This window comes from Moellerella wisconsensis ATCC 35017 (assembly GCF_001294465.1).
Lineage (GTDB): Bacteria > Pseudomonadota > Gammaproteobacteria > Enterobacterales > Enterobacteriaceae > Moellerella > Moellerella wisconsensis.
This window is the reverse complement of record NZ_LGAA01000006.1, coordinates 57,672-173,014: the sequence shown is the minus strand read 5'-3', so window position 1 is coordinate 173,014 and position 115,343 is coordinate 57,672. Positions and strand designations below refer to the sequence as shown.

Below are 115,343 nucleotides of genomic sequence, written 5' to 3'. Positions count from 1 at the left end.
CAAACTAATCCTGTTCAGATAAAAAATGATCTATCTCGTTGCGCCAAGGTACAGATGGTTGAGCCCCTCGGCGCGTAACAGCTATAGCCGCCGCCGCATGGGCAAAACGAATCGCTTGCTCATCAGATTTACCTTCTAATATGGCCGTCACATAAGCGCCATTAAAAGTATCTCCCGCAGCAATCGTATCGACAGCATTGACCTTAAACCCGGCAATAATTTTACCTTCATGCCCTTGCTGACTAAACCAAACCCCTCGAGCACCTAAGGTAATAATTACTTTTTCAATTCCTTTTTGATGCAGAGCCGCTGCCGCTTTAGCTGCCCCTTGTTGATCATTAACCGCGATTCCGGTCAATAATTCAGCTTCTGTTTCATTTGGCGTGATGACATCAATTAAAGCAAGTAATCTATCTGGTAAGGCGCGAGCCGGGGCTGGGTTTAAAATAATTTGAGTTTGATGTTGTTTGGCGATTTCAGCAGCCCGCTGAACTGTCTCTAACGGGGATTCTAATTGCATTAATAACGCCGAACTTTGTTGTATATGATGCTGATATTTCATCAATCTATCTGGAGTTAAATGTGCATTCGCTCCGGCATTAATGCCTATTACATTTTCCCCCTGCTGATTGACGAAAATTAAAGCGATTCCGGTAGTTTCACTGTTGATACTATCAATACAATCAACACAAATATTATCTGTTTTTAACTGGTTAATGATATTTTCGCCGGTACTATCTTGCCCAACACAAGCAATAAATAAGGTGTCTGCGCCACTGCGCCCAGCAGCAACCGCCTGGTTTGCTCCCTTACCGCCGAAAGCGAGCTGATAATGGTGCCCTGTGACCGTTTCTCCCGGTTGAGGGAACTGATCAATATTTAAAATATGATCAGCATTAATGCTACCTAACACCACCAGCTTAGCTGTTCTCATAACATTTATTCCTTGTGTACGACCGCCATCAAATAATGGCGGTCTAGTTTAAGCGAGCTTATTTAACGATCAGTTCTAATTCTACAGGCACCGTTGCTGCCACTTTTTCGCCCTTCAGTACTTTGTCTGCAATCTGAACACCTACAATACCAATTTGGTCTGGACGTTGCGCGATAGTTGCCCCCATTTTGCCACTTTTGACCACTTTAATGCCGTCAGTTGTTCCGTCAAAACCAACCACTAAAACTGGGTTATTGCCTGATGTTTGGATAGCACGCATCGCGCCCAGAGCCATTTCATCATTCTGAGCAAATACCGCTTGTACATCAGGATGTGCGGTCAGCAAGTTTTGCATAACATTTAAGCCTTTAGTTCTATCAAAATCAGCGGGTTGGCTAGCCAGAATATTAAATTTATGCGCTTTTGCTCCAGTATTAAAACCTTCACCACGTTCACGGGCGGCAGAGGTTCCTGAAATTCCTTCTAATTGAATAACCTTAGCATTTTCACCTACTTGGCTAGCAATAAAATCAGCCGCCATTTCTCCTCCCATACGGTTATCAGAGGCCACATGGCTCACCACCGTACCTTTATTCGCAGCTCTATCTAAAGTGATCACAGGAATATTGGCTTTATTGGCCATTAAAATAGAATTTCCTACCGCGTCAGAATCAGTCGGATTAATCAATATTAATTTGGTACCACGCACAGTTAAATCCTGCACGTTAGCCAGCTCTTTAGCTGGATTATCTTGCGAATCAAGGACAATCAGCTCATATCCCAATTTATCGGCTTCTTTTTGAGCACTATCTTTCATGGTGACAAAAAATGGATTATTTAAGGTTGAAATAACCAACGCGATATTATCTTTCGCCAGCGCATTCGCGCTGATTGTCGCGCTTAATACAACGGCTGAGAATAAAGTAGCAAATTTATTAAGTTTCATTAGGGTATTCCTGTAGAGGTAAAGGTTATTTTTTATTATCAACAAGTACAGCCAGCAAAATAACAACAGCTTTTACGATCATTTGATAGTTGGAAGAGATGCCTAATAGGTTGAGCCCATTATTTAAAAATCCGAGGATCAGCGCACCAATCAATGTTCCGACAATTCGCCCTTTACCTCCGGCTAAACTCGTCCCACCGAGAACTACGGCTGCAATAGCATCTAACTCGTAGCCATTACCTGCCATAGGTTGTGCAGAGGATAAACGAGCCACTTCTATAATACTGGCCAGCGCCGCTAATAAACCGCACAGGGCATAAACAATAATTTTAATTCGATCGACATTAATACCGGATAATCGAGTCGCAGATTCATTGCCCCCCAATGCGTAAATATAACGACCTAAACGAGTATGGTGCAGCAAATACCATGCGGCAATAAACACCAGCAGCATGATCCATATCGGGGTCGGAATACCCAAAGGACGCCCAATTCCAAACCAACCAAATAAATCGGCATTATCACTAAAGCCGGTATTTATTGGGCTACCATCCGTATAGACACGCGTTACCCCACGCAATAACAGCATCATCACTAACGTGGCGATAAATGCCTGCACTTTACCTTTAGCAACGATAATCCCTGTACAGGCACCAATTCCCGCCCCTAATGCCAAGGCACCAGCAACCGCCACCAGCGCATTAACATCAGCATCGACCATTGAAGCGGCCACAGCACCGGTTAGAGCCAGCAAAGAACCAACAGATAAATCAATCCCTGAAGTTAAAATAACTAACGTCATACCCACCGCCATAATAGCGTTGACTGACGTTTGCTGGAGAATATTAAACAGGTTATTCACAGTAAAAAAGTTAGGGCTCAGAGAAGAAACCACAGCAATTAATACGCATAAAGCGATTAATGATTTTTGTTCCATCAGCCATTCTTTTGTAAACCAACGTTTAGAGGCTGTCCCGCTATTTGAACTCATAATGATAACTCCTGAACTGAGTCGTATTTTTTACCCACCGCGGCAGCCATTAACGCTTCCTGAGTGGCCTGTTTTGCATCAAACTCACCACTGATATGGCCTTCATGCATAACCAAAATTCGATCACTCATTCCCATAACCTCTGGCATTTCAGAAGACACGAGAATAATACTCAGCCCTTCTTGTTTGAATTGATTAATCAGCTGATAAATTTCTTTTTTCGCACCAACATCTACACCACGAGTAGGCTCATCTAAAATCAGCACCTTAGGACGTGTCATTAATCCTCGAGCAATCGCCACCTTTTGTTGGTTCCCACCGGAAAGATTACCGATTGTCTGATCCATCGATGGCGTTTTAATATTAAATAAACGGATAAAATCACCCACGGTTTGCTGCTCTTCCTTGTGGTTTAATGTTCCCCCAGAGCGACTAAAATAACGTAATGCTGTCAATGACATATTCTCTTTAACCGACATTCCTAGCACTAAGCCATCACGTTTTCGATCTTCAGAAATATATACGATGCCATTATTAAGCCCATCTTGAGGAGTCCCTAAACTTAAACTTTTACCATTCAGCTTGATTTCCCCGGTCGTTTTCTTGGCTGCGCCATAAATAATTTTCATTAATTCACTGCGCCCAGCGCCCATCAATCCTGAAATTCCTAGGATTTCACCGCTTTTAAGCTCAAAACTGGCATGAGTTACACCAGGACCAGAGATATCAGTAACTTGTAATCGCAGCTTACCAACAGGTACGTTAATCCGTGGATATTGATCTTCTAATTTACGTCCAACCATCATCTCTATCAGCGTCTCTTCTTGCAGTTCGCTAACTGGTTTCTCGGCAATAAATTGCCCATCACGGAACACCGTCACATCATCACAAATCTCAAAAATCTCTTTTAATCGATGAGAAATATAAACAATTCCGCATCCTTGAGATTTCAGCTCGTTAATCACGTTAAATAATGAGGCTGTTTCTGTATCGGTTAATGCGTCGGTAGGTTCATCCATAATAATAACTTTGGATTCAAAACTAAGAACCTTAGCAATTTCAACCATCTGTTGTTCACCAATAGAGAGATCGCTAATTAAACTGTGGCTGTCATAACGCAGGTTAAGTCGCTGAAGTAGGCTGTCAGCTTGGCTAAACATCTTTTTCCAATCAATCAGTCCAAAACTGCGCACGAACTCACGACCGAGAAAAATATTTTCTGCAATAGTAAGCTCGGGAATTAAATTTAATTCTTGATGAATAATACCGATACCCGCTTCTTGTGAACTTTTCGGTCCTTGAAAAGCCACTTCGTGGCCTAAATAAGTGATAGTTCCCGCATCTTTAGGATAAATACCAGTAAGCACTTTCATCATTGTTGATTTACCGGCACCATTTTCACCCACCAGCGCCATAACTCGGCCGGGATAAACATTTAATGTAGCGCCGGATAACGCTTTAACGCCGGGAAAAGACTTATCAATGCCTGTAAGCGCTAATAAAGGCTGCATATTCACCTCAGAAGGTTACGCCGGAGCAGAGAATAATATTGGCGTACGGAGTACATTCGCCGGTTCTTACAATCGCTTTACTCTCTTTGGTCATCTGTTTTAAGGCTTGATGACTGCAATAAATAATTTCAATTTTATTATTTTGCTGAATTTCTAACGCCTTTAATCTCGCTAAGATTGCATGCTCAACATCAGGATTTAATTGCGTTATCTCTTCTGCCAGTATTGCTTTTTCAACATACAGTTCATCAGTTATCGCAGAAAATACAGGCATAAATCCTGGAAGTCCGTGAGTAATGGCGACATCAATACGTTGTGACCCATGAGGAATAGGCAATCCCGCATCGGCGATAGTAATGTGATCTGTGTGACCCATATGCGCAATTACGGCGGATATCTCCGCATTTAATAAAATACCCTTTTTCATTTCCTATCCTCAGTGAGCGAAACGTTTCGCTTTCTTTGATAGTAGGATAAAACGTAAACAACTCAACTAACTTATTTCATATTTGTGATCACTATCGAAACGTTTCGTTCGCGTAAATAGAGAGAGAAAAACTAACTTATTGAATAAGTTAAAGCTGAATCGTTTTTGTTATTTTACTGAGTGACATCAAAGAAAATAACGAAATAGATTGCACATAAGGATATTCATCGCTAAAAATAAAAATAATTGAAATGACAATAACGTTAGTAGCTTTTATAGCAGAACACCTTACAACGCATGATTAACCGGTATTCTATTGTTGTCTGAGATAACAGGGAGGAATACTATTAATAACCATTTAATTTTATTGATATATTTTCAGAGCAGTAAATTGATAAGGAACGGAGATGCAGTTAGCAGAACGTATTGCCCAACTGAGTAACTATTTAGAAAGTGGCTTATATGAACGCCAGCAAGCGATCCGCTTATGTTTACTTGCCGCCCTTAGCGGAGAAAGTGTTTTTTTACTCGGCCCTCCAGGGATAGCTAAAAGTTTAATTGCTCGTAGGATGAAATTAGCGTTCAGTAATGCGAAAGCGTTCGAATATTTAATGACTCGTTTCTCTACGCCCGAAGAAATATTTGGCCCCTTGTCTATTCAGGCATTAAAAGATGAAGGCCGTTATGAAAGACTGGTTGAAGGCTATTTACCCGATGCTGAAGTGGTATTTTTAGATGAAATCTGGAAAGCAGGTCCCGCAATTCTTAATACCTTGCTAACCGCGATTAACGAAAGAAAATTTAGAAATGGTCATACCGAAGCCAGTATTCCAATGCGTTTATTGGTTACTGCATCCAATGAATTACCGGATGCAGATAATAGCCTCGAAGCGTTATATGACCGTATGCTCATTCGTATTTGGCTGGATAAAGTTCAAGAAAAACAAAATTTCCGGGCACTGCTTACTAATAAGCCATTAAAAGAAGATAAGTTAGTTCCTGAGCATTTGAAAATAACAGATGAAGAATATCATGCGTGGCAATTAGCCATACCGCAAATTACGCTGCCCGATCATTGTTTTGAAATTATTTATCAATTACGCCAACAAATTAGCGCCGGTGAAAAAACAGTCTATGTGTCAGATAGACGATGGAAAAAGGCTATTTATCTTTTACAAGCCAGTGCATTCTTTAATGGCCGAACGGCTGTCTCACCGTTAGATATTATTTTATTGAAAGATTGCTTATGGCATGACCATCAATCAATGAAGTTATTCCCGACACTTATTTTAACCTTATTACAGGAAGAAGGTTGGCATCAGCGTAAAATTACCCGCAGTATTGAGCAACTTTATCATCAGTGGGTCGCCTCAACGCAGGATAAGCAACAGCAACAAGCATTTAGAGTCATAAAAAATAACAGTATGTTCGGTCGAAAAGCCATTTATTCGCTGCCCGATCATATTAATGAAGAACGATTGACTCTCTTTCTGCATACTCCACTGCATCTACATGAAATAAAAGTTACTTTTATTACCTGTGATAAAAAATCTCTAGAAAACTTTTTAAATAAAGGAAATACACTCTCAGCACATTTAAATGGAATTGGCTTTACACAAGAGATAGCAGCTGAGATTAATAGTCAAAATCAACTGCAATTATTAGATATCAGTCGCCAAATATCGACACTGTATATTCAAGATAAAACTATAGAGACTAAAACCGATGATAATAAAGAATGGCTATCAAAACTAAATGATATTCAGCATGAAATTCAATCACAGCGGTATCAATTTGAGCAGCAACAACCTTGCTTATTTATCGAAGATAGTTGGCTGGCAGAAGTAGAAAGTAGTTTCATCAAAGTAACGGATAAATTAATCCAGTTACGCTCACAGATTATAGGCTGATTATGTTAAGCCTCGCGACATTAGATCTATTACTTTCCGTTAATGAAAGTCAATTAATTGAAGAGATCGTTATTACACTGCTCGCAACCCCCCAGCTAGCTGCATTTTTTGAAAAACATCCGCGGATCAAAACAGCGCTATTAAAAGATCTGTCTAGCTGGAAAAAGGATTTAAAGCAAAAATTACAAGAGACATTGGTTCCTCCACTGTTAGCCGAGGAATTTAATCTTTATCAGAGTATTATTGGTCAATCAACAGCAGAGTTTCAGCAACGATTACCCACAATTATCGAAAAATTACAGCAACTTGATTCTCCTTTTTATACAGAAGCTAAAAAGTTACTTGCTAGCCCATCCGCTAATCCTGCGGCGCGTCAAGCACTAATTATTCAGAAATGGCGAGTAAGTTTAATCTTACAAGTTACGACGTTGCATACCGAGTTGCTGGAGCAAGAACAACAGCAATTATTGGCGGAGTTACAATATCGCTTGGCATTAAGTGGCAATTTAGAAGAAGTTTTCGCTGAAAACGAGCAATCAGCCGGTCGGCTATGGGATTTAAGCAAAGGGATTAATATATCTTCTACTTATAATGACCAATTATTAATGCGTTATAGTGAATTTTTACAGCAGCAACCTGAACTTGAAAAATTAGCGCAGCTATTAGGTCGAAGTCAATCAGCTAAAATATTACCTGAAGAAAGCCCGATATTTGAAGAAGTAACCGTATTCGAAAATGTCCCAGAGACACAACCAGAGCAAGTCAGTGGTATTGGTCAAAGTGATGACATATTACGTCTATTGCCAGCTGAACTGGCGATGCTGGGTATCGATGAATTAGAATTTGAATTTTATCGCAAGCTGGTGGAAAAACGTCTATTGACCTATCGTCTACAAGGGGAAAGTTGGCAGCAACGCCAAGTTTTACGCCCGATCGTTCATCATAATAATGAACAACAACCACGAGGCCCTTTTATCGTTTGTATTGATACCTCTGGGTCGATGGGGGGATTTAATGAACGCTGTGCCAAAGCTTTTTGCCTCGCATTAATGAAAATCGCCTTAGCTGATAATCGAGCTTGCCATATCATGCTATTTTCAACCGAAATTATACATTACGATTTACTCGCTGCTGATGGGCTTGAACAATGTATTCGGTTTCTTAATCAAACATTTAAAGGAGGGACAGATCTGGCCGCTTGCCTTAAATCTACGATTGATAAAATGGATGGACAATTATGGCAGGATGCTGATGCTGTAGTTATCTCTGATTTTGTAGCTCAACGATTACCGGAAGAATTAATTAAACAAGTCAAAGAGAGACAACAACATAAAAAACACCGCTTCCATGCGGTATCGGTATCAAATTATGGGAAACCCGGCATCATGAAGATATTCGATCATATCTGGCGTTTCGATACCGGGCTAAAAAGCAGACTGCTACGCCGATTCCGTCATTAATTACAGCATATCACTGACAGATTCACGGATTTCTGGTGACCATACGCTGCATTGAACCTGACCAATGTGAGGGCGTTGCAGTAATAGCATCACTAAACGTGATTGACCAATTCCCCCACCGATTGATTGTGGCATTTCCCCGTTAAGCAGTGATTGATGCCATTCCAATTCAAGGCGTTTTTCTTCACCACTCAATGCTAACTGACGTTTCAGCGTTTCTGGGTTAACACGAATACCCATTGATGAAATTTCAAATGCGTCTTCTAATACTGGGTTCCAAACAATGATATCGCCGTTTAAACCAACAAAACCATCATCGTTTTGAGTCGTCCAGTCATCGTAGTCTGGCGCACGCACATCATGATACTGACCATCAGACAGCTGTGCACCAATACCAATAAGGAATACTGCACCTAACTCTTTAGCTATTGCACGCTCGCGGCCTTTAGCATCTAAATCAGGGAAACGTTGTAAGAGTTCTTCACTATGAACAAAGTGAATTTGATCTGGCAGGAACGGTGCCAGACCAAACTCTTTGCTGACAGCTTGTTCTGTTTCTTTTATTGCCTGATAGATTTTACCGACTGTCTGTTTCAGATAAGGAAGAGAACGCTCCTCATCTGCCATCACTTTTTCCCAATCCCACTGATCAACATAGACAGAATGAATTGGGGTTAAGCGATCCTCGTCAGGACGCAGCGCTTTCATATGAGTGTATAAACCCTGACCCGGTTGGAAATCATAACGACCTAACGTTTTACGTTTCCATTTAGCCAGCGAATGCACAACTTCAAACGTTGCTTCCGGAATTGATTTTACTTTTACCTGAACCGCTTTTTCGTGGCCAGAAAGGTTATCCTGAGTACCATCGCCTAAGCGGCTTAAAATTGGACCTTGAACTTCAATTAAGCCCAATTCTTTTTCTAATAAACTTGAAAAATACGATTTTACAAAGCTAATTTGTTGTTGATGTTCGATGAATGATTTTTCCATGATTGACCCCATAATTTGTTTTATTCTCGTTCTCGATGTATTGATTAAGCAACAAAACAGGGTATAAATTCAATATCTAATATCAAAAAAACTAAAAGCCTTTTATATTATTCAAAAAAAGGCAGCAAAAATTAAATATTCAATAAAAATGGAGAGATTTTATGGCCGAAATTTATCAAATCGATAATCTCGATAAAGGAATACTTCATGAATTAATGGCAAATGCTCGTATTCCCTATGCTGAATTAGCCAAAAAATTTGCAGTAAGCCCAGGAACAATTCACGTACGCGTCGAAAAAATGAAACAAGCAGGCATTATTACAGGTACGCGAATTGATATTAGCGCTAAGCATCTGGGTTTCGATGTGTGCTGCTTCATCGGCATTATTTTGAAAAGCGCGAAAGATTATCATACCGCGGTCAATAAATTAGATGCGCTAGAAGAGGTGGTTGAGGTTTACTACACCACTGGGCAATACAGTATTTTTATTAAGGTGATGTGTCGATCAATTGATGCCCTGCAAGATGTACTTATCAACAAAATACAAACCATCGATGAGATCCAATCAACAGAAACGCTGATCTCCTTACAGAACCCTATCATGCGGACGATTACCCCGTAGAAAAAAAAATGTTATAACCACATTATCCACAGGTAGATCCCAGCTCATTCACAGCGTACAATAGCGCTCTTTCAAAAGTCTGGGACATGCCAAAATATGACAAAAGTGACTTTAATAAGTGGCAGCACGATGGGCAGTGCTGAATATGTTGCAGAACATATAGAAGAAGAACTAATTGCACGCGGCTTTGAAACCGAGGTTTTGCATGGTCCTGAACTAGAAGAGCTACCGTTAGAAGGGATCTGGATTATCGTCTGTTCAACCCACGGTGCTGGTGAGCTACCTGATAACATTCAACCGCTTGCTAAACAGATTAACGATCAACAGATCAATCTAGAAAAGGTTAGTTTTGGTGCTGTGGGTATTGGCAGCTCAGAATACGATACTTTTTGTGGTGCGATCCGTACTCTGGATACACTTTTACAGCAAAAAGGTGCGAAAAGAATTGGGGATCGTTTAGAAATTGACGTCCAAAAACACGAAATCCCGGAAGATCCTGCGGGCGAATGGGTTAAAATTTGGGCAAACGATCTATAAATCGGTTAAATAAGCAGCAGTCAGCTGTGGATAAATAACGTATGAACACGGTAACAACCGGTAGTTATCCAAGGTATAACTTTAGGGTCATTCAGTGCCTGTGGATAACTAGCCGTTTTGATCCCAGCTTATACGCAATAGGATCACCGGTCATACACAGTATATGATCCTTTACACTGATATGATCTTTCTATCGATTTTTCACTTATCCACAGATGATCGCGATCCTAATAATAGATCTAATAAAGAGATCTTTAAATAAAAAGATCTTATAAATACTAAGGACAGATCAAACCGACTTGGTGTATCAGCAAAACTTGAGTACTATTCTCCTCCCGAAATGCACAACGTTGCATTCTAACGTTTAAGGTTCACACATGTTTTATCCAGAACAATTTGACGTCATCGTAATCGGTGGCGGTCATGCCGGCACTGAAGCAGCGATGGCAGCTGCACGTATGGGGCGTCAAACCCTATTGCTGACTCACAACATTGATACTTTGGGTCAGATGTCTTGTAACCCAGCCATTGGTGGGATCGGAAAGGGACATCTGGTTAAGGAAATTGATGCCTTGGGCGGCTTAATGGCAATAGCTACCGACCAAGCAGGTATTCAATTTCGGACATTAAACGCCAGCAAAGGCCCCGCAGTAAGAGCGACCCGAGCACAAGCTGATAGAGTTTTATATCGTCAAGCAGTGAGAACAGCTTTAGAAAATCAACCAAATTTAATGATTTTTCAGCAGCCCGTTGAAGATCTAATTGTGGAAAACGATCGCGTAACAGGTGCTGTTACACGTATGGGATTGAAATTTAAAGCTAAAGCCGTTGTATTAACCGTCGGTACTTTTCTTGATGGTAAAATCCATATTGGATTAGAAAATTACAGCGGTGGTAGAGCTGGTGATCCCCCATCTATCTCACTTTCACAACGTTTGCGTGCATTACCATTACGAGTTAATCGCTTAAAAACAGGTACACCACCGCGTATTGATGCAAGAACTATTGATTTTAGCCAATTAGGCATACAACTAGGCGATAATCCTACGCCAGTATTTTCATTTTTAGGCAATAAAGATCAACATCCAGAACAGCTTCCTTGCTATATCACCTATACCAATGAAAAAACACATGAAGTGATCCGCAATAATTTGGATCGTAGCCCAATGTATGCGGGGATCATCGAAGGGATCGGCCCACGTTATTGCCCATCGATCGAAGATAAAGTCATGCGTTTTGCTGATAGAGACTCTCATCAGATCTTCCTTGAGCCTGAAGGATTAACTAGCAACGAAATTTATCCAAATGGGATTTCTACTAGCTTGCCATTTGATGTACAAATGCAGATTGTACATTCGATGAAAGGTATGGAAAATGCGCGGATCATTCGTCCTGGATATGCCATTGAATACGATTTCTTTGATCCAAGAGACTTAAAACAAACGCTAGAAAGTAAATTTATTCACGGATTATTCTTTGCTGGTCAAATTAACGGAACAACAGGATACGAAGAAGCGGCATCTCAGGGGCTATTAGCCGGACTTAATGCAGCGCAGTCAGCCTTTGACCAAGAAGGTTGGTTCCCTCGCCGTGATCAAGCATATATGGGCGTATTAGTTGATGATCTCTGCACTTTAGGAACCAAAGAACCGTACCGCATGTTTACCTCTCGTGCTGAATACCGCTTAATGCTCCGTGAAGACAATGCCGATTTACGTTTAACCGAAAAAGGTCGTGAATTAGGTTTGGTAGATGATGTTCGTTGGGAACACTTCAGCCGTAAATTAGAACTGATAGAAAAAGAGCGTCAGCGCCTGCGTGATATTTGGGTTAATCCTAAATCTGGTAGTCATGATGAAGTAAACGAAATTTTAGCTGTACCGTTATCGAAAGAAGCTAACGGCGAAGATCTGCTACGCCGCCCTGAAATGAATTATACCTTGCTGACATCGATTGATCGTTTTTCACCAGCATTGAAAGATCCACAAGCCGCAGAGCAAGTTGAAATCCAAGTAAAATACGAAGGTTACATTGCGCGTCAGCTCGAAGAAATTGAGCGTCAGTCACGTAATGAAAATACTTTATTACCCGTTGATTTAGACTATAAACAGGTTAAAGGATTATCTAATGAAGTAATCGCTAAGCTAAATGATCATAAACCGACATCCATTGGTCAAGCGTCGCGTATTTCAGGTATTACTCCAGCGGCTATCTCAATTCTGCTGGTCTGGTTGAAGAAGCAGGGCATTCTGCGTAGGAGCGCGTAAGATGGGCTTACTCCCTCAATTAAATAAGCTCTTAATTCAGGCTGGAATAGAGCTTACAGAGCCACAAAAACAGCAGCTGATCAGTTATGTTGAAATGCTACATAAATGGAATAAGGCATATAATTTGACCTCAGTTAGAGCGCCTGAGCAAATGATAATTCGTCATATTTTGGACAGCATTGTGGTGAACGAACATCTTGATGGTGAACGTTTTATTGATGTTGGTACCGGGCCTGGATTACCAGGAGTTCCTTTGGCTATCATTCGCCCCGAGTCACACTTTGTGTTACTCGACAGCCTAGGAAAACGGGTGCGTTTTCTTCGTCAAGTACAGCATGAGCTGGGGCTGAACAATATCGAGCCTATACAGTCACGCGTAGAAGAATATCAACCTGAAATTAAATTTGATGGCGTGATTAGCCGTGCTTTTGCCTCGTTAACGGACATGCTGCATTGGTGTGCTCATTTGCCTCAGACTAATGGTCGCTTCTATGCATTGAAAGGTGCCATACCTGAAGATGAAATCGCCTTATTACCTGATAATTATCCGGTTAATCGTGTAATGGAACTCAAAGTCCCTGAACTTGATGAACAACGGCATCTGGTGATTATTGATATTAAATAAAGTTGTTTACTATCAATAAAATTTATCTTTTTGAGCTATGGCAGTAATATTTACAATGTTACTGCCATTTTCGTAAATTACAGTATTAAACAAAGCGTTTTTCACCTGACAATTACATTGAATTAACCTTAAGTGTAATCATTGGTAATTAAAGATTATGGGGATAAATCCGATTAAAACTAATTAATTAAAACGATTCAGTTATTTTGGATAATTATTAGTTAATCGTATAAATTTTGTTTAAGTTCTATTTTTTATTTAGATTAAGTTAATTAGGTGATTTATAAGTAGTTATTTAATTTATTTTGCATGTTCTAAATTGTGGTTTTTTCTATATAAATTTAGTTATGTGATTTTTATCACAGTTTGAAATTTAAGATAAAGCAAGAGATTTAACAAATATTTCACCTTATCTGTGACTATTTCTGCGCTGACTCTAAAAAATTAAATAATTATTCACCTTTTCGCTACTTATTGATTGAATTCATTTCGGCTGCCCGTATAATTTGCTCGTTTTTGTCTCTTGACACACTAAAGCAAAGGCAGTTTTATACAACACTTAGCGTTTCTGAAGCTGGGAATCCCTCGGAGAAAGCAAAAGTTATGCCTGTAATTCTTTACAACCGCAAATTAGACTGCAAGCATTTAAGCTTTCAGCTAATAACTTTTGTTATCCTCAGTGGGGCTTTCTGTGCAAATAGTATAGAATGGGGTGCCTCAGCTTTTGCAGGCGGTTTAGCATGCTGGCTACCAAATATCGTTTTTATGCTGTTAACTCGTTTACAGAAAGCAAAAGAAGAGGATGAACCTGTCCGCATCGCCTGGTATTTCGCTTTAGGAGCAGGGCTAAAAGTTGTCACAACAATTGCAGTTCTGGTTATTGCGTTGGGCGTGTTTAAAGCGGCATTTACACCACTGGGTTTGACCTATTTAGCGGTGCTGATTGTTCAGATTGTTGCACCGGCCGTTATTAAACGGTAAGTATTTTTAAACTACAAAAGGGTAAGAGGCATCATGTCTGCATCAGGAGAAGTGTTGACTACCAAGGATTACATAGGCAACCACCTGAATAACCTTCAGTTGGACCTACGTACCTTTAAGTTGGTCGATCCCCAAGCTGGTAGTGATCCGACGTTCTGGACGTTGAATATTGACTCGCTTTTTTTCTCAGTAGTTCTTGGGATGTTATTCCTTTGGCTATTTAGAAGGATTGCTGTCAAGGCGACCAGTGGCGTACCCGGTAAGTTACAGACCGCAATAGAAATGATCATTGGTTTTGTTGATAACACCGTTCGTGATATGTATCACGGCAAGAGCAAAGTTATTGCCCCTCTGGCTCTGACTGTGTTTATTTGGGTGTTTTTGATGAACTGTCTGGATTTACTCCCTATCGATTTCATCCCGTACATTGGAGAGCATTATTTTGGCTTGCCAGCCCTGCGTGTTGTTCCAACAGCAGACGTTAGCATTACAATGTCGATGGCGATTGGTGTGTTTATTCTGATTATCTTCTATAGCATCAAGATGAAAGGAATTGGCGGATTTACGAAAGAATTGACTCTTCAACCTTTCAATCATCCGGTATTTATTCCTATTAACTTGATTTTAGAAGGCGTTAGCTTGCTGTCAAAACCTGTTTCACTCGGTCTCCGACTGTTTGGTAACATGTATGCAGGTGAACTGATCTTTATTCTTATTGCTGCATTACTACCGTGGTGGTCACAGTGGATTTTAAGCCTGCCTTGGGCTATTTTCCACATACTGATTATTACATTACAAGCCTTTATTTTTATGGTTCTGACCGTTGTATATCTTTCGATGGCATCTGAAGAACATTAATTTAAAATTTAACTTTCTATCAATAATTGTATTAACTGAAACAAACTGGAGACTGTCATGGAAAACCTGAGTATGGACCTGCTGTACATGGCTGCCGCTGTAATGATGGGATTAGCGGCGATTGGTGCTGCAATCGGAATCGGCATCCTCGGAGGTAAATTCTTAGAAGGCGCGGCTCGTCAGCCTGATTTAATTCCTCTGTTACGTACACAGTTCTTTATCGTTATGGGTCTTGTCGACGCCATTCCGATGATTGCTGTAGGTCTGGGCTTGTATGTCATGTTCGCTGTTGCCTAAGAAACGTTACAGAACACTCTGAGAACATTAACTTATTAATTAATAAGAGGTATTGTCTGTGAATCTTAATGCAACAATCCTCGGCCAGGCTATCGCGTTTGTCCTGTTTGTTTTGTTCTGTATGAAGTATGTATGGCCACCAATTATGGCGGCCATAGAAAAACGTCAGAAAGAAATTGCTGATGGTTTATCTTCTGCAGAGCGTGCTAAAAAGAACCTGGAACTGGCGCAAAGCGATGCGACCGACCAACTGAAACAAGCAAAAGCTGAAGCGCAAATCATCATCGAACAAGCGAATAAACAACGCAACCAGATGATTGAAGACGCGAAAGCCGAAGCTGAAGCAGAACGTAATAAAATCGTCGCACAAGCACAGGCTGAAATTAATGCCGAACGCAAACGTGCACGAGAAGAGTTACGTAAACAGGTTGCTATGCTTGCTATTGCGGGTGCCGAGAAGATCATCGAACGTTCCGTGGATGAAGCTGCTAACAGCGACATCGTTGATAAACTAGTCGCTGAACTGTAAGGAGGGAGGGGCATGTCTGAAATCGTTACTGTAGCTCGCCCCTACGCCAAAGCAGCTTTTGACTTTGCTGTAGAAAACCAGTCTGTTGAAAAATGGCAGAATATGCTGGCCTTCACCTCTGAGGTGACGCGCAATGAACAGGTTGGTGAGCTGCTTTCTGGTTCTATTGCACCGGAATCATTAGCTAAAACTTTTATTGCCGTTTGTGGTGATGAAATTGACGAGCATGTTCAAAATTTGATTCGTATTATGGCCGATAATGGGCGTTTAACGACGCTACCAGAAGTGCTATTGCAATTTACGCAACTACGCGCAGCTCTGGAGTCAACGGTTGATGTTGATGTTATTTCTGCTACCGAACTAAATGAACAGCAGTTGGCTAACATATCTGCAGCGATGGAAAAACGTCTGTCACGCAAAGTTAAGCTGAATTGCAAAATTGATAAGTCCATAATCGCTGGAGTGATCATTCGTGCGGGAGATCTCGTTATTGACGGGAGTATCCGCGGTCGCTTAGAGCGTTTATCCGACGTCTTGCAGTCTTAAGGGGACTGGATCATATGCAACTGAATTCCACCGAAATCAGCGAACTGATCAAACAGCGTATTGCTCAGTTCGATGTTGTGAGTGAAGCTCACAACGAAGGTACGATTGTATCCGTCAGTGACGGTATTATTCGTATTCATGGTTTAGCTGAAGTCATGCAGGGTGAGATGATCGCACTGCCTGGCAATCGCTATGCAATTGCACTGAACTTGGAGCGCGACTCCGTTGGTGCCGTTGTTATGGGACCATATGCCGACTTAGCTGAAGGCATGAAAGTTAAATGTACTGGTCGTATTCTTGAAGTTCCAGTAGGTCGTGGTTTGCTTGGCCGTGTAGTTAATACACTGGGTGAGCCAATTGATGGTAAAGGCCCTGTTGAGCACGATGGTTTCTCTCCTGTAGAAATGATTGCCCCAGGTGTTATCGACCGTCAATCCGTTGACCAACCTGTTCAAACGGGTTACAAATCTGTCGATGCGATGATTCCAATTGGCCGTGGTCAGCGTGAGCTGGTTATCGGTGACCGTCAGACAGGTAAAACTGCACTGGCTATCGATGCAATCATCAATCAACGTGATTCTGGTATTAAATGTGTTTATGTTGCTATCGGTCAAAAAGCATCAACTATTGCTAACGTAGTTCGTAAACTCGAAGAATACGGCGCACTGGAAAACACCATCGTTGTTGTTGCAACTGCTTCTGAATCAGCAGCATTACAATACCTTGCACCATATTCTGGTTGCGCGATGGGCGAATATTTCCGTGACCGCGGTGAAGACGCACTGATTGTTTATGATGATTTATCAAAACAAGCAGTTGCTTATCGCCAGATTTCACTGTTGCTACGTCGTCCACCTGGACGTGAAGCTTATCCTGGTGATGTTTTCTATCTCCACTCCCGTTTACTGGAGCGTGCTGCTCGTGTAAATGCTGAGTACGTTGAAAACTTCACTAAGGGCGAAGTGAAAGGTAAAACCGGTTCTTTAACCGCGCTACCTATCATTGAAACCCAAGCGGGTGACGTTTCTGCATTCGTACCTACAAACGTAATTTCAATCACTGATGGTCAGATTTTCTTAGAATCTAACCTGTTTAACTCTGGTATTCGTCCAGCGGTTAACCCAGGGATTTCTGTTTCGCGTGTTGGTGGTGCTGCTCAGACTAAGATTATCAAAAAACTGTCTGGTGGTATCCGTACCGCATTGGCTCAGTATCGTGAATTGGCAGCCTTCTCCCAATTCGCTTCAGACCTGGATGAAGCAACTCGTAAGCAGTTGAATCATGGTCAGAAAGTAACTGAATTACTGAAACAGAAACAGTATGCTCCGATGTCAGTTGCACAACAGGCGTTGTCTCTGTATGCAGCCGAACGTGGCTATCTGGAAGACATTGAGATAGCTAAAATTGGTGCCTTCGAAGAAGCACTGGTTGCTTACGCGTCGCGTGAACATGCTGACCTTATGAATGAAATTGGCCCGGCGGGTAACTATAACGATGATATCGAAGGCAAGTTGAAAAACATGCTCGAGTCATTTAAAGCAACCCAGTCCTGGTAATACTATTCGGCCCGATGGTAATTATGGGCCGTCTGGTTAATGAGGAGAAGCAGAAATGGCCGGCGCAAAAGAGATACGTTCCAAGATCGGCAGCGTGCAAAACACGCAGAAGATCACTAAAGCGATGGAGATGGTCGCTGCGTCCAAAATGCGTAAAACGCAGGAGCGCATGGCGGCCAGCCGTCCTTATGCAGAGACTATGCGCAGTGTGATTGGTCACCTTGCGTTAGGTAATCTGGAATATAAACATCCATACCTTGAAGAGCGTGAAGTTAAACGTGTCGGGTACCTGGTTGTTTCTACCGACCGTGGTTTGTGTGGCGGTTTGAACATTAACTTGTTCAAAAAACTGCTTACAGAAATGAAAGAATGGTCTGAAAAAGGCGTTCAGGTTGATCTGACGTTAATCGGTTCAAAAGCAGTATCTTTCTTTGGTGCTGTGGGAGGCAATGTTGTCTCTCAAGTGACAGGCATGGGGGATACTCCATCACTGTCTGAATTGATTGGTCCAGTCAATACTATGCTGCAAGCATACGATGAAGGTCGTTTAGATAAACTGTATGTAGTGGCGAATAAATTCGTCAATACTATGTCTCAGGTTCCGACAATTTTTCAGGTGTTGCCATTACCTCCGGGTGATGATGAAAGCTTGAAGAAAAAGTCCTGGGATTATATCTATGAACCCGATCCTAAGGCGTTGCTGGATACCCTGCTCCGTCGTTATATCGAGTCGCAGGTTTATCAGGGCGTCGTTGAAAACCTGGCTAGTGAGCAGGCCGCTCGAATGGTAGCAATGAAAGCAGCTACCGATAATGGTGGAAACCTGATCAAAGAGTTGCAGTTGGTTTACAACAAAGCTCGTCAGGCCAGCATTACTCAAGAGCTTACCGAAATCGTTTCGGGCGCAGCTGCGGTTTAACAGCTAGGTTTACGAATTACGTAGAGGATTCAAGATGGCTACTGGAAAGATTATCCAGGTAATCGGCGCCGTTGTGGACGTCGAATTTCCTCAGGATGCCGTACCAAAAGTGTACGATGCTCTTGAGGTTCTTAACGGTAAAGAAAAATTGGTGCTGGAAGTTCAGCAACAATTAGGCGGTGGTGTTGTTCGTTGTATCGCAATGGGTACATCAGATGGTTTAAGCCGCGGTTTAGAAGTTAAAAATACAGATCATCCGATCGAAGTTCCTGTCGGTGTTAAAACGCTTGGCCGTATCATGAACGTGCTGGGTGACCCAATCGACATGAAAGGTGATATCGGCGAAGAAGAACGCTGGTCAATTCACCGCGCAGCACCAAGCTATGAAGATCTGGCTAACTCAACAGAACTTCTAGAAACAGGTATCAAAGTTATGGACCTGATTTGCCCATTCGCTAAAGGGGGTAAAGTGGGTCTGTTCGGTGGTGCGGGTGTCGGTAAAACAGTTAACATGATGGAGCTTATTCGTAATATCGCGATTGAGCACTCAGGTTATTCTGTATTCGCGGGTGTTGGTGAACGTACTCGTGAAGGTAACGATTTCTACCATGAAATGACAGACTCAAACGTTCTGGATAAAGTTTCATTGGTTTATGGCCAGATGAATGAGCCACCAGGAAACCGTCTGCGTGTTGCTCTGACTGGTCTGACTATGGCAGAGAAATTCCGTGACGAAGGTCGTGACGTACTGTTATTCGTAGATAATATTTATCGTTATACCTTAGCAGGGACAGAAGTATCTGCACTGCTGGGTCGTATGCCTTCAGCGGTGGGTTATCAGCCAACGCTGGCGGAAGAGATGGGTGTTCTGCAAGAACGTATCACCTCGACTAAGACCGGCTCTATCACTTCCGTACAGGCCGTTTACGTCCCTGCGGATGACTTGACTGACCCGTCACCAGCAACGACCTTTGCTCACTTAGATGCAACAGTGGTTTTGAGCCGTCAAATCGCATCTCTGGGTATTTACCCTGCGGTTGACCCACTGGATTCCACCAGTCGTCAGCTTGACCCACTCATCGTTGGTCAAGAGCACTATGATGTTGCTCGTAGCGTGCAGTCTATTCTGCAACGTTATCAAGAACTGAAAGACATCATTGCTATCCTGGGTATGGATGAATTATCTGAAGAAGATAAGCTAGTTGTTGCGCGTGCCCGTAAGATCCAGCGCTTCCTGTCTCAGCCGTTCTTCGTTGCAGAAGTATTCACCGGTTCACCAGGTAAGTTCGTCTCCCTGAAAGACACTATTCGTGGCTTTAAAGGTATTCTGAACGGTGACTATGACCACCTGCCAGAACAAGCGTTCTACATGGTTGGTACCATCGAAGAAGCCGTAGAAAAAGCTAAGAAGCTTTAATTCGGCTGAAGAGAGGTTGATATGGTAGCAGAAGCAAAACTCCATCTGACTGTGGTTAGTGCTGAAAAAAAGATGTTTGAAGGCGCTATTCAAAAAGTACAGGTGACCGGTAGTGAAGGTGAGTTAGGAATTTATCCTCAACACACCCCATTATTGACTGCCATAAAACCGGGCATGGTACGCATTACTAAAGAATCTGGCGATGAAGAGCTAATTTACCTCTCTGGCGGTATTTTAGAAGTTCAACCTGATGTAGTTATCGTACTGGCTGATACTGCTATCCGCGGTAAAGATTTAGATGAAGCGCGTGCGCTGGAATCTAAACGTAGAGCGGAAGAGCATATTAGTAAAGCTCACGGCGACGTGGACTATGCTCAGGCATCAGCAGAATTAGCGAAAGCTATTGCTAAACTTCGTGTTATTGAATTAACAAGAAAGCTGATGTAATAAAAGCAGCATGATGAAAGCCAGTTAGTCTAAAAACTAACTGGCTTTTTTATTTGTACGAAATATGTAGTAATTTATAGCAGAAATAGGTTTACTTTCATCTTCTCGTTGGAGTTTCAGGATTATTATGACTGTGCAAAGAAAAAGTGTTGTTATTCTTGCTGCGGGTAAAGGTACTCGGATGTATTCTAACTTACCGAAAGTACTGCATTTACTCGCGGGAAAACCAATGGTTCAGCATGTGGTTGATACAGCTAAATCACTCGGCGCCTCAAATATCCATTTAGTGTATGGCCATGGCGGTGATTTACTGAAAGAAAAACTCGGTGAACAAGATTTCAATTGGGTTTTACAGGCAGAACAGCTCGGTACGGGTCATGCAATGCAGCAGGCGGCTCCTCATTTTGATGATAATGAAGATATTATCATGTTATATGGTGATGTTCCGTTAATTGCAAAAAGTACTCTTGAACGATTGATTCAGGTTAAACCTGAAGGTGGTATTGGCTTATTAACTGTGATTTTAGATAATCCGACCGGTTATGGGCGTATCGTACGCGAAAATGGTCAAGTTGTTGGTATTATCGAACAGAAAGATGCCACCGAAGAGCAACGTAAAATTACCGAAATTAATACCGGTATTATGGTCGCTAGTGGTAAAGACTTTAAACGTTGGTTAGCGCAATTAAATAATGATAATGCGCAAGGTGAATATTATATTACCGACATTATCGCCTTAGCACACCAAGAAGGTAACAAAATTGAGACCGTTCAGCCGAGTCACCTCAGTGAGATGGAAGGCGTAAATAATCGGTTACAACTAGCCGCATTAGAGCGTATCTACCAGCAAGAACAAGCTGAAAAGTTATTGCTGGCAGGAGTTATGTTAATCGATCCTGCGCGTTTCGATCTGCGAGGAACGTTGGCTCATGGTCGCGATGTTATTATTGATACCAATGTGATTATTGAAGGCAATGTTACTTTAGGCAATAACGTTCATATCCAAACCGGCTGTGTTTTGAAAAACTGTACTATTGGCGATAATTCAGTGATCAGCCCATATACGGTAATTGAAAATTCCGAATTATCGACCGAATGTACGGTTGGACCGTTTGCTCGTTTGCGTCCGGGAGCTAAATTAGCTAAAAAAGCCCATGTCGGTAATTTTGTTGAATTGAAAAACGTTAAATTAGGCGAAGGTTCTAAAGCTGGCCATCTAACCTATCTTGGTGACGCGGATATCGGTAGCGATGTAAATATCGGTGCGGGAACCATCACTTGTAATTATGATGGCGCCAATAAATTTAAAACGATTATTGGTAATGATGTTTTTGTCGGCTCTGATACCCAACTAGTTGCCCCAGTCTCGATTGCTGATGGCGTGACTATCGGCGCCGGTACTACCGTGACTCGTGATGTAACCGAAGCTGGCTTAGTGGTTAGCCGCGTAAAACAAATGCATATTAAGCACTGGGATCGCCCAGTAAAAAATAAAAAATAGACCTTAAAATTTGAGGGGATACTGTCCCCTTATTGTTCCAATGTTGTGGTAGCAAAATAGATCAATAATAAACCCCACTCTCTACAAGACTCGGGGAACGGCAAATAGCCGAATAGCAATCAGGCAGCGACACGATATAAGAGCTAAGCTCTTAAATTAGGAATAAACAAGATGTGTGGAATTGTTGGTGCAGTAGCGCAGCGTGATATCGCTGAAATTCTGATCGAAGGGCTTCGTCGTTTAGAATACCGTGGTTATGATTCTGCCGGTTTGGCAGTGGTTGATAGTGAATGCCATCTCACGCGTCTGCGTGAAGTGGGTAAAGTCCAAATGTTGGCAGAAGAAGCTGAAAAACAAGCTGTTGTTGGCGGCACGGGGATAGCACATACTCGTTGGGCAACACATGGTGTTCCTAGCGAACGCAATGCGCATCCGCATACTTCGGGCTATATTGCGGTTGTTCACAACGGTATTATTGAAAACTATCAAGAACTAAAACAACAATTACAAGCACAAGGCTATGTTTTTAGCTCTGAAACAGATACTGAAGTAATTGCCCATTTAGTGCATCAAGAACAACAAAAAGGCGGTAGCTTATTAGAGGTTGTTCAACGCGTTATCCCTCAATTACGCGGTGCATATGGCACGGTAATTATGGATAGCCGAGCGCCTGAATTATTAGTTGCTGCTCGCTCTGGTAGCCCGTTAGTGATTGGTCTGGGTATGGGAGAAAACTTCCTGGCTTCAGATCAGTTAGCGCTATTGCCTGTTACTCGTCGTTTTATTTATCTTGAAGAAGGTGATATTGCTGAAGTAACTCGTCGCTCAGTACATATTTATGATAAATCTGGCAATCCAGTAGAGCGCGAACAAATTGAATCTAGTGTGCAGTATGATGCCGGTGATAAAGGCCTTTATCGTCATTATATGCAAAAAGAAATTTATGAGCAGCCATTGGCTATCAAAAATACGTTAGCAGGACGTTTTGGTCAGAATAATCAAATTGATTTAAGTGAACTAGGCCCAAAAGCGAATGATATTTTATCGCAAGTTGAGCATATTCAAATTGTGGCTTGCGGAACTTCATATAATGCCGGCATGGTGGCTCGTTATTGGTTTGAATCTTTAGCGGGTATTCCTTGTGATGTTGAAATTGCTTCAGAATATCGTTATCGCAAACCAGCGCCACGTAAAGGCAGCTTGATGATTACTTTATCTCAATCTGGCGAAACAGCTGATACCTTAGCTGCATTACGCTTATCTAAAGAGTTAGGTTATCTCTCTTCATTAGTGATTTGTAATGTTGCTGGCTCGTCATTAGTGCGTGAATCTGACTTTGCATTGATGACTAAAGCTGGGGTTGAAATTGGTGTCGCATCAACTAAAGCATTTACCACGCAATTGACGGTATTATTAATGCTGGTGGCATATATGGGGCGCTTAAAAGGCGCAGCTCCGGAGATAGAGCAAAATATTGCCAATGCATTACATGCCTTACCTGCACGTATTGAGAGTATGTTATCGCAAGATAAAGTGATTGAAGCGTTAGCGGAGGATTTTTCTGATAAGCATCATGCCTTATTCTTAGGCCGTGGCGATCAATACCCTATTGCCGTTGAAGGCGCATTAAAGCTGAAAGAAATTTCTTATATTCACGCTGAAGCTTATGCGGCTGGGGAGTTAAAACACGGACCATTAGCACTGATTGATGCTGATATGCCGGTTATTATTGTTGCGCCAAACAATGAATTATTGGAAAAACTCAAATCCAATATTGAAGAGGTACGCGCACGCGGCGGCTTATTGTATGTGTTTGCCGATCAAGATGCCGGCTTTGTTGATTGCGATAATATGAAAATCGTTCCATTACCGCATGTTGAAGAGCTAATCGCACCTATTTTCTATACCGTACCGTTACAGTTGTTGTCGTACCATGTGGCTTTGATTAAAGGCACTGATGTTGATCAACCGCGTAATTTAGCTAAATCTGTTACGGTGGAATAATTCACCGTTATAGAGGATCATTATTTGGTTTAGAAAGTATAGACCCAGCGCTGAAATTCAGTGGCTGGGTTTTTCATTTCTTATCCCTATCAATTTATTATCTCCATCAATCGAATTTTTATGTCAAAATTTAGAGGGTTATCGTCTAGCCCGGTCATATTATTTTTGCTGTTATTTCACTAATATGATTAATTAAACAGACTTTTTATACTCCTTTATGTTATTAAATAGTCTGTTAATAACTTACAATCGTATTATAAATGGTTTTATTTAGCTCATTTATAATCAGTTTGTAGCAACTCATCGTCATTAGGAAACAAGTCTATGGCCTTGGTATCAGCCAATCTTAGGCTGGTGGCTCATCATCTTAACGCTACGATAGGGGACTAAATGAAAAAATTAACACTGAAAGATATGACCGCGGCGCAGCAAATGCGAGTCAAAACACGCTTAGGTCAAGAACGTAAAAAACTTGGCCGAGAGTTAACCAATGCGGAGCTAAATAAAGCCAAAGATCAGATAATCAGCGAGATCTCTAAAGAAATCGAACAGGCCGCTAATAAAATAAAAGCACAGAAAAGAAAAGATAAATTATCACCAAGCGACGAGACTTTTAACTGGTCAGCAAAAAATCATAGCCGTGGATTTCGTTAATGTTCTAGATGGTGATCTCGCATAGCAGGGAGTAAAAATAGATAAGTAGTAAATATTTTTCTAACTTATTGCTGACGTAGAAAATTGCTGGGACGATTTGTCTCGGCTTCTTTTTGCTCGTTATCGAGAAGTTGAGTGAAAAATAGAATCATTTTTAAATAAATATTGTAGGCGTCCAAGTAAATAATGATTCTAGATATCTATACGTAGCTCAAGCTATATTCAAAATAATAGAATTAATTAAATTTATTATTTAATTAATTATTTATTAATTATTATTTATATTTAACTTCAATGTAGCTTAAACATTCTTATTATTAAATTATCCTATTTATTGTATGCGTTTTTATAAATAAGTTGTTTTTTTGGTTGTTTCATTTTATTTTTTATTTTTATTTATGATATAACAGATATCACCTTGGTTGTTTGGTTTAAATTAGATTTAAATATAAAAAAAGGGTTTTATCTTATCGGTTTCATTTTTCTTTTTGATAAAATAAATACTATTTATTTTTTGATATCGCTTTAAAATACGCATTCTTTAGTTATAAATAATCTTATAAATTCAAAGGTATTTTCGATGAAAAAAATAGCTATTATTACGGCTATAGTTATGCCAATTTTACTTAATGGTTGTGCTACTGAATCATCTCGTTCATTAGAAGTGGCTAAGGTGAATTCATATAAAACGCAATATCAGGGTGAGCGTAGTCCGATATCAGTTGGTAAATTTGATAATCGCTCAAGCTTTATGAATGGCGTCTTTTCTGATGGTGTTGATCGCTTAGGTAATCAATCTAAGACTATCCTCGTGACTCATTTACAGCAAACTGGACGTTTCAACGTATTAGATCGTACTAATATGAATGAGTTACAGCAAGAAGCTAAAATTAAAGGCCAAGCACAGCAATTAAAAGGTGCCTCTTATGTTGTGACTGGTGATGTGACTGAATTTGGCCGTAAAGAAGTCGGTGACCATCAATTATTTGGTATTTTAGGTCGAGGTAAAAAACAAATTGCTTACGCTAAAGTTAATTTAAATATTGTGAATGTAAATACGTCAGAAGTAGTTTATTCCTCACAAGGCGCTGGAGAATATGAGCTGTCTAATCGTGAGATTATCGGTTTTGGTGGAACCGCAAGTTATGACTCTACATTAAATGGAAAAGTATTAGATTTGGCTATTCGCGAAGCCGTTAATAATCTTGTTGATGGCATTGAATCAGGGGCTTGGAAACCCACTAAATAAAAATGGATATTTTAATGCATAAAACAATAAAGGTTAGTTTAATTCTTTTAGCTATCTTATTAAGCGGTTGTGCTCAATCACCTAAGCCGCTTTATCATTGGGATGGTTATCAGAATTCTATTTATCAATACTACCAGCAAACAGAATCTTCACCGCAAGAACAGATTATTGTATTACAGAAAAATATTGAGCAAGCAAAGGCTCAAAATGTGGCAGTTGCTCCCGGATTACATGCACATTTAGGTTTATTGTATGTCAATGTAGGTCAAATTGATTTGGCTTATTCCGAGTTTAATTTGGAGAAATCACTTTACCCAGAATCAACGAAATACATGGATTTTCTTTTAAGTAATAATAAAGGAATAAAAAAATGAAATCGTTTTTTGTCTTATGCGGTATGCTAACTGTATTACTGTTGACTGGGTGTACTCAACCAAAACAATATGATTATTCTGCATTTAAACAGAGTAAACCTAAAAGTATTTTGGTGCTATTGCCGCAGAATGAAACGCCAGAAGTGATGGCTAGCTACGGTTTTATGTCACAAGTGACATTGCCGTTAGCGGAATCTGGTTATTATGTTTTTCCTGTCGCCGTGGTAGAAGAAACATTTAAACAAAATGGCTTAACCTCTGCTCTAGATATTAACTCGGTTAGTTTAGAAAAGTTAAATCAAATATTTGGCGCTGATGCCGTACTTTATTTAAATGTAAAACAATACGGTACTTCGTATCAAATTATTATGAGCGATACGCGTGTAACGGTGGGTGCTAAGCTTGTTGATGCGCACAGTGGTGATATTTTATGGAGTGGCGGTGCTACAGCATCGAATACTGAAAATAATTCATCGTCCGGTGGGATTATTGGCATGTTAGTGTCAGCAGTAGTGACCCAAATTAGTGACAGCATTACGGATAAAAGCCATCAAATAGCTGGAATTACCAGTGGACGCTTATTATTTGCTGGTCACCCAAATGGCATTTTATACGGGCCGCGTTCACCTAAATTTGGTAAAGATGCACAGTAAAATGGTTTAATTAACTTTTAATTAGTGCGTTATTATTAGCGATTGAAAACTGAGCCAGAATATTAATGATGTGATCTTGATGTATCAATAATGTAATTCAATGGCTCAGTTTTTTTATGCGGCGTTAGTGTTTTTTCTACCGATTGCTTTTTTACGTAATATCCAGCCATATAAAACGCCGGCGATTGCGCCTGATAAGTGCGAACTAGTCGATATATATTGCTGCCCAGGCAGTAGGCCGCTCGCCATACCACCAAAATAAATTAAAACTATCACGGCAATAATAATATCGATTTTATTACGGCGCAGCACGCCTTGCGTCAGAAGTAGTGCCCATAGCCCGAAGATCCATCCACTTGCTCCGATATGAATAGCCGAGCTACCAAATAACCAAACCAGTAAGCCGCCCATAATAATGATAAACAGCGAGGCGTAAATAAATTGCCTAATCGATTGATACAGCAATAAACCGCTCATAATAAGTAACGGTGGTAAATTGCTGAAGAGATGCCCCCAACTGCCGTGAATAAATGGAGCACAAAAAATACCAATTAATCCATGACTTGAGCGCGGAACAAGCCCAAAATAGAGCAACCCTCCGGCAGTGAGACTATTTATCAGCTGTAATAAGATTAATAGTAGCGCTAAACCCAATAAAAATAACAGTCGCTGTTTTAGCCATATCTTTATTGAGTTTAGTTTCATTTATCTCACTCTAATTTATTTTTAATGATTGAACGCTTTCGACTAAATCCGCTAATTGCGCAACCATTCGGTTACCAACATCGCTATTATCGCCGCCTAAATTTTTATTGCGCATAAAGTCACGTTTAATTTGAGCCCAGCGTAAAGCGTCTTTTTCACTGAGTGTACCGCGGATTTCAGCTAATTTAAGCAGATTTTCTTCTGCTCCTGTCGTCAATAATTGGGCTTCCCCGAGATAATGATCATCTAATAAACGGTTAAGCTCGTTGTTATCCATCACTGAGGATATTTTTTCACTCAGTTTATTCATATTACGATAGCTGCCTTGTAATTTGAACGGTGGTTCTGTTCGGTATTTATCAGACTGTGCGGCGCTAGCAATATATTGTTGATTAACTTTTAATACGACATCACGTAGGCTGGCAATTCGTTGAATGACGGCTACAATTTCACTGATTTCAGCATCTGAATACGGATAACTTAGTGAGTTGGTAGAAACCGATTTACCCATGGCTTTATCAACAAAGAGATACAAATCATTCATATCGCGTAAAGCTAATGGTGCCAGAATCGCATTCGAGGTTAAACTGTTTTCAATATAGCTCAATGCAAAGGCTTCATCCATACCGCCAAGCACTTCGCCTAAATTGTAGATATCTGCGCGGTTGGCTAACATATCTGGAATTTTGAATAGCTCGCCAGATTCGGTATATGGGTTACCTGCCATTACCACACAGAATTTTTTGCCGCGCAGATCGTAGGTTTTGGTTTGACCTTTCCAAACCCCCTCAATACGTCGTGTACCATCACATAATGAAATAAATTTTTGCAGAAATTCTGGGTGAGTGTGTTGAATATCATCGATATATAACATCACATTATTACCCATTTCTAAGGCCAAATTGAGTTTTTCTAGTTCTTGTTTGGCCGTTGCATTTGGCGCTTGTTCTGGATCGAGCGAAAGAACATTATGCCCTAATGCGGGCGCATTTATTTTCATAAATATCAACCCTAGCCGATCGGCGACATATTCCATTAAAGTGGTTTTTCCGTAGCCAGGGGGCGAGATCATCAATAATAACCCCATCAAATCGGTACGCTTAGTTTCGCCGAGAGCACCAATCTGTTTGGCCATATTGTCGCCGATAATGGGCAGATAAACATCATTTATCAGCTTATTGCGTACAAAAGAACTTAATGGCTGAGCTTTAAACTCATGCAGTCTAATACGCTGCCGCTCTGTAGTGAGTACCTGTTGGCGTAGCTCTTGGTATTGGCGGAAGGCCGGTATAAATTGTTTGCGTTGTTCTCGCATACGGCTGAAATAATTATCCAGACTTAGATGCAGCGTAGTATTATCGATAAGCGGATGTTCCCCCAGCAGACCTGAAACTTTAAAATAGAGGTCTACTTCACTATAACGGGCGGTTGCTGTTTTTTCTAACATGAGTACCGCAATTGCGCCCGGAATATAAGGTGCCAGATGGGAATATTCAGCCCGAGAACATAATCCTTGTAACCAATTTTGAATTAATGCCCAGCGCTGTGCATGGCGTTGAGTTAAGTTTTGTTGTGAGCGATTGAAATCAATCCACATATGGGCTTTTTCAAGTTCTATTTGCAGCGATTCGACCAATTCGCGAGCATATTTGCTGTAACTGAATTCTATTGGCGTACGTGCTAATGCCAAACTTAAATACTCTGCGGCTTCCGTTTGTTGATGGTTTGCACTAGGAATAGGATGCTGCTCTAAGAACAAGCTAATATCTGCCTCAATTTCGGCCTGTAAATCATTTAAAGCTTCATCGTTATGGAATAATTGTCGAATATTGATTGAGGTTCTGGCTCGCTCTGGCCACAATGCTGGCTGTTCTTCATGCTGTTTTTGTTGCCAAAATAAGGTCGCAATGGCTCGTGCTGTCGGATTAAAGCGCAGTAAATCTGCATTTTGGGCCACAGGAATTAATTGTTTCAGAATCGCGATAGCATCGTGATCGTGAATGCCTTTTTCGTAACCTTCTTTATATCGAGGCGCAGCAAAATCGCGTACGGTTTTAGCCAATTTTTCTGGCTGGGTTAGTTCAGCCGTGAGTTGTTCAATGCTTAAACCATCTTGCCGTTTGCTAGCTGCATAAATAATTGAATAGGCAAGGTATTCAGCACGATATACTGTTGCTGATTCTGATTCTAACGACACGCTCCAATAAGGCTGCAATTTTTCCAGTTCGGGGCTAATAATCGGTTCTTGATAATCAGTGCCGGTTAAATAGAGCCATAACTGATTATCTTTAGGCAAAATAGTCAGGTCTGGCTGTTGGGTATTTACGCTAAATCTATGGCGAGGCCCAAGGCGAATAATATTACCATTATCTTCAAAAATATCAGTTTTATCTCGCAGACTACGAATGGCTTGATCACGTGCAGATTTAAGGCGCGCATCAATATCATCAGCTTTTACGTTATCTTTTAGCTCGCGTAATTTTTCGATGATCTCTCGAGTTTTTAAACTCAGAGGATCAGAGGCAAAGAAAGCATTAAGCTCATCTAATGACTGTAAGCGAGATGTCCGGCGCAAGAGGCTTTCAAGTAATCTGTCTGCGGCAGTTTGTAGATTTTGTGATTTTCTTTGGCGCTCATCTAATAGCGTTTGTTTGTGAGATTCAAAGGTTTCGAGTAGTTCTTCACGCTTTGCTAGAATATTGTCTAAAAACTCATCATGCGCACTAAATTGACTTTCCAGTTCTTCGAGCTGAATGAGTAAACGTGATAGCTGATCATCACAATATTCAGGGGTGGAAGCGAGCGCTAACGCATTAGTGATCCCTTGGCTAAATAGTCTAAATTGCGCAGCGAATTGAGCAACAGATTCAACCGCGCCTTGTTGTTTACGTTTTTGTTGTAGGCGTGCTCGCGTTTGGTTTAATTTAGCGTAAATTTCAGAAATAGCTTCGATAATTTGCGTTTGTTGTGTGGCATCTTCAAATTTAAGTGAGGCCATTAAATTAGACAGCATATCGAGATCCGCTGACATTTGTTCAATACCAGACATTGGTATTTCGAGCTGAGCACTATTTGTGGCTTTTTGTGTTTGTTCTTCAAGACGCTGTAATTGCTTGATCAGTGGTTGTAAAGCTTTTTCACTGGCTAAAAAATCGGCGGTAGCTTGAGAGATAAGCTGTTGAGTAACAGCGATTTCTTGCTCCATGCTTTCTAACTGAGAGAGATCCATATAGCGGAGCTCTCTCAAGGAGATTAAATGTCCCCGTTGTGTATTAAGTTGATTTAAGCTATCGACAAATTGCTGAATATCTGACCAACTGTCCGGGACCATTAAGGTGAGCAGCGATTTTTGGCGACTCGTGGCTTGATTAAGGGCTTTGATCGATTGACGACGAATACTTTCAACTTTTTCGTATTCATCCAGAACCCGTTCACTGGTTTGCGCGATATCTTTGAGTAATTCCCCAAGATTTAAGCTTTGGGCATCGTTAAGCCAATAGTAAATATCGATTAGACGTCGAGGCTGTTGGCTGAGTTGCTCATAACGCGCCGCTGAAATTTGTTGGCCTTCAATTTCTTTGGCGATATGCAGGACATCAGAAATACCGCGCACTAAATCTGCATTACCGATTCGGCCTAAAAAACTGTTTCGTGGCGGTTGTTGATCGGCGTATTCATCTGAATAGAATGGCGTTTGCCATACTTGCATTGGGTGTACACGGGTTGGTTCTTCACTTTGTCCTTCGAACAGCACCATTTTGCCATCTTCCAACATGGCATAGCCGTGACCGAGTAGTGGAATATTTAGCTTTCGCTCAATTAAATTATAATTGAAGAGTGCGATACGTCCTTGATTGGGTGAATAAAACACATATAAAACGTCTTCCCCATTGGGGGAACGGCGAGTACGCCGAAAGCGCATACCTTCCATCGGCTGCTCGAAGGTTTTGTATTCGCCACTTTGCAAATAATAACCGCCGGGAAAAATAATACCGTGATCTTCTGGTAGTTGAACGCAGGCCTGACCAATTGCGTCTATTCGCTGTACCGATTGGGTTATGATGTTATACACGAGGTAACGCCAGTTATCTTCGCGGTATGGTAGAATTTTCAGTAAAATCAGAGTGCCTGTTTGTGCATATTCTATTTGGGCATCATCAAGAGACTGATTTTTGTCGAGTACCGCTTCACGATAAATACCTAACCCATCTTCGGTATTATTTTCACATTTAATTGTGAGGTCACCGCCAATTGTTTCAACAAATACCGTATCGAGAATATTGATATGTGGATAGCGACCATTAACGGTATTTTCTCGCGTAGTTTTATACCATTCAAAATCATAGGCGGGGGGCAGGGCAATATCACGTTCACCACGATTATCTAAATAGCTAATCGTTTTTTTATCGCTAGAAATTGACCAACGAAAAACGCGTACATCGGTGAGACGTTCACCAATTTGAAAACTGGCTAATAATTTTCCATCACGTTCAACGAGTTGTAATAATTGAGTATTTTTATAATAGGTATATAGCTCGGTAAAATCCTGTACAAAGCTGGGAATATTTAAAAAGGTTTCTTCTAGCGGTACGGATTCAACATCAAATTCCCCTTGTTGTTCGACTAAGCGATACAGGGAAAATACATCTTCAACTTGAGTTTCTTTTTTTAGGCCGAGAAAAACATTATAGCCAAACAGTAACCATTCACCGACTCTGACAATATCTCTTGCTTGGCAATTATTCTCACTGCGAATACGAATACGGCCAATGATATCCATTTGACTGTGGCCAAATTCTTCCAGACGCAGATCATTCAGTTCGATTGCTCGCTGGCTTAGTTGTTGTCCTTGGTCAGTCAGGCGCTTACGCAGTATTTCATAGGCTCCGCCTTCTGCTACAGCGCTATCGAGCAATTCCTGTTGATGTTCTGTTTGCTGTTTGTCTGACATGATGCGATACATTTCCTTGGCTTAATGTATACCCGAATCTCTCCGGCAGGCTATTTCTGCTTCTGCCGGAGATAGTGAGAATGGCAAAAAAGAGCCACTAAATATCGTCGCTAGATTTCTCTGGCTTATTAGGTTGGACCGGCTTAGGTAGCGTATTTTTGGCGTTATTGGCCGCCATAAATTGGGTAACTAACTCTTGAACTTCAGGATTTTGCAGTAAAGCGGCAATATCGACAGATTGACTGTCTTTTTTATAATTGAGCAGTTTTTCAACGCTTTCTTTGGCATAACTGCTTTTATCCATAAATCCATCAACCGCTTTGCCCAAGCTGAGAGCTTTTGAGAAAGTATTAAAGAAGCTACCGTCGCCGCCGACGATATCGATGTTAGTTTTTGCCAGTGCAGCTGCGAGTACATCCGCTTGTTCTCGCGCGATTTCTTTATTGGCAGCAATTGAAGCCATTGACTGCTCAAATTCTTTTTCAAGGCGCATACGGAATTCTTCATGCGCGCGAGCAGTATCGCTAAGATGATCCATTGATTTGAATTTATCGGTTAACCCATCCGCTTCGGCTTTCAGACGTTGGCGAATAACTTCCGCTTGTGCTGCGCCTAATTGACCTTCACCGCGTGCTTGCGCGGCCAACTTTTCTTCCATGATTTTAGCATCTGCTAAACCTAATTTTTCTTTAGCATTGGCCTGTTGTTCTTCGCCTCGTGCTTGGGCTGACAGCTTTTCTTCCAGCACTTTGGCTTCAGCAAATCCTTGTTTTTGCTCTGCTGCTGCTTTGGCTTCTTGAACTTGGGCTTCAGTCATGCCTTTTTCTTTTAAACCGCGAGCTTCAGCCAGCAGTTTCTCGGCGGTAATATTGGCTTGTACTAGCCCTTCTTTTTCTTCTGCTTCGGCTGTCGCTTGGCGTACTCTTGCTTCGGCTAATCCTAAGGCCGCATGTTCTGCTTCAATCCCTTCAGCGAGACGTTTTTTGGATTCAGCCTGTTTGGCAGAGGCTTCTAATTCAGCTTGTGCCATGGTACTGATTTCTTCAGCTTTATGTTTAGCGCTGGCCTCATCAGCTTCGGCTTTTTTAACTTGGCGAACCATTGATTCTTCAGCTTCGGCTTGCGCATTGATTACCGTGACTTGGCGTAATCTATCGGCTTCCGACACTTCGCGTACTTCTTTAATCCGTTCTTCTTCTTGGGCGACTGTTTTTTCTACGACTACACGTTCGCGGATCACACTGGCAATGTTTTTACGTTCTTCTTCTAACGCTTTTTCTTTTTCTATCCGCTGCAATTCAACTTCGCGTTCACGGGCGACAATTTCGAGCTCACGAGCGCGGGTAACGCGTTCTTCTTCAATCGTGACGGCGCGAGTTCTATTTTGCTGGGCAACTTCTACTTCGCGCATTCTATTTTCTTCGCGGATTTCAATTTCTTGCTGAGTCTGAATGCGTGCTTGTTCTGATTTTAAGCGCTCTTCCTCTTGAACTCGCAGCGTTTCTGCTTGTTCACGGGAACGAATATTATCAATTTCTCGTTTTTGCCGAGCTTCTGCATCTGCTTGTTGGCGCTCTAATGCTAAGCTAGCTTCGCGGGTTTCAACGTTTTTCTTCTGAATAGCCAGTTCTTGGTCGCGTTCTTTCTGGTTGGTTTCAATATTATGAATCGCCGTAATTTCGGTGATTTTTCGAATACCCTCAGAGTCAAAAATATTGTTTGGATCGAGTGCAGATTTAGGCGTTTGTTCTAAATAGTCAATCGCCACATCCTCGAGCGCATAACCATTTAAATCTTTACCAATCACATCGACAATGCGGTCGCGGAAATTTTGTCGATCTTCAAATAACTTGGATAATTCGAATTGCTTACCGACAGTTTTCAGCGCTTCTGAAAATTTTGCGCTAAATAAGGTGCTAACAGCTTGATGGTCTGAGGCTCGTTCAACGCCGATAGCTTTTGCTACTTTTAAGACATCTTCGGTGGTTTCATTAACTCGTAGATAAAATGCCACAGTAATATCCGCTCGCAGATTATCATGACAAATTAATCCATCTTTACCACGGCGATCCACTTCTAAGGTTAGCAAAGAGATCCGCATGAATTCTTTTTTGTAAATTACTGGGTAAACGAGTGCGCCGGTGAAATGGACTTTAGGCTGCGATGACATATCGTTCACAATTAACGCAGTCCCTTGAGGGACTTTAATATAAAAAGCTTTGAATAAGGCAAAAAAGCCGATGATCACCAGTATAATCACCCCGATAATCGTAAAAAATGGCATTAAATTAGCCAGTTCCATAGTTGTTTCTCCATGAGGTCAGTAGCAATAGGCATTGTCTTTGGGGTAAAGCTAAATTAATAAACTGAATAGCTGCATATAAAACCATACTGCCAAGAGAGCAATTTACTGCAGTATGGCAAGGTAATTAGTGCGAAAATTCCGCTTCGGTGACGACCTGATAACTATGGGTTACTGGATCATAGCTAATAATAACTACTCGTGTGCCACGTTGAATATTGTCGGAGGATGATGCCCTTATTTGTAAGATTAATCCTGCACCACCGTCTTCCATTATGGCTTCTCCGCGGCTTTCATTAACTTGTCCTGAACGAACAATAGCTATTTTCCCTATTAAGTCATTAACACTTTTATGATGGGTATTTTTGATTAATTTATTCCGAATAGGTTTGAGACAAATAGCGGTTAACTGAAGAGAAATAAATGCAGTAATCAATAAAACGATGAAACCCACTAAATAACGTAAAAAGATAATATCAATATGACGAACAAACCAATGAACACTAAAATAACTGAGCAACCAGCCAAATAAGGTAAATAAGGTTAAAATAATAGTAATGGGGATCCCTGCTAATCCGAGTTTAGTCAACCAGCCTGCAAACCCAGTGGTATCAATTCCGTGGCTAGCATCGATAGAATAATCTGCTGCATCAAGGTGGAAAAGGTCAATATCGAGAAGGCCAACAGCGGCACATAGCCAATAAAAAATAACAATAATGAGTAGTCCGCTAAATATAATGCTAGGGAAGGTTAAACAATTTTGCAAAAATAAAGCCATGGACTCTCTCTCGAGTAGATGCATTAAATTTTCAAGGTGATTAGACTTTAAATTATATTACTATTTAGTGATAGTTTTTTATCGGACTAATCTCTAAATAGTAATATATTCTATTGTTTTTATTATAAATGGCATATCAAGATTTATTAAATCGAGTATTTAAGTCAATTATTTAAATTAAATACAATTAATGAGAGTTAAATAGTAAAAAGAATAAATATATAAATTAGTTAGGGGAAATATTTATTGGATTAAGAACGGAAAATTAATGGCGCCGGAAGAAAATAAAAATTTAATCGACGCAGAATGTTCAGTGACATTCTGCGTCGATTTGTGTTATCCGCCTAATTGAAGAAACGCAGCACCACGGGAGCCGCCAGAATCTCCATGTCGAGCTTTTTCAATAGCCGGTAATTCAGCGATGCTGTATAAATGCCGAGGCAATATTTCAGGTAATAAGCGATAAATTTCATCAAACTGAGATAATCCACCGCCAATCACTAATAAATCGGGATCAAAAATGGTCACGATATTACCTAGATACATGGCGAGCACATTCATATAACGTTCAACATGCAAAATGGCGTCTTGCTCACCTTGATGATAATGCTGGATGATATCAACCGCAGATATATTTTCTCCGGTATATGAAAAATAGAGGCGTTCAAAACCTGGGCCAGATAAATAGGTTTCAAAACAGCCTATTTTTCCACAACCACAGACAATTTGTGGTACTCGATCACCTAATATTTTATTCGCTTCTAAGGTGAGATTCATATGACCGATTTCACCGGCAATACCATTTTTACCGGATAATACTTTGCCATTAATGACAAAGCCGCCACCCACACCCGTACCAAGAATTAAACCTAATACGGTAGGGTATTGAATAAACTCTTTATCCCAAGCTTCGGATAACGCGAAGCAATTAGCATCATTTTCAACTTTTACTGGGCGACCCAGTTTTTCGGTTAAGTCTTTAATTAATGGTTTATATTGAGCGGCAGGAACATTAGTAGTAAATACAGTTCCTTGTTGGTGATTGACTATCCCAGGCACACCTACGCCAATTTTACCCTGACAATTAAATAGGGCATCGGCTTCATCAGTGAGTGTTTTAAAGATATTTAATAGTAATTGATAGTCTTCTTTTGGCGTAGGTAGACGTTTTTGCCAAATTTGATTCAGGTCGTTGTCAAAAACAGCAAGTTCTATTTTGGTGCCACCCATATCGAAACCATAATACATAACAATCTCTTTTTTAGTTACCTGGGATACATTGTCAGGTATCGTTGGGTTAGATTTATCCAAACAATACAGCACCTGACAGCCATTAATTTATTATGACATAATTCGCCGAACTTTTGAGCATCTATAGATATGTTTTTTAAGTCGGATTACTATTTATTTTAAATAATACATTTTTATTTGTAGTTACACTTATTAATATTTTCCCGCCTGTAAATATGTATTGGTTATTTAATCGATAAAAGTTACACAATTATTATATTAACGGCTATAACGTTTTATTTTAACGGTATTGGGTACCGTAAAAATTATGTAGGCTATTTTTATATTGTGATATTCCCAGTGTAGATATTTCTGATATGGATATTCCCAAGATCATTATGTTATGTTATAACATAATGACATCGGCAGCTTCATTTATGGGAAATAAAAACAGGTCAATTATGAAGGTATTAACATCATTAAAAAGCGCTAAAACCCGTCATCCAGATTGTCAGATTGTTCGTCGTCGAGGACGTGTTTATGTTATCTGCAAAACTAATCCGCGCTTTAAAGCGGTGCAAGGAGGAAAAAATAAATCTTAATTTTTGTTATTTATTATTCATCCTAAGCTCGTTACATGGTTAGCTCTGTTATTAAATTCTTATGTTATTAATCTGTTGAATTAAAACTATGTAATCAAGATTGCAGTAATATGTTACTGCAATCTCTATTTCCTCTGCATTATTAGCGTTATTACTAATCTTACCGCTGATAGTGATTAAATTTGCTTGCACTCTGATTAATATTTTGTCAGCTTAAATGAATTCTCTGTACTTTACGTTCCCGGGATATTGCTGCAATTAATGGTTTAGAGTGGGATAACTCGGCGACAACTCAAGGTATTTTGAGCATAAAGAGAAATTTTATTTTTTATCACGGAGTGTTATTTGGAACTTTGAACTAGATGGCCTCAGTATGGTAGAAAATGACAAATTCAGGGCACTCTTGTCATGGGATTTAGGGATAAAACATGATGAGTTTAATATCGATAAGCAATGTTCGGACAGGGTATAATATAATGAAAAATGTAGGTTTTATCGGCTGGCGTGGCATGGTTGGCTCCGTATTAATGCAGCGTATGGTCGAAGAAGGTGATTTTAACGCTATTCATCCGGTATTTTTTACTACCTCTCAGCAGGGCGAAGAAGCACCCACTTATGGCGGTCATCGTGGAACCTTGCAGGATGCTAATGATATTGATGCGTTGAAAGCACTCGATATTATTATCAGCTGCCAAGGTGGTGATTATACCAATTTGGTATACCCTAAATTGCGCCAAAGCGGGTGGAATGGATATTGGATTGATGCGGCTTCTGCGCTGCGTATGCAAGATGATGCCACCATCATTCTTGATCCTGTTAACCGTCAGCATATTGATGCGGGATTGAATCAAGGGATTAAAACATTTGTTGGCGGTAACTGTACCGTTAGCCTGATGCTGATGTCTTTAGGCGGTTTATTTGCTAATAACTTAGTTGAATGGGCATCGGTTGCTACCTATCAAGCTGCATCTGGCGCGGGTGCACGCAATATGCGTGAACTGTTAATTCAAATGGGCGCATTGCATGCTCAGGTAGCTAAAGAGTTGCAAAATCCAGCTTCAGCTATTTTAGAGATTGAAAAGAAAGTTACTGATTTTACTCGTAATGGTGCGATGCCTTGTGATGAGTTCGGTGTGCCTTTAGCGGGGAGTTTAATTCCTTGGATTGATAAACGCCTCGATAATGGACAAAGCCGCGAAGAGTGGAAAGGCCAGGCAGAAACCAATAAAATATTAAATACTGGCAGCAATATTGTCCCTATCGATGGTTTGTGTGTTCGTGTTGGTGCGTTACGCTGCCATAGCCAAGCATTTACGCTGAAATTGAAAAAAGATATTCCTCTACACGAAATTGAACAGCTTTTAGCCGCGCATAATGACTGGGTTAAAGTTGTTCCTAATGAGCGCGAAATAAGTATGCGTGAACTGACGCCAGCCGCCGTTACTGGAACGTTAGCTACACCGGTGGGACGTTTACGTAAACTCAATATGGGGCCAGACTATCTGTCAGCCTTTACGGTCGGTGATCAATTATTGTGGGGAGCCGCGGAGCCATTGCGCCGTATGCTTAATATCCTGCTATAATTTTTAGTCTTTACATTGTACATTGCATAAAATGGCTGCCATGATTGGGAGCCATTTTTTATCGGAATTAATTTACCCATTGATAGGGATAACAAGTGGGTCATAAAGAGTAAATAATTACTCGCTGATTTACCAAACGGGAGAATGAAGATGTCGCAAAAATTGACAACGTTGAATGATGTGGCCGCATTAGCTGGGGTCTCTTATCAAACCGTTTCTCGTGTGATCAATAATTCTGCCTCTGTGGCTGAAAAAACTCGCCAGAAAGTGTTCTCTGCCATGGAAACACTGAATTACATTCCCAATCGCGTCGCCCAACAGTTAGCCGGTAAACAAACCTATACTTTAGGGCTTGCGACAATAGATCTCGCGCTTCATGCTCCCTCTAAAATCGCCTCTGCGGTTAAGAAACATGCGGATAAGCTGGGATATAGCGTGGTTATCTCAATGACACAAACGCTTGATTTTTTAGACGTAAGAAAAGCAATTAACGAATTATTGTCACAGCGTGTCGATGGAATTGTAATTAATATTCCATTAACTCAATCTCAAGCGATGGAAATTGATTCGCTATGTGGTGAAACGCCGATTGCTTTTCTCGATATTGATCCTGAAACCCCACTGTTATCGATAATGACCAACTCTACTGAAGGGGCAGAAAAAGGGGCACGTTATTTGCTTGAGTTAGGGCATCAACGCATTGCTCTTATTCAAGGGCCAACATCCTCTATCTCCGCACAATTGCGGCTTAAAGGGTGGATAAAGGTCTTAAACAGGGAAAATATTCGGCCTTTTTGTCTACTTGAAGGCGATTGGAGTGCGGCATCGGGTTATCGTTTAGGCTGCGAAATTCTGGCTTATCAGAATAGACCGAGCGCAATTTTGGTCGCTAATGACGAGATGGCATTAGGGGTTTTGCGAGCTTTACACGAGGCGGGAATTGATATTCCCCATCAAATATCGGTAATTGGCTATGATGATACTGATGATAGTGCCTATTTTTATCCCCCTTTAACTACCATTAGGCAAGATTTCGAATTATTAGGTTGTAAAGCGACGGAAGTGATAATAGAACACTTATCACGGCGGCAGGATCCTACGGGGTCGCTTATCCGTAATACCCATCAAACAATTTTATCGACTGAGTTGATTATTCGGCAAACTACAGCTGAATATTTGCCCGCCCATCCTGCCAATAAAGCTCAGTTGGCGCAGCAATTACACCGAATTGCAGAGCAGTTGTCGGAATTATAAACAAACATTCTTGTGATAACAGGCCAATTATCGACACATTAATTACATTATTTATTGTATAAACTGTGAGCCACACCCTTATTTTCTGATCCTCTACTTTACAAAATCTCGCCATCTGTCAGTTTAATTAGTTATGTGAGCGTATAACATTAGCTATTAGCGGAGATGACGGTTATGTCACAACAACATCATAAAAATTTAGATTTAGTCCAAGTCCTTGCTCGTCGTGATTGGGAGAATCCGGCCATCATCGAATTTAATCGACTACCTGCACACACTGCTCTGCATTGTTGGTGTGATTTAGTGTCTGCGCGTGAGGATCAACCGAGCAATAAGGTCAAAAGCCTGAATGGTCAATGGAAATTCAGTTATTTCAGTCATCCTGAATCGGTGCCTAGTGAATGGGTTCATCATGATTTAGTACAGGCTGATGATATTTTTGTTCCATCTAATTGGCAATTAAGTGGCTATGATAATCCGATTTATACTAATGTGACTTATCCTATTCCGGTAAACCCTCCATATGTTCCCGCCGAAAATCCTACCGGTTGTTATTCGCTCACACTGACCCTGTCTGAGCATGAGTTACAACATGGATATCAGCATATTGTTTTTGATGGAGTGAATTCTGCGTTCTATCTTTGGTGTAATGGACTGTGGGTGGGATATTCGCAAGACAGTCGGTTACCTGCGGAATTCGATTTAACGGAATATCTACAAGTCGGCGAAAATCGCTTGGCGGTCATGGTATTGCGTTGGTGTGATGGAACGTATCTGGAAGATCAGGATATGTGGCGCATGAGCGGTATTTTCCGTGATGTGAGCTTACAGCACAAAACTGCACAGTATATTTCTGATTATCGGGTGCAAACTATATTAAATGAAGCACTTACTGCCGGTGAAGTAATTATTACTGCTGAGGTAAGTTGTGAAGCCGTATTATTGGATTCTTTACAAGTTCGGGCCGAGTTGTGGTGGCAAGATACGCGAGTGGCTTCACAGCAATCATTTTTAGGCAGTGAAATTATCGATGAAAGAGGTTGTTATAATGACAGCGTCAGCTTAACACTGCCGGTTAACTCACCGTTGCTTTGGAGTGCAGAAACTCCGCATCTTTATCGCTTAGTACTAACCCTATTAGATAAGCAGGGTCAGGCTATTGAGTTTGAAGGCTGTGATGTGGGTTTACGTCGAGTTGCGATTGAAAATGGGTTATTAACCGTTAATGGTCAGCCATTATTAATCCGTGGAACTAATCGACATGAACATCACCCTGAAAATGGACAAGTGATGGATGAAGCCACCATGTTGAAAGATATTCTGTTGATGAAACAGCATAATTTCAATGCGGTTCGATGCTCTCATTATCCGAATAATGCCTTGTGGTATAAACTTTGCGACCGCTATGGTTTGTACGTTGTCGATGAAGCCAATATTGAAACTCATGGTATGACGCCAATGAGCCGATTGTCTAATGATCCGATGTGGCTAAATGCCATGATGGCCAGAATGACACGCTTAGTGCTGAACCATCGTAATCACGCATCTATTATTATTTGGTCTCTGGGGAATGAATCCGGCTATGGTAATAACCACGATGCGATGTATCAATGGGTGAAGAAATGTGACCCAAGCCGCCCCGTACAGTATGAAGGGGGCGGTGCTAATACCGCGGCTACTGATATTATTTGTCCAATGTATTCTCGTGTTGATCAGGATCAGCCATTCCCTCAAGTGCCTAAATGGTCGATTAAAAAGTGGATCAGCCTACCGAATGAATCACGACCTTTAATTTTATGTGAATATGCCCATGCTATGGGGAATAGTTTAGGTGGGTTTGCTGAATACTGGGCGGCTTTTCGTCAGTATCCACGTTTACAAGGTGGCTTCGTTTGGGATTGGGTTGATCAAGCGTTAACCAAACAAGACAATGAACAGCGTTATTACGCTTACGGTGGTGATTTTAATGATACGCCGAATGATCGCCAATTTTGTCTTAATGGATTAGTTTTTCCGGATAGAACACCGCATCCGTCATTATTTGAGGCTAAACACGCCCAACAGTTTTTTACTTTTGAATTAGTCAATAAACATCCTCTGACCATCAAGGTAACGAGCGATTTCTTGTTCCGCCATACCGATAACGAATTACTTATTTGGCGTTTAGAATGGAATGGACAGACACTTTGTTCAGGAGAAAAAATTCTTAATATTGCCCCTCAAAGTCAACAAACGTTAATTATTGATGCTCAGCCAGAAATCACGGGGCACGGTGAACTGTGGCTAATCGTCGAAGTTATTCAACCACAAGCGACAGCTTGGTCCGAGCCAAAGTTAAAAACGGCGTGGCAGCAATGGCCATTACTTTCAAAAATAGATATTCAACCGAGGGATATAACTGCGCCAAAATTGCCAATTAAGGCTGAAATCGGTACGCAGGATGAGGAAGTGAATATCACTATAGGCGATTCTCGCTGGGTATTTAACTCAACGAGTGGAGAATTAACTCAATGGTGGCAGCAGGATCAGGCGGGATTATTATCGCCGTTAAGAGATAATTTTACCCGAGCTCCGTTGGATAACGATATTGGTGTCAGCGAAGTGGATAGAATTGATCCTAATGCGTGGGTAGAACGTTGGAAGCGAGCGGGGCATTATCAACTTTCTACTGTATTGGATTATTTTAGCGTTGAACATTTGAGTGATGGCGTTTTAGTTCGCACCATCCATCGTTATTTATCTCAATCTCCACTCCAGAAGTCAGAGCCTTGTTTGTTTATCAGCCGTAAAAATTACCGTTTAACTCACGATAATCAAATGTCCATCGACGTCAGTGTTGATATTGCGGAAGGTTATGCGGAGCCAGCAAGAATTGGTTTAAGTTGCTGCATTAATCGCGTGCCAGAATCAGTATCTTGGCTCGGCCGAGGCCCGTTTGAAAACTATCCCGATCGTAAAAGTGGTGCATTATTTAGCGCTTGGACATTGCCATTAGATGATCTGTATACCGGTTATATTTTTCCATCGGAAAACGGACTGCGTTGTGATACACGCCAATTACAGTTAGCAGAACATCAATTTAGCGGCCATTTCCATTTCGGTGTGAGCCAATATAGCCAGCAACAATTGATGGAAACATCGCATCGCCATTTATTGCATAAAGAGCCGGGATGTTGGGTCAATATAGATGGCTGGCACATGGGAATTGGTGGGGATGATTCCTGGAGTCCGAGCGTTCGTCCTGAATATTTGCTGGTGGATAATCACTATCAATATCAGATAACGTGGCAGCGCCAAGCATGTCAATAGGCTAACCAAAAGGATCCTAGCTATGTATTACATGAAAAATAAAAACTTTTGGTTATTTGGTAGCTTTTTCTTTTTCTACTTTTTCATTATGGGGGCTTATTTTCCATTTTTCCCCATTTGGTTGGCAGATGTTAACCATGTCACCAAGGGCGAAACCGGGATAATTTTTGCCAGCATCTCATTATTCTCTTTAGTGTTCCAGCCTGTATTTGGGGTGTTATCGGATAAATTAGGACTTAAAAAACATCTTCTGTGGGTGATTACAGGTATGTTGGTTTTGTTTGGTCCATTCTTTATTTTTGTGTTTGGGCCATTACTGCAAGTTAATATTTATTTAGCCTCGATAGTTGGAGGAATTTATCTCGGTTTTATTTATAACGGCGGTGCACCAGTCATTGAGGCGTATATAGAGAAAGTCAGCCGCAGAAGCCATTTTGAATTTGGTCGTGCACGTTTATTTGGCTGCATTGGTTGGGCTATTTGTGCCTCTATTGCTGGCATTATGATGACTATCAATGACCAATTTGTTTTTTGGATGGGATCAGTCTGCGCAATTTTACTGGCGATATTATTATTCTTTGCTAAACCTGAGGCTGATAGTAGCGCATTAGTAGCTAATGAGCTGGGCGCAAATAAGAAGCCTTTTACCTTAAAAACGATTTTCTTATTATTTAAAGATCGTAATCTGTGGTTTTTAAGTTTATTTGTAGTTGGGGTTTCTTGTACCTACGATGTATTTGATCAGCAATTTGCTAATTTCTTTGTCGGTTTTTTTGATTCGCCTCATCAAGGAATACGGGTCTTCGGTTATGTGACCACATTAGGCGAGCTATTAAACGCAACGATTATGTTTTTTGCACCGGTAATTATCAACCGTATTGGTGCGAAGAACGGGTTATTAATTGCCGGTATGATTATGGCCGTTCGTATTTTAGGCTCTTCATTTGCTACCTCGGCCGTTGAAGTGGTGATCTTGAAAACACTGCATATGTTTGAAGTGCCATTTTTAATTGTGGGTTGCTTTAAATATATAACTACCGTATTTGAAGTTAGGTTTTCTGCCACTATCTATTTAGTGTGCTTCTGCTTTTTTAAACAATTGGCGATTATGTTTATGTCTATTTTTACCGGCCAATTATATGAAAAAGTTGGTTTTCAAGGCACTTACCTGATCCTTGGCTGTATAGTGTTAGTTTTTACTGTGATCTCTTATTTTACGTTGGTTTCTCCAGCTAAAGCAGCAAAACTTCGTGGGCAAGCATTAGGTAAAACGACGTAAATTGCGGCTATCATCTCACCATATAATTGCTATAAAAAATAACCCCGCCAGTAAAACTGATGGGGTTATTATATTTACGGCGACTAGCAACAGATTAGATATCGATATTCGCCGCTTTCAGCGCATTCTCTTCGATAAATGCACGACGAGGTTCAACCGCGTCACCCATTAATGTCGTAAATAGCTGATCGGTAGCGATAGCATCTTTAACCGTGACTTGCATCATACGGCGAGTCTCTGGGTTCATTGTGGTTTCCCACAATTGATCAGGGTTCATTTCACCCAACCCTTTATAGCGCTGTACCGCTAAACCACGGCGTGATTCTTTGCTTAACCAGGCTAGAGCATCTTCAAAATTACTGACATTTTGACGGCGTTCACCGCGTTCAATATAAGCACCATCTTCAATTAGATCGGCGATTAAATCACCCAGATGCGTAATACGACGGTATTCACTGCCATGCACGAAGTTAAAGTCCAGATTATAGTCAGTATCAATACCATGAGTACGAATGCGGATCGTCGGTTCAAACATTTGACGTTCACGGTTTTCATTAATGGTATAGCTATAGGTACTGCTAAACTCTTCGTTATCGCTTAAACGTTTAACGAGAGATTGCGCCCATTGCTCGACTTTTTCTGGTGATTTCAGATCATCTTCGACCAGCGTAGTTTGATAAACTAGACTGTGTAGCAGTGCTTTAGGATAGATACGTTCTAAGCGATGAATAATTTTCTGTGCTGCGTTATATTCAACCACCAGTTTTTCTAATTCTTCACCTTTCATTGGTGGAGCATCAGCACTTAAATGCAGTGCTGCGCCATCTAAGGCGATAGAAATTAGATAAGCGTCCATGGCATCATCATCTTTAATATATTGCTCTTGCTTGCCTTTTTTCACTTTATAAAGAGGCGGTTGAGCGATATAGACATGACCACGTTCGACGATTTCTGGCATTTGACGATAGAAGAATGTCAGCAGCAAGGTACGAATATGCGAACCATCGACATCAGCATCCGTCATGATAATAATGCTGTGATAACGCAGTTTATCTGGATTATATTCATCGCGGCCAATACCACAACCTAATGCGGTAATTAGTGTTGCGACTTCTTGAGATGACAGCATTTTGTCGAAACGCGCTTTTTCGACATTCAGAATTTTACCTTTCAGCGGTAAAATAGCCTGATTTTTACGGTTACGGCCTTGTTTTGCCGAGCCGCCCGCAGAGTCCCCTTCCACTAAATACAGTTCAGAGAATGCTGGGTCACGTTCTTGGCAATCAGCTAATTTGCCTGGCAGACCCGCTAAATCTAAAGCTCCTTTGCGGCGGGTCATTTCACGCGCTTTACGTGCGGCTTCACGCGCACGAGCTGCGTCGATAATTTTACCGACGACAATTTTAGCATCTGATGGATTTTCCAACAGATACTCAACTAATCTCTCGTTCATTTGGGTTTCGACCGCGGTCTTAACTTCAGATGACACCAGTTTTTCTTTGGTTTGTGAGGAGAATTTAGGATCGGGTACTTTAACAGAAATAACTGCAATCAGACCTTCGCGGGCATCGTCACCGGTTGCACTGACTTTGGATTTTTTCTGATAACCCTCTTTTTCCATATAAGCATTCATGGTACGGGTCATTGAAGCACGGAAACCCGCTAAGTGGGTTCCGCCATCGCGTTGTGGAATATTATTGGTGAAACAATAGACGTTTTCTTGGAAACCGTCGTTCCACTGCATAGCGACTTCAACGCCAATGCCGTCTTTTTCTGTAGAAAAATAGAAAACATTTGGATGGATAGGCGTTTTATGGCGACTTAAATATTCGACGAAGGCCTTAATACCACCTTCATAATGGAAATGATCTTGGCGATTATCACGTTCATCGATTAATCGAATGGATACGCCTGAATTCAGGAATGACAGTTCACGCAGTCGTTTAGCGAGAATATCATATTGGTATTCGGTAATGCCTTTGAAGGTCTCATGGCTTGGCCAGAAGCGAACCATGGTTCCGGTCAAATCAGTTTCACCGACGACGGCTAATGGACTTTGTGGCTCACCATGACGATAAGTTTGTTCATGGACTTTACCATCACGACGGATAACCAGTTCCAGTTTTTCAGACAAGGCGTTAACAACAGATACCCCTACACCGTGCAAACCGCCGGAGACTTTATAGGAGTTATCATCGAATTTGCCTCCCGCATGCAGGACGGTCATGATAACTTGCGCCGCCGAAACTCCTTCTTCTTCATGTATTCCGGTAGGAATACCACGTCCATCATCCTGAACTGAGACTGAGTTATCTGCATGGATTGTGACGACGATATCATCACAATGACCTGCGAGGGCTTCGTCGATAGCGTTGTCAACAACCTCGAAGACCATGTGGTGTAAGCCTGTACCATCGTCTGTATCACCGATATACATGCCCGGGCGCTTACGCACCGCATCCAGCCCTTTTAATACCTTGATACTTGAGGAGTCATATGTATTCGACATCAACGTTTCCCGCTCATTTCTAATCCTGTGGTTGAACCTCTATTTTGCCATGTTCTACGCTAAACATCTTGCTGTTTCCATCAATCATGTCTTTAACTTGCTCAGGGGTTATCGCACTGACAAACACCTGAGCTTGCGTAGCTTTGAGGCGAGCTGCCAGTAACTGGCGGCGGCCTGCATCAAGTTCTGAGGCAAAATCATCCAGCAGATACAGACATCGTTGTCCGCTCTGTCGGGTGAAATATTCACCCTGCGCTAACCGTAATGCACACATCAGCAATTTTAACTGACCACGGGATAACATATCTTCGACAGGAGTTCCGTTTGCACGGATACGTAGATCTGCCTTATGGGGTCCTGTGGCTGTATAGGTTAGCGCTTTATCACGCTCAAACTGGCGCTCTAGCAACTCTGAATAATCGGTTTCTTTGTCCCATCCTCGCTGGAACGAGACAGAGAGTGAAAATTCAGGCAAAAATTGTTTACACGTATTTTCAATATCTTCCGCAATTCCTGCGGTATAGTCTGTGCGCCATTGACTAATTTGATGCGCTAAAGGGGCGATTTCTTTATCCCAATGCCGCATTTGCCTATAATGGCTAACTTGCCGCAATGCGGCATTACGTTGTCTAAGAAGTCGTTTTAAATCCGACCAGACAGAAAAAAACAGGGAGTTATTATGAAAACATCCCCAATCAATAAAGGCTCGGCGATATTTTGGACCGCCATTTAATAGTGTAAAGCCTTCGGGGGTAATAAGTTGCATCGGCAATAATTTTGCCAGTTCTGCTATCTTATGCCCGTCAGTACCGTCAATTCTGACTTTATTGTCACCATTGCGATCTTTACTCAAACCTAATGCCAGTTCACCGCGTTCGTCGGTCATATGGCTAAGGCGCCCATGCAGAATAAATTGCTGCTGCTCATGGCGAATCACTCGGCCTGCCTGAATACTACGAAACGCCCGCCCATGGCCTAAGGTATAAATAGCTTCCAAAATACTGGTTTTCCCACTGCCATTGGGCCCAATTAGAAAATTGAAACCACTGGCCAGTGAGAGATCCGCATTTTCTATATTACGAAAATCGCGGATAAGTAGACGCGAAAGGATCATAAATTGTCAGTATTACAGACGCATTGGCATAACGACATAAACAGCCGAACGACTGGCTGAATCTTCGATTTGCACACTGGATACGGCGTCTGTCAGGAATAACGTAACTTCCTCACATTTTAAGGTATTGAGAACATCCAAGATATAGCTGACATTGAAGCCAATCTCCATTTCTCCACCTTGATAGTGTACATCGACAATTTCTTCGGCTTCTTCTTGCTCCGGATTATTAGCCGTAATTTTTAGCTGATTTTCACTGAAATACAGTCTAACACCGCGGAATTTTTCATTAGATAAAATAGCGGCACGCGAAAAAGCTTGTTTCAGTATATCGCAGCGTGCTTCTAATGTTTTATCTGGATTTTTAGGTAGCACACGGCGGTAATCCGGAAAACGACCATCGACCAGTTTAGAGGTGAAAATAAAATCACCAACATGTGCCCGAATATTATTGCTGCCAATCTGCAATTGCAGTGGGGTATCACCGCCATCGAGCAAACGCATTAACTCAATCACGCCTTTACGCGGAACGATCACTGAATGCGCGGGCAGTTCTTGGCCGACTTCCATCGAACAGACGGCTAGACGATGCCCATCCGTTGATACTGTACGTAAGATTTGTCCTTCGGTTTCAAACAACATACCGTTGAGATAATAACGGACATCTTGATGCGCCATAGAAAATTGCGTGGCTTCAATCAGTCGTTTCAACGTAGATTGAGGCAGTGAGAATTCTACTTCACTTTGCCAGTCATCTAAATTGGGAAAATCAGCGGCGGGGAGCGTCGACAGTGAAAATCGGCTACGACCAGAACGCACAAGCAGACGATCTTCGTCAAGTTCTACGCTAATTTCAGCGCCATCTGGCAATCCGCGCCAAATATCAAAGAATTTACGAGCAGGTACGGTGGTTGCGCCCTGTTGGTGTTCTTGAGTTAAAGGTACTCGTGCCATCATCTCCATTTCGAGATCGGTTCCGGTTAATAACAGAGAACCTTGGTTTACCTGTAACAGCAGATTGCCCAAAATAGGCAACGTAGGACGTCCCCCTAAAGGGCCGCTGACTTGCTGTAACGGTTTTAATAACTGCTCACGTTCGATGATAAATTTCATAATACTTAAGATGATAATGTTCTGATTAAGTTAGAAAAATCTTCTTTGATGTCATGGCTTTCTTCGCGCAATTGTTCAATTTTACGACAGGCATGTAATACCGTGGTATGGTCACGGCCACCAAAGGCATCTCCGATCTCGGGTAAACTGTGGTTAGTCAGCTCTTTTGCTAGTGCCATTGCCATTTGTCTTGGTCGTGCGACAGAACGGGAACGACGTTTAGAAAGGAGATCCGCCACTTTGATTTTGTAGTATTCAGCGACAGTTTTCTGAATATTATCAATAGTAACTAATTTTTCTTGCAACGCTAAAAGGTCACGCAATGCCTCACGAACAAAATCAATTGTAATTGCTCGCCCGGTAAAATTTGCGTTAGCGATCACGCGGTTTAATGCACCTTCTAGCTCTCGTACATTGGAACGCAGACGTTTAGCAATAAAGAAGGCCACTTCGCCCGGTAGCTGAATTTTATTTTCATCAGCCTTTTTCATTAGGATAGCGACACGCGTTTCAAGCTCAGGTGGCTCAATCGCGACCGTTAGTCCCCAACCAAAACGAGATTTTAGTCTATCTTCTACGCCATTAATTTCTTTTGGGTAGCGATCTGAGGTTAAAATAATTTGTTGATTGCCTTCCAGAAGCGCATTAAAAGTATGGAAAAATTCTTCTTGTGAACGCTCTTTATTGGCAAAAAATTGGATATCATCAATCAGCAGTGCATCAACAGAACGATAGTAGCGTTTGAATTCTTCTATCGCATTATTTTGCAATGCCTTGACCATATCTTGAACAAATCGTTCAGAGTGCATATAAACAACGCGCGCATTCTCTTTATGTTGCATGATGCTATTACCGACAGCATGCAAAAGATGCGTTTTACCTAGCCCTGTACCACCGTATAAAAATAGTGGGTTATAGGCGCCACCAGGATTCTCTGCCACTTGTCTTGCCGCAGCACGGGCAAGTTGGTTGGATTTACCTTCAACAAAGTTATCAAATGTATGCTTAGGGTTCACATTCGAACGATAAGAGACATCGGGCTGCACTTTGGTTGAATTATCCCAGCTGGGTCTGACCGGCGGGGTAGGAGACGAGGTCGTATATGATGGTACACTGGTGCCACGAACGCTATTGCTCGTCGCGACTCTTTGCATCGGCTTATTGCCGACTTCAAAATGTAAGACCGGTGCATCTGAACCACAAAAATCATTCAACAATTCATTGATATTGTTAATGTATTTATCTCTTACCCAGTCAAGAACAAAACGGTTAGGCGCATATAACGCCAACGTGTTGTCGTTCAGTTCAGCCTGAAGGGGGCGTATCCACATACTAAATTCTGTGGCAGGTAATTCATCCTGCAATCGGGCAAGACATTGCTGCCAAAGCGAAAGTGACACGTCGGACTCCCCTAAAACAAGATAAATGAAAACAAAGATTATGGATTTAACTACAGATTTAACTACAGATTTAACTATAGAATAACTAATAGGCGCTTATCTTTTGCCATAGACCAGAAAGCAACCTTTGATGTTGTTCAGCGATAGACTTATTGATTTCTATATCTAGTGTATTTCTTTATCTATATATCTAGATCTAGTTATCACTAGGTTATCTACCACATTCTGATCTTCTGATCAGCAAGATGACCGTGGATCATAGCGTAAAATCACCCAGAGATCTTCATTCTTTTACACAGTTTTTCAGCTTTTTATCCACAGGTAAGGATAATGCGTTGTTCCTGTGGAGAAAGAGGATACGTAAACTACTCGCAAACTCTATTATCGGCATATAAGGCTTGTATAATTCTGGGGATAACTTTAGATCAAATCTATGAGCGTGTCTGTTAGATCAAAAAAATAAATCTGATCTGGCGATGATCCTTGCGCTTTAAGGTGGAGTCCGTATAATCTTGCACCCTGTATGTCATTACTTAGCTAATGGTTGCGAGTTTATTCGGGTTCCGTATTGTTGTTTTCTTTGGGATTCGGCAGCGAAATCTAATAGATAGCACGTTAGTGAGTTAGGGCACAGGTCTCGGCAGGTTGCAGGGCTATGTTAGAAGGGCAATTAAAATTGAGCCGCTAATAGCAATTAATTGCTGTTAGGTGGTGTTATTGTCAGCCAATCTATAATTAATTACAGTCTGACTGCGTCATTTTATTGACGTGGAGGCTAATTTTTTATTACAATCCTGCCTCTTTCTATATTGATATTGCGATTGAGGTGTCTGGTGAGCATTAATTTCACTGGTTACCCACGCGTTTACTGAATCAGTAATAAATTTAAAGTTAGGTAGAAACCGCTATGAAACGCACTTTTCAACCGTCCATACTGAAGCGTAACCGTTCACACGGTTTCCGTGCTCGTATGGCCAATAAAAATGGTCGTCAGGTTCTGGCTCGCCGTCGTGCTAAAGGCCGCTCTCGTCTGACCGCTTCATCTAAGTAATAAAGCTAGCCATTATCAACGTGGTTACGCTCGCTTTTCCTCGGGAGTTACGTTTGTTAACTCCCAGGCATTTCGATTATGTCTTTAAGCAGCCTCAAAGAGCGAGTTCACCGGAGATAACAATCCTCGGTCGCCTTAATGAGCTGGGGCATCCCCGCATCGGTCTTACTATCGCCAAAAAAAATGTTAAACGAGCTCATGAGCGAAATCGTATCAAACGATTAGCACGTGAATACTTTCGTTTGCATCAACATGAGTTACCTCCTATGGATTTTGTGCTCTTGGTGAGAAAGGGGATAACCAATTTAGACAATCGACAGATAACGGAAGCATTGGATAAGTTATGGCGTCGTCACCGTCGCTTGGCTCAAAACTCCTGATCTCATTGATCAGAGGCTACCAGTTGGTTATTAGTCCAATGCTGGGGCCTCGTTGTCGTTTTAATCCTACGTGCTCTTATTATGGAATTGAGGCATTGCGCAGGTTTGGAATGATAAAAGGGAGTTGGTTAACGGCGAAACGCATATTAAAATGCCACCCTTTACACGCTGGTGGAGACGACCCTGTTCCACCTAAAAAAAACGATGATAATAGAGAACATTAACGATGGATTCGCAACGCAATCTTCTACTCATCGCTTTGCTGTTCGTTTCGTTCCTAGTCTGGCAAGCGTGGGAAGGCGATAACGCCGACCTACAAAACAAGGCGGTACAGACTACACAACAAGCGGATATGCCAAGCAGTGATGCCCAACCGGTAACTCAGAGTGGGCAAGGTAAACTAATCACAGTTAAAACTGATGTACTGGATTTACGCATCAATACGCGTGGTGGTGATATCGATGAGGCTGACTTGTTAGCCTATCCCGCGACACTGGATTCAACAAATCCTTTCCGTTTACTGGAAACTACCCCCGGTTTTATTTATCAAGCGCAAAGTGGTCTGATTGGTCAGGATGGCCCAGATAACCCTGGCTATGATAATGGAATGCGTCCAGTCTACACGACGTCTTCAGACAGTTATGTGCTGGAAAAAGGCCAAGATGAATTACGCATCCCGATGACTTTCACCGGTAAAGATGGCGTTGTTTATCAGAAAACCTATGTTCTGAAACGCGGTAATTATGCGGTTGATGTTGAATACAGTATTCAGAATACTACTGAGCGTCCGTTGAACCTGGCTTTCTTTGGTCAGTTGAAACAAACCATCAACTTACCGAAAGAACGCGATACTGGCAGCAGCAACTTTGCGTTGCATACTTATCGTGGTGCAGCTTATTCATCAGATGAAACTAACTATAAAAAATATAGTTTTGGTGATATCGAAGATAAGAATCTGAATATTTCGACTAAAGGTGGCTGGGTCGCCATGTTGCAACAATATTTTGCAACAGCATGGGTGCCTGAAAGCAAGGAAACCAGCACTTTTTATACTATCGATTTAGATAAAAAATCCGCGATTATTGGTTATAAGAGTTCACCCATCTCAATCGCTGCGAATGGTACCGGTTCTTATGGCTCAACATTGTGGATAGGCCCTGAAATTCAGTCAGAAATGGCTGAGGTTGCGCCTCATTTAGACTTGAGTGTTGACTACGGTTGGTTATGGTTTATTTCTCAGCCGCTGTTTAAATTACTGAAATTTATCCATGGTTTCGTTGGAAACTGGGGTATTGCGATTATCATCATTACCTTTATTGTGCGCGGTATCATGTACCCACTGACTAAAGCACAATATACGTCAATGGCCAAAATGCGTTTATTACAGCCGAAATTAGCTGCGATGCGTGAGCGTATTGGTGATGATAAACAGCGTATGAGCCAAGAAATGATGGCGATGTACAAAGCTGAGAAAGTAAACCCACTTGGTGGTTGTTTACCTCTGCTTATTCAGATGCCGATCTTCTTAGCCCTGTATTATATGCTGATGGGCTCGGTTGAATTACGTCAGGCGCCATTCTTTGGTTGGATACAAGACTTATCAACACAGGATCCTTATTATATCCTGCCTGTTCTGATGGGTATCACTATGTTTGTTATCCAGAAAATGTCTCCGACAGCGGTAACTGATCCAATGCAGCAGAAGATCATGACCTATATGCCGGTTGTGTTTACTATCTTCTTCTTATGGTTCCCATCAGGTCTGGTTCTGTATTATATCGTGAGTAACTTGGTGACCATTCTTCAGCAGCAGATTATTTATCGTGGTCTGGAAAAACGTGGTCTTCATAGTCGCGGTAAAAAATAGTCACAGTGTAATTGAGTCCAAGACTTAGCGACACCAAGACATGAAGTGTTATATTTAAGGCGGTCATTAGACCGCCTTGATTATTTTTAAAGATAAATTTAGCCAAATATTATTTAGAGAGACACTATGCAAACCAACGATACAATCGTCGCACAGGCAACACCACCCGGCCGTGGCGGTGTTGGTATTCTTCGTGTATCTGGTCCTAAAGCGGCAGCCGTTGCTGAAATTGTTTTAGGCAAAATACCCAAACCTCGTTATGCAGATTATCTACCATTTAAAGATGAAAATGGTACTACGCTAGACCAAGGGATAGCTTTATATTTCCCCGGCCCTAATTCATTCACCGGCGAAGATGTTCTTGAACTGCAAGGGCATGGTGGACCAGTTATTTTAGATTTACTGCTGAAGCGTATTTTATCCATCAATGGATTACGTATCGCGAATCCGGGAGAATTCTCTGAGCGGGCATTTTTAAATGATAAACTCGATTTAGCACAAGCCGAGGCTATTGCTGATTTGATTGATGCTAGCTCAGAACAAGCGGCGCGATCAGCGATGAATTCACTGCAAGGTGTTTTCTCTGGACAGGTTCATCAGTTAGTCGAAGCGTTAACGCATTTACGTATTTACGTTGAAGCTGCGATTGATTTTCCAGATGAAGAAATTGATTTCTTATCCGACGGTATTATTGAAGCTAAATTAAATGAAGTGATTGCTGAACTGAATACTGTTCGTTCCCAAGCGCATCAAGGAAGCCTATTACGTGAAGGAATGAAAGTGGTGATTGCCGGACGCCCTAATGCCGGTAAATCCAGTCTGTTGAATGCGCTCGCGGGCAGAGACGCCGCTATCGTGACAGATATTGCTGGAACTACTCGAGATGTTTTACGAGAGCATATTCATATTGATGGTATGCCATTGCATATTATCGATACCGCCGGTTTACGCGAATCGACAGATAAAGTAGAGCGCATTGGAATTGAACGGGCATGGCAAGAAATAGAACAAGCTGATCGCGTATTATTTATGGTCGATGGTACAACGACTGATGCGATTGAACCCGAAAAAATCTGGCCTGAATTTATTGCCCGTTTGCCCGAGTCTGTACCGGTGACTGTTATTCGCAATAAAACTGATATTACGGGGGAGGTCAGTGGCTTTACTCAATTCGGTGATTATTCACTGATCCGTTTATCGGCACGTGAAGGCGAAGGGATTGAATTGCTGCGCGATCATCTAAAAGAAAGTATGGGCTTTGAAAGTAATACCGAGGGCGGTTTTTTAGCTCGCCGTCGTCATTTGCAAGCATTAAATGTCGCAGCTGAGCATTTACAGGGTGGATATCAACAATTAGTCGTTGCGCGCTCGGGTGAACTATTGGCAGAAGAATTGCGTTTAGCACAGCAGGCATTGAGCGAAATTACCGGCGAATTTAGTTCTGACGACTTATTAGGTCGAATATTCTCTAGTTTTTGTATCGGTAAGTAATCAATTTTTATATCTTTCTAGCAATGATAAACAGCATGATGACTCAATGGTTATCGTTGCGCTTGGCTCCCTCCATTTATGTTTAATGGTGGTGAGCCTCTTTTCTATTTTGATTAATGGCCGTGCTAATTTCAAACAATATTCATTCTGAGCAATTTCAAATAACCGTAATTCCAATATGTAATAGCCTCAATCTAAAGAAAATACCATATTAAAGCTTAGGATATCTTTAACCTCTGCAGGTTTATCACCAATCGAGCGATATTTATAGACGGCATCGATAGCGGCTTTATCGAGTAGTTCATAGCCTGATGATTTAGCCACGTTTATATTCGATAATGATCCATTATTAGCGACCGTCATCTCGATCATCACCTTACCTTGATAACGTAATCTTCTGGCTTTCCTTGGATATTGCTTATGTTTCTCAATTTCACTTTTTAATTTTGAAATATAGCTGTTGGCTGTTGAACCTTGATGCCCCTGAATATTCTCTTTACCCGGGATGGTATTTCCGCTAATAGTACTGATTTCATTGCTACCGGCCAGTTGTTGTTTACTATCCTTTTTTGGGGTCATTTTTTTGGGTTGTTTTATGGGTTTCTTTTTATCATCGAGTTTCTTTTTTATCACGGCTTTTTGGGGCGAGAAGTTATAGGTTCCATTTACTGGAGACAGTGGAATAGAGATGTCTATATCTGTGACCTCCTTTTCTATCGGCACTAACGATTGTGCGAGCAACAGGATAGAGGTGATAGGTGATTGTATGCCTTGTTGCATCGGGGAATCGATCCGCTTGGATGTTGGGGTAATGAAGAAAACACCAAAAATAGTGATATGCAGAGTGATAGCAAGTAGCCCCCAAAGCAGTAATTTTGGCGAAAAAAAGGATGAGCTAATATAATGATGCGTGCAAAATTGCAGCATAGCCTTTTTCAAGTCAGTATTCGTCAATATAGTATTTTTCAATGTAGTATCCTTCGATATAGAACCCTTCGGTATAGTACTCTTACGGGTTTAATCAGCATGGCCGAATAAATTATTGAAATCGACGTTCAAAAAATAGCTGAACATGATTCCGCCGATGGCTATACAGCCAATCAACATTACTTTTTATGTAATGATGTGAAAATGCTAATGTCGGTGTAAAACCCGCCAGTTGCCAGTGTTTAGTTTTAATCTTTACGTGGACTCCAACTCCGCGATCTCGTCGCTTAGCTTGTAAGATAGTATTGAAGTTTTGGAACTTTTGCTGATACCCACTGACAGAAATATTAGGTTCAACGTAAGGAATCGATTGCCAGTCAACGCCGGTAATAAATTGAATTTGATGATGATCCTTACTGGTATCTCGATGATAGTGATGCGAAAACTCAGTCAGTTGGAAAAAGTCACCAAAGAACAGCGGCCGAGTAATAATTAGCTGATGGTAAAAATGTGAGCCGTTAGCATATGGATTATTCGGGATGCTTAGCTGCTTTATTTCTTGTCCTGCAATGAGTAACCATTGGCTTGCTTGGCTCGGTTGCCATATTCCGCCCCAGCGGATCCCCACACCATAATTGTGTCCAGTAATACCACTATTTTCATAATATATTTTAGGCCCGATATGCAGTTGATAGCGTGGCTGCTGGTATTGGTAACGTGAATATATCTGGGTAGATAGCTCATTATATTGTGGCTCATTAACATATTGTTTATGGTTAATAGAAAGTTGATTGAGCCAGACATGTGCAGGATGAATATTTTTTTGATAGCTTAGTTCAGTTCGTAAGAAAACTCCTTGAGCTGAATCTTGTTCTGTTGCCGTCCATTTCTGTAAACATATCCCAGAGGTAAGATGTTGTTCTGTACATATTGAATCGCCATCAGCTGTTTGGTTGATATTATCTTGATATTGATAGCCGATAGCTATTTGAGCTGAAAACGGATTACGGGTATTAGTATGCTTATATTCCGGAGTGTTTAATAAATAGCGTAATCTTTCTTTAATTTTCTCCGGTATATTTTGATGGGATAATAATTCATTTATTAATTCTTTTGCTAAATTTTGATTTTTGTTTTTTAAATATATTGTAATAAGTTCTAACTTAGCACGAATAAAATCTGGTTGATAATGAATTGCTCGATTTAGTAAATTAATAGCTTCTAAATTATTTTTTCTCTCAAAGGCTAGCATACCCTGTAAAAAATAATAAAGGCTATTCTCTGTTCCAATATTTCTTTCAATTTCAGAAGAATAGTCATTAACAGCAGACCAGTTTTTTTGATTGACGGCTTGAAATACAGACACTTGAAAATCCTTTTCATTATGGCTGTTAATTACTTCATGGCTATAGGCCAAGTTTAATGAATTTAAGAATAATGTAAATAGTAACAACTTTAATCGATTAAATTTAGTCATATTTTTACTTTATGCGTTAGATAAAAGAAAACACCGAGAAAATCTCGGCGTTTAGTGAGTTAATCTATTATTTAGATATTGATAAATATACGCCAATATTTTACGTTTTTAATTATTATCACCTAGAATAATTAAATAGATGGTTATAATATAAATTTAATTAATTTAACGAGTAGATAAAAAATTATCTGGTTAGTGATAAAGCTTAATCTTGTTTTTTACCCGCGAAGCTAGTGTCATATTGGCTATTATCTTTAAAAGTGGCAATACCGGCTAAAGCATCAGCTTGATCATTAAAGAAATGACCTTCTGAATTACCAATATAGTTATTATTATTATGAGTCATTATTGTGTTGCCAGAAAATTGATTGCTACTATCAATAATAATGGCATCAATATTCAAGGATAATTCGTTATTAGCTAAATCACCATGTAAGGTATTTTTGGCAAAGTCTGCCGTTAGCTGACCTGTAACTGGTCCCGCTTGGTGACTGTTATAGCTTATCCCTTGAGTGGTATAGATAGCGATCCCTTCAGTTGGCATATTAGTCGTAGTATTTTTACCGGTATAATAAACATTGCGGTAGTCGGCGTCCTCAGATTGATATGTCCATTCACCGTAGTAAATTTCGTCATTATCTAGCTTAGAAAATCTATAGGCACCAATATTAGTATGAGTCCCGGGGCGGCGTACAAGAGAGCTGTCATAGATATCATGTTTATCGGTGGGCATGGTATAAAACAGTGAATTTAGCAGGCCTTTAAAGGCAACTCTCAGTCCATTACTTTTTACTGAGACGCCAATCGCAGGGGAACCTAAAGCTGCGGGATGAACCCATGAGGAACTTTCTGAGGGACCGATATTAATAAATACTAATTGGTCATCTAGATCGGCTGATTTATTAAATCCTAAATCTGCATAAGCTAAATTCGCACAACAAACAGTACTTAATATAACAATAGATTTTAATAATTTCACTTCAATATCCTTATTGAAATTTAATATTAATTAGAAACGCGCAAATGTGATTATATTAATTTTTAGTGGTTTTACACCCTATCATTCAATCTAATCACTCGATATAACAGGAGGTTGTTTGGGAATAAGATGAGCATATACTAGCTTTTTAATCGGGTAAACGATAATTTTTAATATTATTAATTTTCCAACAAATTTATCTGTTTTAATTTTAATAATTGTTTTTTTATTCAATGAGTTAATTTATTTACCTGTATTTTAATTTTATTCTAATGTGTTTTTTGGATTTTATTTTTAATTGATAATGTAATTGGTTTTATAAATGTTTTTTTCAAATTTTTAAATTTATCTTATTATTATGGTTATTGTTTGATATTAATAAATTAAAGTAATTCCTTACAAATATACTGGATTATAAAGGGGATCCTTTGGCTATATTAATAGGCAGCCAAAGGATCACTCAAATTAATCGTCCTAGAATTGGCTGCTTAGCGATAATTTAAACGTTCGCCCCGGTGCTGGCATCATCGAGCGAGTTAATGGATCAAGATAATATTCATCTAACATATTACTTCCTACTAATTCTACTGATGTATCTGCAGTTATCTGATAACTCATATAGGCATCGACAGTAAATATGGGATTCCAGCGTAGAGGATTATTACTAAAGCCAGCAAAGGCGCTGGGTAAGCGTTTTTGTAAATCGGCTTCATCTTTATTGATCACTTTGCTGTGATAGATAAATCGGTTACCGAGCGTTAATTTTTCATCGAATAAGCGCAGACCAATATTGGCATAAAGTGAATATTTTGGGGGCGTCGATGTGCGTAAAAAACCAGCAGGATAACCGCCATCAATACAGTTTGGGATAGGTAATTTATTAAACATATTAATTGCGATGTAGGAATCTTCATCACAGACTTTTGTTTTTAAATTATAACTGGCGCTAACATCGCTGAAAAATAATCCATTATCATAGCGTGCTTGTAATTCGATACCTGATATTAGTTGTTTATCCATTTGAATAGTTTGAGATAAATAATTTCTTTCGAACACATTTTCTATCTGCATATCATAATAAGTTAATTTAATATCAGCATGATGTTGAGTTTTTAATAGCTGCGATAAATTATAGACGCTGCCTATTTCTACTGTTTTTGAACGTTCGGGCTTAAATTGATTTTTAGGTTTATGGTAGCGCTGGCCAGCTATATTACCGGTATCCTCATACAGAGATGGCATACGAATAGTTTCTGCATAACGCAGATACATACGCCAGTCGTCGGTCAGATCTAAAGAGGCTGAAAGTACCGGTGCCCAATCCCATGCAGTGCGTTTGGGGAGGGGTTTTTTAGGGTTTATAATTCCGCGTTTATGGGTAAAGTCTAATAGAGGTTTGCCTTGATGGGCTGATGCAGCCACTTTATAAATATCGATATTCTGCTGGCTAATCGGATCATATTGCTGCTGATTAATATCAATTTCACCGGTATAAAAAGGATTGTCCTGTTTATTCAGTTGGCCGGTAAGTTCATCGACTAGCTGAATAAAATTGATATTGTGATAGTTCAGTCCTGTTGCTTTATCTTGCACGGATTTATTTATATAACTGTATTGTTTTTGCAGGTTATTGGTTTCTTGTGATATTTGTTGCTGCTGTTGTTTTATGGCTTTTATTGCATGTTGTTCTTCGGTGGTCGCGCTTCGCTTTTCAGCGCGTAATTTAGCTTGCTGCTGCCGTACTTGCCCAAATAATGATAAGTTTTGTTTTTGTAGTTGCTGATAGCGTTGGTAAATTTCACTTTCTTGTGGGGTGAATAATCGCTGATATTTACTGGATAAAGATATTCGCTCAGGGCTTGGAGTTACTTGCGTGTCTGCTGCTGCTCGGCGTTTATTGATGAAATCATCGATTGACCAATACGCATTATATTGAATACCGGCATTAAGAGTGAGGCGTTCTAGTGGTGTCCACGCATAATTAATCCCGAGATGATATTCTTGGCGTCGTCCTTCGCGTGGAGGCCAAAAGGTATTCACGGCATAGCCGCTATTATAGGGATTCACATTAGTCATTTTTTCATGTTGAAAACGCGCAGACAGGGTAAGTAAGTTGTGACGAGTTAGGCGAAAGTCATTTTTTAGGTCAATTCCCCAACGATTATTATGCGTATGATTACTTACGCTATCAATTAAACTGCCATCTTTATGTGGATTTTTGATACCTTGAATTTGATGCATAAAGTCAACTTCTGTCGGGTAACGAGGAAATCCACCTGCGGTATTAATTTTGCTATCCGTATTATCAAACCAGATGCTGCTGTGAAGATTTAAAGCCGAATATTTTTCTGAACGAATCTTATGATTAATACTGCCGGCTTGCTGTACGACTTGACCTTCAGGCCATTGTGGTAGCAAGCCATTTTCGGGCGCGAAATTTGCGAGTCGAGAAGGCATTATATCGCCAAAATAGAGCTGAGTTTTTCGTAGTGTGAAGTTTAATTGTTGCTGATCACTAATACGCCAATTATGTTTTATTAATAATGTATCGGCAGTATTGGAGGTATTTAAGACTTCATGACCGGGCTGATAAACATTGGCGGCAAAGGGTAAAAAAGGATCGGGATGATATTTAGCCGAATCTGGTCCTAATTTTCCACTATAACTGTCTCTATCTTGCTCAGTAAAAGGGGCGCTATATCCCTTTGCACCACGGTGACCACTAGCAAAGTTACCGTTAGTTCGATGGCTATAGGCGAGCATAAAATCAAATAATTCTTGACGAAAACCGACGGCAACACGATAGGAATAGCTATTGATCCCGTGTAAAACATGTTCATTTCTATTGTGGGTGCGGATATTGATATCTTTATCATTAAAAGTATAGCGATCGAATAAATCGTGAGTAGTATCTCGATAATCTTCGCCATAAATCAGCTTGGCTAATCTGGGTTTAATGGCATTATTGCCTACTTCAGTTTTTACATTAATACCAAAGTTATCATCAGGTTTAACCACATCATTGATATTAATAGTTTTTATAGCGATACCACCACCGATAGAGCTGCGCATATTTTGTGATAATGAGGGGCCTTTTTCTATATCTACACTGCGAATAATATTTGGGTCGAGGTAATTACGGTTATTCGCGCCATAATAGCCTCGATAAGCGGTAATGGCTTGCTCTGTTCCATCGATGGTGACGGGGATACGGCCTTGCCCTTGAACTCCTCGAATATTAGGATCAATCGCTCCCCCATTACGGGTCTCACCGCTGAAAACACCGACTGTTCCTTTAAAGATATCACCGGGGGAAGTTCCTTTAAATCGTTCAATCTGTGTTTTTCCAATGTAGCTATTAGATATATCTTTATCGTAAATCTGGTCAGCTGCAGAGTTTTCATCTGTGGTTATTTCTTTAATAGTAATATTGCCAATAGATGTTTTAGATTGTTGGACTATTGCCGTAGCATAGGCATAAAGCGCTGATGTGAGTAATAAGGAAATCGAAATTGCCAGATTAGAATAACGGGTACAAAGTTGAGACATGGTATCCTTACCTTTCTGTCTATACAGTGATGTGATGAAGTTAATTAATATTTATAATGATGATATATTCTGAGCTTAAAAATAATCCCGGTATTTTATGATGGTATTATTCTAAACAAAGAAAATAGACATATGATCTTATAAATATCACCTTATAAAGTACGGGTTTATTTGGTCTATATTGTTTTTTTATTAAAGTATTGGCCTATTTGATCAGTTAAATAAAAATAGGATGCAGGAATATCGATTGTAGATAATAGAGGGGTAAATATTTGGCTTAAGGAATTAATAGCATTCAAATTGTATCTTGAATTTAATTCAGGCATTTGAAAATCCTTTTCATCATGGCTGTGTGTTGGTTTATGCATAAGTTAAGGTATTAATTAAGTTGCGGAGTTTAATCAATTTTTTAGTACGGTGTAAAGAGTAAATATTCTTGAATTTGAAATTATTGCTGAGGAGATATTTATTGAACATAAAAATAAAATGAAAAAACACCGGAGGAATAACCGGTGTTGAGATAAATCATTTCTCAGAATATATTGGCTTATTGGTTTCAATATTTATTTGCAATTTAGTAAGTCAAATTATAATTATAGTACAACTACCATATAATTGTTTTTTTCACCATTAACTCAGTTAACTACTCGAATTATTCGAACCACTCAAACTACTCGAATAATTCGATACTGAATATATAAAGTTAGATTATTTAAAATGAGATTATTGTTTCTTCCCAGAGAAACTTGAATCATACTCTCGGGCACTATCAAAAGTCGCTATACCGGCAAGGGAGCTGCCTTGGCTATTAAAAAAGTGCCCTGTGGTTTCGCCATTATGAGTGATTGCATCGTGTTGCATAATTGCATCCCCTTTAAAATGACCTTGATCACTGGCTATCTCTGCCTTGATATTTAATGCTAATTCAGCATTGGTTAAGTCGCCGATTAAGGTATTGCTAGCAAAATCTGCGATTAGCTCACCGGTGATTAAGCCATTTTCACTGTAACCCGCACTAATCCCTTGGGTAGTATAGGTGGCACTGCCTTCTGTAGGGAGGTCAGTAGAGACCTGTTGCCCTGCATAGTATATATTACGGTAGTGTTCTTCACCTTCTTGATACGCCCAGTCACCAAAGTAAACGTCTTCGTCAGTTACTTGCCCAAAGCGGTAGATACCAATATTTTTATGGTGAGGAGGTACTAATGAAGAGTCATGAATACCATTATCATCTTTCGGGATAAGACTTAATCCTTGAAAAGCAATTCTTTTTCCGTCCGCTAAAAGTGAGATGCCTATGCCGGGAGAGCCAAGTGGAGCGAAGTGCTTAGGCGTATTTACTTCTGAAGGACCGACGCTAATAGTAACTGTTTGTAGGTCTACGTCGGGTGATTTATCAAAGCCTAATGCGGCGTGAGCTAAAGGGGCCGTAATGAGAGTGCTTAAGATGACGGCTATATTTACTTTATTTATTTTAATATCTCTATTCATTGTAATATCCTTATTCATTGTAATATCCTTATTCATTTTAATAGCCATTTAAATATTTTTTTTAATATTTTAATGGTTGGTTGTTGCGTTAATTAAACTATATAAACTATATAAAAATAAGTTATGATTTCTATATGTGTGATAACTTCTATGTTTTCTATCACATTATTTATTATATCATTTATATTTTACGTGTTATCTATGTCTCATTTTTCATTTATGATCTATAGAGTTATTAGGAGTGGTTTTATTTTTTATTCATATTTTTCCTTGTTCCAATAAATATTCTGTTTTGTAGGATTATATGTTTAATTAATCTATATTTTAGTACGTTTTAGTTATCTCGTTTTTATAATAAAAATAATGATTGGTGAAATTGTTGTCTTTATATTCAATATTAACTTTATTTTAATGTAAATATTAATACTGGTTTTGATTTTTTCCTTTATTTCACCGTTTCATCTGTAAGGGTAATTGATTATTTGGTTATTCTTGTGGGTTGATGTAAGAAAGCATATACCGATTTTTTAGCAAGGTAAATAGTTATTATTAACTACTTTGTCCTAGTTGATCGTTTAATTTGCTAAAAGTTCATTAGTGGATTGTAATACAAAGAGTTTAATATTTTATTTTTTATTTCATGCATATTTCATGTTAATTTAATATATAAGTTTTTGCTGTATATGTATTTTATATTTAAATTTATTCCCTTTGGTTTTCAATTAATTGAAGTTTTATTTTCGGGGATTAGGATAGCGATTTTAATTGAAATAATTAAATAGAGTATTATTTGTATTAAATAGGTATAAGGCTGTGCCGAAGCACAGCCAGAAAAACTAACAATACAAATGAATTACTAGTGGGGTAATTAAAATGTTTTTACTGACTATAATTAGAGATGAAATTAATTAAAACTGACTGGTAATAGATAATTTAAAGGTCCTCCCTGGGGCTGGCATCATCGAGCGAGTGAGTGGATCTAGATAATATTCATCTAGCATGTTGGTACCAACTAACTCAATAGAGGTATCTGGCGTAATTTGGTAGTTAATATATGAATCAATCGTAAAAATAGGGTTCCAGCGTACTGGATTATTATTGCTACCACTAAATAAGTTTGGAATTATTGTGCTCAAATAAGTTTCATCTTTGTTTACCACTTTACTGTGATAAATAAAACGGTTACCTAATTTTAATTTTTGGTCTAAAAGTCGGATCCCTAGATTAGCATGAATCGAATATTTAGGCGGGATTGACGTTCGTAATGATCCCCCAGGATAACCCCCATCAATACAATCTGGGATCTTGAGTTTATTGAATACATTCATGGTAATGTAAGAGTCTTCATCACAGACTTTCGTTTTTATATTATAACTTGCGCTAAGATTACCAAATACTCTTCCGCTATCATAGCGTGCTTGCAGTTCAATGCCGGAAATCAACTGCTTATCCATTTGAATAAACCAGCCATTGGTGGTGCGTTCAAACACGTTGTGTATCTGCATATCATAATAACTGAGCTTAATATCTGCGCGGTGTTCGGTATTCACTAAAGCAGAAAAATCATATACGCTACCAAACTCAATGGTTTGTGAGCGCTCGTTATCAAATTGATTATTAGCTCTAATAAATCGTAGGCCGCTAATATTGCCGGTATTTTCATACAGTGAAGGCAAGCGGACCGCCTCGGCATAACGCAGATACACTCGCCAATGATTGGTAAGCTCTAAAGAGGCTGAAAGTACCGGGGCCCAAGCTGATGCTTTGCGTTTTGGTTCTTTGGTCATCAACTTGGCATTTAGAGGATTGCCATCATCAAGACCCAAGCTATAATCCAAAATATTACCGGTTCGATTGCTTAGTGGATTAACAATATAGCGGTTGATTTTTTCGCCAGTGATAGGATGGATGACTTTTTCATTAATATCTTTTTTGCCGTTATAAAAAGGGTTTTCTTCTTTATGCAACAGTCCAGTGGTCGAATTTACGTTAAGTTTTAATTTAACGTCACGGTATAATAAGCCTGTGCCTTTATCTATGCGAATGCTACTGAAGTACTTATAGCCGTATTTACGATCCATATCATGATATTGCTGTTCGATTTGTTCGGAATATTTTTTTTCTTCGGGAGCCGTGGATTTTTTACCAAAGGATACTCCAAAATAAGCCTTACGTAATGTTTTATATTGGGTATAAATAATGCGCTCTTCTGGTGTTAATATTTCTTTATATTCTGCAGTTACCCCAATCCGTTCGTTTAAGCGTTTTGTCCCTTCTTTTCCTTCGTCAATGCGGTTGTTAATGAAATCATCTACTGACCAATAGGTATTATATTGTAAACCCGCGGTGAGATTGAGCCGGTCTATGGGAGTCCAAACGTAATTCATACCAAAATGATACTCTTGTCGGCGACCTTCACGCGGCGGCCAAAAAGTAAATACTCGATAGTTGCTATCACTGGGATGCGCACTAGTCATGCGCTCATTTTGAAAACGCGCAGAGAGGGTCAGTAAATTCTTGGCGGTGAGGCGGAAATCATTTTTTAGGTTGATCCCCCATCGATTATTATAGTTATGGCTACTAGATGTCTCAATCAGGCTACCATCCATGGAAAGATCTTTCGGAGTAAACTTATCATATAATGTATCATATTCAGTCGGATATCGTGGGAACCCTCCCCCGGTATTTAGTTTGCTATCCGTATGATTAAACCACAGATTGGCGCGAAAATTCAGATAGGGATAGTTATCTGATAATGCTTTATAGGTAATATTGGCGACGCGCTGCGCTACTTGGCCTTCTGGCCATTGCGGTAATTTATTTACGTTGGGGGCAATAAAATACAGCCGTGAGGGCATGATATCGCCAAAATAAAGTTGGGTATGGCGATAGCTAAAATGAAGGGCTTGTAGATCGCTAATACGCCAATTATGCTTGATTAATAGCGTGTCCATGGTATTTGATGTATTGAGCACTTCATGGCCGGGATAATAAACATTGGCGGCAAAAGGTAGAAAGGGATCTATTGGGGCTGCGATAAAAGACTCGACATGTCCACTTTGGCGTATTTTTTCGGTAAAAGGCATGCTGTAGCCATCCGCGCCCCGATGGCCACTGGCAAAATTGCCATTTTTACGGTGGCTATATGCCAGCATGAAATCAAAGCGATCTTGCCGAAAACCGAGAGCGACACGGTAGGCGAGATCATTGACACCATGCAGAACGTATTCATTTCTATTGTGAGTGCGGATATTAATGTCTTTATCATCAAACATATAGCGGTTAATCAATTTATGATCAAGATCGCGATAATCTTCGCCATAGATTAATTTGGCAAATCTTGGTTTGATGGAGTTATTGCCAATATCTGTTTTAACATTAATGCCAAAAATATCGCCTTTTCTTACAACATCGTTAATATTGATGGTTTTTATTGCAATGCCCCCTCCTATGGATGAACTAACATCTTGAGATAACGACGGGCCTTTTTCTATTGCTATACTGCGGATCATATTTGGATCGAGATAGTTTCGATTACTGCTACCATAATAACCTCGCCAAACGGTAATCGCTTGCTCTGTACCATCCACGGTAACAATCACACGTCCTTGCCCCTGAACACCACGAATATTGGGGTCAATCGCGCCGCCATTACGGGTTTCACCGCTAAAAACACCGACTACGCCTTTAAACATATCGCCGGGAGATACGCCTTTAAAACGTTCAAATTCTTCTTTCCCGATATAGGAATTGGCGATATTTTTATCGTAAACATTGTCATAGCCCGTGGCATCTTGATCAGATTGGTCGGAGACATCAATATCACCAATAAACGATTTTTGTAGCGATTTTTTCGCCGGGGGTATTTCTTGTTTATTATGTGATTTAGAACTCACGATCGAATTTTCGGCATGGGCATAGGGCGCGGTTGATAGTAACAGTGAGATTGATATTGCAAGCGTGGAATAGCGCATACAAGATTGTGACATGGTATCCTTACCTTTTAGTCAAAGCTATCTTATGGCTTATTGAATGTTTTATAATAAGGCTAAAAAACAGTAATGCCTTATCCCGTCGGTGGCCAGTGAGCCAGTAGCGACATTATTTATTTTCTAGTAATCTGTTATGATGAATAATATTATAGTTAATTAGTTGTTATTCTAAGTCTAATTTTAACTATCATCTACTCTGCACTTTTAAATTTTAATTCTGCCGCGATTAGTAACAAAACATTAATGTTGATGGAATATAATCATTACAATATTGATTCTCAAGACTATTTTTCTCTAATAAATAATTTGCTCTGATATTTAATATTTTATAAATTTGCTCATGAGTTAATATGTCAAAATAGTTCATTTTGGGTAGTTTGATAACTTGGCATTTTAAGGTGAATAGAACTATCCCATGACTTAAGTAAGGTGAATATAATGTACATCGGTCTAGTTGCTTTGAAAATCTAATAGTTTTTGAATTATATTTATGGCTATTTTTTTTACGATTATAATTAATGGTACTATCATATAATACAGGCATTTTAAAATCCTTCTCTGTATGGCTGTTAATTAAGTTTAAACGCTGAATGAAGTTTAATCTTTTTTTTAATAATGTAAATAGTCATAAAATTTATTGATTATATTTAATCATCATTTAAATATTATCATTAAAATCCACAAAAATGTTGAATTACTTTTCTTTTATTTTTATTGCTAACTATTATAATTCTATATTTTACAATATCTTGGCATAAAGATTATTAATTTAAATTTTATTTTTTTAATACCTTTATTGACTTGAGGTGAATAACTTTTATTTAGTAATTTTATTATAGAGACAAAAGTGATTTGTCTTATTTTTGTTTTATAAAATGAACCTTATTGATTGTATTATTTAAATTATCGACCTTTTTAGTTGATTTTATAATAATTAGTAAGTTAACATTTAGTTATGTTTTTATTATATTGATAATTATTTCGATTGTTTATTTTTAGTATGCTCAATTTATATATAAAAATACCGAGGGAATTCCCTCGGTATTTATTGGGTAAATTGATACCCTTATTTGATTAACGTAATTCTTCTTTTTTTATGGACAATATTATTGTTTTTTACCCGCGAAACTTGCGTCATATTCACGATTATCCGTGAAGGTGGCAATTCCGGCTAAAGAGCTGGCTTGGTCATTAAAGAATTTACCAGATGTATCGCCGGAGTATTGATTACTGTCGTGGCTAATTTTAGCGACTCCAGCAAAGGTGGCACTATTATTAGTAATAGCAGCATCAATATTTAGAGTGAGCGAACCGTTGGTTAAATCACCTTGTAAGGTGTTTTGTGCAAAATCTGCACTCAGTGAACCCATAATAGGACCATTTTCTGCATAACCTGCACTAATACCGGAGGTCGTATAAATAGCGCTGCCTTCGGACGGCATATCTGTGGTGATATCTTGCCCTGCATAATAAACATTACGATAGGCGGTATCGTCTTGTTGGTAAGTCCATTCACCAAAATAGACTTCTTCATCATTTATTTTAGCGAAACGATAATGACCAATATTACCATGAGGGCCTGGAACTAATGACGTATCGTACATATTATAAGTATCTTGTGGCATGGTGTAACGAGGTGAACTAATAAGTCCTTTGAATCCGATTCTCATTCCATCGCTTTTTGCCGAGACACCAATACCCGGCGAACCTACAGGTGCAGGATGGAAGGTGGAGACACTCTGCGATACGCCAACATTGATGTTTATTGATTGATCAGCGATATCAGCGGATTTATCAAAACCTACTTCGCCGTATGATGGCGCCATAAAACCTAGAGTGCTTAGAATAATGACTGAGTTTAATAATTTCATTTTAACATCCTTATTAAAATTAATTGTTAACTTAATAATTTGAAGGATGGAATTATACAGGCATCTAATATTTATATATCCATGAATAATGTTATTAGATATATTCCAGTGGTTGCTGTTTACCAGCAAGATTGAGCATATACCGGTTTTAAAATAACGCAAACGTTATTTTCATGTTTTTTGATTTTATTTAAATAGTTATTTTTATTATTTTTATTTTATTGTATTACATGTGTTTTTTTATTTTATTTTTATCGTTTATATTTATTTTATATTTATGTGTTATATTTAATTTGTCTAATCTTTATCTTTCTTAATCACTATTATTATAAGTTGTAGTATGAATTAATTTAAATAATATATGTCATTTATTTACCATTAAGATTATTTGTTTAAAAAATAAAAATACCGAGATTCTCCTCGGTATTGGCTACTTTATTATTCAATTTTAATAATAAAAGGTCATATTATTTTTTACCTGCGAAACTTGCATCATATTGACGATTATCGGTGAAGGTAGCAATTCCGGCTAAAGAGCTGGCTTGGTCATTAAAGAAATGCCCTGAGGTATCGCCGGAGTATTGATTACTGTCGTGGCTAATTTTAGCGGCTCCAGCAAAGGTGGCACTATTATTAGTGATAGCAGCATCAATATTCAAAGTGAGCGAACCATTAGTTAAATCACCTTGTAAGGTATTTTGTGCGAAATTTGCACTCAGTGAACCCATAATAGGACCATTTTCTGCATAACCTGCACTAATACCGGAGGTCGTATAAGTAGCGCTACCTTCGGACGGCATATCTGTGGTGATATCTTGCCCTGCATAATAAACATTACGGTAGGCGGTATCGTCTTGCTGGTAAGTCCATTCACCAAAATAAACTTCTTCGTTATCTGTTTTAGCGAAGCGATAATAACCAATATTATCCTTCATTCTTTCAATATTGCCATTCATGCTTAAGATTAATGATGTATCGTACATATTATGGTTATCTTGTGGCATGGTATAAAATATTGAATTGATAACCCCTGCAAAGCTAACTCTCTCACCATTTATTTGTGTAGATACGCCGATAGCTGGTGAGTTTATCGGGGCAGGATAGTAAATAGAAAGATTCTCTGATGCGCCAACATTGATGTTTATTGATTGATCAGCGATATCAGCGGATTTATTAAAACCTACATCGCCATATGATGACATAATAAAACCTAGATTGCTTAGAATAATAATTGAATTTAATAATTTCATTTTAATATCCGTATTAATATTAATTATTAACTTAATAAGTTAAAGTATATAGCTATACAGAAATCTAATATAGCTATAATCAGTATTATTAGATATATTCCAGTTTTAATAATAAAAGGTTATATTATTTTTTACCCGCGAAACTCACGTCATATTGACGATTATCGGTGAAGGTGACAATTCCGGCTAAAGAACTGGCTTGGTCATTAAAGAAATGCCCTGAGGTATCGCCGGAGTATTGATTACTGTCGTGGCTAATTTTAGCGGCTCCAGCAAAGGTGGCACTATTATTAGTGATAGCAGCATCAATATTCAAAGTGAGCGAACCATTAGTTAAATCACCTTGTAAGGTATTTTGTGCGAAATCTGCATTAAGTGCGCCCTTGATAGGGCCATTTTCCGCATAACCTACACTAATACCGGAGGTCGTATAAGTAGCGCTACCTTCGGACGGCATATCCGTGGTGATATCTTGGCCCGCATAATAAACATTACGGTAGGCGGTATCGTCTTGTTGGTAAGTCCATTCACCAAAATAGACTTCTTCGTTATCTGTTTTAGCGAAACGATAGATTCCAATATTTTTGAGACTGGGATCTGTAAGAGCTAATTCGGTATCATAATTATTATATTGATCTTTTGGTATTTCATAGTACGGCGAGCTAATTAGCCCTTTAAAGCTAACTTTAGTGCCATTCTCTAATATAGAGATGCCAATTCCTGGTGAATGTAATGGGGCAGGATGGGTATCTGAATTAATTTGCGAAGGACCGACAGCAATCTTTATTGATTGGTCCGTTATATCTGCCGATTGATTAAAGGCTAACTCAGCATAGGCAGTATTAAAAATACTAAATATACTTAAATTAAAAATTATTAATTGTTTCAATAATTTCATTTTAATATCCTTATTAAAATTTGTTGTTAATGTGGATTTATTAATAGATATGTTTATATGCTGATCAGCAATGTCCTAACATGACTGTGATTGGTTAATAACACAAGATATATATATGTCTTATTGTTTATTGTTTTTTATTACGGGAAACTAATTAATATGCTTTTTATTTTAGTTAAATAAAAAGCTGCCATCACTGGCAGCCTAATAGCAAAGGATATTTGGCTCTAAAACTTATATTAACTAGAAATTAATCAGTTAAGCGTTGGGCATGCGTTAAAATGGTTGCACGGCCTTGGCGGCAAAAAGCCACTAATGTTAAATTACTTTTTTCAGCGACTTCAATGGCTAAAGCTGTCGCGGCGGAGACCGCAAATAAAATCTCAACTCCACAACTCGCTGCTTTTTGTACCATTTCATAGCTTGCACGGCTTGAAACAAGCACTGCACCTTGCTGCCAATTTAATCGTGATTTCATACCTAACAGCTTATCCAGCGCGACGTGGCGTCCTACATCCTCACAGCCCGCGGTTAATTCTCCATCGGGGGTTATCCATGCAGCAGCATGAGTACAGCCGGTTAGAGCACCGATTTCTTGTACTTTACTAAGTTGAGAAAGTGCTTGGTCTAATTGGGATAATGAAAATTTTTGAGTAAATGGTAGCGGCTTAATTGGCTTAAATATTTCTGATAATTGTTCTGTGCCGCAGATACCACAACCTGTACGACCGGCCATATTCCGGCGATGTTGTTTTAATTCCATAAAACGACGACTAGATAATTCAATATTGACTTCGATACCGCTATTACAGCTTGGAGAGAGATCAATTCCGCGAATTTCTTGGCGAGATTGAATGATCCCTTCAGAAAGTGAGAAGCCTATCGCAAAATCTTCTAAATCTTTTGGGGTAGCCATCATGACCACATGGGATATACCGTTGTAGATAAGTGCAACGGGTATTTCTTCGGCAACCCAATCAGTTACATCAGAACCAATATGGCTTTTTTGTTGCACGTTTGTTTGATTTGCACCCACGATTTTCACATCAGTTAACATTTTTTTTCTTTTTGTATCATCCACAAGATGAATTCCTTTGCTTAATCATACATAATATTAATATGGGTAAAATGAATTTACACCATTTGTCAGGCAATGAACCTGATCACGCTAGGGAAGACGTTGAATAAGAATAGCATTCACCCAAGAAGTATTTTAGGTATTTCTGGTGAATATGAGCAATGTAAATAAGGAGATCCCCATGCAAGTCAGCAGAAGGCAGTTCTTTAAGATCTGTGCTGGCGGTATGGCGGGTACTACGGCAGCAGCATTGGGTTTTGCACCCTCTACTGCGTTAGCATCAACACGTCAGTATAAATTACTGCGTGCGCGTGAAACCCGGAATACCTGTACGTACTGCTCTGTCGGTTGTGGACTGTTAATGTACAGCCTAGGCGACGGTGCAAAAAATGCCAAAGAGAGCATTTTTCATATTGAAGGTGACCCGGATCATCCGGTAAACCGAGGCGCGCTTTGCCCGAAAGGGGCAGGTCTGATCGACTTTATTCATAGTGAAAGCCGACTTAAGTATCCCGAAGTTCGTGAACCAGGAACCAATGAGTGGAAACGCATTAGTTGGAATGAGGCGTTTGATCGTATCGCCAAACTAATGAAAGAAGACCGTGATGCCAATTTTATTAAACAAAATGATGAAGGCGTCACAGTTAACCGCTGGCTAACTACCGGTATGCTTTGTGCATCTGCCGGCAGTAATGAAAGTGGCTTTGTTTCCCAGAAATTTACCCGCGCTCTCGGCATGCTTGCCGTTGATAACCAAGCGCGTGTCTGACACGGACCAACGGTAGCAAGTCTTGCTCCAACATTTGGTCGCGGTGCGATGACCAACCACTGGGTTGACATTAAAAACGCAAACCTGATTGTCGTTATGGGCGGTAATGCGGCAGAAGCGCATCCAGTCGGTTTCCGCTGGGCGATGGAAGCTAAAATCCATAATAACGCTAAATTAATTGTAATCGATCCTCGTTTTACGCGAACGGCCTCAGTCGCGGATTTCTACACGCCGATACGTTCTGGTACCGACATTACTTTCTTATCAGGTGTTATTAAATATTTGATGGAAAACGAAAAGATTAACCGTGAGTATGTCGAAGCATATACTAACGCCAGTCTAATTGTTCGTGATGATTATTGGTTCGAGGATGGCTTATTCAGTGGTTATGATGCTGAGAAACGTCAGTATGATAAAACTACCTGGAATTACGAGCTTGATGAGAACGGCTTCGCAAAACGCGATACAACGCTGCAACATCCACGCTGTGTATGGAATCTATTAAAGCAGCATGTTAGTCGTTATACCCCAGAAGTCGTCAATAATATCTGTGGTACACCAACAAAAGATTTCTTACAAGTCTGTGAATATATTGCAGAAACAAGCGCTAAAGATAAAACAGCCTCATTCCTTTACGCATTAGGATGGACTCAGCACACTATCGGTGCTCAAAATATCCGTACCATGGCAATGATCCAATTATTGCTGGGTAATATGGGTATGTTGGGTGGTGGTGTTAACGCATTACGTGGTCACTCTAACATTCAGGGACTGACGGATTTAGGGCTATTATCACAAAGCCTGCCGGGCTATTTGACGTTACCTTCAGACCAACAGACGACGCTTGAAAGTTATTTGGCCGCTAATACGCCAAAACCAACCGTTAAAGGCCAAGTTAACTATTGGGGCAATTACCCGAAATTCTTCGTCAGTTTAATGAAAGCGTTTTATGGCGACAAAGCGCAAAAAGAAAACGATTGGGGCTTTGATTGGTTGCCTAAATGGGATCAGGGCTACGATGTATTGCGCTATTTCGAGATGATGAATAAAGGCGAAGTGAATGGCTATATTTGCCAAGGCTTTAACCCTCTAGCCTCATTCCCGAACAAAAACAAAGTGATTAAGTCATTATCTAAGTTGAAATTCTTAGTGACTGTCGACCCATTGAATACTGAAACCTCTAACTTCTGGCAAAATCACGGCGAAATGAATGACGTGAATCCAGAAGAGATCCAAACCACAGTATTCCGTCTGCCGTCTTGTTGTTTCGCAGAAGAAAATGGTTCGATTGTAAACTCGGCGCGTTGGTTACAATGGCACTGGAAAGGTGCGGATGCCCCGGGCGAAGCTATCAGTGATGCGGAGATTTTGTCAGGTATTTTCCATCGTATGCGTAAGCTATATCAAGCTGAAGGTGGAACCACGCCTGAGCCTGTGCTGAACATGACTTGGGATTATTTTGACCGCGATGCACCGACACCGGAAGAAGTGGCGCAAGAAAATAACGGCTATGCATTAGTAGATTTGAAAGATGCAAATGGCAATATTATCGCCAAAAAAGGTGAGTTATTAAGTACCTTTGCTCAATTACGCGATGATGGGACAACCTCAAGCGGGTGCTGGATTTTTGCTGGTAGCTGGACACCGCAAGGTAACCAGATGGCACGTCGCGATAATGCCGATCCTACTGGTTTAGGGAATACATTAGGCTGGGCGTGGGCATGGCCATTAAATCGTCGTGTTATCTATAACCGAGCGTCGGCAGACCCGATGGGTAAACCTTGGGATCCTCGTCGTCAGATTATTGAATGGAATGGTGAAAAGTGGACGGGAATGGATGTCCCTGATTACAGCAATGCGCCTCCGGGCAGTGATGTGGGTCCATTTATTATGCAGCCTGAAGGTATGGGCCGTCTGTTTGCTATCGATAAGATGGCAGAAGGACCGTTCCCTGAACACTATGAGCCGATTGAAACGCCAATAGGCACCAATCCACTGCATCCGAATGTGGTTTCTAACCCGGCTGCGCGTGTGTTTAAAGACGATTGGGCGCAAATGGGTAAAGCTGATAAATTCCCTTATGTCGGAACAACTTATCGTTTAACCGAACACTTCCATTACTGGACAAAACATGTGTTGTTGAATGCAATTATTCAACCTCAGCAGTTTATCGAGATTGGTGAGCGTTTGGCCAACGAGAAAGGGATTAAACAAGGCGATACGGTAAAAGTTAGCTCGAAACGCGGCTATATTAAAGCTAAAGCAGTAGTGACCAAGCGCATCAAAACGTTGACGGTTGATGGTCGCAATGTGGATACCATTGGTATTCCGATTCACTGGGGCTTTGAAGGTGTCGCGGTGAAAGGCTTCCTTGCGAATACTTTGACGCCATTTGTGGGTGATGCCAATACACAAACGCCTGAATTTAAAGCATTCCTTGTCAATGTGGAAAAGGTGTAAGGAGATAAATTATGTCAATGCAATCTCAAGACATTATTCGTCGCTCTGCCACCAATTCCCTGACTCCCGCGCCTCAGGTGCGGGATTTTAAGGAAGAAGTTGCAAAGCTAATCGATGTAACTACCTGTATCGGCTGTAAAGCCTGTCAGGTTGCTTGTTCAGAGTGGAATGATATCCGCGATAAAATAGGCACAAACGTTGGGGTGTATGATAACCCGACGGATCTTACTGCTAAGTCATGGACGGTGATGCGCTTCTCTGAAGTTGAAGAGAACGGACGCTTTGAGTGGCTTATTCGTAAAGATGGCTGTATGCACTGTGCCGATCCCGGCTGCTTGAAATCCTGTCCTGCTGAAGGCGCGATTGTACAGTACGCTAATGGTATTGTTGATTTTCAGTCAGAGCATTGTATCGGTTGTGGTTATTGTATTGCGGGTTGTCCTTTCGACGTACCGCGCATTAACCAAGAAGATAACCGTGCGTATAAATGTACGCTTTGTGTTGATCGTGTTGATGTCGGTCAAGAGCCAGCGTGTGTTAAAACCTGTCCAACAGGGGCGATTCACTTTGGTAGCAAAGAAGACATGAAAGGCATCGCTAATGAGCGTGTGAATGAACTGAAAACACGAGGTTATGACAACGCAGGTCTGTATGATCCTGAAGGCGTTGGCGGAACTCATGTTATGTATGTTCTGCATCATGCAAATAAGCCGCAGTTGTATCATGGCCTGCCTGAAAATCCGAGCATTAGCTCAACTGTGACTTTCTGGAAAGGCATCTGGAAACCATTGGCGGCAATTGGATTTGCAGCCACCTTTGCGGGTGCGCTCTTCCACTATGTGGGTATCGGTCCTAACCGTGTCTCTACGAAAGAGGAAGAAGAGGCGTTAGAAGATATGCGCCATTCTGCACCTTCAAAAACTGATAAATCAGTTCATGAGGAGGACCAGAAATGATCCCGCAGGATAATGAAAAAATTATTCGTCACAAACCGATTGAACGCATAAATCATTGGTTAGTTGTGATTTGCTTTTTGTTCACGGCTATCAGTGGGCTGGGTTTCTTTTTCCCATCTCTGAACTGGTTTATGAATATTTTGGGCACGCCTCAACTGTCGCGTATTCTGCACCCATTTGTCGGCACGGCGATGTTTTTGCTGTTTATTTTTATGTTCTTTCGTTATTTCAGCCATAACTTCATCAATAAAGATGATATTAATTGGGCAAAAAATATCGATAAAGTTCTGAAAAATGAAGAAGCTGGTGATGTTGGACAGTATAACTTAGGTCAGAAAGGCGTTTATTGGGTTGTCAGTATCTGTCTGCTACTGTTAGCTATCAGTGGTGTCATGATCTGGCGTCCTTATTTTGCTGAATACTTCCCGATCCCTATTATTCGTATCGCGCTATTAGTCCATTCACTTGCAGCGATTGGACTGATCATTACTATTATTGTGCATGCTTATGCGGCAATTTGGGTAAAAGGCTCGGTTCGTGCAATGGTTGAAGGATGGGTAACCCGAGGCTGGGCGAAAAAGCATCATCCACTTTGGTACCGTGAAATTCTCGAAAAAGAGAGAAAACAGCAAGAAGAAGAAAAGAAATAATATTTTCGCCTTCAACATATAATCAATAGCTAAAGGCAGGAATTTCCTGCCTTTTTATATTTTTAAATGATGATTGTTATTATCTCAACAAGATGATATCAATATTAACGTTCGGGTAGCCTCTATAGGGCTTTTGGTCTATCCTGAGCGTAAAAATAATAGTGTGATTGCTAATCATAAAACAAGAAGAGAGAACGCGATGAGTATTCGTATCGTTCCTAAAGAAGAATTAGGTCAAGACAAATTAATCGAAAAAGGGTTGGGTTATATTCCACCAGTATTATTTCCCAATTTAAAAAGTTTATATCAGCGCCGCGCTGAACGGTTAACGGAATTAGCTGAGCAGAATAATCCTTTCGCTAATTATCTTAATTTTGCGGCTGATATCGCGAAAGCCCAGCAAAATGCTCAGCACGATAATCCATTAGAAATCGATATGGATAATATTTTTGCGCAGGCAAAAGGTAGCAATAAACCGCCATTAGACCGTAAAACCTTTTCACGTACAGGGCATTGGCACAAATTACTGCGCTCAATTATTGCTGAGTTATTACCGGTTGTTCCTGAGCAAGTACGCGCTACATTAGAAAATCTGAATAAAGCTTCTGATAACGAACTCGAAGAGATGGCCACGGCGCTGCTTAACGATGATTTTATTAAAGTTTCTTCGGATAAATCTATCTTTATCTGGGCTGCGTTATCATTGTATTGGAGCCAAATGGCATCCTTAATCCCGGGTAAGGCTCGAGCAGAATACGGTGAACATCGTCAATTTTGTCCTGTATGCGGTAGCATGCCTGTTTCTAGCGTAGTACAGATTGGGACATCTCAAGGTTTACGTTATTTGCATTGTAATTTGTGCGAAACCGAATGGCATGTTGTACGCGTAAAATGCAGTAATTGCGAGCAAAGTCGAGATCTTAATTATTGGTCATTGGATAATGAAAATTCAGCGATTAAAGCCGAAAGTTGTGGTGATTGCGGTAGTTATTTGAAAATTCTTTACCAAGAAAAAGATGCCAAAGTCGATGCGGTTGCTGATGATTTAGCCTCAATTATCCTGGATGCGAAAATGGAAGAAGAAGGGTTCGCCCGCAGTAGTATTAATCCATTTTTGTTCCCTGGAGAAGAATAGCGATTAACTCAGAGGAAAACTAGGCTATGGAAAAAAGCATATCTGAAAGTACGCCTGACGTTATCTCAGCGTTATATCGCCAGCTTCCTTCTATTGACAGCCTGCTTTCGCAGGCTGATTTTCAATCTATTATTATCCAAGCCGGTCGGCAGTGGGTCACTGACACTTTGCGTGCAATGCAAGTTGCAGCACGTGAACATATTCAGCATACCGGCCAACTTCCTGCATGGCATTCGAGTTGGCTGACGCAGCTTAATTGTTATTATCAGCAACACATCGAGAGTGCTTTAAAGCCGGTGTTTAATTTGACTGGAACCGTGCTGCATACCAATCTTGGGCGTGCGGTGATGGCTGATGAGGCAGTTGATGCTGTGTCGGAGGTAATGCGTTCACCGGTGACTTTAGAGTATTCGTTATCTGGTGCGCAGCGTGGACATCGTGATAGGGCTCTGGCCGATTTATTGTGCCAGCTCACGGGGGCAGAAGACGCGTGTATCGTAAATAATAACGCGGCTGCGGTATTATTATTACTTGCTACGCTAGCTCACGGGCGGCAAGTAGTGGTTTCTCGCGGTGAACTGGTGGAAATCGGGGGGGCGTTTCGTATTCCTGATGTAATGCAACAAGCGGGCTGTCAACTGGTTGAAGTTGGTACGACTAATCGCACTCATTTGCGTGATTACCAGCAAGCTATCACCGAACAAACGGCATTGCTAATGAAGGTGCATACCAGTAATTACAGTATCCAAGGCTTTACCGCCGAAGTTGGTAGTGAAGAGCTTGCCGCATTAGGCCGCCAATATCAGTTACCGACCGCTATCGATTTAGGCAGTGGTTCAATGATAGATATGACTGCATATGGCTTGCCTGCTGAACCGATGCCAAAAACTTATTTAGCCCAAGGCATTGATTTAGTATCAATTTCTGGTGATAAACTGCTTGGTGGTCCTCAAGCGGGTATTATTCTGGGTAAAAAACAGTGGATTGATGCCATTCAACGTCATCCATTAAAGCGGGCATTGCGGGTCGATAAAATGACATTGGCGGCGTTAGAGGCGACGCTAAAATTATATCTTAACCCTCACAAACTTACGCAGCGGCTACCAACGTTAAAATGGCTGACACGCCAACAAGATGAAATTAAAGCCTGCGCTGAGCGCTTATTGCCCCCATTACTCGCGATTTATGGTGATCGGTTTGAGGTCGCTTCTGCATCTTGTTTATCTCAAATTGGCAGCGGTTCATTACCTATCGATCGATTACCGAGTTGGGCAATTACTTTTGCGCCTCTAGAGGGTCGTGGCAGTGCGTTAGAGAAATTAGCAGCGCAGTGGCGAGAGTTACCCAAGCCGATAATTGGACGGATAAATGACGGGCGTTTATGGCTCGATTTGCGCTGTCTCGATAATGAAAATGATTTTTTACAGGCTCTATTGCGATAGCATTGTTTAGACGCAATTAATTGAATAGAAATCCAGTATATAGAGTGTTCAGATAGGTCGTGTTAGATGATATTTGCAACAGCCGGTCATGTTGACCACGGAAAAACCTCATTAATCCAAGCGATAACCGGGGTGAATACCGCACATTTACCCGAAGAAAAAAAACGGGGTATGACCATCGATCTCGGCTATGCCTATTGGCCGCAAGCTGATGGATCATCGATTGGTTTCATTGATGTACCGGGACATGAAAAGTTTTTAGCCAATATGTTAGCGGGAATTGGCGGTATCTCACATGCCTTGCTGGTGGTTGCATGTGATGATGGCGTGATGGCTCAAACCTTAGAGCACCTATCAATTCTACGCTTAGCTGGCTGTCCAAATATTACGGTTATTTTAACGAAAGCAGATAAAGCCTCCGCTGAGCAAATAGAAATGGTTCGGCAGCAATGTTTAGCTCTGCTTTGGCAGCACGGTTGGGATAATTGCCCACTATTTGTAACCTCGATAGCAGATAAGCAGAGTATCAGTGAACTGCGTAGCCACCTCCAATTGTTACACCATCAGCATGATAATTCACTCAATACCGATAAGCGTTTTCGATTAGCGATTGACCGCGTCTTTAGCGTTAAAGGTGCTGGGCTAGTGGTTACTGGAACGGCCTTAGCAGGAAATGTGCAGGTTGGTGATAATCTGTGGCTTACTGGGGTAGATAAACTCGTTCGTGTGCGTGGATTACATGCTCAAAATCAAGTGGTCGAATCCGCGCAAGCGGGTGATCGAATTGCATTAAATATTGCTGGGGATATCGATAAAGATCAAGTTTCACGTGGTGAATGGCTATTAGCAGAGCAACCCCCGTTTATGGCGAGCCGAGTATTGGTTGAATTACAGGCCGATGAGGGATTAAAAAATTGGCAGCCATTGCATCTTTATCATGGTGCTAGCCATATAACTGGACGAATTGCTTTGCTTAATCATAGCGATGATATCCCATTTTTAGCTGAACTGGTTCTAGATACGCCATTGTGGCTGGCTAATAACGACCGATTAATTCTGCGTGATATCAGTGCTCGTCATACTTTGGGCAGTGGGCGGGTTATCCAGCTACAATCGCCTCGGCGTGGTAAACGACGCCCAGAATTTCTCAGTTGGCTAACTCAGCTGGCGACAGCGACAGATCCGTTATCCTTGCTGAAACTGCAATTTCCGCGCGGTGAATTAAATATTCAGGAGTATGGTTGGGCTTGCCAACTCACTGAAACAGCATTGACGACACTGTTATCTCAAGTTGATATTGTACAGACGGGAGACATTGTCTTATCCCGTACAAATGCGCAATTCGCTAAACAGCGTTTAATTAGTGTGTTAAGTGATTACCATCAAACGCATATGGATCAAATCGGTGTAGGACGTGCTCGCTTAAAACGAATGGCCTTACCGACATTTAATGATCAGCTAATTTTCATGTTAATTAATGAGTTACTTGATGAAGGTGAGATTATCCAAACTCGCGGCTGGTTGCATATGCCGGAGCATGGAATTGAGTTTGATGCCGAGCAACAGCGCTTATGGCAACAAATCATACCATTGTTCTCCACCCCGGAACCTTGGTGGGTGCGAGATTTGGCCAGTAAACTTAATATCGATGAAGCGACTATACGCAACGTATTAAAAAGAGCGGCGCAATTGGGGTTCGTCACCGCGATTGTCCGAGACCGCTATTATAGCTCAGAACATATTGCCCAATTTACCCGAATTATTATGAAGTATACCAAAGACAGTGGGGCGATTAATGCGGCTAATTTCCGTGATGAATTAGGTGTCGGGCGAAAATTAGCGATTCAGATCCTTGAGTTCTTTGATAAAACCGGTTTTACTCGGCGCAAAGGCGATCAACATTTTCTGCGAGATAAAGGGCTGTTTATTGAGTAAAAAATTAGGCCAGCGGATTATGTGGTAATAATTTAACTCTACTTTCCAGCATACTCTCAAGCAGATGATTAATGACCACCGTCCGCTGACTATTTTGTAAAATTAAGGATTAGCGATTATTTTTCTGTCGCTAACATAACGCTCGAAGCCTTAATCAAGGCAATAATATCTACACCTTTGGTCAATTGCATTTCTTGCAGGCTTTCATTAGTGATGATAGCCGTTAGCGCCATACCTTTATCCGTGACTAAATGGATAGTGCTATTTACCGCCCCTTCAATCACATGAGTCACTTTACCGTTAAATTGGTTACGCGCTGAGAAAATCAAACCACAGTCTGGTTTGGCTAGCACGACCCAAGGCGCTTTAATAATCGCAATAGCGGTTTTACCCACACTAAGACCCAGTGTTTTACAACTTTCTTGGGTAATAACGGTTGTGAGCTGCTCGCCTTCTCCCAGTGTGAGTACGATTTCATTATTCACTGAGCCGAGTTTAATGCCGCTAACTGAACCTGTTAATTGATTACGCGCTGAGATCTGCATAGGGAGTTCCTCTCTAAAATTATCCGTTAAACATCAACTCGCAGAATGAAATTTGCGCTGAGTTACTGGTTTAAACGAAAATAAATTAAAACTATTTTTTGAGTTATCCAAATGAATGAATCAAAAATAATAGTTAAGTAATAAGAAGTCGCGGCTATTTATGGTGGGCTAGAGACTTCGAGTTATTCAGGATAAGCGAGGATAAAGGTTTATGCTACTAAAGGAGGGGGGGGTTCTACAGTGCGTGGCACAGATCACGTAACAGAAGATAATAGTAAATTAATCAATTTGTTGATTACATCAAACCATAACTCTATTTCTTATAATACGACGGTTATAATTTGAATTATGATTAGATTTGTCGAATCGATTATATTCTGATTAATCCGAAATATCTGCTTAATTAAATGATAATTATCGCTTTAGTTTGTCACAATACGAAAAATTAGAGTTTTATTAGTTTTATCTTCTTACATATTAGACTGGAATTGGAAAAGTTAACTGCTAATATTATTAGCATTATCTGGTGACAGTTACTCACAGATATTTGAATATTTAGACTGAATTATTGCATAGATACGGCGTGTAAATCTTTAGTAGTCAATAACCACTTAATGGATATTGAACAATTTAATTACGGTGACAATACGATAAATCATACTGTCTGACAGCAGTTATACGATTTTATCAATATACAAATAAAGGCGATAAAATAGATCTCCGGCGCTCTGGCCATAGCGGGAAATAAATGGTGATCCGATAATGTGTGCGAAATTTTGTGCCAACTCGGGGGAGACAGGACACCATACCGGCTATGGCTCGAGCGATTACGGGAAATTTGATTAATTATTAATGGCAATGATTACACAGCTTCACTTTATCTTCATTATATCCCTTCATTTATTCTTATTTGCTTTATCTATTATCTATCGTTAAGTTAATAATTAGCTATAGATCTAACTGATAAAACATAAGCAATATCGAATATAACCGCCTGAAATTTTATTGACCTTTAAGGTCAGGGAGTAAAATCATGAAAGCGATTGTTTTTAGTCAACCCGGTCTACCTATTAGTGACAAGCAGGCACTTTACCAAACTGAAGTGCCAAAACCTGAATACGGTGAACGTGATTTATTAGTCAAAATTGAAGCTATTGCGGTTAATCCTGTCGATACCAAAGTCCGACATGGCGACAAACCTGCGACGCCAAGAATTTTAGGCTGGGATGCTTGTGGGCGAATTGAAGCTGTTGGGCGTGATGTTCAGTTATTTAAACCTGGCGATTATGTGTATTATGCCGGGTCTATCGCTCGTCAAGGGTGCTACGCCGAGTATGGTGTGGTCGATGAACGTATTGCAGGGCATAAACCGTCGAGCTTAGATGCTACTCATGCTGCCGCGTTGCCTTTAACATCAATTACTGCATGGGAATTATTATTCGATCGCTTAGGTGCGGTAGAAAACCAAGAGCAAGGTCGCTCATTATTAGTGATTGGTGCTGCTGGTGGTGTTGGCTCAATGTTAATTCAATTAGCCAGTCAATTAACTCAATTGCGGGTTATCGGTACAGCATCAAGGCCAGAAACTCAAGATTGGGTAAAGGCGTTGGGGGCTGATGATGTGATTGATCACTCTAAACCGTTAAAGCCACAATTAGCTACGCTGGGAATTGAAAATGTCGATTATGTGGCTTCGTTAACTCATACCGATGATTATTTTAATCAAATTATTGATATTTTAATACCTCAAGGTAAGTTGGCTTTAATCGATGATCCTAAAGTTTTAGATGTGATGCCAATGAAACGCAAGGCGCTTTCTTTACATTGGGAGTTGATGTTTACGCGCCCAGTATTTCAAACGGCAGACATGATTAGACAGCATGAAATTTTAGACCGAGTTGCGACACTTATCGATAATGGACAGCTAAGAACAACATTAAGTGAAAACTTTGGGCTAATTAATGCAGACAATCTTAGACGTGCACATGCCTTACTCGAGCAAGGCCAAGCGAAAGGAAAAATTGTATTAGCTGGATTTGAATAATTATATTATTTATTAACAAGGGAGCTTAATTGCTCTCTTTTTTATTATTTATCAATATCCGACCCAATAAATTTTTTTCCTCATCTCAAATCTAGCTTCATCATTATAGTTCTATAGGTCAATAAATATTGTTTATAGTGATTATTAGCATAATGATTTCACTTTTATTGATTATTTTGTAGAAAGTCTTACGCATATTTCCGATATAATCCTTCGATAAACTTTGTGCTATATAGCTTTTTTGCGCCGTGCAAAGTATTGCAGGTTATCGCCCTCAGGAATCGATAGAGCAGGGTGTTGGCGTTTATTGATAGGTACCGTTATTGTTATCACCAGTGATCCCTAAGACGGAATTTGAGAGGTTAGTTTTGAAAATTGCTATCGCCGGTACAGGTTATGTTGGCCTGTCTAATGCTATGTTACTGTCGCAGAATCATGAAGTTGTGGCACTCGATATTATCGCCGAAAAAGTGGCGATGCTGAATAATAAGCAGTCACCGATTGTTGATAATGAAATTGAACAGTTTTTACGTGAAAAAAAGCTGAATTTTCGGGCGACGGAAGATAAACAAGATGCATACTTAGGGGCGCAGTATGTGATTGTTGCTACGCCAACAGATTATGACCCTAAATCTAACTATTTTAAAACTACCTCAGTTGAAGCCGTTATTCATGATGTAAATGTGATTAATCCACAAGCGACAATTATTATTAAGTCGACGATTCCGGTTGGGTTTACCGAACGTCTTAAAGCTGAATTTGGTTATACCAATGTGATTTTTTCACCGGAGTTTTTACGCGAAGGTCGCGCTCTGTATGACAATTTATATCCTTCACGCATTGTTGTTGGCGAACGTTCTGAACGGGCTGAAATTTTTGCTAATTTATTGCTAGAAGGAGCAATAAAAAAAGATGTGCCGATATTGTTCACTGACGGTACTGAAGCTGAAGCAATAAAATTATTCGCCAATACTTATTTAGCTATGCGCGTAGCTTATTTTAATGAATTAGATACTTACGCAGAAAGTCGTGGATTGAATGCCCGTCAGATTATTGAGGGAGTCGCACTCGATCCCCGTATTGGCTCCCACTATAATAATCCATCGTTTGGTTATGGGGGCTACTGCTTACCGAAAGACACTAAGCAGTTACTGGCTAACTATGACAATGTGCCGAACAACTTGATTAATGCTATTGTCGAATCTAACCGTACTCGTAAAGATTTTATTTCTGAGTCTATTATTGCTAAATCGCCACGCAAAGTAGGCGTTTATCGCTTAGTGATGAAAGCCGGGTCAGATAATTTTAGAGCATCTGCGGTTCAAGGCATTATGAAACGTATTAAAGCTAAAGGTATCGACGTTGTGGTTTATGAACCCGTATTGAAAGAGCCCGAATTTTTCCGTTCGAAGGTGATTAACGATCTAGAGGCGTTTAAAGCGGAAAGTGATATTATTTTAGCGAATAGAATGGTTCCTGAACTCGAAGATGTGGCAGATAAAGTCTACACTCGTGACCTGTTCGGCAGTGATTAATGGTAAGCATATTATAGAACTAGTGTAATTAAAGAATATATTTAATGTAATAATCGCCTTGGATGTTGAAAAAAACGATTAAGGCGATTTTTTTAGACGAAATGTCTCGTTTAGCTAAGTTTAACTTAAGTTATATTGTTACAGTATCTAGCAAAACAATGGTGATGGCTGGATACAATAGTGAATATATTAAAAACCACAGGTAATGGTTTTACGATTTATCAGAAAGAAAGTGATATAGATTATTTAAAAATTGTTCACGATTATAAATGTGGACAAATCATTGGTCAGCCGTTGAATAGTGGCAATCCACAGCGTTCGGTGGCAAAAATAGTCGTTGATGGTATTACTTACGTTATAAAATGTGAAAAAGAAAGAGATACGAGGTTAGAGAAGCGTATCTCACGATTTTTTTCTGGGCCTTATTATTCTCAATTATTATATCGGGTTACCCGCGCTCAGCATTTAGGTTGTGATATTACTAATGATATTTATTTAGTGGCTGAGAAAGTCAAGTATCGTGAAGCACTAGAGACTTGGATTTTAGCCGAATATGTCGAAGGAACAACGTTATCTGAACTAAAGCATATTAATCAGTACTATGATGAAATTAAAGGCGTAATAAATAAACTACATAGTTATGATTTAGCCTCAAATGATATCCATGCCGCTAATTTTATTTTAACCGAAAATGGTATTAAAATTATTGATTTATCTGACTCGGGTAATCTAGCGCTGTGCCAAGCTAATGATGCCATTGCACTGCAACGTTTTTATGGTATCAATTTGGAATCAAACTCTTGGGCTTTCCAGCTAGTGAAATTAAGAAATGCAATGAGACAATTTTTACGCCGAACTAAAAGAAAAAAATAAGCTCATGATATGCAATATTCGAAGATATAATATCGTCTATAGATTATTAGATTGAAAAGCCAGTAAATATAGATATCTACTGGCTTGGTGATCTGCTCTAAAATACTGAGAAAGCTTATTCGATGTTCTGGATTTGCTCGCGCATTTGTTCAATTAATACTTTTAACTCCACTGCGGAGTTAGTAATTTCACTATTAATTGATTTTGAGGCTAAGGTATTTGATTCACGATTAAATTCTTGCATCATGAAATCTAATCGGCGACCTACTGCTTCTTTCTTTTTCAGAATATTGCGAGTCTCTTTTACATGCGCTTCTAAACGGTCTAATTCTTCGGCTACATCAATACGCTGAGCTAACATAATTAACTCTTGTTCTAAGCGATTATTATCAACCTGAATTTCTGCATCTTCAAATTTAGTCTGTAGACGCTCGCGCTGCCATTTTAAAATTTCTGGCATATGTTTACGAACTTTAGCCACTTCAGTCATTACGCCATCAAGACGTTGTTCTATCAGAGACTGTAATGCACTGCCTTCAGTTTCTCGGCTTTGAATAAAATCATCCAGCGCTAACTCGAGTTCAGCCATTAGCTGTGTACTAATCGCATCAAGATCTTGTTGACCGGCGGACATAACACCCGGCCAGCGTAAAATCTCTATTGGATTAATTTCACCTTCATGGCTGTAATTTTTGACCCAGTTTGCTGCACTAATCAACTGGCGAGCTAATGTTTCATTGAGTACTAGCTGGCCTTGATTGCCAGCATCTAGCTCGAAACGGAGCGAACATTCGACTTTTCCGCGTGTGAGCCTATTGCGTAAACGTTCACGGATCACTGGCTCAAGACTGCGGAATTGTTCGGGAAGTCGAATATAAGTTTCAAGATAACGTTGATTTACGGAACGCAGCTCCCAGGCCGCACTCCCCCATTCACCCTTGATATCACGGCGGGCAAAAGCGGTCATACTACGGATCATAATTCGTTCCTATTGGTTTTTAATGGTAAAAATGATTTCAAGATTATAGCGCTATGCGTTCTGTCAGGATAGGCATTCTCCTCGTAAGGACGTATAATGCTGGCTAAATTCAGATTCAAACCGGAGATAACACGATGCGTCCAGCAGGCAGAACGGCAGACCAAGTGCGCCCAATTAAAATTACTCGTCATTATACAAAACACGCAGAAGGTTCTGTTCTGGTCGAGTTTGGTGACACTAAAGTGTTATGTAACGCTACCGTTGAAGACGGTGTTCCACGCTTTCTTAAAGGCCAAGGACAAGGATGGGTGACGGCTGAATACGGAATGTTACCGCGTGCAACCAATACACGCAATTCGCGTGAAGCGGCGCGCGGTAAGCAAACTGGGCGCACTATGGAAATTCAACGATTAATCGCTCGTTCATTACGTGCTGCGGTTGATTTAAAAAAATTAGGTGAATATACAATTACTGTCGATTGTGATGTTATTCAAGCTGATGGCGGTACGCGTACCGCTTCCATCACTGGGGCTTGTGTTGCTTTAGTTGATGCGCTGAATCAATTAGTTAAAAATAAAAAGTTAGCCTCTAGTCCATTAAAAGCTATGGTTGCAGCTGTATCTGTAGGTATTGTGAATGGCGAAGCTTTATGTGATTTAGAATATATTGAAGATTCAGCTGCTGAAACTGATATGAATGTGGTTATGATGGATGACGGTCGTATGATTGAAGTACAAGGAACCGCAGAAGGTGAACCGTTTAGCCATGAAGAGCTATTAGCCTTGCTAAGTTTAGCTAAAGGCGGCTTAGAGACAATTTTTGATGTTCAGCGAGAAGCATTGAAATAATTCATTTTTAAAAGGCGACTTTAATAGTCGCCTTTTTTATGCCCATAAAATCCCCTAAAAATGATTAAACTGATGTAAAGGAGAGAAACGAATGAAAACCTATCAGCGTGAATTTATTGAACTTGCAATGCAGAAACAGGTACTTAAATTCGGAGAGTTTACGCTGAAGTCTGGTCGTAAAAGCCCTTACTTCTTTAATGCTGGACTGTTTAATACCGGTCGTGATTTAGCGCTTATTGGCCGATTTTATGCGGCGGCATTGCGTGAAAGCGCGATACCTTGTGATGTTATTTTTGGACCGGCTTATAAAGGCATACCCATTGCAACCACCACCGCAGTCGCATTAGCAGAGCACTACGATATTGATATGGCTTATTGCTTTAATCGTAAAGAAGCGAAAGATCATGGCGAAGGGGGCGTTTTAGTCGGCAGTGCATTACAGGGAAATGTAGTTGTTCTTGATGATGTTATTACCGCGGGTACTGCAATTCGTGAATCAATGGAAATTATTAAGCAACATCATGCTTCATTAAGTGGGGTTCTACTTAGCCTAGATCGTCAGGAAAAAGGTCAAGGTGAAATTTCGGCGGTACAAGAAGTTGAGCGTGATTATGGCTGCAAAGTTTATTCGATTATTACGATGAGTGATTTGATTACTTATCTCGAAGAACAGCCTAATATGGCAGAACATTTAGAGGCGATGAAAGCGTACCGCCAACAGTTTGGTGTCTAAGCGTTACAAGAAGAAAAATTCAGAATTAATAGAAAAAAAGCCCTCGCCCAATAACGGGCGGGGTGAGTAGTAAAAGTGGTTATTATTGTAGCTGAGCTAGAATTAATGGCCAGCGTACATCAAATTCTTGGGTTGGTTTATAACGAAACTCAGAGCGTACAAATCGAGAAAGCATACCTTCACAGAAGGCCAATAGTTGCGAGGCCAGCAGTGATTCATCATAGATAAATCCTTCGCCATCGCGTATCTTTTTTTCTTTCAATACTTGTCTTAGTTGCGCTTCTATACGTTCAAACAATTGATTAATACGCCCTTGCAGACGATCTTGTTCAAACATTAGGGCATGCCCTGTCATTATACGGGTTAACCCCGGATTTTTTTCAGAAAAACCTAAAATCAAGACTAAAATAAGACGAATACGTGTGATGGTATCCTTCTCATCTTTTAAAATTAAATTTATCCGAGAAACCAGAGAATCTTCGATAAATTCAATCAAATTATCGAACATTTTTCCTTTGCTGGGAAAATGACGATAAAGTGCAGCTTCAGATACACCCACATTTGCTGCAAGTTTTGCGGTTGTAATCCGTTGATTACCATCACTACTTTGTAACATTTCTGCGAGTGATTGAAGTATTTCTTCACGCCGATTACGTTTTTTGGTTGTTTCTTTCTCTGCCATGTCTGATAAGACCCCTGCTACAACAGCAAAACAAATCAGATATAATTGCTCTGCGCTATTTATGCCTAATGGTTGGTTATATATGCCAACTTTTTGTATTAACTGATTATATTAATCAATTTCACGGATAAATCGCATTAATAAATAGTATTAATTAACAGAGCAAAAATGTTTAAAATCGTTCTTGATACTGCCTATACGTTTAATTATTAGAATTACAAAAGGATAGGAAAGGATTATTTCCCTTACATTCTAAGCTAATTTAGACGGTTAAAGTCCAAAAACCATAGCGATAAATGCCACTGTAATTTGTAGTATGACAGATATAATTTATCGAATATTTACTGGCGGCCTGAATGACCAAATCCTCCCGCCCCGCGTTCTGTTTGTTCAAAATCTTCAACAATATTGAATTCAGCTTGTACTACAGGAACAATCACCATTTGAGCAATTCTTTCGCCGGGCTCGATAGTAAACGGTTCTGAACTGCGATTCCAGACAGAAACCATCAATTGACCCTGATAGTCTGAATCAATCAGGCCGACTAAATTACCGAGAACCACTCCATGTTTATGACCAAGGCCTGAGCGAGGCAAAATGACTGCTGCGTATTGTTCATCTGCGACATGAATAGCTAAGCCTGTAGGCAATAGCTCAGTTTGACCGGGATTAAGAACAACTGCACTATCTAAGCAGGCACGCAAATCCAGGCCTGCAGAACCTGGAGTCGCATAAGTAGGTAATGGAAATTCATTGCCAATACGAGGATCAAGAATTTTTAGGTCAATTTTTTTCATAACGTTGAAGTATCTCGTCAAGTAAACGGTGGCTCAATTCAATTTTACTGCTGTGAGGAAGGAGTACATCACTGGTCTCATCAAACAGATGTAATGCATTATTATCGCTGTTGAAACCTTGATCCGAAAGAGAAACATCATTGGCACAAATTAAATCTAGCTGCTTTTGTTGCCGTTTCTGGCGTGCATAATGTTCTACATTCTGAGTTTCTGCCGCAAACCCTACCACAAATGGCCTATGGGTTGTTAATTTTCCTACGCTGGCAACGATATCCGGATTTTTAACTAAGGTAATACTAATTTCATCACCTTGTTTTTTTATCTTATTTTCAGCAATTTCTTTGGCTCTATAATCAGCAACTGCGGCACAGCCGATAAAAATGTGTTGCTCAGCAATATAGTGATGTACTTGCTGATACATTTCTATAGCACTCAAAATATTAATACGATTAACCTTGGGTGGGGTAGGCAAATTGACTGGCCCAGAAACTAACGTCACATTTGCACCGCGCTCTGCCGCTGCCTGAGCTATAGCGAAGCCCATTTTTCCTGAACTGTGATTGCTAATAAATCTAACAGGATCAAGTTCTTCTCTTGTTGGACCCGCGGTTATCATGATATTTAGACCGACTAAATTTTGCTGCATCGCAAAATATTGGCGTGCATGCTGTACAATATTCATCGGGTCTAACATTCTACCCGGTCCAATATCACCACATGCTTGGCTTCCTTCATCAGGGCCCCAAATTAAATATTGTCGCTGCTGTAATCGATGTAAATTTTCTTGAGTTACTGCCGCGCGGAACATTTGTTGATTCATTGCAGGGACAACGGCAATCGGTGCAGAAGATGCCAGACACACGGTAGTTAACAAGTCGTTGGCCATCCCTGACGTTAGTCTGGCAATTAAATCTGCTGTTGTAGGTGCCAGGATAATCAAATCAGCCCATTTTCCTAGCTCTATATGGCCCATGGCAGCTTCTGCTGCGGGGTCGAGTAAATCATCCGCAACAGGGTGACTAGAAACAGCTTGTAGTGTTAATGGCGTTATAAATGCCTTCGCTGCCTCTGTCATTACAACACGTACAATCGCGCCGTGATCACGTAAACGGCGTACCAACTCTGGCGTTTTATACGCTGCGATACCTCCGCTAATTCCAAGAATGATATGTTTACCTGATAGCTCTGCCATGGTGGTTATCCGAGTAAGTCATGATGCATGTATATTATCACATCCTATAACACAGGTAAGTGCGGACTTACTTGTCATAAAGGCTATTTTTGCGAAGCCTAACGCAAGGTTAATTAACAGTGATTGTGTTTGCCTTTATAGTTGATTAAAAATACAGCGAATTATAAGGGGGATAGATGTTAACCTGGCGAGATCTTAAACCTAGAGAAAAATTATTAAATAATGGTGTCAATTCATTGACCGATGCTGAGTTATTAGCGATTTTTTTACGAACAGGCAGTCAAGGCTTGCCAGTCTTAAAATTGGCTCAAGATCTATTGGATGAATTTGGCTCTTTGTATTTATTAATGATGTCAGATTATCAGAAGATTAAACAACATAAAGGTATGGGAATTTGTAAGTTTACACAATTACAGGCAATTGGTGAGTTATCTCGCCGCTTCTTCTCTGAGCAATTTTTATATGAAGATGTTATGTCGAGTCCTGATTTTTTAAAAACACGCTTAATAGAATTATTTTTTGGTAAAGATAGAGAGGTATTTATTGGTGTTTTTTTGAATAATCAGAATCAAATCATTTGTTATGAAGAAATGTTTAAAGGAACATTGAATAAAGTCGAAGTACATCCGAGGGAAATTATCCGTTTTGCGATTAGAATGAATGCATCTAGCATCATTTTAGCTCATAATCACCCTTCTGGTAATCCAGAGCCGAGTCTAGCAGATAGACGAGTAACTGAACGTATCGATAATGCTTGCTCTTTGATGGGGATAAAATTACTCGATCATTTTGTTATCGGACATAAAAGTTGTGTCTCATTTGCAGATAGAGGATGGCTATAAAATCATTTTTTTGACTAAAAAATGACAACTTTCACTGTTATGCACTTGAGTGAGAACGATTGAGGGCGTATACTACGCCACCTTTGAGGATCTTGGGTTTGGCGAGAAGAGCCTATCTCAGTAAGTTTTTTACTGATGTTGAAGTGAGTCTTTTCAGTCAATAAAAGAAAGTTTGCTGAGATAGGCTCCTAAGCCTGACGAGGCGGCCATACCCAATTCAAAGCTCGAGCTGATTAGATTTTTGGAGAATAGACATGTCACGAGTCTGCCAAGTTACTGGCAAGCGTCCAATGAGCGGAAATAACCGTTCACACGCACTCAACGCGACCAAACGTCGTTTTTTGCCTAACCTGCACTCTCACCGTTTCTGGGTTGAGTCTGAGAAACGTTTCGTAACACTGCGTGTATCTGCTAAAGGTATGCGTGTTATCGATAAGAAGGGCATCGAAACAGTTCTTGCTGAACTTCGTGCCCGTGGTGAGAAGTACTAAGGAGCTGAAAAATGGCTAAAGGTATTCGCGATAAAATTAAGCTGGTTTCTTCTGAAGGTACAGGTCATTTCTATACCACTACGAAAAACAAGCGTACTATGCCTGAAAAACTGGAACTGAAAAAATTTGATCCAGTTGTTCGTAAGCATGTAATCTACAAAGAAGCAAAAATTAAATAATTTTACCTTCTCTGTGAAAACCCAGCCTCGGCTGGGTTTTTTTTTATTAAAAATGATATATAAATACAGAATATTGATATTTTATTATGGAAACTTCTGCTTTTTCTGTCTTTGATGCTATAACCATTGTTCTTAAAATAGTAAGATCAGTATGAGGCATTGAATCTATTGCGATAGACTGTGTTAAAAGTCTATGCATTCTTATCTTAGTTAAATTTAACCAATTTTGATTTTTAAGAGCGTCTGGTGGATAAACAATTTAAAAAAATTCTTGTGATCAAGATGCGATTTCATGGAGATATGTTACTGACAACCCCGATTATCAGTACATTAAAACGTAATTATCCTGAGGCTGAAATTGATGTACTTCTTTATCAGGATACTGCGCCTATCTTATCAAAAAATACTGAAATTCATGCGCTATATGGTGTGAAGGGCAAAAATAGTCATGGCATTGCTAAATTGTTTAATTTTATAAGTTTAGTGAGAAAGTTACGTCGAAATAACTATGATCTAATTGTTAATCTTGCTGATCAATGGATTATAGGTACTCTTATGCGTTTAGTTCCTGCAGAGATGAAAATATCTCAATTTATTGAGCATCGCAATTCTCAATATTGGCATAAAAGTTTCACTCATTTAGTCAATATGTCAGGAGATAATGTTGTTACAAACAATCTCTCTATATTAAAGCCGCTAAAGTTAAAAAAAATATATACTAAAACCACCATGGCATATGATGAGGAAGATTGGCAAAAAATTAACCAACAGTTGATTGAGTTAGGTGTGCATAGCAGCTATGTTGTCATTCAGCCAACTGCACGGCAAATTTTTAAATGTTGGGATGATGATAAATTTTCTCAGGTTATTAATTCATTACAATCACGAGGCTATCAAGTTGTATTAACTTCAGGGCCAAGTAAAGAAGATCTCGCATGTATAAATAATATTGCAAATAACTGTGAAATTGCGCCCGTAACGGCATTGGCAGGAAAAACCTCTTTTGCTGAATTAGGTGCCTTGATAAGTCATGCTGCCTTATTTATTGGCGTAGATTCAGCTCCAATGCATATTGCTGCTGCTGTCAATACACCTATAATATGTTTATTTGGTGCAACAGATCATATTTTTTGGCGGCCATGGAGTGATAATGTTATTCAATTCTGGGCTGGTGATTATGAATCAATGCCACCAAGAAGTGAACGAGATCGTACTAAACGATATTTATCCATTATTCCTGCATCAGATATTATTGCAGCTACAGAAAAAATGTTACCGATGAATATTTATCATTCGGTTTAACTGTTGTAGAGTCTAGAGATTTTATTATGCAAATAAATATACAACGAAGGAAAGTTATAACTTACAAATCATTATTGGACTATTTCGTAGTATTTTTTTTATATTTTTGCTTATCTATTTTTATATTTAATCCGAGATATGCTGCTGAAATTTTCACTCTTATAGGTACATTATCTTTGATCTCATTAACTATAAAAATGGATTTTAGTGAAAATAAAAAATATTTTTTACCGGCAGCATTAATAGGTTATGGAATTATTCAGTTGCTCTGGGCTTATTATTATCAAAAGGATAACTCTGAGTTTTCAGGAACCTATCGTTCATATAAGGATACAGGTAAAATACTTATTATATCTGGTCTAATTATTATCAATATTATTAATGCTAATTTAAAAAAATTAAGTAAATTTAGACAATTATTTCTTATTCCCGCTTTCTTATTATTAGGTTACGCGGCCTATGAAAAAATATATTTTTCTGGTCGTTTAGGTTTGTCCTTTGGTCAGTATGCAACAGCAACTGCTTATTTTATTACATTTTTTTCTATATTTGTAATTGCATCGTTAAAGAATGATATAATTATTAACTTTATTGTGTTTGTTATTTCATTTTATTTGTTGATTTTAACGGAAACTCGAGCTGCAATAGTGTTTTATCCTGTAATCATATGCGCTTTCATTTTATTTAAATTTAGTAATAAATCTAAAAAAATAAAATTTTATTTAGTATTTTTTTTATTAATAGTATTTTCAATAATTACACTTTTAAATAAAGATATTTTAATAAGACGAATGAATAATATAGTAAGTGATATATCTTTATATCAAGAAAAAAGTAATAGTAAATCATCAGTTGGTGCTAGATTAGCTATGATAAGAATTGGTTTAAATACTGGTTATAATAATTTACTAGGGCAATCGTTAGAGCAACGAGATCAAGAAATTAAGGAGCTTGTATTATCTCAACCTCTATTTGAAGGTGGTGCGATATACAGTAATGTTCATCTTCATAATGAAATAGTTGATAACTTTTCTTTAAAAGGATGGTGGGGAGTTCTAGGATACCTAATTTTAATGCTTGCTTTATTTTATGAATCTTATTTGAAGAAAAGTTTAGATCTATTATTATTCTCTATTTCTTCTGCTGTATATGGAATGAGTGATATGATCCTTTATGGAAATAATATGACGTTATCATGGTCGCTATTATTGATCATGATAATTTTTATTACAGAATTAAAGAAAGAAAAGGTAGAATAGAATGTTAACGTATCAAAAAAATATATTATTGAGTATTATAATCCCTGTCTTTAATGGTGAGAGAACTATAATAAAATTACTAGAGAATATACTTAGTATTTCTCCTGAATATGTTGAGTTTATTATTGTAAATGATGGTTCTACAGATAAAACTCATATTATTATAGAGAGTTTTTTTACAGAAAAAAATATAGATAGAAATATATATAAATATTATCAGTTTAATGATAATAAAGGTGTTTCTGCTGCTCGTAATTTTGGATTAACAAAAGTCAAAGGTAATTATATTGGCTTTATTGATAGTGATGATATAATAACAAACGATTACTTTAATTATATTATTCCAGCAATAAAAGAAGATGAGTTTGATATTATTAGTTTTAACTTTATTTATAATAATGAAGTAATGCTACCAAGTAATAATACTAATTTAATAGAGCCTGTTTTTGATATTTGTTACTGGCAACTAGTATCAAGAGTATATAAAAGAAATTTATGGAAAAATGTATATTTAGAGATAGGTCGACATTATGAAGACTTAATATTATTACCTTATATTTATCTTAAAGCAAAGAAAATAAAACATATACCAGAAGCTTTATATATATATAATAAGAATGATAATAGCATAACTCAAAATATAAAAAAAAGTGATGTAAATGATTTGTTTTTTGCTATAAATAAAATGATTTCTTTTATTTATACAGATAAAAATTCTCATAAAAATATAAGTATGTTAATTAATTATTTAATTAATTCTTTTTTCTTGGCAAGAAAATTAATAAAAAAACTGGATGGTTATTATCATTATGATAAAGAACAAACTATGCTTATTAAGCAAATAATTAATTTAGTTAATAGGTATAATGTAAAAATACCAAAATCTAAAAAAAGAAAATTACAATACCTACAGTTAGATACATTTATATCACGTTTAAATAATATAATTTCAAGATAAAAACACGTATACTATATTAAATGATTAGTTTAGGAGCTTAGATGAAAATCGCATTTTGTCTGTATAAATACTTCCCATTTGGTGGATTACAAAGAGACTTTTTGCGTATAGCTTTGGAATGCCAAGCAAGAGGGCATCAAATCCGAGTTTATACTATGTCATGGGAAGGTGATAGACCGGTAGGATTTGAAATTATTTTAGTTCCTATTCAAGGAAGTACTAATCATCGCCGTAATATGGAATTTCATAAATGGGTTTCTAGTCATCTTAAAATGTATCCGGTAGATAGAGTCGTTGGTTTTAATAAAATGCCTGATCTAGATTTTTATTATGCGGCCGATGTTTGTTACGCAGAAAAAGTTGAGCAAGAAAAAGGTTTTTTTTATAAATTAACTGCTCGTTATAAGCATTATTTGCAATTTGAAAAAGCTGTTTTTCAGGCTGGAAAATTAACTAAACTGTTAATGCTAACACCTCATCAAGTCGCTCATTTCAAAAAACATTATCAAACAGAAGAATCTCGTTTCTATATGTTACCTCCAGGTATTGCTGGTGATCGAAAATATGATCAGCAAATTCCAGATGCCCGACGTTTATATCGTGAAAAAAATAATATTCCTCTTGATAGCTTTTTATTATTGCAAGTAGGTTCAGATTTTAAACGTAAAGGTGTTGAGCGAACATTAAATGCACTTGCTTCATTACCTGAAGAAATAAAGAAAAAAACTTATTTGATGGTCGTTGGGCAGGATAAAGCTAAAAAGTATCAGAATATTGCTAGGAAATTAGAAATTCAGTCACAAGTCTCATTTTTTAGTGGTCGTAATGATATTTCTGAGTTGATGGCTGCTGCTGATATTTTAATGCATCCTGCATTGCAAGAAGCGGCAGGTATTGTTTTATTAGAGGCAATTACCGCAGGTTTACCTATTATTGTGACTGATGTTTGTGGCTATGCACCATTTATTCGACAAGCGCAGTGTGGGGCAATTATTACTGAGCCTTTTGCACAGGAAAATTTGAATAAAATATTATTAACTTGTCTACAAGATATATCGCTTCTCGCTAAGTGGTCAGAATGTGCTCGTCATTTTGCGGATACAGAAGACTTATATAGCTTACCTGAAAAAGCCGCTGATATTATTTTAGGAGAGCAAAATGATTGAGTTAAAATCACCATTTAGTGAATTGTGGAAAAACAAAGATCCTTTTATTGAAGCTGAAAAACTAACTGGTGAAGTTTTTCGCCAGTTAGAAACACGCAAAACCTTACAATTTGAATTAGGGAATAAAAGTTATTTCATTAAAATTCATTACGGTACAACTTTAAAAGAAGTATTAAAAAATTTAGTGTCGTTTAGATTACCTGTATTGGGTGCGGATCGAGAATGGAATGCGATTCATCGCTTAGAGAAAATCGGTGTTGATACTATGAATGGCCGTGCTTATGGTCAAAAAGGTTTTAATCCATTACGTCGTCATTCATTTATTATAACTGAAGCTTTGGTACCGACAATTAGTTTAGAGGATTTTTGTAAGTCATGGTGTTATCAGCCACCATTATTTAATACTAAGATATTAATTATTCGACGTATTGCTGAAATGGTAAAAAAAATGCATGCTGCTGGAATTAATCATCGAGATTGTTATATCTGTCATTTCTTGCTGCATTTACCCTTTGATGGGATTGAAAATAATCTGAAAATTTCAGTGATTGATTTACATCGAGCTCAAATAAGAAAGTCAGTCCCTCGGCGATGGAGAGATAAGGACTTAGTTGGGCTTTATTTTTCCTCTCTAACAATTGGATTAACTGATAGAGATAGATATCGTTTTATGAAGATATATTTTAATAGTAGCTTGAAAGATATCTTTAATAAAGAAGAATACTTGATAAAAAAAGTACATAAAAAAGCAGATAATATTAAAGAAAGAACATTAAGGAAAGGATTATAAAATGGATACTATACATATAGCATATTGTGCAGATGAAAACTATTTAGAATATCTCTCTGTATCTTTAATGTCTGTTTTATTAAATAATAAAAAAAATAAAATACATTTCCATTTGTTTCTTTACAATGTATCTAATGATGGGTGTGAAAAATTAAAATCTATAGATGCGGATATCAGTATCTATAGTATAGATAATTCATTAATGAATAAATATGATCAAAAGTTCACAATAAAACATCTTAATATGTCTACATATATGAGACTTATTGTTCCTAGAATGTTATTTGGAAAAGTGGATAAATTTATTTATTTAGACATTGATACATTATGTTTTTCAGATTTATCAGATATTAATAATATAGATATATCTAAGGTAGTCTGTGCAGCATCATCTGATAGTAATAACAATGAAAAAAATAGTAATATAATAAGATTAAAATTAAAAAATAATTTTTATTTTAATGCTGGATTTTTATATATAAATATAAATAATTGGATGAAATATAATATTGAAGATAAAGTAAATGAGATCGTTTTAAATAAAAAATTTGACCTTGTTTATTATGATCAGGATGCTTTAAATCTTGCTTTAGAAGATTATGTAATTAGCATTGATAAGTCTTGGAATTATTTATATACATGGATGAGTTTAGATGAAAAAGAAAACTATTTTTTTGATGATAATAAATTACCTAAAATAATACATTTTACAGGTGGTAGAAAACCTTGGTATAAAGAGCATTCTGGATTATCACAAAATTTATTTATATTTTATAAGCATTTTACACCATGGAAAAACACTAAATTAAGAAGTTATAAATCTAAAATGAAAAATAGTGATAATAGAGTTTATGCTAGAGAGGCTTTTCAGAAAAAAAATATTATGTTGAGTATTAAATATTATTTTATATATTTATATAATAAAGTAATAAAGTAATAAAGTAATAAAGTAATAAAGTAATAAAGTAATAAAGTAATAAAGGTAAGTTATAAATTATTATTTATAACTTACCTTATGTTAAAATTTGTTTTTTATTTTTAGATGAATATATTTCAAATGAGAAATAAAACTAGATAAATATTTTTTTTGTAATCGTTCATGTGATGATTTTTTCTTCATTTGCTTGATTGTATTTGGAGCTTCTAGAGGAATATTATTCCATATTGATGATTTATATATATCTAGAAAGTATTTTGATGAGGGATAATTGCCCCAAATATGCCAAGGTTTACTTACACCTACATAATGAATTAATTTGATATTATCAGTTAATACATTTTTATATAATTGAATATCTTTGTTTTTAAGTTCAGTATCTACACCATAAAAGAAATTATAAGCTTTATTCAAATAATAAACTTTATTATTCATGATAACATTGAGAGTATCTTGATCTGGAAACAAGGAGTTATCTATATTTAATTTTAAATGTTCTAATGTTTTTTGTGTAATATTTTCATTTTTCCATAAAATTAAATTAGCTAACATCATTCCAGAATTAAAATAAAGGCCATCTTTTATAATATTTATTTCTCTTGCTCTCTCTTGTAATTTTTTAGTATCAGGTACAGCGGCTAATATTTTATCAGATAAATCAAGAGAGTTTAGATCTGATATATTACCTTTGCACATAATATCAGCGTCTAAATATAATGCTTTAGTATAATTCTCAGACAATATATCGAAACCTATAATTCTATAGTAAGTAGCATAAGGCCATCTTTCTGTGCAAGGTAAAAAGGATAAATTATCATTATTTATAATATAAATTATTATATGAACTTTATTTTTTTGTGCTGTTTCTTTTAGATGCTCTATTGATGTTTTAGATATTTTATCTGTAAATAAATGAAATCTATATGCATTATTATTATATTTAAGAATTGATTCTATTGAAATAGCTGCACCTAATAAAAAATTAGATGTTATCCCATAAATAATATCTAATATAGAGTCATCGTTTTTTTCTGAAAAATCAATCTCAATTTTTTCTGAAATTATTTTAGAGTATTGGAAGTACATATATAACCTATAGTAAATAACTTTAATAAAAGATGTCTACGATTATCTCATATGTATGTTATATATTATATAGAGTAGTTAATATTTTTTATTTATGAAATCATTATTTTAGGATTTTTCTAAATGCCTGAATTACCTGAAGTTGAAACAAGTCGTCGGGGAATTGAACCCCATTTAGTCGGCAATACTATCCAATATGCTGTTGTGCGTAATAGTCGGTTGCGTTGGCCTGTTTCAGAGCAGATATTACGGCTTGCCGATGAACCTGTTTTTAGTGTTCAACGGCGTGCTAAGTATTTATTATTAGAATTGAAACATGGCTGGATTATTATCCATTTGGGCATGTCTGGTAGTTTGCGTATTTTGACTGACTATATTCCAGAACAAAAGCATGATCATGTTGATTTAGTCATGGCAGATAAAAAAATTCTGCGTTATACCGATCCGCGTCGATTTGGTGCATGGCTATGGACCGATAATTTAGCGGATTGTTCTGTGCTATCTCATTTAGGACCAGAGCCTTTATCTGAGGATTTTAATTCAGATTATTTGTATGCTTTAGCACAAAAGAAAAAAACAGCTATAAAACCTTGGTTAATGGACAATAAAATTGTAGTCGGTGTGGGAAATATTTACGCGAATGAGGCTTTATTTGCCGCACATATTTCTCCGGAGCGCACGGTAAACAGTTTATCTCGCGACGAAATCAATCAACTTGTCTTACAAATAAAACGAGTATTACAACATTCTATCGAGCAGGGGGGGACAACACTGAAAGATTTTTTACAATCGGATGGTAAGCCAGGTTATTTTGCTCAAGAATTATTTGTATATGGTAAGAAAGATGAACCCTGCTCGATATGCGGTCATTTAATTGAGAGCATTAAACAGGGTCAACGGACGACTTTTTTCTGTCGACATTGTCAGAAGTAATGATGATTAATTTGTTTTTTGGTTTAATTTTTGCGTCATTGCTTCGACTACGACTTCAGGTAAAAAGGATGAGATATCACCATTATGGCGGGCGACATCTTTTATAAGTGATGATGAAACAAAAGATAAATTTTGTGAGGGTAATAAAAATACTGTTTCAAGTTCAGGCACAAAATGTCGATTCATATTGGCTAACTGCCATTCATATTCAAAATCTGATACTGAACGAACGCCACGAATAAGCACGGTAGCTTGTTGTTGTTGAGCAAAATTAGCCATTAATTCACTGAAACCGACTACTGTGACATTTTGTAAATGATCAGTGACCTGTGTGGCTAACTCAACTCGTTCTTCTAGCGAAAACATAGGATTTTTGCGTTCACTGCTGGCAATAGCGAGAATAACCTGTTCAAACATATCCGCAGCGCGAGTAACAATATCTAAGTGGCCGAGTGTAATAGGATCGAATGTACCGGGATAAATTGCTTTGTTTTTCATAAAAGGCGAGCTCTTATCTTTTGTTTTATCGGATTGATGGGTGTGGATGATTTTGAGTTAGAGTCAATGATTTACTTAGCACACTAAATTTTACTCCACAGTAGCGGCTATTAGTCTTCGATGCAATATCATTGCGATCAATGACATCAGTATTAAGGGCGACATACGTCAATTTTTATCAATATATTCTGCACACTTTCATTGTAGGTTTGTGTTAATATAGCGCCAATTTTAGTTAGTGAATTGAAGCGAATGTTACTGCGTTTATATCAGGTACTTTTATATATCATTCAGCCCCTTATATGGGTGAGACTATTATTACGTAGCCGTAAGGCACCTGCGTACCGCAAACGTTGGCTAGAGCGCTATGGATTCTGTGCGGGTAAAGTGGGAACCGGTGGAATATTACTGCATTCTGTTTCTGTGGGAGAAACCTTGGCTGCGGTTCCTTTAGTTCGCGCATTACGCCATCATTATCCTTCATTACCGATAACCGTTACTACTATGACACCTACCGGCTCAGAGCGCGTATCCTCTGCATTTGGTGATGATGTCTATCATGTTTATTTACCGTATGATTTACCCGGTTCGATGCGTCGGTTCCTAAATCAGGTTGATCCCAAACTGGTGATAGTGATGGAAACTGAATTGTGGCCTAATTTTATTAATCAGTTGAATAAACGCAATATACCTCTGGTTATTGCCAATGCTAGGTTATCTGAACGTTCAGCCGCGGGTTATCACAAATTAGGTAATTTTGTAAAAAAAATTCTACGTAAGATAACCTTAGTTGCTGCACAAAATCAGGAAGATGGCGAGAGATTTATTGAATTAGGCTTACGTCGTAAGCAATTATTTGTTACGGGTAGTTTAAAGTTTGATATTTCAGTTACGCCTGAGTTAGCGGTTAAAGCGGTAACATTACGTCGTCAATGGGCGGCCCATCGCCCCGTTTGGATTGCTACCAGTACTCATGAAGGTGAAGAAGAAATTGTTTTAGCCGCTCATGCACAATTATTAAAGCAGTTCCCCAACTTATTGTTAATTTTAGCCCCTCGTCATCCGGAGCGTTTTACAGTCGCTGAAGAGTTAACTCGAAAAGCCGGGATGAAATATGTATTGCGCAGTGCGAATACTATTCCGGCAAACGATATCCAAGTAGTGATTGGCGATTCGATGGGTGAGCTGATGTTACTGTATGGGATTGCTGATTTAGCCTTTGTTGGCGGAAGTTTAGTTGAGCATGGTGGGCATAATCCACTTGAAGCTGCGGCACATGCGTTGCCTATTTTGGTCGGGCCGTATACATTTAATTTCAAAGATATTTGCAGTAAATTGGCTCAGGCTGACGGGTTAATTACGGTGACTGATAGTGATTCTTTATGCCAGGCAGTAACTAGTTTGTTATCTGATGAGGATTACCGACTGTATTATGGCCGTCATGCTGCTGAAGTTTTACATGAAAATCAAGGCGCATTGCAGCGGTTATTGCAATTATTAAAACCTTATTTGCCACCAAGAGAGCAATGAGCTAATTTTATCTCAGGTTGCCTAGGCTAACTATGTTTAGGCAATCAGGATTCGCATTATTGTGCCTGATTAGATAAAATAAATTGTATTAATAGCGTTATTGAGAACAAGATATTATCTCCTGATCTGACTTATTATCCTCGGTAAACTATAGTAGAATCCCTCATTCGTATGACTTTACGCCAGTCTGGATAAAGGCATTAGTCACATTAATCCTTTAAATATATAGTAAAAAATATGCCTGAATTGAATAAGCAGAATTCAAATGGTTTCCTGTATTTATGGGTGATGGCTTATGCCATTCTCTGGACGCTTGGAAGCTATTATCTCGATCCTACCGTTCCCTATGATGCTGTTGAAGCGGTTAATTGGGGAATTAATGGTGAATGGGGCTCTCCTAAAAATCCGTGGTTCGTAGGTTTTGTGATGTGGCCAGCCATTCATCTCTCACTTCCTTTTGATTTTTATTGGTATTTTATTCATTTCTTCGGTATTGCTATCGGCATGCTTGGGGTTTGGCATTTATCTTATCGCTTGACCCAGCGAAAAGATTTAGCTTGGTTTGCATTATTAATCCTGAATCTTTCTGGAATAATTAATTTCGACATTATTCCGTACAATGATAATTATATTTTAGTCACTTTTTGGGCATGGATTATTTATGCCTTTATACGTGCCGTTTATGATAACCCCGCATGGTGGTTATTATTTTCTCTGTGCTCTGCACTGGCAACGATGGGGAAATATTCAACATTAGCCTTAGTTGGCTCAGTTTTTTTATTAACCTTATTTGTGAAATCAGTGCGTCAATGTTATCGACAACCAATTTTTTATGTCGCGCTTATTTTGTGGTTTGCATTAGTTTTACCTAATTTTTTCTGGTTAATGGCCACTGATTTCTCTGCTTTTAAATGGGTGGATTCACAGATAGCTCCGGGATTTAATCTTCATACCACTCAAGCTGCTCTGTCAGTATTTTATCCTTTAATTATTGCAGCAATTATTCTGTATTTCGCCGGCGGACGATTTGGCTGGCCTAAACAACAGCCTAACCGTTTGGTTAACTTTATTGTTCTGTTTCCCTTGGCGATAATTTATGGTTGGTTTTCTTTCCATGATGGAGGAAGGATCACCGAATGGTTACAGCCATTTGTGATAGTCTGCGCGCCGTTATTGGTGGGTTCTATTATTCAATATCCTCAAAAATCATTACGCCGTCCATTAATTAGCTTAGCTGTTATTGGGATCTTAGTTTTTGTTGGGTACTGTGTGGTGATGATTGCCAATGTTCGTGGGGCGGGGCAAAAATTTATAGGGATTAAAACGTTAACTGCAGAAGGTCAACAACGTTGGCACGATAAATATGGTCAGCCATTAAAATACGTTGGCGGAGAAGATAACTTATATCAGTGGTTTATTATATATGCTTCTGATCATCCCCATGTCATTCAGCCTTGGACGCTTGAAGACCATATGCCGCCGAATATTTATAATCGAGATATTACTGAAGCAGAAATTCGTCAGCATGGTGCGTTATTATTAGGTAATAAATATGATGATTGCGAACATGAGAATTTTTCTCGAGTACAAAAGTTTTGGCCACAGTTTTCAATTGAAAAAGAAGATGTTATATATCGCTCAGATCCTAACGCTCCGATAAAAACGATGTGCTTTGGCTTTATTGCACCAGATTCAGTTGCGACAAAAAAATAATATTAGAAATAGCAGCCGATAAATATTAGCTGCTATTTCTTAGATATGAGATATTAACTTAGTAAGTACTTGATTGGCTGTTATTGAATTTATTTTATTATCGGGCGCTTTTAATGAATATTGCGCTTTTCCATATCCACCGATTAAACCTGGATCCGTAGGGCCAAATAAGGTGATATTGGGTTTATCCAGTGCGGCCGTTAGATGGCTGAGACCAGTATCGACAGAGACTACTGCTTTAGCATTAGCTATTTGTTGGGCGACTTCTGCGAGGGTTAATTTCGGTAACACTTCGACAAAAGGAAACCCTTTAGCCAGCCTCAATGCGCGCTGATATTCATGCTCAGCTCCCCAAGGTAATTTAATTTTTAATCCACTGGGTGCCATTAACGAGATAAGTTCCCGCCAGTTATCTTCTGACCAATGTTTATCATCGCGGGTCGTTGCATGTAGAAAAATTAAATAATCAGTTTCTGGGTATTCTATTTTTGGTGATAAAAAATGCTTGGCGATACTGTAATCACCTTTTATTTCAGGTAATGGATAGCCTAAACTTAGAGCAAACAATTGGCGAATGCGCTCTACTGCATGTTGTTGTTTATTAACGTGATGACGATAATCATAGAATAAACTGGCGAGTGGCTCACGCACACTTTTGCCATCATAACCATGTTTAGGCCCATGCGCTAAACGAGTGACTAAGAATGCACTTTTCAATAATCCTTGCGCATCAATAACGGCGGCATAGTTCTGTTGTTGTAGTAAATGACGGAATTCGGCCCGTTCTGCCCTTATCGGTGCAGAAAACCAGTTTTTACGCCAACGGCGTATAGCGACGGGGATCACTTGATCAACCGCTTGATGCCAACTAGGAATTTGCGCAAAACCTTCTTCGACTACCCAATCAAAACGAATATTAGGCAGTTGCTGCTGCGCATCGGTCAGTGCTGGTAGAGTATGTAAAACATCACCCATAGATGAGGTTTTGACTAATAAAACGCGCATTAATCGGCTTGTCCTACGGATAATTTATTCAGTGCGTTTAGCACCAGTTCGGGTTTTATATCGATTAAACTTTGATGATAACCGCTGTCCCCGTCCCCTTTACGTACTTTATGGTAACCAGTAATGAGCCGGATTACCTGCGCTTTATTAGATAATGGTGGGGTGAAATCAGGACTACTTGGGCCATAAAGTGCAACCAGTGGTCTATCGAGTGCAGCTGCAATATGCATCAGTCCTGAATCATTACTGATCACTGCATTACAGCCAGCGATAAGATTAACGGCTTGTTCTAGTGAAGTTTTACCTGCCAGATTATAACAATACTGTTGCGCATCATCCGAGAGAGATTGACGTATATCGTCGCCAACGGGGGCATCTTTGTCTGAACCAAATAGTAATATTTGATAACCTTTTTCTGTGATTAAAGTTTGCGCTAGATTGGCATAATGGTAATGAGGCCAACGTTTGGCTGGGCCAAATTCGGCGCCAGGACAAAATCCAATAATGGGGCGTTGTTCAGAAAGACCGAAGTTCTCACGAGTTTTAGTAATTTCGTCTTCAGTAACCTGTAGCTTTGGCCATAACAACGGTTGTGGCAAACAGGCCGCTGAGGTTATTTGGTCTGCGGGATACGCTAACGCGATATAGCGTTGAACCATTAGCGGAAATGCATTTTTGTCTAAAATACGCAGATCATTTAATAATCCATAGCGCATTTCGCCTCGCCAACCTGTTCGGCGGGGTATGTTTGCAAACCAAGGAACCAGCGCGGATTTAAATGAGTTAGGTAAAATATAAGCGTGATCGTACTGCTCTGCACGCAGCTCAATCCCCAAACGGCGACGTTCACCAATTCCTAATGTTCCGTGACCCAGTGGCATTGAAATTGCCTGACGAACTTCGGGCATTTTTGCGAGTAAAGGGCGACACCATGCTGGTGCCATCACATCGATTTCTGCGTGTGGGTGTAAAGCCTTTAAGCTGCGATAAAGGCTTTGAGACATCATCATATCTCCCACCCAAGAGGGTCCGATCACCAATATTTTCATAAAATATTAATTAATTACCTTATTTATTTAACCAAGCCATATATTCAGCAACGCCTTCCGCGACCGTTTTAAATGGAGCGTCATAGCCTGTTGCTCTTAGATTGGTTAAATCTGCTTGAGTAAAACTTTGATAACGGCCTTTAAGTTTTTCTGGGAAATCAATGTGTTCAATAGATAGTTCTTTATCTTGATGATAAGCAATTACAGCATCCGCTACGGCTTGGAAAGATTCAGCGCGACCGGTTCCACAATTATAAATTCCTGAGATTTTATGTTTCCAACACCACAAATTAACAGTGGCTACATCGCCAACATAGATAAAGTCGCGTTGGAATTGTTCACTGCCTTCGAATAATTTTGGATTTTGGCCTTGATTAATTTGCGTATTTAAATGGAAAGCGACACTAGCCATACTGCCTTTGTGGCCTTCTCTTGGACCATATACATTAAAATAGCGGAAACCACATACCGGTGAATTTGCTTCTGGCAATATTTCGCGTACATATTGGTCGAATAAAAATTTAGAGTAGCCATAAACATTTAATGGCTGTTCGTATTGGCGTTGCTCGATAAAATTATCGCTGCGTCCGCCGTAGGTTGCGGCTGATGAGGCATACAGAAAAGGTATTTCTCTATCTAAGCAATAATGTAATAACTCTTTTGAATATTGATAGTTATTATCCATCATATACTTACCGTCCCACTCAGTGGTGGAAGAGCAAGCACCTTGATGGAAAACGGCTTCAACATCACCAAAGTCATCGCCTGCGATAATGCTCGCGATAAAATCTTCTTTATCGACGTAATCGCCAATATCTAAATCGACTAAGTTGGCAAATTTAGTACCATCTTTTAGGTTATCAACGACCAAAATATCGGTACGGCCTTCATCATTTAGTGCTTTTATAATGTTGCTGCCAATAAATCCAGCGCCGCCGGTGACAATAATCATTGGGAATACCTCAAATGAGTTAACGATTTTATCCTAAACACTTCAAGTTACTATCGGGGGAGTAAGCATGAAATTACCCGATTACAGGAAGTATAATAGAGATAATTTAATTCTATATTGTGGCTTATCATAACATTTAACGGCTTTGGCGACAGCACTACTAATAGGATTAACCGCGTAGTTGCATGATAGTTGGTTGGGCGATTCTTGGTGCTAAAATAAAATAGCCAGACATTATTATCTGGCTATGCTTGACTGGCATGGATTATTTATTTTTGGATGTTACGTTAAATAGAGGGGGATTATGATCTTTTAATAATGGCTGTAATTGTGGATCTTGATAAATAGCCTCAGTAATAAACATTAAAAAATCAATACCTTGTCTTGTTTCTGAATCGATAGAGACCGCACATTGCTTAAGCTGATGCTGGATTTTCCCCATCGTTTTCTGGGATGTTTTCTCTGTAGGCGGTTGGTTTTTTGTCGATAAATCTACTTTTTTCTCGGGAATAATATGGTGAGTTATCCCCGGTGTAAATAATGCGCTGACAGCCACGAGCTCTATATCTGCTGGTAATTGAGGTAATTGTTTCTGTAGCGCTCTGACTGTCGATGGATGAGGGTGGCCAATTGCTATTGCACTGCCATGCTTGCGAGCATAAGCAATCGCTTTATTTAATTGAGCGTTAGTTTCTGCCTCTGATTGGGTATTATCGAGAAAAATATTGCGACGTACATTAGGGACAGCAAACTGACTAGCGGCTTTACCCGCTTGGGTATTACCTATCGTAACACTGTCTAAAAAATAGAGGTTATAGTGTGATAACGCTCGCATCACATTAATCATACCGGGGAGGCTAGAGGTCATTTCACTGCCCATATGATTGTTCATCCCTTTAGCGTGAGGCACTTGGCTGATGGCTTTGCGGATAATACGATTAACTTCATCACTACTCATTGATGGCGCAAGGGTATTATTTTCGAGCGGTTGCTTGCTGAGCGGTTTCATCGGCATGTGAATTAATATTTCACGTCCTTGCTGATAGGCTTTTTGCGCAACTTGTTGTCCATGTGGGGAATCGGGCAATATAGCAATAGAGACCCCAACGGGTAATGCTAAGATTTGATTATCTTCTTTTACTCGATAGCCAAAGTCATCAATAACGATGGCTAATCGTGCTGCACTGGCCGAAAAACTAATTATAAATAGCATAACGACTGTAACTAGTTTGTGAGGCCGGCATATTAACATCTTTATCTCCCCAGCCAAGGTCGAGGGTTAACGGTTTTTCCTTGGCGTCGAATTTCAAAATAGAGTGCGGGTTTTTCTTGCCCTCCACTGCTTCCAACTAACGCAATTGGCTGACCTGCGCGTACTTCTTGCCCGACATTTACTAAAGCACTTTGGTTGTAGCCATAGAGGCTCATATCGCCTTTACCATGCTCAATAACGACGACTAGGCCATAGCCTTGAAGCCAATCTGCTAACAGAACCCGGCCATCGGCAATCGCTTTAACTTGGGTTCCTTCATTGGCACCAATCACCATCCCTTTCCAGCGTAATTCGCCAGAAATAGCATCACCGTAGTTATGTAAGGCTTGTCCACGAACAGGCCATATTGCTTGTCCTGCTGGTCGTCCAAGGCCTCCGGTACGAGCCATTAATGAACGTTCGCTTTCATTTGGCTTATAACTTGAACCTGTTTTTTTGGCTTTACGTTCTTTTTCAGCAACTTGAGCTCGAATACGAGCCGCTTCTTTGGCTTCTTTTTCTGCTCGCGCTTTGGCTTCACGTTCTGCACGGGCGATTTTATCGCGCAGACGACTTTCATTTTGCTTCATCACCAACAGATTTTTTTGATCTTCTTTCAGGGCACTTTCGAGAGCGACTAACGTTTGCTTACGGGCTAATTGTGCATTATCCAGTTTACGTTTTTCTTGTTGTTGTTTAGCTAATGCTTTTTTCTGTTCAGCCTGTTTTTGTTGCTCGAGCAACTTTTGCTGCTTGAGCTCATCACTGGTATTTTGTAGCTCGATAATTGTTTTTTCTCGCGCTTGGTTGAGATAATTGTAATAAGCCAAAACTCGCTCTTCTCTAGCGCCCTCTTCACCTTTAAATAATAGCTCAAGTCCTTGGTGTCTACCTTGTCGGAAGGCGGCATCGAGTTGTTGTGCTAATAATTTTTCATGTGCCGATTTTTGTTGTTGCAATCGTTTGATACTGGAATTTAAGCTATTTATTTCTTTATTTAATTGCTCTAATTGATTTTGTAACCCGTGCAAACTGCGACTGGCCGCAGAAATACTCTGCTCTTGCTGTTGTAATTGCTGGAGTAGATTTGCTCGTTTAGTTTGCTGTTCTTTGACACTCTTTTCTTTAGCCGCAATATTTTGCAGTAGGTTTTGTAATTGATCTTTATTTTCACCCATTTGATTTGCCGCAAAGCTCAAAGGGGCGGATAAAGACAATAGACTGCTGGCCAGCACTACCGACATAAGGGAGGAGCGGATAAATGGCATCCGGTGAAATTTTTTAGTGGCCATTCTTATTTATCACCTTGAATGAACATGAGGCTGATGATCTCATTGAGTACAATAGATTGCCGTCATTTGGCGTCTTAATTTTAATTTTGGAAGCCAGCGAATCGTGCTTAATTTTAATTTATCTTATTGAATTAAGCGATATTATAACATTATCACTGATTTACTTTATTAAGCTAGGATGAATGTCTTTTTTAGCCCACAGGAATATGTCTATTACTATGAAATATCTAGGTTTTTATTTATTGCCATACTGTAATTAATTGCGAAAATGAATAGATTGAGATTATTCTGATCTGTGGATTACTTAGTCACCCAGTACCCTATAATAAAAATTATTTTTGTGGTGATCGAGCAATAAAGAGTATGTTGCTGATAAAATTTTGTGCATTTTAACCTGTTTTTAACTATTTATGCGGACTATTTTGTAAAAAAACACCGACAGTTTGCGCTAACTGGCTGTAATTAAGCCGACACAAAGGTATACTCTGAAGCCTTTGATATCTATTTTAACCTACGGGAGTGATTGCCCTCCATGATGCAAGAAATCATGCAATTTATTAGCCAACATATGGTATTGAGCCTAGTTTGGGTAGCGTTGCTTGTCGCCGTGATTGTAATAACTTTTAAGGGAATGTTCTCTAAATCAAAAGTAATTACTAGTGGTCAGGCGGTTCAGTTAATCAACAAACAAGAGGCTGTGGTGGTAGACCTGCGTTCGCGCGAAGATTTCCGTAAAGGGCATATCATTGATTCGATTAATCTAACACCTTCTGAAATTAAAGATAATAATTTAGGTGAATTGGATAAATATAAGCAAAAACCAGTGATTATTGCTTCCGCAACCGGTATGGATGGTAATAAGCCAGCAGAACAATTGATTCAGCATGGCTTTGAACAGATTTTCATTCTAAAAGATGGCATCTCGGGCTGGACTGGTGACAACTTACCATTGGCTCGCGGTAAGAAATAATTTGTCTCTATTGCATTTTGAGTTGTCGGCGGATAGACGGATATAGTGAAGCTATATCAGTAGCTTACCTCTTGAATTGTAGAGTAGATATTCTCAAAACTCATATGGACGTTAAGTTAAAAGGTAATAATTATTATGTCAGAACAAAACAATCCAGAAATGGCATTTCAGATCCAGCGTATTTATACTAAAGATGTTTCATTTGAAGTACCCAATGCTCCACATATTTTCCAGAAAGAGTGGCAACCAGAAATTAAATTGGATCTGGATACCTCTTCTACTCTGTTAGCGGATAGTGTTTATGAAGTTGTTCTGCGTGTAACTGTTACGGCAAATCTGGGTGAAGAAACCGGTTTTCTGTGTGAAGTACAGCAAGCAGGTATTTTCTCCGTTGAAGGTATTGAAGGAACACAATTAGCTCATTGCTTAGGGGCTTATTGCCCGAATATCCTGTTCCCATATGCTCGCGAATGTGTGACTAGCCAAGTTAGCCGTGGTACTTTCCCACAACTAAATCTGGCCCCCGTTAACTTTGATGCGTTATTTATGAACTACTTGCAACAGCAGGAAGCTCAAGCGCAGACAGGTGAAGTTCCACAGGAAAACTAATGAATACTGCTTCAATGACAGTAGTCGGTGCCGGCTCGTACGGCACCGCTTTAGCCATTACTTTAGCGCGTAATGGCCATCAAGTCGTATTATGGGGCCATGACCCGGCCCATATTACTCGCTTGCAACAAGATAGGAGCAATCAGGCTTTTTTGCCTGGCGTTTCCTTCCCTGATAATTTATCCCTTGAAACTGATTTAAAACAAGCAGTTCAAGCCAGTCACAATCTTCTTATTGTTGTACCAAGCCATGTTTTTGGTGATGTACTGACACAAATAAAACCCTTTTTACAGTCGAATTCTCGAGTTATTTGGGCCACTAAAGGTTTAGAACGTGATACTGGTCGTCTGTTACAAGATGTGGCTCGTGAAGTATTAGGCAATGAAATTCCACTGGCTGTGTTATCAGGACCAACATTTGCGAAAGAACTAGCCGCAGGATTACCCACAGCAATATCGGTGGCAGCTACTGATCCCGAGTTTGGGGAGCAATTACAGCAATTATTCCATTGTGGTAAAAGTTTCCGTGTTTATAAAAATCCAGACATCATCGGTGTGCAATTGGGCGGAGCAGTCAAAAATGTTATCGCTATTGGTGCAGGAATTTCTGATGGTATGGGATTTGGCGCAAATGCCCGTACGGCATTAATTACGCGAGGCTTAGCGGAAATGAGTCGTTTAGGTGCCGCATTGGGGGCTGATCCCTCGACCTTTATGGGCATGGCGGGACTTGGGGATTTAGTGTTAACTTGTACGGATAATCAATCACGTAATCGTCGTTTCGGTATGATGTTAGGCAAAGGTATCGGTGTTGAAGATGCTGAAGCAGATATTGGCCAAGTAGTTGAAGGTTATCGTAATACTAAAGAAGTCAAAGCATTAGCCGAGCGTGTTGGTGTCGAGATGCCAATTACAGAACAGTTGTATCAGATACTGTATTGTCATAAAAATGTCCTAGAAGCAGCTAAGTCATTACTCGGTAGAGCAACTAAAGATGAAATTGCTGATATGCATTTTATGCAAAAGCCGGAATAATATCAGTCAGTTATAACTGAGATATTATAGCAAAAATAGCACCAACAGGTTATTAAGCAGGTAAATATTATGTCGCGAGAAGAGCTGGAAAGAGTATGGGCGCATATTAGAGAAGAAGGCAAAGCTCTTGCTGATTGTGAGCCTATGTTGGCCAGCTTTTTTCATGCGACACTGCTAAAACATGAAAATCTCGGTAATGCGTTAAGCTATATGTTAGCCAATAAGCTGAGCACACCTATCATGCCTGCTATCGCGGTGCGTGAGATTATTGAAGATGCTTAT

96 protein-coding genes (2 of these 96 cut by a window edge) are annotated in these 115,343 nt (G+C 39.4%); 58 read left to right on the top strand and 38 right to left on the bottom strand.

Annotated elements, in window-relative coordinates:
• The 6 genes in view from rbsR to rbsD are tightly spaced (at most 58 nt apart) and all read right to left on the bottom strand, a layout consistent with a single transcriptional unit that may run on beyond the window.
• Nucleotide 1, bottom strand: a 1-nt sliver of a protein-coding gene (rbsR, locus tag M992_RS03210) for a ribose operon transcriptional repressor RbsR (RefSeq protein ID WP_390892473.1). 1,004 nt of this gene lie to the left of the window's left edge; only 1 of the gene's 1,005 nt is visible here; its start codon straddles the left edge of the window (only 1 of its three bases is visible, at nucleotide 1); its stop codon lies beyond the left edge, outside the window.
• Nucleotides 2-4: 3 nt separating this feature from the next.
• Nucleotides 5-934 carry a ribokinase gene (gene rbsK / locus M992_RS03205; RefSeq protein ID WP_053907284.1) on the bottom strand — a complete coding sequence of 310 codons (930 nt, stop codon included), beginning with the start codon at nucleotides 932-934 and terminating at the stop codon, nucleotides 5-7.
• A gap of 58 nt (nucleotides 935-992) precedes the next feature.
• A complete protein-coding gene (gene rbsB, locus M992_RS03200) occupies nucleotides 993-1,880 on the bottom strand; it encodes a ribose ABC transporter substrate-binding protein RbsB (RefSeq protein WP_053907283.1) in 888 nt (295 codons plus the stop codon).
• Nucleotides 1,881-1,905: 25 nt separating this feature from the next.
• On the bottom strand, nucleotides 1,906-2,871 hold the full coding sequence (gene rbsC / locus M992_RS03195) for a ribose ABC transporter permease (RefSeq protein ID WP_053907282.1): 966 nt from the start codon (nucleotides 2,869-2,871) through the stop codon (nucleotides 1,906-1,908).
• Entirely contained in the window at nucleotides 2,868-4,382 is a 1,515-nt protein-coding gene (gene rbsA, locus M992_RS03190) for a ribose ABC transporter ATP-binding protein RbsA (protein WP_053907281.1), read from the bottom strand. Before rbsA ends, rbsC begins: the two co-directional genes overlap by 4 nt.
• A 7-nt stretch (nucleotides 4,383-4,389) precedes the next feature.
• Nucleotides 4,390-4,809, bottom strand: coding sequence for a D-ribose pyranase (rbsD, locus tag M992_RS03185; protein ID WP_047255508.1), 420 nt, complete (start codon nucleotides 4,807-4,809; stop codon nucleotides 4,390-4,392).
• Nucleotides 4,810-5,216: 407 nt separating this feature from the next.
• Here rbsD and ravA point away from each other — a divergent pair, with 407 nt between their 5' ends.
• A complete protein-coding gene (ravA, locus tag M992_RS03180; protein WP_053907280.1) occupies nucleotides 5,217-6,719 on the top strand; it encodes an ATPase RavA in 1,503 nt (500 codons plus the stop codon).
• 2 nt (nucleotides 6,720-6,721) lie between these two features.
• Nucleotides 6,722-8,179, top strand: a complete 1,458-nt coding sequence (gene viaA / locus M992_RS03175; protein ID WP_053907279.1) for an ATPase RavA stimulator ViaA — start codon at nucleotides 6,722-6,724, stop codon at nucleotides 8,177-8,179.
• On the opposite strand, the gene asnA is transcribed toward viaA, so the two are convergent.
• Nucleotides 8,180-9,172, bottom strand: a complete 993-nt coding sequence (gene asnA / locus M992_RS03170; protein WP_047255511.1) for an aspartate--ammonia ligase — start codon at nucleotides 9,170-9,172, stop codon at nucleotides 8,180-8,182.
• 161 nt (nucleotides 9,173-9,333) lie between these two features.
• Here asnA and asnC point away from each other — a divergent pair, with 161 nt between their 5' ends.
• The 19 genes from asnC (at nucleotide 9,334) to M992_RS03075 (ending at nucleotide 27,209) form a co-directional block, all read left to right on the top strand.
• On the top strand, nucleotides 9,334-9,795 hold the full coding sequence (gene asnC, locus M992_RS03165) for a transcriptional regulator AsnC (protein WP_047255512.1): 462 nt from the start codon (nucleotides 9,334-9,336) through the stop codon (nucleotides 9,793-9,795).
• A gap of 96 nt (nucleotides 9,796-9,891) precedes the next feature.
• Complete coding sequence (gene mioC / locus M992_RS03160; protein ID WP_047255513.1) at nucleotides 9,892-10,332, top strand: FMN-binding protein MioC; 441 nt, start codon at nucleotides 9,892-9,894, stop codon at nucleotides 10,330-10,332.
• A gap of 377 nt (nucleotides 10,333-10,709) precedes the next feature.
• Nucleotides 10,710-12,599: a tRNA uridine-5-carboxymethylaminomethyl(34) synthesis enzyme MnmG gene (mnmG, locus tag M992_RS03155; protein ID WP_053907278.1), complete on the top strand. Its 1,890-nt coding sequence runs from the start codon at nucleotides 10,710-10,712 to the stop codon at nucleotides 12,597-12,599.
• Between the two features lies 1 nt (nucleotide 12,600).
• Nucleotides 12,601-13,224 (top strand): 16S rRNA (guanine(527)-N(7))-methyltransferase RsmG, encoded by a 624-nt coding sequence (gene rsmG / locus M992_RS03150; protein ID WP_053907277.1) that lies wholly within the window; start codon nucleotides 12,601-12,603, stop codon nucleotides 13,222-13,224.
• A gap of 603 nt (nucleotides 13,225-13,827) precedes the next feature.
• Nucleotides 13,828-14,205: a F0F1 ATP synthase subunit I gene (gene atpI, locus M992_RS03145; protein ID WP_047254870.1), complete on the top strand. Its 378-nt coding sequence runs from the start codon at nucleotides 13,828-13,830 to the stop codon at nucleotides 14,203-14,205.
• Between the two features lie 33 nt (nucleotides 14,206-14,238).
• Nucleotides 14,239-15,063, top strand: coding sequence for a F0F1 ATP synthase subunit A (gene atpB, locus M992_RS03140; RefSeq protein ID WP_053907276.1), 825 nt, complete (start codon nucleotides 14,239-14,241; stop codon nucleotides 15,061-15,063).
• A 57-nt stretch (nucleotides 15,064-15,120) separates the two neighbouring features.
• Nucleotides 15,121-15,360 carry a F0F1 ATP synthase subunit C gene (gene atpE, locus M992_RS03135; protein ID WP_004093904.1) on the top strand — a complete coding sequence of 80 codons (240 nt, stop codon included), beginning with the start codon at nucleotides 15,121-15,123 and terminating at the stop codon, nucleotides 15,358-15,360.
• 58 nt (nucleotides 15,361-15,418) lie between these two features.
• Complete coding sequence (atpF, locus tag M992_RS03130) at nucleotides 15,419-15,889, top strand: F0F1 ATP synthase subunit B (protein ID WP_047254868.1); 471 nt, start codon at nucleotides 15,419-15,421, stop codon at nucleotides 15,887-15,889.
• A 12-nt stretch (nucleotides 15,890-15,901) separates the two neighbouring features.
• Nucleotides 15,902-16,435 (top strand): F0F1 ATP synthase subunit delta, encoded by a 534-nt coding sequence (gene atpH / locus M992_RS03125; RefSeq protein ID WP_047254867.1) that lies wholly within the window; start codon nucleotides 15,902-15,904, stop codon nucleotides 16,433-16,435.
• A 14-nt stretch (nucleotides 16,436-16,449) separates the two neighbouring features.
• Nucleotides 16,450-17,991: a F0F1 ATP synthase subunit alpha gene (gene atpA, locus M992_RS03120; protein ID WP_047254866.1), complete on the top strand. Its 1,542-nt coding sequence runs from the start codon at nucleotides 16,450-16,452 to the stop codon at nucleotides 17,989-17,991.
• Between the two features lie 55 nt (nucleotides 17,992-18,046).
• Nucleotides 18,047-18,910, top strand: a complete 864-nt coding sequence (gene atpG, locus M992_RS03115) for a F0F1 ATP synthase subunit gamma (protein WP_047254865.1) — start codon at nucleotides 18,047-18,049, stop codon at nucleotides 18,908-18,910.
• Nucleotides 18,911-18,944: 34 nt separating this feature from the next.
• A complete protein-coding gene (gene atpD, locus M992_RS03110) occupies nucleotides 18,945-20,327 on the top strand; it encodes a F0F1 ATP synthase subunit beta (RefSeq protein WP_047254864.1) in 1,383 nt (460 codons plus the stop codon).
• 21 nt (nucleotides 20,328-20,348) lie between these two features.
• Nucleotides 20,349-20,774: a F0F1 ATP synthase subunit epsilon gene (locus tag M992_RS03105; protein ID WP_053907275.1), complete on the top strand. Its 426-nt coding sequence runs from the start codon at nucleotides 20,349-20,351 to the stop codon at nucleotides 20,772-20,774.
• A gap of 127 nt (nucleotides 20,775-20,901) precedes the next feature.
• Nucleotides 20,902-22,275 (top strand): bifunctional UDP-N-acetylglucosamine diphosphorylase/glucosamine-1-phosphate N-acetyltransferase GlmU, encoded by a 1,374-nt coding sequence (gene glmU, locus M992_RS03100; protein WP_047254862.1) that lies wholly within the window; start codon nucleotides 20,902-20,904, stop codon nucleotides 22,273-22,275.
• 171 nt (nucleotides 22,276-22,446) lie between these two features.
• Complete coding sequence (gene glmS, locus M992_RS03095) at nucleotides 22,447-24,279, top strand: glutamine--fructose-6-phosphate transaminase (isomerizing) (RefSeq protein WP_047254861.1); 1,833 nt, start codon at nucleotides 22,447-22,449, stop codon at nucleotides 24,277-24,279.
• 390 nt (nucleotides 24,280-24,669) lie between these two features.
• A complete protein-coding gene (locus M992_RS03090) occupies nucleotides 24,670-24,933 on the top strand; it encodes a YjbD family protein (protein ID WP_047254860.1) in 264 nt (87 codons plus the stop codon).
• 580 nt (nucleotides 24,934-25,513) lie between these two features.
• On the top strand, nucleotides 25,514-26,182 hold the full coding sequence (locus tag M992_RS03085) for a CsgG/HfaB family protein (protein ID WP_047254859.1): 669 nt from the start codon (nucleotides 25,514-25,516) through the stop codon (nucleotides 26,180-26,182).
• A 14-nt stretch (nucleotides 26,183-26,196) separates the two neighbouring features.
• Nucleotides 26,197-26,556, top strand: a complete 360-nt coding sequence (locus M992_RS03080; RefSeq protein ID WP_053907290.1) for a DUF4810 domain-containing protein — start codon at nucleotides 26,197-26,199, stop codon at nucleotides 26,554-26,556.
• Entirely contained in the window at nucleotides 26,553-27,209 is a 657-nt protein-coding gene (locus M992_RS03075; protein WP_053907274.1) for a DUF799 domain-containing protein, read from the top strand. The genes M992_RS03080 and M992_RS03075 overlap by 4 nt, the downstream gene beginning before the upstream one ends.
• A 114-nt stretch (nucleotides 27,210-27,323) precedes the next feature.
• On the opposite strand, the gene M992_RS03070 is transcribed toward M992_RS03075, so the two are convergent.
• From M992_RS03070 to nagK, 5 genes are all read right to left on the bottom strand, one after another.
• Entirely contained in the window at nucleotides 27,324-27,914 is a 591-nt protein-coding gene (locus M992_RS03070; RefSeq protein WP_174721762.1) for a rhomboid family intramembrane serine protease, read from the bottom strand.
• A 10-nt stretch (nucleotides 27,915-27,924) separates the two neighbouring features.
• Nucleotides 27,925-32,865: a DNA repair ATPase gene (locus M992_RS03065; protein WP_053907273.1), complete on the bottom strand. Its 4,941-nt coding sequence runs from the start codon at nucleotides 32,863-32,865 to the stop codon at nucleotides 27,925-27,927.
• A 97-nt stretch (nucleotides 32,866-32,962) separates the two neighbouring features.
• Nucleotides 32,963-35,167 carry a hypothetical protein gene (locus M992_RS03060; protein WP_053907272.1) on the bottom strand — a complete coding sequence of 735 codons (2,205 nt, stop codon included), beginning with the start codon at nucleotides 35,165-35,167 and terminating at the stop codon, nucleotides 32,963-32,965.
• A 127-nt stretch (nucleotides 35,168-35,294) separates the two neighbouring features.
• Nucleotides 35,295-35,945 (bottom strand): OB-fold-containig protein, encoded by a 651-nt coding sequence (locus M992_RS03055; RefSeq protein WP_053907271.1) that lies wholly within the window; start codon nucleotides 35,943-35,945, stop codon nucleotides 35,295-35,297.
• 336 nt (nucleotides 35,946-36,281) lie between these two features.
• Nucleotides 36,282-37,193 (bottom strand): N-acetylglucosamine kinase, encoded by a 912-nt coding sequence (gene nagK / locus M992_RS03050; protein WP_053907270.1) that lies wholly within the window; start codon nucleotides 37,191-37,193, stop codon nucleotides 36,282-36,284.
• A gap of 443 nt (nucleotides 37,194-37,636) precedes the next feature.
• Here nagK and ykgO point away from each other — a divergent pair, with 443 nt between their 5' ends.
• The 5 genes from ykgO (at nucleotide 37,637) to M992_RS03025 (ending at nucleotide 45,202) form a co-directional block, all read left to right on the top strand.
• A complete protein-coding gene (gene ykgO, locus M992_RS03045; protein ID WP_053907288.1) occupies nucleotides 37,637-37,777 on the top strand; it encodes a type B 50S ribosomal protein L36 in 141 nt (46 codons plus the stop codon).
• 476 nt (nucleotides 37,778-38,253) lie between these two features.
• Nucleotides 38,254-39,360 carry an aspartate-semialdehyde dehydrogenase gene (gene asd, locus M992_RS03040; protein ID WP_047254786.1) on the top strand — a complete coding sequence of 369 codons (1,107 nt, stop codon included), beginning with the start codon at nucleotides 38,254-38,256 and terminating at the stop codon, nucleotides 39,358-39,360.
• A 150-nt stretch (nucleotides 39,361-39,510) separates the two neighbouring features.
• Nucleotides 39,511-40,614 (top strand): LacI family DNA-binding transcriptional regulator, encoded by a 1,104-nt coding sequence (locus M992_RS03035; protein ID WP_053907269.1) that lies wholly within the window; start codon nucleotides 39,511-39,513, stop codon nucleotides 40,612-40,614.
• 174 nt (nucleotides 40,615-40,788) lie between these two features.
• On the top strand, nucleotides 40,789-43,923 hold the full coding sequence (locus M992_RS03030) for a beta-galactosidase (RefSeq protein WP_134473596.1): 3,135 nt from the start codon (nucleotides 40,789-40,791) through the stop codon (nucleotides 43,921-43,923).
• A gap of 22 nt (nucleotides 43,924-43,945) precedes the next feature.
• Entirely contained in the window at nucleotides 43,946-45,202 is a 1,257-nt protein-coding gene (locus M992_RS03025; RefSeq protein ID WP_053907267.1) for an MFS transporter, read from the top strand.
• A gap of 94 nt (nucleotides 45,203-45,296) precedes the next feature.
• Here the strand turns inward: M992_RS03025 and gyrB are convergent, their stop codons facing one another.
• The 4 genes from gyrB to dnaA are packed head-to-tail and all read right to left on the bottom strand — an operon-like array spanning nucleotide 45,297 to nucleotide 51,338.
• The gene (gene gyrB / locus M992_RS03020) at nucleotides 45,297-47,711 is read right to left on the bottom strand and encodes a DNA topoisomerase (ATP-hydrolyzing) subunit B (RefSeq protein ID WP_053907266.1); all 2,415 of its coding nucleotides are present in this window, start codon (nucleotides 47,709-47,711) and stop codon (nucleotides 45,297-45,299) included.
• A 19-nt stretch (nucleotides 47,712-47,730) separates the two neighbouring features.
• Nucleotides 47,731-48,825: a DNA replication/repair protein RecF gene (gene recF / locus M992_RS03015; protein WP_053907265.1), complete on the bottom strand. Its 1,095-nt coding sequence runs from the start codon at nucleotides 48,823-48,825 to the stop codon at nucleotides 47,731-47,733.
• Between the two features lie 12 nt (nucleotides 48,826-48,837).
• The gene (gene dnaN, locus M992_RS03010; RefSeq protein WP_053907264.1) at nucleotides 48,838-49,938 is read right to left on the bottom strand and encodes a DNA polymerase III subunit beta; all 1,101 of its coding nucleotides are present in this window, start codon (nucleotides 49,936-49,938) and stop codon (nucleotides 48,838-48,840) included.
• Between the two features lie 5 nt (nucleotides 49,939-49,943).
• Nucleotides 49,944-51,338: a chromosomal replication initiator protein DnaA gene (gene dnaA, locus M992_RS03005; RefSeq protein WP_047254779.1), complete on the bottom strand. Its 1,395-nt coding sequence runs from the start codon at nucleotides 51,336-51,338 to the stop codon at nucleotides 49,944-49,946.
• A gap of 907 nt (nucleotides 51,339-52,245) precedes the next feature.
• Between dnaA and rpmH the strand changes: the two genes are divergently transcribed.
• The 5 genes from rpmH (at nucleotide 52,246) to mnmE (ending at nucleotide 56,127) form a co-directional block, all read left to right on the top strand.
• Nucleotides 52,246-52,389, top strand: a complete 144-nt coding sequence (rpmH, locus tag M992_RS03000; protein ID WP_047254778.1) for a 50S ribosomal protein L34 — start codon at nucleotides 52,246-52,248, stop codon at nucleotides 52,387-52,389.
• A 20-nt stretch (nucleotides 52,390-52,409) separates the two neighbouring features.
• Nucleotides 52,410-52,769: a ribonuclease P protein component gene (gene rnpA / locus M992_RS14640; RefSeq protein ID WP_072057311.1), complete on the top strand. Its 360-nt coding sequence runs from the start codon at nucleotides 52,410-52,412 to the stop codon at nucleotides 52,767-52,769.
• Nucleotides 52,733-52,993 (top strand): membrane protein insertion efficiency factor YidD, encoded by a 261-nt coding sequence (gene yidD / locus M992_RS02995; protein ID WP_047254777.1) that lies wholly within the window; start codon nucleotides 52,733-52,735, stop codon nucleotides 52,991-52,993. The genes rnpA and yidD overlap by 37 nt, the downstream gene beginning before the upstream one ends.
• Nucleotides 52,994-52,995: 2 nt before the next feature.
• The gene (gene yidC, locus M992_RS02990; protein ID WP_047254776.1) at nucleotides 52,996-54,636 is read left to right on the top strand and encodes a membrane protein insertase YidC; all 1,641 of its coding nucleotides are present in this window, start codon (nucleotides 52,996-52,998) and stop codon (nucleotides 54,634-54,636) included.
• A 126-nt stretch (nucleotides 54,637-54,762) separates the two neighbouring features.
• Nucleotides 54,763-56,127 carry a tRNA uridine-5-carboxymethylaminomethyl(34) synthesis GTPase MnmE gene (gene mnmE, locus M992_RS02985; protein ID WP_047254775.1) on the top strand — a complete coding sequence of 455 codons (1,365 nt, stop codon included), beginning with the start codon at nucleotides 54,763-54,765 and terminating at the stop codon, nucleotides 56,125-56,127.
• 189 nt (nucleotides 56,128-56,316) lie between these two features.
• Here mnmE and M992_RS02980 read toward each other — a convergent pair whose 3' ends face one another.
• The 10 genes from M992_RS02980 to fdhD form a co-directional block, all read right to left on the bottom strand.
• Nucleotides 56,317-57,096: an energy transducer TonB gene (locus tag M992_RS02980; RefSeq protein WP_053907263.1), complete on the bottom strand. Its 780-nt coding sequence runs from the start codon at nucleotides 57,094-57,096 to the stop codon at nucleotides 56,317-56,319.
• A 70-nt stretch (nucleotides 57,097-57,166) separates the two neighbouring features.
• On the bottom strand, nucleotides 57,167-58,420 hold the full coding sequence (locus tag M992_RS02975) for a surface lipoprotein assembly modifier (RefSeq protein ID WP_162200736.1): 1,254 nt from the start codon (nucleotides 58,418-58,420) through the stop codon (nucleotides 57,167-57,169).
• A gap of 316 nt (nucleotides 58,421-58,736) precedes the next feature.
• Nucleotides 58,737-59,510, bottom strand: a complete 774-nt coding sequence (locus M992_RS02970) for a Slam-dependent surface lipoprotein (protein WP_053907261.1) — start codon at nucleotides 59,508-59,510, stop codon at nucleotides 58,737-58,739.
• Between the two features lie 474 nt (nucleotides 59,511-59,984).
• The gene (locus tag M992_RS02965; RefSeq protein WP_053907260.1) at nucleotides 59,985-63,059 is read right to left on the bottom strand and encodes a TonB-dependent receptor domain-containing protein; all 3,075 of its coding nucleotides are present in this window, start codon (nucleotides 63,057-63,059) and stop codon (nucleotides 59,985-59,987) included.
• Between the two features lie 723 nt (nucleotides 63,060-63,782).
• Nucleotides 63,783-64,568 carry a Slam-dependent surface lipoprotein gene (locus M992_RS02960; protein WP_134473595.1) on the bottom strand — a complete coding sequence of 262 codons (786 nt, stop codon included), beginning with the start codon at nucleotides 64,566-64,568 and terminating at the stop codon, nucleotides 63,783-63,785.
• 890 nt (nucleotides 64,569-65,458) lie between these two features.
• Nucleotides 65,459-68,539, bottom strand: coding sequence for a TonB-dependent receptor domain-containing protein (locus M992_RS02955; RefSeq protein WP_053907258.1), 3,081 nt, complete (start codon nucleotides 68,537-68,539; stop codon nucleotides 65,459-65,461).
• A 1,109-nt stretch (nucleotides 68,540-69,648) separates the two neighbouring features.
• Entirely contained in the window at nucleotides 69,649-70,413 is a 765-nt protein-coding gene (locus tag M992_RS02945; protein ID WP_053907256.1) for a Slam-dependent surface lipoprotein, read from the bottom strand.
• 467 nt (nucleotides 70,414-70,880) lie between these two features.
• Nucleotides 70,881-71,663 (bottom strand): Slam-dependent surface lipoprotein, encoded by a 783-nt coding sequence (locus M992_RS02940; protein ID WP_053907255.1) that lies wholly within the window; start codon nucleotides 71,661-71,663, stop codon nucleotides 70,881-70,883.
• 124 nt (nucleotides 71,664-71,787) lie between these two features.
• Nucleotides 71,788-72,561 carry a Slam-dependent surface lipoprotein gene (locus M992_RS02935; RefSeq protein ID WP_053907254.1) on the bottom strand — a complete coding sequence of 258 codons (774 nt, stop codon included), beginning with the start codon at nucleotides 72,559-72,561 and terminating at the stop codon, nucleotides 71,788-71,790.
• Between the two features lie 250 nt (nucleotides 72,562-72,811).
• Nucleotides 72,812-73,642, bottom strand: a complete 831-nt coding sequence (gene fdhD, locus M992_RS02930) for a formate dehydrogenase accessory sulfurtransferase FdhD (protein ID WP_053907253.1) — start codon at nucleotides 73,640-73,642, stop codon at nucleotides 72,812-72,814.
• 178 nt (nucleotides 73,643-73,820) lie between these two features.
• Here fdhD and fdnG point away from each other — a divergent pair, with 178 nt between their 5' ends.
• The 6 genes from fdnG (at nucleotide 73,821) to selB (ending at nucleotide 82,986) form a co-directional block, all read left to right on the top strand.
• Nucleotides 73,821-76,868 (top strand): formate dehydrogenase-N subunit alpha, encoded by a 3,048-nt coding sequence (gene fdnG / locus M992_RS02920; protein ID WP_082335381.1) that lies wholly within the window; start codon nucleotides 73,821-73,823, stop codon nucleotides 76,866-76,868.
• 11 nt (nucleotides 76,869-76,879) lie between these two features.
• The gene (gene fdxH, locus M992_RS02915; RefSeq protein ID WP_053907251.1) at nucleotides 76,880-77,824 is read left to right on the top strand and encodes a formate dehydrogenase subunit beta; all 945 of its coding nucleotides are present in this window, start codon (nucleotides 76,880-76,882) and stop codon (nucleotides 77,822-77,824) included.
• A complete protein-coding gene (gene fdoI, locus M992_RS02910) occupies nucleotides 77,821-78,474 on the top strand; it encodes a formate dehydrogenase cytochrome b556 subunit (protein WP_047255878.1) in 654 nt (217 codons plus the stop codon). The genes fdxH and fdoI overlap by 4 nt, the downstream gene beginning before the upstream one ends.
• A 199-nt stretch (nucleotides 78,475-78,673) precedes the next feature.
• Nucleotides 78,674-79,609 carry a formate dehydrogenase accessory protein FdhE gene (gene fdhE / locus M992_RS02905; RefSeq protein WP_047255877.1) on the top strand — a complete coding sequence of 312 codons (936 nt, stop codon included), beginning with the start codon at nucleotides 78,674-78,676 and terminating at the stop codon, nucleotides 79,607-79,609.
• 26 nt (nucleotides 79,610-79,635) lie between these two features.
• A complete protein-coding gene (gene selA, locus M992_RS02900; RefSeq protein WP_053907250.1) occupies nucleotides 79,636-81,051 on the top strand; it encodes an L-seryl-tRNA(Sec) selenium transferase in 1,416 nt (471 codons plus the stop codon).
• A 66-nt stretch (nucleotides 81,052-81,117) separates the two neighbouring features.
• Nucleotides 81,118-82,986, top strand: a complete 1,869-nt coding sequence (gene selB / locus M992_RS02895; protein WP_053907249.1) for a selenocysteine-specific translation elongation factor — start codon at nucleotides 81,118-81,120, stop codon at nucleotides 82,984-82,986.
• A 116-nt stretch (nucleotides 82,987-83,102) separates the two neighbouring features.
• Here the strand turns inward: selB and M992_RS02890 are convergent, their stop codons facing one another.
• Nucleotides 83,103-83,531, bottom strand: coding sequence for a TOBE domain-containing protein (locus M992_RS02890; RefSeq protein ID WP_053907248.1), 429 nt, complete (start codon nucleotides 83,529-83,531; stop codon nucleotides 83,103-83,105).
• A 1,033-nt stretch (nucleotides 83,532-84,564) separates the two neighbouring features.
• On the opposite strand from M992_RS02890, the gene M992_RS02885 reads away from it, so the two are divergent.
• The 3 genes from M992_RS02885 to M992_RS02875 all read left to right on the top strand — a co-directional run bounded on the left by M992_RS02885 (nucleotide 84,565) and on the right by M992_RS02875 (nucleotide 87,983).
• Nucleotides 84,565-85,575 carry a zinc-binding alcohol dehydrogenase family protein gene (locus M992_RS02885; protein ID WP_053907247.1) on the top strand — a complete coding sequence of 337 codons (1,011 nt, stop codon included), beginning with the start codon at nucleotides 84,565-84,567 and terminating at the stop codon, nucleotides 85,573-85,575.
• Nucleotides 85,576-85,943: 368 nt separating this feature from the next.
• The gene (locus M992_RS02880; RefSeq protein WP_053907246.1) at nucleotides 85,944-87,110 is read left to right on the top strand and encodes a nucleotide sugar dehydrogenase; all 1,167 of its coding nucleotides are present in this window, start codon (nucleotides 85,944-85,946) and stop codon (nucleotides 87,108-87,110) included.
• 180 nt (nucleotides 87,111-87,290) lie between these two features.
• Nucleotides 87,291-87,983, top strand: coding sequence for a lipopolysaccharide core heptose(II) kinase RfaY (locus M992_RS02875; protein ID WP_072165912.1), 693 nt, complete (start codon nucleotides 87,291-87,293; stop codon nucleotides 87,981-87,983).
• 115 nt (nucleotides 87,984-88,098) lie between these two features.
• Here M992_RS02875 and M992_RS02870 read toward each other — a convergent pair whose 3' ends face one another.
• The gene (locus tag M992_RS02870) at nucleotides 88,099-88,962 is read right to left on the bottom strand and encodes a YicC/YloC family endoribonuclease (RefSeq protein ID WP_053907244.1); all 864 of its coding nucleotides are present in this window, start codon (nucleotides 88,960-88,962) and stop codon (nucleotides 88,099-88,101) included.
• Between the two features lie 134 nt (nucleotides 88,963-89,096).
• Here M992_RS02870 and rph point away from each other — a divergent pair, with 134 nt between their 5' ends.
• Together rph and pyrE are read left to right on the top strand one after the other, a co-directional pair.
• Nucleotides 89,097-89,810: a ribonuclease PH gene (gene rph, locus M992_RS02865; protein WP_053907243.1), complete on the top strand. Its 714-nt coding sequence runs from the start codon at nucleotides 89,097-89,099 to the stop codon at nucleotides 89,808-89,810.
• A 91-nt stretch (nucleotides 89,811-89,901) separates the two neighbouring features.
• Nucleotides 89,902-90,543, top strand: coding sequence for an orotate phosphoribosyltransferase (gene pyrE, locus M992_RS02860; RefSeq protein WP_053907242.1), 642 nt, complete (start codon nucleotides 89,902-89,904; stop codon nucleotides 90,541-90,543).
• An 82-nt stretch (nucleotides 90,544-90,625) separates the two neighbouring features.
• Here the strand turns inward: pyrE and slmA are convergent, their stop codons facing one another.
• The 3 genes from slmA to coaBC all read right to left on the bottom strand — a co-directional run bounded on the left by slmA (nucleotide 90,626) and on the right by coaBC (nucleotide 93,214).
• Nucleotides 90,626-91,225, bottom strand: a complete 600-nt coding sequence (gene slmA, locus M992_RS02855) for a nucleoid occlusion factor SlmA (protein WP_047255867.1) — start codon at nucleotides 91,223-91,225, stop codon at nucleotides 90,626-90,628.
• Between the two features lie 341 nt (nucleotides 91,226-91,566).
• Complete coding sequence (gene dut, locus M992_RS02850; protein ID WP_053907241.1) at nucleotides 91,567-92,022, bottom strand: dUTP diphosphatase; 456 nt, start codon at nucleotides 92,020-92,022, stop codon at nucleotides 91,567-91,569.
• On the bottom strand, nucleotides 92,009-93,214 hold the full coding sequence (coaBC, locus tag M992_RS02845; protein ID WP_053907240.1) for a bifunctional phosphopantothenoylcysteine decarboxylase/phosphopantothenate--cysteine ligase CoaBC: 1,206 nt from the start codon (nucleotides 93,212-93,214) through the stop codon (nucleotides 92,009-92,011). The genes dut and coaBC overlap by 14 nt, the downstream gene beginning before the upstream one ends.
• A gap of 176 nt (nucleotides 93,215-93,390) precedes the next feature.
• On the opposite strand from coaBC, the gene radC reads away from it, so the two are divergent.
• From radC to M992_RS02800, 9 genes are all read left to right on the top strand, one after another.
• Nucleotides 93,391-94,056, top strand: a complete 666-nt coding sequence (gene radC, locus M992_RS02840) for a RadC family protein (protein WP_047255864.1) — start codon at nucleotides 93,391-93,393, stop codon at nucleotides 94,054-94,056.
• A 254-nt stretch (nucleotides 94,057-94,310) separates the two neighbouring features.
• Entirely contained in the window at nucleotides 94,311-94,547 is a 237-nt protein-coding gene (gene rpmB, locus M992_RS02835; protein WP_053907239.1) for a 50S ribosomal protein L28, read from the top strand.
• An 11-nt stretch (nucleotides 94,548-94,558) separates the two neighbouring features.
• Nucleotides 94,559-94,726 (top strand): 50S ribosomal protein L33, encoded by a 168-nt coding sequence (gene rpmG / locus M992_RS02830; RefSeq protein WP_047255862.1) that lies wholly within the window; start codon nucleotides 94,559-94,561, stop codon nucleotides 94,724-94,726.
• A gap of 246 nt (nucleotides 94,727-94,972) precedes the next feature.
• Nucleotides 94,973-96,028 (top strand): lipopolysaccharide core heptosyltransferase RfaQ, encoded by a 1,056-nt coding sequence (rfaQ, locus tag M992_RS02825; RefSeq protein WP_053907238.1) that lies wholly within the window; start codon nucleotides 94,973-94,975, stop codon nucleotides 96,026-96,028.
• 26 nt (nucleotides 96,029-96,054) lie between these two features.
• Nucleotides 96,055-97,287, top strand: coding sequence for an O-antigen ligase family protein (locus tag M992_RS02820; protein WP_082335379.1), 1,233 nt, complete (start codon nucleotides 96,055-96,057; stop codon nucleotides 97,285-97,287).
• 1 nt (nucleotide 97,288) lies between these two features.
• Nucleotides 97,289-98,245, top strand: a complete 957-nt coding sequence (locus tag M992_RS02815) for a glycosyltransferase family 2 protein (RefSeq protein ID WP_053907236.1) — start codon at nucleotides 97,289-97,291, stop codon at nucleotides 98,243-98,245.
• Nucleotides 98,246-98,286: 41 nt separating this feature from the next.
• Nucleotides 98,287-99,411 carry a glycosyltransferase family 4 protein gene (locus M992_RS02810; RefSeq protein ID WP_053907235.1) on the top strand — a complete coding sequence of 375 codons (1,125 nt, stop codon included), beginning with the start codon at nucleotides 98,287-98,289 and terminating at the stop codon, nucleotides 99,409-99,411.
• Nucleotides 99,404-100,201, top strand: coding sequence for a lipopolysaccharide core heptose(I) kinase RfaP (gene rfaP / locus M992_RS02805; protein WP_053907234.1), 798 nt, complete (start codon nucleotides 99,404-99,406; stop codon nucleotides 100,199-100,201). The genes M992_RS02810 and rfaP overlap by 8 nt, the downstream gene beginning before the upstream one ends.
• A gap of 1 nt (nucleotide 100,202) precedes the next feature.
• Nucleotides 100,203-101,138, top strand: coding sequence for a glycosyltransferase family 8 protein (locus M992_RS02800; RefSeq protein WP_053907233.1), 936 nt, complete (start codon nucleotides 100,203-100,205; stop codon nucleotides 101,136-101,138).
• 81 nt (nucleotides 101,139-101,219) lie between these two features.
• Here M992_RS02800 and M992_RS02795 read toward each other — a convergent pair whose 3' ends face one another.
• The gene (locus M992_RS02795; protein WP_053907232.1) at nucleotides 101,220-102,224 is read right to left on the bottom strand and encodes a glycosyltransferase family 8 protein; all 1,005 of its coding nucleotides are present in this window, start codon (nucleotides 102,222-102,224) and stop codon (nucleotides 101,220-101,222) included.
• A 123-nt stretch (nucleotides 102,225-102,347) separates the two neighbouring features.
• Between M992_RS02795 and mutM the strand changes: the two genes are divergently transcribed.
• Nucleotides 102,348-103,157: a bifunctional DNA-formamidopyrimidine glycosylase/DNA-(apurinic or apyrimidinic site) lyase gene (mutM, locus tag M992_RS02790; RefSeq protein ID WP_053907231.1), complete on the top strand. Its 810-nt coding sequence runs from the start codon at nucleotides 102,348-102,350 to the stop codon at nucleotides 103,155-103,157.
• Nucleotides 103,158-103,163: 6 nt separating this feature from the next.
• Here mutM and coaD read toward each other — a convergent pair whose 3' ends face one another.
• On the bottom strand, nucleotides 103,164-103,655 hold the full coding sequence (gene coaD / locus M992_RS02785) for a pantetheine-phosphate adenylyltransferase (protein ID WP_047255853.1): 492 nt from the start codon (nucleotides 103,653-103,655) through the stop codon (nucleotides 103,164-103,166).
• 252 nt (nucleotides 103,656-103,907) lie between these two features.
• Here coaD and waaA point away from each other — a divergent pair, with 252 nt between their 5' ends.
• On the top strand, nucleotides 103,908-105,185 hold the full coding sequence (waaA, locus tag M992_RS02780) for a lipid IV(A) 3-deoxy-D-manno-octulosonic acid transferase (RefSeq protein WP_053907230.1): 1,278 nt from the start codon (nucleotides 103,908-103,910) through the stop codon (nucleotides 105,183-105,185).
• A gap of 237 nt (nucleotides 105,186-105,422) precedes the next feature.
• On the top strand, nucleotides 105,423-106,898 hold the full coding sequence (locus tag M992_RS02775; protein ID WP_053907229.1) for an ArnT family glycosyltransferase: 1,476 nt from the start codon (nucleotides 105,423-105,425) through the stop codon (nucleotides 106,896-106,898).
• 39 nt (nucleotides 106,899-106,937) lie between these two features.
• Here M992_RS02775 and rfaC read toward each other — a convergent pair whose 3' ends face one another.
• From rfaC to envC, 5 genes are all read right to left on the bottom strand, one after another.
• Complete coding sequence (gene rfaC / locus M992_RS02770) at nucleotides 106,938-107,903, bottom strand: lipopolysaccharide heptosyltransferase RfaC (RefSeq protein ID WP_053907228.1); 966 nt, start codon at nucleotides 107,901-107,903, stop codon at nucleotides 106,938-106,940.
• The gene (rfaF, locus tag M992_RS02765) at nucleotides 107,903-108,952 is read right to left on the bottom strand and encodes an ADP-heptose--LPS heptosyltransferase RfaF (RefSeq protein ID WP_053907227.1); all 1,050 of its coding nucleotides are present in this window, start codon (nucleotides 108,950-108,952) and stop codon (nucleotides 107,903-107,905) included. The genes rfaC and rfaF overlap by 1 nt, the downstream gene beginning before the upstream one ends.
• Nucleotides 108,953-108,971: 19 nt before the next feature.
• On the bottom strand, nucleotides 108,972-109,904 hold the full coding sequence (gene rfaD, locus M992_RS02760; RefSeq protein ID WP_053907226.1) for an ADP-glyceromanno-heptose 6-epimerase: 933 nt from the start codon (nucleotides 109,902-109,904) through the stop codon (nucleotides 108,972-108,974).
• A 265-nt stretch (nucleotides 109,905-110,169) separates the two neighbouring features.
• Nucleotides 110,170-111,156 carry a divergent polysaccharide deacetylase family protein gene (locus tag M992_RS02755; protein WP_053907225.1) on the bottom strand — a complete coding sequence of 329 codons (987 nt, stop codon included), beginning with the start codon at nucleotides 111,154-111,156 and terminating at the stop codon, nucleotides 110,170-110,172.
• A gap of 2 nt (nucleotides 111,157-111,158) precedes the next feature.
• The gene (gene envC / locus M992_RS02750) at nucleotides 111,159-112,400 is read right to left on the bottom strand and encodes a murein hydrolase activator EnvC (RefSeq protein WP_248842477.1); all 1,242 of its coding nucleotides are present in this window, start codon (nucleotides 112,398-112,400) and stop codon (nucleotides 111,159-111,161) included.
• A 580-nt stretch (nucleotides 112,401-112,980) separates the two neighbouring features.
• Here envC and M992_RS02745 point away from each other — a divergent pair.
• The 4 genes from M992_RS02745 to cysE form a co-directional block, all read left to right on the top strand.
• Nucleotides 112,981-113,418 carry a rhodanese-like domain-containing protein gene (locus tag M992_RS02745; protein WP_047255844.1) on the top strand — a complete coding sequence of 146 codons (438 nt, stop codon included), beginning with the start codon at nucleotides 112,981-112,983 and terminating at the stop codon, nucleotides 113,416-113,418.
• Nucleotides 113,419-113,553: 135 nt separating this feature from the next.
• On the top strand, nucleotides 113,554-114,027 hold the full coding sequence (gene secB / locus M992_RS02740) for a protein-export chaperone SecB (RefSeq protein ID WP_047255843.1): 474 nt from the start codon (nucleotides 113,554-113,556) through the stop codon (nucleotides 114,025-114,027).
• A complete protein-coding gene (gpsA, locus tag M992_RS02735) occupies nucleotides 114,027-115,061 on the top strand; it encodes an NAD(P)H-dependent glycerol-3-phosphate dehydrogenase (protein WP_047255842.1) in 1,035 nt (344 codons plus the stop codon). Before secB ends, gpsA begins: the two co-directional genes overlap by 1 nt.
• A gap of 69 nt (nucleotides 115,062-115,130) precedes the next feature.
• Nucleotides 115,131-115,343, top strand: partial view of a serine O-acetyltransferase gene (gene cysE / locus M992_RS02730; protein WP_047255841.1) — the beginning only. Its footprint extends 609 nt past the window's final position; 213 of the gene's 822 nt are visible here — the first part of the coding sequence; its start codon is at nucleotides 115,131-115,133; the stop codon falls past the right edge of the window.

Bases quoted from the DNA above. Each gene is read 5' to 3' on its own strand.
- rbsC (WP_053907282.1), bottom strand. From the start codon at position 2,871: ATGAGTTCAAATAGCGGGACAGCCTCTAAACGTTGGTTTACAAAAGAA.
- rfaF (WP_053907227.1), bottom strand. From the start codon at position 108,952: ATGAAAATATTGGTGATCGGACCCTCTTGGGTGGGAGATATGATGATG.
- atpD (WP_047254864.1), top strand. From the start codon at position 18,945: ATGGCTACTGGAAAGATTATCCAGGTAATCGGCGCCGTTGTGGACGTC.
- rbsB (WP_053907283.1), bottom strand. From the start codon at position 1,880: ATGAAACTTAATAAATTTGCTACTTTATTCTCAGCCGTTGTATTAAGC.
- rbsA (WP_053907281.1), bottom strand. From the start codon at position 4,382: ATGCAGCCTTTATTAGCGCTTACAGGCATTGATAAGTCTTTTCCCGGC.
- M992_RS03075 (WP_053907274.1), top strand. From the start codon at position 26,553: ATGAAATCGTTTTTTGTCTTATGCGGTATGCTAACTGTATTACTGTTG.
- M992_RS02940 (WP_053907255.1), bottom strand. From the start codon at position 71,663: ATGAAATTATTAAATTCAATTATTATTCTAAGCAATCTAGGTTTTATT.
- gyrB (WP_053907266.1), bottom strand. From the start codon at position 47,711: ATGTCGAATACATATGACTCCTCAAGTATCAAGGTATTAAAAGGGCTG.
- M992_RS02815 (WP_053907236.1), top strand. From the start codon at position 97,289: ATGTTAACGTATCAAAAAAATATATTATTGAGTATTATAATCCCTGTC.
- asnC (WP_047255512.1), top strand. From the start codon at position 9,334: ATGGCCGAAATTTATCAAATCGATAATCTCGATAAAGGAATACTTCAT.
- M992_RS03035 (WP_053907269.1), top strand. From the start codon at position 39,511: ATGTCGCAAAAATTGACAACGTTGAATGATGTGGCCGCATTAGCTGGG.
- rpmG (WP_047255862.1), top strand. From the start codon at position 94,559: ATGGCTAAAGGTATTCGCGATAAAATTAAGCTGGTTTCTTCTGAAGGT.
- M992_RS02795 (WP_053907232.1), bottom strand. From the start codon at position 102,224: ATGTACTTCCAATACTCTAAAATAATTTCAGAAAAAATTGAGATTGAT.
- M992_RS03090 (WP_047254860.1), top strand. From the start codon at position 24,670: ATGAAAAAATTAACACTGAAAGATATGACCGCGGCGCAGCAAATGCGA.
- M992_RS02820 (WP_082335379.1), top strand. From the start codon at position 96,055: ATGCAAATAAATATACAACGAAGGAAAGTTATAACTTACAAATCATTA.
- rfaP (WP_053907234.1), top strand. From the start codon at position 99,404: ATGATTGAGTTAAAATCACCATTTAGTGAATTGTGGAAAAACAAAGAT.
- M992_RS03070 (WP_174721762.1), bottom strand. From the start codon at position 27,914: ATGAAACTAAACTCAATAAAGATATGGCTAAAACAGCGACTGTTATTT.
- glmU (WP_047254862.1), top strand. From the start codon at position 20,902: ATGACTGTGCAAAGAAAAAGTGTTGTTATTCTTGCTGCGGGTAAAGGT.
- M992_RS03060 (WP_053907272.1), bottom strand. From the start codon at position 35,167: ATGGAACTGGCTAATTTAATGCCATTTTTTACGATTATCGGGGTGATT.
- M992_RS03030 (WP_134473596.1), top strand. From the start codon at position 40,789: ATGTCACAACAACATCATAAAAATTTAGATTTAGTCCAAGTCCTTGCT.
- rph (WP_053907243.1), top strand. From the start codon at position 89,097: ATGCGTCCAGCAGGCAGAACGGCAGACCAAGTGCGCCCAATTAAAATT.
- M992_RS02870 (WP_053907244.1), bottom strand. From the start codon at position 88,962: ATGATCCGTAGTATGACCGCTTTTGCCCGCCGTGATATCAAGGGTGAA.
- M992_RS03105 (WP_053907275.1), top strand. From the start codon at position 20,349: ATGGTAGCAGAAGCAAAACTCCATCTGACTGTGGTTAGTGCTGAAAAA.
- viaA (WP_053907279.1), top strand. From the start codon at position 6,722: ATGTTAAGCCTCGCGACATTAGATCTATTACTTTCCGTTAATGAAAGT.
- ykgO (WP_053907288.1), top strand. From the start codon at position 37,637: ATGAAGGTATTAACATCATTAAAAAGCGCTAAAACCCGTCATCCAGAT.
- radC (WP_047255864.1), top strand. From the start codon at position 93,391: ATGTTAACCTGGCGAGATCTTAAACCTAGAGAAAAATTATTAAATAAT.
- atpH (WP_047254867.1), top strand. From the start codon at position 15,902: ATGTCTGAAATCGTTACTGTAGCTCGCCCCTACGCCAAAGCAGCTTTT.
- M992_RS03065 (WP_053907273.1), bottom strand. From the start codon at position 32,865: ATGTCAGACAAACAGCAAACAGAACATCAACAGGAATTGCTCGATAGC.
- asnA (WP_047255511.1), bottom strand. From the start codon at position 9,172: ATGGAAAAATCATTCATCGAACATCAACAACAAATTAGCTTTGTAAAA.
- M992_RS02885 (WP_053907247.1), top strand. From the start codon at position 84,565: ATGAAAGCGATTGTTTTTAGTCAACCCGGTCTACCTATTAGTGACAAG.
- coaD (WP_047255853.1), bottom strand. From the start codon at position 103,655: ATGAAAAACAAAGCAATTTATCCCGGTACATTCGATCCTATTACACTC.
- M992_RS02755 (WP_053907225.1), bottom strand. From the start codon at position 111,156: ATGTTAATATGCCGGCCTCACAAACTAGTTACAGTCGTTATGCTATTT.
- nagK (WP_053907270.1), bottom strand. From the start codon at position 37,193: ATGTATTATGGTTTCGATATGGGTGGCACCAAAATAGAACTTGCTGTT.
- atpA (WP_047254866.1), top strand. From the start codon at position 16,450: ATGCAACTGAATTCCACCGAAATCAGCGAACTGATCAAACAGCGTATT.
- M992_RS03080 (WP_053907290.1), top strand. From the start codon at position 26,197: ATGCATAAAACAATAAAGGTTAGTTTAATTCTTTTAGCTATCTTATTA.
- mutM (WP_053907231.1), top strand. From the start codon at position 102,348: ATGCCTGAATTACCTGAAGTTGAAACAAGTCGTCGGGGAATTGAACCC.
- M992_RS02810 (WP_053907235.1), top strand. From the start codon at position 98,287: ATGAAAATCGCATTTTGTCTGTATAAATACTTCCCATTTGGTGGATTA.
- rfaC (WP_053907228.1), bottom strand. From the start codon at position 107,903: ATGCGCGTTTTATTAGTCAAAACCTCATCTATGGGTGATGTTTTACAT.
- M992_RS02800 (WP_053907233.1), top strand. From the start codon at position 100,203: ATGGATACTATACATATAGCATATTGTGCAGATGAAAACTATTTAGAA.
- atpB (WP_053907276.1), top strand. From the start codon at position 14,239: ATGTCTGCATCAGGAGAAGTGTTGACTACCAAGGATTACATAGGCAAC.
- mnmG (WP_053907278.1), top strand. From the start codon at position 10,710: ATGTTTTATCCAGAACAATTTGACGTCATCGTAATCGGTGGCGGTCAT.
- rsmG (WP_053907277.1), top strand. From the start codon at position 12,601: ATGGGCTTACTCCCTCAATTAAATAAGCTCTTAATTCAGGCTGGAATA.
- pyrE (WP_053907242.1), top strand. From the start codon at position 89,902: ATGAAAACCTATCAGCGTGAATTTATTGAACTTGCAATGCAGAAACAG.
- fdhE (WP_047255877.1), top strand. From the start codon at position 78,674: ATGAGTATTCGTATCGTTCCTAAAGAAGAATTAGGTCAAGACAAATTA.
- atpE (WP_004093904.1), top strand. From the start codon at position 15,121: ATGGAAAACCTGAGTATGGACCTGCTGTACATGGCTGCCGCTGTAATG.
- M992_RS03055 (WP_053907271.1), bottom strand. From the start codon at position 35,945: ATGGCTTTATTTTTGCAAAATTGTTTAACCTTCCCTAGCATTATATTT.
- dut (WP_053907241.1), bottom strand. From the start codon at position 92,022: ATGAAAAAAATTGACCTAAAAATTCTTGATCCTCGTATTGGCAATGAA.
- M992_RS02945 (WP_053907256.1), bottom strand. From the start codon at position 70,413: ATGAAATTATTAAACTCAGTCATTATTCTAAGCACTCTAGGTTTTATG.
- recF (WP_053907265.1), bottom strand. From the start codon at position 48,825: ATGATCCTTTCGCGTCTACTTATCCGCGATTTTCGTAATATAGAAAAT.
- asd (WP_047254786.1), top strand. From the start codon at position 38,254: ATGAAAAATGTAGGTTTTATCGGCTGGCGTGGCATGGTTGGCTCCGTA.
- yidD (WP_047254777.1), top strand. From the start codon at position 52,733: ATGGCGTCGTCACCGTCGCTTGGCTCAAAACTCCTGATCTCATTGATC.
- ravA (WP_053907280.1), top strand. From the start codon at position 5,217: ATGCAGTTAGCAGAACGTATTGCCCAACTGAGTAACTATTTAGAAAGT.
- M992_RS03025 (WP_053907267.1), top strand. From the start codon at position 43,946: ATGTATTACATGAAAAATAAAAACTTTTGGTTATTTGGTAGCTTTTTC.
- M992_RS02890 (WP_053907248.1), bottom strand. From the start codon at position 83,531: ATGCAGATCTCAGCGCGTAATCAATTAACAGGTTCAGTTAGCGGCATT.
- rbsD (WP_047255508.1), bottom strand. From the start codon at position 4,809: ATGAAAAAGGGTATTTTATTAAATGCGGAGATATCCGCCGTAATTGCG.
- atpG (WP_047254865.1), top strand. From the start codon at position 18,047: ATGGCCGGCGCAAAAGAGATACGTTCCAAGATCGGCAGCGTGCAAAAC.
- gpsA (WP_047255842.1), top strand. From the start codon at position 114,027: ATGAATACTGCTTCAATGACAGTAGTCGGTGCCGGCTCGTACGGCACC.
- secB (WP_047255843.1), top strand. From the start codon at position 113,554: ATGTCAGAACAAAACAATCCAGAAATGGCATTTCAGATCCAGCGTATT.
- selA (WP_053907250.1), top strand. From the start codon at position 79,636: ATGGAAAAAAGCATATCTGAAAGTACGCCTGACGTTATCTCAGCGTTA.
- rbsK (WP_053907284.1), bottom strand. From the start codon at position 934: ATGAGAACAGCTAAGCTGGTGGTGTTAGGTAGCATTAATGCTGATCAT.
- M992_RS02745 (WP_047255844.1), top strand. From the start codon at position 112,981: ATGATGCAAGAAATCATGCAATTTATTAGCCAACATATGGTATTGAGC.
- fdoI (WP_047255878.1), top strand. From the start codon at position 77,821: ATGATCCCGCAGGATAATGAAAAAATTATTCGTCACAAACCGATTGAA.
- dnaN (WP_053907264.1), bottom strand. From the start codon at position 49,938: ATGAAATTTATCATCGAACGTGAGCAGTTATTAAAACCGTTACAGCAA.
- rfaD (WP_053907226.1), bottom strand. From the start codon at position 109,904: ATGATTATTGTCACCGGCGGCGCTGGATTTATTGGCAGCAACATTATA.
- fdxH (WP_053907251.1), top strand. From the start codon at position 76,880: ATGTCAATGCAATCTCAAGACATTATTCGTCGCTCTGCCACCAATTCC.
- rpmH (WP_047254778.1), top strand. From the start codon at position 52,246: ATGAAACGCACTTTTCAACCGTCCATACTGAAGCGTAACCGTTCACAC.
- M992_RS02965 (WP_053907260.1), bottom strand. From the start codon at position 63,059: ATGTCTCAACTTTGTACCCGTTATTCTAATCTGGCAATTTCGATTTCC.
- envC (WP_248842477.1), bottom strand. From the start codon at position 112,400: ATGTCGGTAGTGCTGGCCAGCAGTCTATTGTCTTTATCCGCCCCTTTG.
- atpI (WP_047254870.1), top strand. From the start codon at position 13,828: ATGCCTGTAATTCTTTACAACCGCAAATTAGACTGCAAGCATTTAAGC.
- yidC (WP_047254776.1), top strand. From the start codon at position 52,996: ATGGATTCGCAACGCAATCTTCTACTCATCGCTTTGCTGTTCGTTTCG.
- mnmE (WP_047254775.1), top strand. From the start codon at position 54,763: ATGCAAACCAACGATACAATCGTCGCACAGGCAACACCACCCGGCCGT.
- rpmB (WP_053907239.1), top strand. From the start codon at position 94,311: ATGTCACGAGTCTGCCAAGTTACTGGCAAGCGTCCAATGAGCGGAAAT.
- M992_RS03085 (WP_047254859.1), top strand. From the start codon at position 25,514: ATGAAAAAAATAGCTATTATTACGGCTATAGTTATGCCAATTTTACTT.
- mioC (WP_047255513.1), top strand. From the start codon at position 9,892: ATGACAAAAGTGACTTTAATAAGTGGCAGCACGATGGGCAGTGCTGAA.
- slmA (WP_047255867.1), bottom strand. From the start codon at position 91,225: ATGGCAGAGAAAGAAACAACCAAAAAACGTAATCGGCGTGAAGAAATA.
- M992_RS02775 (WP_053907229.1), top strand. From the start codon at position 105,423: ATGCCTGAATTGAATAAGCAGAATTCAAATGGTTTCCTGTATTTATGG.
- glmS (WP_047254861.1), top strand. From the start codon at position 22,447: ATGTGTGGAATTGTTGGTGCAGTAGCGCAGCGTGATATCGCTGAAATT.
- M992_RS02960 (WP_134473595.1), bottom strand. From the start codon at position 64,568: ATGAATAAGGATATTACAATGAATAGAGATATTAAAATAAATAAAGTA.
- coaBC (WP_053907240.1), bottom strand. From the start codon at position 93,214: ATGGCAGAGCTATCAGGTAAACATATCATTCTTGGAATTAGCGGAGGT.
- waaA (WP_053907230.1), top strand. From the start codon at position 103,908: ATGTTACTGCGTTTATATCAGGTACTTTTATATATCATTCAGCCCCTT.
- selB (WP_053907249.1), top strand. From the start codon at position 81,118: ATGATATTTGCAACAGCCGGTCATGTTGACCACGGAAAAACCTCATTA.
- M992_RS02955 (WP_053907258.1), bottom strand. From the start codon at position 68,539: ATGTCACAATCTTGTATGCGCTATTCCACGCTTGCAATATCAATCTCA.
- M992_RS02935 (WP_053907254.1), bottom strand. From the start codon at position 72,561: ATGAAATTATTGAAACAATTAATAATTTTTAATTTAAGTATATTTAGT.